Origin of the sequence: Micromonospora sp. RV43, assembly GCF_001029515.1 — a bacterium.
In the GTDB taxonomy this organism is placed as follows: domain Bacteria; phylum Actinomycetota; class Actinomycetes; order Mycobacteriales; family Micromonosporaceae; genus Micromonospora; species Micromonospora aurantiaca.
Map to the genome: position 1 here is coordinate 1 of NZ_LEKG01000009.1, position 82,989 is coordinate 82,989.

Annotated in this window: 64 protein-coding genes, 1 tRNA gene and 10 pseudogenes; 45 read left to right on the forward strand and 30 right to left on the reverse strand. The window is 69.3% G+C overall.

Annotation, left to right across the window (positions count from 1 at the left end; genetic code table 11):
- Positions 1–279: pseudogene (locus ABD52_RS03975) on the forward strand (monooxygenase); the annotation flags it as partial.
- Between the two features lie 132 nt (positions 280–411).
- Here ABD52_RS03975 and ABD52_RS03980 read toward each other — a convergent pair.
- The 8 genes and pseudogenes from ABD52_RS03980 to ABD52_RS04010 form a co-directional block, all read right to left on the reverse strand.
- Entirely contained in the window at positions 412–1,251 is an 840-nt protein-coding gene (locus ABD52_RS03980; RefSeq protein WP_235437324.1) for a replication-relaxation family protein, read from the reverse strand.
- 375 nt (positions 1,252–1,626) lie between these two features.
- The coding region (locus tag ABD52_RS40590; RefSeq protein ID WP_235437325.1) for a type IV secretory system conjugative DNA transfer family protein at positions 1,627–2,672 on the reverse strand (1,046 nt) is incomplete at its 5' end.
- 1 nt (position 2,673) lies between these two features.
- Positions 2,674–4,158: pseudogene (locus tag ABD52_RS40595) on the reverse strand (DUF87 domain-containing protein); the annotation flags it as partial.
- Positions 4,155–5,978 (reverse strand): VirB4 family type IV secretion system protein, encoded by a 1,824-nt coding sequence (locus ABD52_RS03990; RefSeq protein ID WP_047890792.1) that lies wholly within the window; start codon positions 5,976–5,978, stop codon positions 4,155–4,157. The gene ABD52_RS03990 and the pseudogene ABD52_RS40595, both read right to left, overlap by 4 nt.
- Positions 5,975–6,937: a PrgI family protein gene (locus ABD52_RS03995; RefSeq protein ID WP_047890793.1), complete on the reverse strand. Its 963-nt coding sequence runs from the start codon at positions 6,935–6,937 to the stop codon at positions 5,975–5,977. Before ABD52_RS03995 ends, ABD52_RS03990 begins: the two co-directional genes overlap by 4 nt.
- Entirely contained in the window at positions 6,934–7,848 is a 915-nt protein-coding gene (locus ABD52_RS04000) for a conjugal transfer protein TrbL family protein (RefSeq protein WP_047890794.1), read from the reverse strand. Before ABD52_RS04000 ends, ABD52_RS03995 begins: the two co-directional genes overlap by 4 nt.
- Before the next feature lie 2 nt (positions 7,849–7,850).
- The gene (locus tag ABD52_RS04005) at positions 7,851–8,264 is read right to left on the reverse strand and encodes a pilin (protein WP_047890795.1); all 414 of its coding nucleotides are present in this window, start codon (positions 8,262–8,264) and stop codon (positions 7,851–7,853) included.
- A 645-nt stretch (positions 8,265–8,909) separates the two neighbouring features.
- A complete protein-coding gene (locus tag ABD52_RS04010) occupies positions 8,910–9,791 on the reverse strand; it encodes a hypothetical protein (RefSeq protein WP_047890796.1) in 882 nt (293 codons plus the stop codon).
- A gap of 1,105 nt (positions 9,792–10,896) precedes the next feature.
- On the opposite strand from ABD52_RS04010, the gene ABD52_RS04015 reads away from it, so the two are divergent.
- The 3 genes from ABD52_RS04015 to ABD52_RS04025 all read left to right on the forward strand — a co-directional run bounded on the left by ABD52_RS04015 (position 10,897) and on the right by ABD52_RS04025 (position 13,417).
- Complete coding sequence (locus ABD52_RS04015; protein WP_047890797.1) at positions 10,897–11,811, forward strand: hypothetical protein; 915 nt, start codon at positions 10,897–10,899, stop codon at positions 11,809–11,811.
- A gap of 70 nt (positions 11,812–11,881) precedes the next feature.
- Positions 11,882–12,796 carry a TRM11 family methyltransferase gene (locus ABD52_RS04020; RefSeq protein ID WP_235437332.1) on the forward strand — a complete coding sequence of 305 codons (915 nt, stop codon included), beginning with the start codon at positions 11,882–11,884 and terminating at the stop codon, positions 12,794–12,796.
- Between the two features lie 105 nt (positions 12,797–12,901).
- Positions 12,902–13,417, forward strand: a complete 516-nt coding sequence (locus ABD52_RS04025; protein WP_047890799.1) for a DNA cytosine methyltransferase — start codon at positions 12,902–12,904, stop codon at positions 13,415–13,417.
- Positions 13,418–13,440: 23 nt separating this feature from the next.
- Here ABD52_RS04025 and ABD52_RS04030 read toward each other — a convergent pair whose 3' ends face one another.
- The 3 genes from ABD52_RS04030 to ABD52_RS04040 are packed head-to-tail and all read right to left on the reverse strand — an operon-like array spanning position 13,441 to position 17,366.
- Positions 13,441–14,106 (reverse strand): Type 1 glutamine amidotransferase-like domain-containing protein, encoded by a 666-nt coding sequence (locus ABD52_RS04030; RefSeq protein WP_047890843.1) that lies wholly within the window; start codon positions 14,104–14,106, stop codon positions 13,441–13,443.
- Between the two features lie 45 nt (positions 14,107–14,151).
- A complete protein-coding gene (locus ABD52_RS38930) occupies positions 14,152–16,236 on the reverse strand; it encodes a tyrosine-type recombinase/integrase (RefSeq protein WP_152748175.1) in 2,085 nt (694 codons plus the stop codon).
- On the reverse strand, positions 16,233–17,366 hold the full coding sequence (locus tag ABD52_RS04040) for a tyrosine-type recombinase/integrase (RefSeq protein WP_200905160.1): 1,134 nt from the start codon (positions 17,364–17,366) through the stop codon (positions 16,233–16,235). The genes ABD52_RS38930 and ABD52_RS04040 overlap by 4 nt, the downstream gene beginning before the upstream one ends.
- Positions 17,367–17,583: 217 nt before the next feature.
- On the opposite strand from ABD52_RS04040, the gene ABD52_RS04045 reads away from it, so the two are divergent.
- Complete coding sequence (locus ABD52_RS04045) at positions 17,584–18,198, forward strand: hypothetical protein (protein ID WP_235437326.1); 615 nt, start codon at positions 17,584–17,586, stop codon at positions 18,196–18,198.
- A gap of 240 nt (positions 18,199–18,438) precedes the next feature.
- The gene (locus ABD52_RS04050; RefSeq protein WP_047890802.1) at positions 18,439–18,807 is read left to right on the forward strand and encodes a hypothetical protein; all 369 of its coding nucleotides are present in this window, start codon (positions 18,439–18,441) and stop codon (positions 18,805–18,807) included.
- Between the two features lie 69 nt (positions 18,808–18,876).
- Here ABD52_RS04050 and ABD52_RS04055 read toward each other — a convergent pair whose 3' ends face one another.
- Positions 18,877–20,034, reverse strand: a complete 1,158-nt coding sequence (locus ABD52_RS04055) for a hypothetical protein (RefSeq protein ID WP_235437327.1) — start codon at positions 20,032–20,034, stop codon at positions 18,877–18,879.
- A 448-nt stretch (positions 20,035–20,482) separates the two neighbouring features.
- Between ABD52_RS04055 and xerC the strand changes: the two genes are divergently transcribed.
- The gene (gene xerC, locus ABD52_RS04060; RefSeq protein WP_047890804.1) at positions 20,483–21,943 is read left to right on the forward strand and encodes a tyrosine recombinase XerC; all 1,461 of its coding nucleotides are present in this window, start codon (positions 20,483–20,485) and stop codon (positions 21,941–21,943) included.
- Positions 21,944–22,024: 81 nt separating this feature from the next.
- Positions 22,025–22,849, forward strand: a complete 825-nt coding sequence (locus tag ABD52_RS04065) for a class I SAM-dependent methyltransferase (RefSeq protein ID WP_047890805.1) — start codon at positions 22,025–22,027, stop codon at positions 22,847–22,849.
- A gap of 258 nt (positions 22,850–23,107) precedes the next feature.
- Here the strand turns inward: ABD52_RS04065 and ABD52_RS04070 are convergent, their stop codons facing one another.
- From ABD52_RS04070 to ABD52_RS04090, 5 genes are all read right to left on the reverse strand, one after another.
- Positions 23,108–24,223, reverse strand: a complete 1,116-nt coding sequence (locus ABD52_RS04070) for a tetratricopeptide repeat protein (protein WP_047890806.1) — start codon at positions 24,221–24,223, stop codon at positions 23,108–23,110.
- A 287-nt stretch (positions 24,224–24,510) separates the two neighbouring features.
- On the reverse strand, positions 24,511–25,179 hold the full coding sequence (locus ABD52_RS04075) for a GNAT family N-acetyltransferase (RefSeq protein ID WP_047890807.1): 669 nt from the start codon (positions 25,177–25,179) through the stop codon (positions 24,511–24,513).
- A 44-nt stretch (positions 25,180–25,223) separates the two neighbouring features.
- Positions 25,224–25,907 carry a GPP34 family phosphoprotein gene (locus ABD52_RS04080; RefSeq protein WP_047890808.1) on the reverse strand — a complete coding sequence of 228 codons (684 nt, stop codon included), beginning with the start codon at positions 25,905–25,907 and terminating at the stop codon, positions 25,224–25,226.
- 15 nt (positions 25,908–25,922) lie between these two features.
- Positions 25,923–26,927 (reverse strand): acetamidase/formamidase family protein, encoded by a 1,005-nt coding sequence (locus ABD52_RS04085; RefSeq protein WP_047890809.1) that lies wholly within the window; start codon positions 26,925–26,927, stop codon positions 25,923–25,925.
- 5 nt (positions 26,928–26,932) lie between these two features.
- Positions 26,933–28,339: an APC family permease gene (locus ABD52_RS04090; RefSeq protein ID WP_047890810.1), complete on the reverse strand. Its 1,407-nt coding sequence runs from the start codon at positions 28,337–28,339 to the stop codon at positions 26,933–26,935.
- 278 nt (positions 28,340–28,617) lie between these two features.
- On the opposite strand from ABD52_RS04090, the pseudogene ABD52_RS04095 reads away from it, so the two are divergent.
- The 5 genes and pseudogenes from ABD52_RS04095 to ABD52_RS04115 form a co-directional block, all read left to right on the forward strand.
- Positions 28,618–29,115 (forward strand): annotated as a pseudogene (locus tag ABD52_RS04095) (helix-turn-helix domain-containing protein); the annotation flags it as partial.
- 66 nt (positions 29,116–29,181) lie between these two features.
- Entirely contained in the window at positions 29,182–30,570 is a 1,389-nt protein-coding gene (locus ABD52_RS04100; RefSeq protein ID WP_047890811.1) for a transposase, read from the forward strand.
- Positions 30,571–30,669: 99 nt separating this feature from the next.
- Positions 30,670–31,410 (forward strand): annotated as a pseudogene (locus ABD52_RS04105) (XRE family transcriptional regulator); the annotation flags it as partial.
- Positions 31,411–31,413: 3 nt separating this feature from the next.
- The gene (locus ABD52_RS04110) at positions 31,414–32,130 is read left to right on the forward strand and encodes a creatininase family protein (protein WP_047890812.1); all 717 of its coding nucleotides are present in this window, start codon (positions 31,414–31,416) and stop codon (positions 32,128–32,130) included.
- Positions 32,131–33,027: 897 nt separating this feature from the next.
- A pseudogene (locus ABD52_RS04115) lies at positions 33,028–34,217 on the forward strand (prolyl oligopeptidase family serine peptidase).
- On the opposite strand, the gene ABD52_RS04120 reads toward ABD52_RS04115, so the two are convergent.
- A complete protein-coding gene (locus ABD52_RS04120) occupies positions 34,190–35,575 on the reverse strand; it encodes a helix-turn-helix transcriptional regulator (protein ID WP_047890813.1) in 1,386 nt (461 codons plus the stop codon). The pseudogene ABD52_RS04115 and the gene ABD52_RS04120 sit on opposite strands and share 28 nt — an antisense overlap.
- 535 nt (positions 35,576–36,110) lie before the next feature.
- Between ABD52_RS04120 and fxlM the strand changes: the two genes are divergently transcribed.
- From fxlM to ABD52_RS04155, 8 genes are all read left to right on the forward strand, one after another.
- Positions 36,111–37,352 carry a methyltransferase, FxLD system gene (gene fxlM / locus ABD52_RS04125; RefSeq protein WP_047890814.1) on the forward strand — a complete coding sequence of 414 codons (1,242 nt, stop codon included), beginning with the start codon at positions 36,111–36,113 and terminating at the stop codon, positions 37,350–37,352.
- Positions 37,353–37,364: 12 nt separating this feature from the next.
- Positions 37,365–37,520: an FxLD family lanthipeptide gene (fxlA, locus tag ABD52_RS38035; RefSeq protein WP_082171195.1), complete on the forward strand. Its 156-nt coding sequence runs from the start codon at positions 37,365–37,367 to the stop codon at positions 37,518–37,520.
- Between the two features lie 69 nt (positions 37,521–37,589).
- Entirely contained in the window at positions 37,590–40,337 is a 2,748-nt protein-coding gene (locus tag ABD52_RS04130; protein ID WP_047890815.1) for a lantibiotic dehydratase, read from the forward strand.
- Positions 40,334–41,404, forward strand: coding sequence for a lanthionine synthetase C family protein (locus tag ABD52_RS04135; RefSeq protein ID WP_047890816.1), 1,071 nt, complete (start codon positions 40,334–40,336; stop codon positions 41,402–41,404). The genes ABD52_RS04130 and ABD52_RS04135 overlap by 4 nt, the downstream gene beginning before the upstream one ends.
- Before the next feature lie 14 nt (positions 41,405–41,418).
- Positions 41,419–42,171, forward strand: coding sequence for a thiopeptide-type bacteriocin biosynthesis protein (locus tag ABD52_RS04140; protein ID WP_047890817.1), 753 nt, complete (start codon positions 41,419–41,421; stop codon positions 42,169–42,171).
- Positions 42,172–42,732: 561 nt separating this feature from the next.
- Positions 42,733–43,461, forward strand: coding sequence for a thioesterase II family protein (locus ABD52_RS04145; protein WP_161801601.1), 729 nt, complete (start codon positions 42,733–42,735; stop codon positions 43,459–43,461).
- A 216-nt stretch (positions 43,462–43,677) separates the two neighbouring features.
- Positions 43,678–44,454, forward strand: a complete 777-nt coding sequence (locus tag ABD52_RS04150; RefSeq protein ID WP_152748176.1) for a hypothetical protein — start codon at positions 43,678–43,680, stop codon at positions 44,452–44,454.
- Between the two features lie 31 nt (positions 44,455–44,485).
- The gene (locus tag ABD52_RS04155; RefSeq protein WP_047890820.1) at positions 44,486–45,406 is read left to right on the forward strand and encodes a helix-turn-helix transcriptional regulator; all 921 of its coding nucleotides are present in this window, start codon (positions 44,486–44,488) and stop codon (positions 45,404–45,406) included.
- Positions 45,407–45,469: 63 nt separating this feature from the next.
- Here ABD52_RS04155 and ABD52_RS04160 read toward each other — a convergent pair whose 3' ends face one another.
- Positions 45,470–46,681: a cytochrome P450 gene (locus tag ABD52_RS04160; RefSeq protein ID WP_047890821.1), complete on the reverse strand. Its 1,212-nt coding sequence runs from the start codon at positions 46,679–46,681 to the stop codon at positions 45,470–45,472.
- A gap of 422 nt (positions 46,682–47,103) precedes the next feature.
- Here ABD52_RS04160 and ABD52_RS37360 point away from each other — a divergent pair, with 422 nt between their 5' ends.
- The 9 genes from ABD52_RS37360 to ABD52_RS37365 all read left to right on the forward strand — a co-directional run bounded on the left by ABD52_RS37360 (position 47,104) and on the right by ABD52_RS37365 (position 58,636).
- A complete protein-coding gene (locus tag ABD52_RS37360) occupies positions 47,104–49,458 on the forward strand; it encodes a type I polyketide synthase (protein WP_082171197.1) in 2,355 nt (784 codons plus the stop codon).
- Positions 49,455–49,793, forward strand: coding sequence for a PqqD family peptide modification chaperone (locus ABD52_RS04170; RefSeq protein WP_152748178.1), 339 nt, complete (start codon positions 49,455–49,457; stop codon positions 49,791–49,793). The genes ABD52_RS37360 and ABD52_RS04170 overlap by 4 nt, the downstream gene beginning before the upstream one ends.
- 7 nt (positions 49,794–49,800) lie before the next feature.
- Positions 49,801–50,775, forward strand: a complete 975-nt coding sequence (locus tag ABD52_RS04175) for a TIGR03560 family F420-dependent LLM class oxidoreductase (RefSeq protein ID WP_053065284.1) — start codon at positions 49,801–49,803, stop codon at positions 50,773–50,775.
- The gene (locus ABD52_RS04180; protein ID WP_047890823.1) at positions 50,768–51,028 is read left to right on the forward strand and encodes a phosphopantetheine-binding protein; all 261 of its coding nucleotides are present in this window, start codon (positions 50,768–50,770) and stop codon (positions 51,026–51,028) included. Before ABD52_RS04175 ends, ABD52_RS04180 begins: the two co-directional genes overlap by 8 nt.
- 37 nt (positions 51,029–51,065) lie before the next feature.
- Complete coding sequence (locus ABD52_RS04185) at positions 51,066–52,034, forward strand: hypothetical protein (RefSeq protein ID WP_152748179.1); 969 nt, start codon at positions 51,066–51,068, stop codon at positions 52,032–52,034.
- A 189-nt stretch (positions 52,035–52,223) separates the two neighbouring features.
- Positions 52,224–53,498 (forward strand): MFS transporter, encoded by a 1,275-nt coding sequence (locus tag ABD52_RS04190; RefSeq protein WP_047890825.1) that lies wholly within the window; start codon positions 52,224–52,226, stop codon positions 53,496–53,498.
- Positions 53,499–53,660: 162 nt separating this feature from the next.
- Positions 53,661–53,885, forward strand: a complete 225-nt coding sequence (locus ABD52_RS04195) for a phosphopantetheine-binding protein (protein WP_161801602.1) — start codon at positions 53,661–53,663, stop codon at positions 53,883–53,885.
- A 41-nt stretch (positions 53,886–53,926) separates the two neighbouring features.
- A complete protein-coding gene (locus ABD52_RS04200) occupies positions 53,927–55,420 on the forward strand; it encodes an amino acid adenylation domain-containing protein (RefSeq protein WP_161801603.1) in 1,494 nt (497 codons plus the stop codon).
- A gap of 111 nt (positions 55,421–55,531) precedes the next feature.
- The gene (locus ABD52_RS37365; RefSeq protein ID WP_053065285.1) at positions 55,532–58,636 is read left to right on the forward strand and encodes a non-ribosomal peptide synthetase; all 3,105 of its coding nucleotides are present in this window, start codon (positions 55,532–55,534) and stop codon (positions 58,634–58,636) included.
- 86 nt (positions 58,637–58,722) lie between these two features.
- Here the strand turns inward: ABD52_RS37365 and ABD52_RS40075 are convergent, their stop codons facing one another.
- The gene (locus ABD52_RS40075) at positions 58,723–59,007 is read right to left on the reverse strand and encodes a hypothetical protein (protein WP_235437329.1); all 285 of its coding nucleotides are present in this window, start codon (positions 59,005–59,007) and stop codon (positions 58,723–58,725) included.
- Positions 59,008–59,288: 281 nt separating this feature from the next.
- Between ABD52_RS40075 and ABD52_RS04215 the strand changes: the two genes are divergently transcribed.
- Entirely contained in the window at positions 59,289–59,957 is a 669-nt protein-coding gene (locus ABD52_RS04215; protein WP_047890828.1) for an HAD family hydrolase, read from the forward strand.
- Positions 59,958–60,113: 156 nt separating this feature from the next.
- On the opposite strand, the pseudogene ABD52_RS38040 reads toward ABD52_RS04215, so the two are convergent.
- Both ABD52_RS38040 and ABD52_RS04230 read right to left on the reverse strand, forming a co-directional pair.
- Positions 60,114–61,648, reverse strand: a pseudogene (locus tag ABD52_RS38040) (ISL3 family transposase).
- A 247-nt stretch (positions 61,649–61,895) separates the two neighbouring features.
- The gene (locus ABD52_RS04230; RefSeq protein WP_047890830.1) at positions 61,896–63,071 is read right to left on the reverse strand and encodes an FAD-binding oxidoreductase; all 1,176 of its coding nucleotides are present in this window, start codon (positions 63,069–63,071) and stop codon (positions 61,896–61,898) included.
- 213 nt (positions 63,072–63,284) lie between these two features.
- On the opposite strand from ABD52_RS04230, the gene ABD52_RS40600 reads away from it, so the two are divergent.
- Positions 63,285–63,377, forward strand: a complete 93-nt coding sequence (locus tag ABD52_RS40600) for a type I-E CRISPR-associated endoribonuclease Cas2 (protein ID WP_235437333.1) — start codon at positions 63,285–63,287, stop codon at positions 63,375–63,377.
- A gap of 113 nt (positions 63,378–63,490) precedes the next feature.
- Here ABD52_RS40600 and ABD52_RS04240 read toward each other — a convergent pair whose 3' ends face one another.
- On the reverse strand, positions 63,491–64,858 hold the full coding sequence (locus ABD52_RS04240; protein ID WP_047890831.1) for a phosphomannomutase/phosphoglucomutase: 1,368 nt from the start codon (positions 64,856–64,858) through the stop codon (positions 63,491–63,493).
- Positions 64,859–64,887: 29 nt separating this feature from the next.
- Positions 64,888–65,034, reverse strand: coding sequence for a hypothetical protein (locus tag ABD52_RS39690; protein ID WP_161801604.1), 147 nt, complete (start codon positions 65,032–65,034; stop codon positions 64,888–64,890).
- Between the two features lie 315 nt (positions 65,035–65,349).
- On the opposite strand from ABD52_RS39690, the gene ABD52_RS38045 reads away from it, so the two are divergent.
- From ABD52_RS38045 to ABD52_RS04275, 10 genes and pseudogenes are all read left to right on the forward strand, one after another.
- On the forward strand, positions 65,350–66,021 hold the full coding sequence (locus ABD52_RS38045) for an HAD family phosphatase (RefSeq protein ID WP_161801605.1): 672 nt from the start codon (positions 65,350–65,352) through the stop codon (positions 66,019–66,021).
- A gap of 5 nt (positions 66,022–66,026) precedes the next feature.
- Positions 66,027–66,869: a sulfotransferase family 2 domain-containing protein gene (locus ABD52_RS04245; protein WP_235437330.1), complete on the forward strand. Its 843-nt coding sequence runs from the start codon at positions 66,027–66,029 to the stop codon at positions 66,867–66,869.
- Positions 66,866–67,873 carry a Gfo/Idh/MocA family protein gene (locus ABD52_RS04250; RefSeq protein WP_047890833.1) on the forward strand — a complete coding sequence of 336 codons (1,008 nt, stop codon included), beginning with the start codon at positions 66,866–66,868 and terminating at the stop codon, positions 67,871–67,873. Before ABD52_RS04245 ends, ABD52_RS04250 begins: the two co-directional genes overlap by 4 nt.
- Before the next feature lie 160 nt (positions 67,874–68,033).
- Positions 68,034–68,978, forward strand: coding sequence for an AAA family ATPase (locus ABD52_RS38050; RefSeq protein ID WP_082171200.1), 945 nt, complete (start codon positions 68,034–68,036; stop codon positions 68,976–68,978).
- 379 nt (positions 68,979–69,357) lie between these two features.
- On the forward strand, positions 69,358–70,302 hold the full coding sequence (locus tag ABD52_RS37370) for an aminotransferase class IV (RefSeq protein WP_152748181.1): 945 nt from the start codon (positions 69,358–69,360) through the stop codon (positions 70,300–70,302).
- Between the two features lie 182 nt (positions 70,303–70,484).
- A pseudogene (locus tag ABD52_RS04260) lies at positions 70,485–71,751 on the forward strand (IS256 family transposase).
- 716 nt (positions 71,752–72,467) lie between these two features.
- Entirely contained in the window at positions 72,468–73,349 is an 882-nt protein-coding gene (locus tag ABD52_RS04265; protein WP_047890834.1) for an ISL3 family transposase, read from the forward strand.
- Positions 73,334–73,783 (forward strand): transposase, encoded by a 450-nt coding sequence (locus ABD52_RS41370; RefSeq protein ID WP_255352833.1) that lies wholly within the window; start codon positions 73,334–73,336, stop codon positions 73,781–73,783. The genes ABD52_RS04265 and ABD52_RS41370 overlap by 16 nt, the downstream gene beginning before the upstream one ends.
- Before the next feature lie 271 nt (positions 73,784–74,054).
- Positions 74,055–74,817 (forward strand): annotated as a pseudogene (locus ABD52_RS41565) (transposase); the annotation flags it as partial.
- A gap of 144 nt (positions 74,818–74,961) precedes the next feature.
- On the forward strand, positions 74,962–75,861 hold the full coding sequence (locus ABD52_RS04275; RefSeq protein ID WP_047890835.1) for a Gfo/Idh/MocA family protein: 900 nt from the start codon (positions 74,962–74,964) through the stop codon (positions 75,859–75,861).
- Between the two features lie 91 nt (positions 75,862–75,952).
- Here ABD52_RS04275 and ABD52_RS04280 read toward each other — a convergent pair.
- Positions 75,953–76,143: pseudogene (locus ABD52_RS04280) on the reverse strand (DUF2795 domain-containing protein).
- 121 nt (positions 76,144–76,264) lie between these two features.
- Between ABD52_RS04280 and ABD52_RS38060 the strand changes: the two are divergent.
- The 3 genes and pseudogenes from ABD52_RS38060 to ABD52_RS04295 all read left to right on the forward strand — a co-directional run.
- Positions 76,265–76,618: pseudogene (locus ABD52_RS38060) on the forward strand (erythromycin esterase family protein); the annotation flags it as partial.
- 376 nt (positions 76,619–76,994) lie between these two features.
- On the forward strand, positions 76,995–77,729 hold the full coding sequence (locus tag ABD52_RS04290; protein WP_235437331.1) for a serine/threonine protein kinase: 735 nt from the start codon (positions 76,995–76,997) through the stop codon (positions 77,727–77,729).
- A 241-nt stretch (positions 77,730–77,970) separates the two neighbouring features.
- A tRNA-Arg gene (locus ABD52_RS04295) sits at positions 77,971–78,046 on the forward strand.
- Positions 78,047–78,183: 137 nt separating this feature from the next.
- Here ABD52_RS04295 and ABD52_RS04300 read toward each other — a convergent pair.
- The 5 genes from ABD52_RS04300 to ABD52_RS04320 form a co-directional block, all read right to left on the reverse strand.
- On the reverse strand, positions 78,184–78,687 hold the full coding sequence (locus ABD52_RS04300; RefSeq protein WP_152748182.1) for a hypothetical protein: 504 nt from the start codon (positions 78,685–78,687) through the stop codon (positions 78,184–78,186).
- 115 nt (positions 78,688–78,802) lie between these two features.
- Positions 78,803–79,972 carry a hypothetical protein gene (locus ABD52_RS04305; RefSeq protein ID WP_047890839.1) on the reverse strand — a complete coding sequence of 390 codons (1,170 nt, stop codon included), beginning with the start codon at positions 79,970–79,972 and terminating at the stop codon, positions 78,803–78,805.
- Between the two features lie 395 nt (positions 79,973–80,367).
- Positions 80,368–80,889: a hypothetical protein gene (locus tag ABD52_RS04310; RefSeq protein WP_047890840.1), complete on the reverse strand. Its 522-nt coding sequence runs from the start codon at positions 80,887–80,889 to the stop codon at positions 80,368–80,370.
- Positions 80,890–80,960: 71 nt separating this feature from the next.
- A complete protein-coding gene (locus ABD52_RS04315) occupies positions 80,961–81,188 on the reverse strand; it encodes a hypothetical protein (RefSeq protein WP_047890841.1) in 228 nt (75 codons plus the stop codon).
- 9 nt (positions 81,189–81,197) lie between these two features.
- Entirely contained in the window at positions 81,198–82,895 is a 1,698-nt protein-coding gene (locus ABD52_RS04320; protein ID WP_152748183.1) for a hypothetical protein, read from the reverse strand.
- Positions 82,896–82,989: the final 94 nt, after the last annotated feature.

The following is an 82,989-nucleotide window of genomic DNA, read 5'->3' on the forward strand; positions in this document are numbered from 1 at the left end:
GCCCTGCCCCGGCACGTCAGCCCCGCCGCCCGCACCCACGTCGACACCCACGCCGACCTGCTCCTCCCGGCAGACCACGCCGCCGTCGTGCACGCCACCACCACCCGCATGGCGGCGCCGGTCCTCGACATCACCCCACCGGACCGCATGGTCTGGCCCGTCGGCGGCGGTCACGCCGTCCTGCTCGGCGACGCCCTCGCCCCCGTCCGCCCGCACACCGCCCGCGGCGCCAACAACGGCATCGAACAGGCCGCCGGCCGCCGTCATGATCGTCAGTAGTGCCGGTGACCTGCACTGTCAGACGACCGCTCGATTCCGCGGGCGAGGGACGGCGGGACTGTGAGATCCGGTCGGTCTCACAGCCGCCCACGACGGTGGACGGCTCCCCTCCGCGTGTGTTGAAGGTGAATGTCAGGGCTCCGGGTCGGGGCCGCTGGGGTCGGTGTCGGGGAAGCGGTGCGGGTTGGTGGCCGGGTTGTCCGGGCCGTGGTCGGCGGGCAGTTCGTGCAGCCAGCGGCGCGGCCCGGGGTCGGTGGTCAGCGTCCAGGCAGGCCCGGCGGGATGCTCGCCGTGGAGGCCGGTGGCGACGGGCATGGCGGTGGGCACGCCGGCGAGGGCGTCGAGGAGGTGTTGTTCGCGGCGGCGGCCGGGGACGCGCAGCAGCACCGGGTAGCGGGGCCCGTAGGTGGCGAGCTGCTCGTACCCGCGCAGTTTGCGCAGCACGATGCCGAGGGGTTCGGTGCCGTTGTCGTGTTCGAGGAAGAACCCGACTGTGCGCCCTCCGGCGTGCCAGATGCCGTGCCCGTCGGGCTGGACACCGGTTCCGCTGCCGGCGGCGTAGGAGGCGGCGGCGAAGGCTGCGGTGGTGTGCTGTTCGGACCACCACCGCGCCAGACGAGCGTGTTCGTCGGTGCGGGCGTAGCCGAGCAGGTCGACGAACAGCTGGTTGGTGCCGAGCAGGTGGGCCAGGCGGCGGCTGCCGATGATGCGTTCGGTGCGGTCGATGCTGGTGCGTGGGGCGCGGGCGTCGGCGTGGTTCGGGTCGTTGAACTGGGTGGGGTGGACCACGGCGCCGAGCGGTCCGAGGGTGTAGAGGTACTGGCCGCTGCCGGTGGTGACGTCGACGAACCGGCTGACCGCCTCCATCTGGTGCAACTGGGCGAGTCGGAGCCGGGCCGAGCGACGCGACGGGAACAGCGCCGTGGTGATCTGGTCGGTGGACAGCACGTAGTGCTCGGCGAGCCACCGCAACAGCTGATGATCACGGGCGGTCAACCGACGAAGCCGGTCAAGACGAGCAAGACGAGACGACGAACGGGAACCAGGCGAAGAGGCGGAGGAAGAGGCGGAAGCCGAGCGGGAGACGGAGTTGTTGGTGGACACGGTGAATGCTCCAGGCGGAGGAGGAGTTCCCTCCGAGGGAGGGTGTCTGAGTTCGGTGAGGTGGTCACCGGAGGCTGGACACGGCCGGTGAGCGGCACTGACAGACCCGGACGGCCGGATCTGTCAGTGCGGTGTGGTGATCGGTGGTGAAGGGCTGGTGAAGCCCTCACGGAAGGGGCGACCAGGACTCGGTCGACCTCGGTCGACCGATCTGTCGATCTTGCTTCAAGCGTCCTGCGGCGTTCAGGTGTTCGCCTTCGGACCGCTCTTGCCCCGGGACCGGCGGTTGTCGTCAGGTCGGGCCGAGAACCGGTCGACGAGGTCGTCGATCGCGCTGGTGTCCTGCGCCGGAACCGCCTGCGCCGCGGCCTGACGGATCGCCGTCGCCTCGCCCACGACCGGCTTCGGCGGCCGAGTCTTGAGGGTGAACGCCGGCGTCTGCCGCCCACCGACGACGAGCCGCCCGACAGCGGTGTAGGCGTCCAGGTGCGTCAGGTCGTGCTCATCGAGCTCGGGCAGGGTGTGCCGGGCCAGCACGCGGGCGTCTTCCGGGGCGACGGAGAAGTACAGCTTGTTGCGGGCGTTCGCCGACGCCGCTGCCAGGAGGTCCTTCGGGAACTGGGCGAGGTCCTGGTGGGCGAGGACCATCGACAGTCGGTACTTCCGCGCCTCCGCCAACATTGAGTCCAGGCTGTTGGCGAGGGTCAGGAAGTTCTGGCACTCGTCGATGATCAACGTGGCGTCGCGGCGTTTGTCCGCCGGCACGGCGGCGCGGGCGGTCGCGGCCTGCCACACCTGCGCCAGGACGAGGGAGCCGAGTAGCTTGCTGGTGTCCTCACCCAACTGCCCCTTTGGGATGCGTACCAGCAGCGCCCCACCGTCGAGGACTTTGCCCATGTCGAAGCTGGACCGGGGGTAGCGCATGGTGCGCTTGACGAAGTCCCGCAGCAGGAACGCCCGCAGCCTCGCGAGGACGGGGCCGATGACCTGGGAGCGCAGGGCCGGGTTGAGCTGGTCGTACCACTGCCAGAACCCGGACAGGCCGGCCGGGTCATCGAGGCCGACGGTCATCGCCGACCGGAACTGCGCCGAGTTGAGCAGGGGCGGGATGTGCTGGAGGGTGACGTTGGCGTGCCGCAGCAGGGTCAGGCAGGCCACCCGCATGACGTCGTCCATCCGCGGCCCCCACGCCTTGGCGAAGATGTTCCCGAAGATGCTGACGAGGTTGTCGACGACGAGGTCGGGGTCGCTGCCGGACAGCGGGTTGAGGGTGGGCGGGTTGGGCTGGTNATGCGGGTGGGGCTGGTCGGGGTCGAACAGCACCACCCGACCCGCAACGCTGGCGGGAAGCCGGTCGAGGATGTCGAGGACCATGTCGCCGTGCGGGTCGATGACCACGGTGCCCCGGCCGGCTTTGATGTCCTCGACGGCCATATTGACCAGCAGGGTCGTCTTCCCGGAGCCCGTCGATCCGACCACATGCATGTGATACCTCGCATCGGCGACGGACAGGGCCACCGCGTGCCCACCAACTTCGGCGTCACCGAGGACCTTCATCCCGCGGCCGCCGGTCGGCACCGCCACCGGGGCGGGCATGGACTTCGCCCGCGCCCGGTCCAGCCCCGGTACGGCCAGATCCCGGGGCAGCGCCGCGAGGACGGCCAGCTCGGGGGTGGAGGCCAGGAACCCCGCCCCGAGCCGCCGGGTGGCCACCACGGCCACCGGTTGCGCCATCCGCGCCCGGTGGGCGAGCCGGTTGCGGCCGGCGTACACGGCGAACGACGAGGCGACCGCGTCCGCGACCCCCCGCAGCCTGCCCTCCGGCCGGGACCCCCCGCGGTGGTTGTTCTTCGCGATGGCGTAGCGAATACCGATCGTCCACAACGGGTGGGCGGTCTTGTCGAGGATCGCCCGCACGTCCCGCTCCACACCGGGGTCCCGGCGGCCGGCCGGCTGGCCGCCGCTGCGGGCGGTGGCGGTACGGCCGGGAAGGAACGCCTCGATGAGCCACAGCAGCGGGGCGGCGGGATTGATGGCCGGTACGGCCGTCTTACCGTCGCGCATTCGGCCGGCTGCGCGGCGGGCCCGTGCGGTCCGTCGTGGGGCGGCGGGGCGGGCGAGGACCTGCACGCAGGCGTACTCGTCCGGCTTGAGCTGCGACCCGGCCGACATCAGCGCCCGCAGCGGGTCGTTGTCGTGATCGGTGGTGAACGGCAGCCACTCCGCGGCGGTCGGCAGCAGGTGCCCGCCGACGGCGTTCGGCACATCGAGGGGGATCGGCGGTGGGGCCTGGTCGTCGGTGGTGCAGGCGGCGCCGGGCCACGCGGCCCGGACGGCGGCCTCGACCGCCCCAGCCGGCACTGTTCCGGGTACCCAGATCGAGATGAGCAGCTGCCGGCCGGTCCAGGTGTACTGCCACGCCACATGGGGGGCGCCGTACAGCAGTCGGCGTCGCCGGGACGGGGTGAGGGTGCCGTGCAGGTTCGCCCACACCGCGGCGGCGCTGTGCGGGTCGACCTCCGGCGGTGGGGCGACGGTGACGAGGCGGGCGCCGTCGGCGTGGCGGCGGTGCCGCCACCCGTCGAGCAGGTTCCGCCCGGCGCCGTAGGCGACGAGCAGGGCGGCGGCGACTGCCAGGAGCCATGGCCGGTCGGCCGCCCAGTGCGCGGCGTGCAGAATCCAGCGGGTGGGCGCGCCTGGCGGGGAGATGAGACCGGCGCCCGGCCCGGACGGGCTGGGCGCAGGCGTCGGCGATAGGGCATGCAGGGGTGTCACAGGTCCTCCTCCCTGTCGTCGGAGTCGAGGCCGGCGAGGTCGGACGGCTTCGTGGTCGCGAGAAGGTGTTCGGCCTGCGAGGAGATCGACTCGAACGCGGTCCGGTTCGTCCCCGAGATGAGCAGGCCGTGCCCGACCCGGGCGGACAGCAGCATCCGCCGCTCGCCCGCGGTCAGGCCGAACGCGTCGGCGACCTGGTCGATGGCCTGCGGAGCCTGCTTGAGCAACACCTGCGTGGCCGCGTTCGACACGACGGCCTGGCCGAGGTCGGTGCCGAGCACGTCGGCGACGTCCTGGGTGATGACCGACAGGCCGGCGTTGCGTTTCCGGCCGGCCTTGGACATCTTGAACAGGAACCGGGCGCCCTCCCCGTCGCGCATCAGCAGCCATGCCTCATCCACCACGACCAGCCGCCTCGCCTCCGGCGAAAAGGTGGTGCGGTACTGCCGCGGCAGGTCGACCTGCCGCCAGATCTCGTCCAGGGCGAGCAGAGTGCCGACGGTCCGCAGCTCGTCCGGCAGGTGCCGCAGGCTCCACACGACGAGGTGCCCGTCCGGGCGGGTCGTGGTCGGGGAGTCGAACAGGTCGGAGTACGAGCCGGCCACCCACGGGGCGAGTCGGGCGGCGAGTTCGTGCGCGGCGGCGGCGTCGTCAGCTCGCAGGGTCGCGGCCAGATCCTTCAGCAGGGGCGCCGGCCGGTGGTGGGTGGCCGGGTCGGCCGTGATGCCCGCCTGCCGGTAGACGGCGAGGATCGCCCGGTCCAGGGCGGCACGCTCGGCCGGCGGCGGCAGCTGCCCCACCAACACGCTGATCAGCGTGTGAAGGAACAGGCCGCGGCGGGTGAGCACGTCCGGGCGGGTGTCCCCGACCGGCAGGTCCAGAGGGTTGATCTTCACGCCGGGCGCGCCGAGCCGCACGATGGTGCCGCCGACCGCGTCCGCGAGGCGGAGGTATTCGTCCTCGGGGTCGACGACGGCGACCTGCACCCCCTGGTACAGGTTGCGGAGCACGTCGAGCTTGACGAAGTAGGACTTGCCGGCGCCGGAGCGGGCGAGGACGACGCTGTTGTGGTTCTCCTGCGCCCACCGGTCCCACCAGACGATGCCCTGGGAGTCCGGGTTGACCCCGTACAGCACCCCACCGGTGGTGGCCGGGTCGCCCGGCAGCGGCGCCGGCAGATCGGCGCTGGCGAGGGGGAACGCGGCGGCCAGGGCTTGGGTGTCCATCGTGCGGCGCATCTGCAGACTGTCGGTGGCCAAGGGCAGGGTGGTGGTCCAGCCGGGCAGATGCCGCCACGTCGCCGGCTGCACCTCGATCAGGGTCGACGCGGCGGCGGCCTTCACCTGCGCGCACGCGTCGAGGAGTTCGGCCTCGGTGCGGGCGTGCACGGTCAGGTACAGGCCGACGCGGAACAGCTTCGCCGCACCCCGGGCGAGGCGTTCGGCGAGGTCGGCGGCGTCGTCGGCGGCGGCCTCCACGTACGGGTCGGCCAACTTGCCCTTCTGCTCGTCGGCCCGCCGGCTGGATTCGAACCGGGCCCGCTGGTTGCGCAGCCGCGACGCGGCGACCGGCGCGGGGATCGGGTCGATGTGCAGGGCGAGGTCGAGGCGGCCTGGCCAGGACAGCAGCGGCTCCAGCCACGCCGGCCCGACCTCGGCCGGGTAGCCGGTCACCACCAGGGTGGCGGCGTAGCCGTCGCCGACCCGTAGGAACCGGGGCGTGACCTCCACCGAGGCCGGAGCTACCGTCGCCGCGAGTCCGGCGGACGGCGGGCTGGTGCTGTCGTCGTTGGGGGCGCGTCGGCGCTTGACGGAAATCATGATGTCCTCCTGGTGCGTGGTTTCTTCGTCGGAGGCGCGGTGATGGTGGTGTGGGGGGCGGCGAGGCCGCCGGGGCGAGGCGGCCGGTAAGGGTCGGCCGCGGCGGCCAAGGCCGTGGTTGTGGCGTGGCCGTCCAAGGCGCGGGTGGTGACGCCCAGCCCGGACAGCGACCGGACCGTCTGGTCGGCGCGGCGCCGGGCGGCGTGCTCGCCACGCTCACCGCTGGTAGTGCGGGTGACGATGAGGACCTGCCGGCGCAGCGGATCCCGCCGCTCGGCGAGATCGTCGAGGAAACGGGCATGGTCGGCCGCCGCGTCCGCGAGAGCCGGGTGCGGCATCCCGTCCGCCGCTTGGGCGAGGGTGCGGGCGGCGGAGTGCAGGTCGACCGGCTGCGCCGACACCACAATCTGCGTCGGCGTGGACAGGCTGTTGAGCCAGCGGCCGAACGTGTCGACCAATGCGGCTTGCTCGTCGGCGGTACGTAGCGCCAGGTTGACGCTAGTCGCCGCGACCATCGCCGCCTTCACCGCTCCGAGGCTGATCTCGCCGTGGTCGTCGATGGCGTCGGCGGGCAACTTCAGCGGCGCCGGCAGCATCACCTTCGACGCCGGGGCCTGCACCCAGTCGGGTGTCTTGGCGGTGATGTCGGTGGTGGACAACGCGCGTGGTGCTCGGGAGTGGCGCACCGCGGCGACCAGCCACACGTCCATGGGCAGTCCGTCGCGGCGGCCGACCGTAAGGCCGAACACCAGACCGCCGAGCACGACGGCCGCGCCGAGCAGCACCGGTGCGGGCACCACGGTGTGCAGGGCCTTCCAGCCGCCGTAGAAGACGACGGCGGCCACCGCCAAGATCGCCAGTTGCCGGAACGTCAGCCCGTAGAGCACCTTGTCCGGCGCGTCCACGTCGGCGGGCATGCGGGCGGTGACGGCCTGTTCGTCGCGGCGGGCGCGGCTCATCGTCGCACCGCCCCAAGGCCCGGGATGCGCAGCCCGCGGGTGAGCTGCTGCACCACGACGACCCGCACGACCGCGCCGAGCACGTTGCCGCCACGCCCACCTCCGCCGCTGGTGGCGTAGCGGCGCATCAGACCCGGCACCTTGACCGTGGTCCACAGCAGGACCATCACGACGAACAGGTTGAGCACACCGCCCGGTTCGACCGGCAGGCCCAGCAGCGGCAGCATGCTGCTGGTATCCAGCAGCATCCACTGGCCGGCGAACAGCACGAACGCCTGCACCACCGGGATCGCCAGCATGGCGACGTACGACCGCCACCACATGCGGGCCACCCCATCGGTCTGCGGCAGCGCGTGGCAGGCCAGCGCGATCGGCGCGACCGCGGTGAGCACCAGCGCGACCGCGAAGCGGACGATCACACTGCAGGCCGTGGCGGCGAGCAGGAACACGATGATCGCCAGGCAGACGACGAACAGCAGACCGGCGGTCTGGTCACGCGCGGCCATCAGGTGGGTCTTGACGGCGTCGAGGGCCCCGTCGCCGTTGAAGTCCTGCGCGGTCAGTGCGGCGGTGAACGCATTGGCGTACTCGATGAGCGCGCCGGCGATCAGTTGGGAGAAGTGGGCGGTGACGAACCCGACGACGCACCGCGGCAGGAGGTCCTTGGCGGTGTAGCGGGCGCGTTCGTCGCCGCCGGCGACCATGGTCAGGACGCCGGCGGCGACGAACGCCAGGACGAAGACGGTGTCGACGACCCAGATCGACCGTCCGGTGAGGGCCTGCACCTGCGGCAGGGCGGTGACGTCCGGGGTGATCAGCAGCGCGTGGGTGATCGCGGTGATGAGCCCGTTCAGGCAGTCCAGCAGCAGGCCGGCGAACCAGTCGAGGATCTGGTTGAGCGCCCAGGCCATCGTCAGCCTCCGACGATTCCCTGGACGACCTCCAGCAGGATGGGCGCGAGCACGGCCAGGCCATAGCCGATCAGGGCGTTCTTCAGTGCGCCCTTGGCCTTGTCGACCTGGGCCGGGTCGCCGCCGGCGGTGGCCCAGTACACGCCGGCTAGGACCAGGAACAGGGTGGCGACGGCGGCCAGGATGCCCATCACCCAGGTCTGCAGGTTGGCGATGACGGTGGGCAGGTCGTTGGCGGCCAGGACGACCGGGCCGCCGGGGTCGGCGTAAGCGGCGGCGGGCACGGCCAGCATCCCGAGGACAGCCGCGGCGGGTGCGGCGCCCCGGGCGGCGAGGCGAAGCGCGCGGGTCGTCATCGGTGCGTGGGTGAGGGCGGTGGTCAGGGCACGGGAACGTGCCAACAGCGGGCGGAACATGATGGCTGCACCTCCCGCCCCGGCTCGTGTCGGGGCGATTCGTCGAAACGGTGGGCGGAGAGCCGCCGCCGGGCTCGGGAAAGACACGTCGGCCGGGAACCGTGGTGAGCCTCGGGAGGAGCTCGTCCTCCCGTTCGGGTTGGCGATGATCGATGAGGTGTCAGCGCATCAACGTGGCGCGGCACCCGAGGCACCCGGTCCCGTGCCGACCTGGCCTCCCGGCCCGGCGGCGGGCGGAATCAACCCCTTGCGTGACGCCGTGGTGGCACTGGAGTAGTTCCGCACCCTCAAACCGGCGTTTGTGAGCTGTGGCGAACACCTGCCGATCCCACAGCGCTCCGACACGACCTCACAGACCTCTGACAGCCCTGGTCAGCGGCCTGTCCGACGATCATGCCGATGGTGGCGGACCTCGCCGTCGGCGTCGGCGCCGGAATCTCACAGCTGCCGAATCAACACCCGTCGGCGCCGCTGTCAGATCCGTGGGAGATCCGTCAGGCCCGCTTGGCAGCGGCCACGGCGGGTCTCCCCGTACCGGGGTTGGGCCGGTCGCAGCGGTGAGAAGTGACGGGTTCGTCGCACGCGCTCGCGGGCCCGACCAGATGGTCGGGCCCGCGTCCGGAGAGCCTGCGGGATGGTCGGCGGTCAGGCTGCTGCCAGCGTCACCTGCGCCAGATGCCGTGCGCTGCCGCCGCGGGCGGCCCGGATGTGCTGCCGTCGCTCGGCCGCGGCGGCGAGGTTTTCCCGCGCCCGGGGTGAGGTCGCCTCGGTGAGCATCCCGGCGGCGAGCGCGTCGGCGATGCGGATGTCGATGCGCTCGACACGTCGCCGCAGCGTGTCGACCTCCAGGCCGAGGCGGGCGGCGATGGGTTCGATGGCCCGGTGGCCCAGCCGTACGTCGATGTAGGGCTGCTCGTCGCACTCGTCGACGATGCCCAACTCGACGGCCCGGCGCACGAGGAGGTCCGGATGGCCGTAGGGCCGCTTCGGGGTGCGGGGGCCGGTGACGTGTTCGAGGTCGTCCACCGGCACGGCCTCGGCGCCGTCACGTTGCCGCAGTTCGTGGCCGGCCCGCCAGGCCGCCATGCACAACGCCGCGTACGGCGCCGGTTTGGCCAGGTCGACCCGGTCGCGCAGGGCGGTCAGGAACCCGGTGAGGATTTCGGCGTCCAGGTCGTGGGCGTCGCCGGCCCAGCCGGTGTGCAGCCGGCCGGCGTAGCGGCGCAGTGCGGGCATCGCCAGGGCGACAGCGGCGATGACCCAGGCGGGGCCGTCGAGGCGGGCGCGGCGGATCAGCTCCCGCCACACCACGTCACGCGCCGTGTAGGCGCGGGGATGTTCCAGCAGCCACTGTCGCAACGCCGGCAGCGCGATGACACCGCCGGGCAGGCCGGTGTCATCGCCGAGCTGGCCGACAACTGGGTCGAGGTCCAGTGACAGCGGGTCGGGGTCGCATGTCAGGTCGGCGAACGCGGTGTCCACGGCGTCCAGAGGTGAGTCGGGCCAGTCGGTGGCGGAGGCGGTCATGTCACGAGCTCCCATGTCAGAGGCGAATGTCGATGACGGGCCGGAGCCGTGCAGCCCGGCGCGCCTGACCGCCATTGCGCCACCCCGGTCTCACGGACCCCTGACAGCGCAGGCTGCGCAGGCATGGACATCGGGTCGACGGCGTCAGCCGCCCACCGGCCACCTCTCACTGACGATCGACGTCGACGTGCGTCATCGTTCTGACAAAGCCACGTTGACCTGCGCGCTGACACGACCGGAGACGGCGGACATGGTCCGCAGCGGCGGCCGGCCGGTGAGGACGCGGCACCGCCGCGCGGGTCTGACGACGCGTCCCGGCCGGTCTCACAGCGCCTGACAGCGCCTCACGGGCGCAACGGTGTCAGACCGCGACCGACTGGACGTCCCCGCCGACTGTCGGCGTCCACCGGGCGCCGCCGCGTCGGCTGACAGCGTCCGTCCGGCGGGCCCCGACGGTTTGACGAGCCGCCGTCCGAATGACAGACCGGAGCCGGTGTCCTCGGTGACGCCGCTGCCCCCGGGGGAACCGGACAGCGGTCTGACACCGAGGGGGCTGACAACGGGGGCCCAGCCGGTCTCACAGCGTCTAACAGCGCCCCGCGGGCGGCACGGTGTCAGATCGCGACAGGCTGACACTGCAGCCGAATGTCATCGTCAGCCCTGCGCGCCGCGGTGGCGCGCCGTCTGACAGCGTTCGTCCGGCGTGGGGACGGTCTGACACGGCCGCCGCCTCCGATGACAACCCAGCACCGGTGTCCTCGGTGACGCCGCCGCCGTCCGGGACACCGGACGGCGATCTGACAGGACCGGCCAGCGCCCGTGTGTCATCGATGCAAGCCGCTGTCATGGTCGAGGTGGTCGTGACCGTGCGTGTCTGACAGCCGGGGGTGGCCGATCGCTCTGACGATCTCACGACGCCGACCCCGGCCCCGGTCGAGCCGGCGACCGCCGGATCATCCCGCGTTCCCGAGGCCAGCCGAGGGGACAGGAATCGGTTGTCAGACATTCGTGAGATCCGCGTGAGATCGGCAGGTGTTCGCCACAGCTGACAAACACCGGTTTGAGGGTGTCAGCGCACCACGGCGCGGCGCGGAGCCGACACCACATGAGCGAGCACACGCCGCAGCACCACAACCCGCAGCACGATCCCATCGTCGACACCGGCCCGCTGGCCGGGGTCGACCCGACGCCGACCGACTTGGTCGCCGGTGACCCGCCGGTACCGCTCACCGTCTGGCGCACCGCCCGCACCCCGGGCGACGCCGGACGCAGCATCGGCACCCGCCTCGCCGCCCGGCTCATCGCCGCCTACAGCCGCCCCGGCGAGGCGGTCGTCGACCTCAGCCCCGACCACGCCCTCACCCAGGCCTGCGCGGCTGGGGCCCGCCTGCACCACCCGGCGTGGTTCACCGACGCCTCCAGCCTGATCATCGGCCGCGCCACTCCCGTCCCGCCCGCCGGCACCACCGGCGACACGGACGCCGACGACGACCTGCCAGAGATGGGCGCCTGGTTCGGGGACGACCTCACCGACCCCGACCTGCACCCACCGGCCGACACGGCCGCCGGGCGGCAGGCCGGCGGCTCCCTGCAGCAGGCGACCAGTCTCGTGGTCGCCTGCTGGCCCCTCGACCCCAACGCCGCCGCCAACCGGGTGCGGCTGGCGTGGCTGCTGACCGGCTGCGCCCAGCTGCTGGAGCCGGGTGGCTGCCTGATCCTCGTCGTCACCGTCCCGGCCGGCACCACCGCCGGCCCGGAGGACTTCTCCGGCGTGGTCGAGGCCGCCGCCGGCGTCGGGCTGGGCTACCTGCAGCACCTTGTCGCGGTCACCGCCGACACCGACGGGGACGCGTTCGTCTACCACGTCACCGACGAGGAACTCCTCACCCTCGCCAACAGCATGGGCGATCGGTGGCGGGTGGCGCACCTGCGGGTCCACGCGGACCTGATGGTGTTCAGCCAGACCCAGCGCCACACCCCGCGCCGGGGCGGGCGCGAGGGCGGTGGTCGCCGTGGCTAGGCACCGCGCACACACCCCCGAACCGGCCCACGAGCAGACCACGACCACTGCCGCCACGAGCCCCGACCCGATCGGACGCCACCGGGCTGCTCCCGGCCCGGAGGGCCTGTCGGTGTGGGCGACCGCGCAGTCCACCGGCCCCGTCCAGCGCCGCGGCCGGTACGTCCGTGAGTCAGTGCAGCACCCGGCGCGGATGCTCCCCGCGATCGCCGCGCACGCCGTCACCGCCTACACCCAACCGGGGGACCTGGTGCTCGACCCGATGTGCGGGATCGGCACCACCTTGGTGGAGGCGATCCACGCCGGCCGGGACGCGATCGGGGTGGAGTACGAGTCCCGCTGGTCCGACGTCGCCGACGCGAACATCAAGCACGCCCACACCCAGGGCGCGGCCGGCCGGGCCGGCGTCATCCGCGGCGACGCTACCCGCATCCTGTCGCTCGTACCAGGCGCCCTGGCCGGGCAGGTCGCCCTCGTGGTGACCTCGCCGCCGTACGGGCCGACCGTGCACGGCTTGGTTCGGCCCGGCGCGGACGGGGTGGCGAAGTTCGACAACGCCTACAACGACGGCACCGACCGCGGGAACCTTGCCTACCGCGACCTCACCGGACTCGCCGACGGGTTCGCCCAGATCCTCGCCGGCTGCCACACCCTCCTCAAGCCTGGTGGGGTCGTCGTGGTGACCGCCCGACCGTGGCGCAAGCACGGCGAACTGGTCGACCTGCCCAGCGCGGTCATCGGCGCCGGCATCCGGGCCGGCCTCACCCCGGTCGACCGGTGCGTGGCGCTGCTCGCCGCCGTCCGCGACGGCGGGCTCGTCGCCCGCCCGTCGTTCTTCCAACTCCAGGCCGTCCGTAAGGCCCGGGCCGCCGGCACCCCCATGCACCTGATCGCGCACGAGGACGTCCTCGTGTTCATCAAGAGCCAGACCGACTCGGATGCAGGAAGCCCGAAGGAAAACCTCGGGGGAGGGGTGGTCGTGTGAGTGCCCCTACCTACCGCTACACGAGCCTCAGGGCTGGAGCGAAGAGCTGCTGCATGCGGTTGGCCGCGCGCGGTGAGACTCGGCCACTAGACGCCGGGGAGGTGCGTGATTGACCACCGACCCGCACCGCGCATCGGATCGCTGTGCACCGGCTACGGCGGCCTCGACATGGCCGTCGAGCTGGTGCTCGGCGGCGAGCTCACCTGGTACGCCGAAACCGACCGGCACGCGCGCATCGTCTGCGCCCACCACTGGCCCGGTGTGCCCAACCTCGGTGACATCCGCACCGTCGACTGGACCCGCGTCGAGCCCGTCGATGTCCTCACGGCCGGGTTCCCGTGCCAGGACATCTCGAATGCCGGCAAGCGCGCCGGCATCACCGGAGAGCACTCCAGCCTGTGGAGTGCTGTCGCCGACGCCGTTCGCGTCCTTCGACCGCCGCTCGTGTTCGTGGAGAACGTCGCCGCCCTCCTACGCCGGGGATTCGACGTCGTCGAAGCCGACCTGGCCGCGATCGGGTACGACACGAGCTGGACGTGCCTACGCGCGTCCGACATCGGCGCCGCCCACCGCCGCGACCGGCTGTTCCTGCTTTATCTGGACACTCTCGCGCAGTCGTGACGGAGATCACGGGTCGTCGACGTTCACGATGCCGAGTTGAACAATTTCCAGTTCCCCTCGGAAATGACCTCGACGCCGCTGTCGGTCACTTTGATGGCTGTCTGATCGTCAGTGGCATACGCGGGGCCCTTGATCTCGGCGGCCCATCGTTCCGCTGCGGTCGTGGAGTACGCCGGGCTATCTGGGGTGTCGAGGTGCGGGAAGATCGAGAAATCGACGAGTCCCAGTGTGCGGTCGTCCTCGTCGGGGCCGGTGAAGTACTGCCCGATCCGGGGGGCCAGCACCATGCTTCCGGCGCTGAGGCCGACGTAGACCGTGTCGTGTAGCGACGGGAGGAGATCGGCCAGGCCGGACTCTCGCATCCAGTGGCACAGGTACATCGTGTGGCCGCCGTTAACCAACAGGACATCGGTCTCGCGGACCCAGGAAGTCCAGCGGTCCTCATCGAGGCTTGGCAGTGCGGTGAGTTCCAGCATGCCCACTGACTTCCAGCCCAATCCGGTCATAGGGCTGGGTGATTGTCCGCTGGTGAAGCGCCATGGGCCGCCTGGCTCCCCGTACGGGCCTCCGTACCCTGCCGTGGGGATGCAGAGGGCGTTGGCCTCGGCGATGGGTTTACCGAGGAGATCGACCAGGGCCTCCCGGATGCTTGCGTTCCGGACGCCGGAGTCGGTGAGGAGTAGCTTCATCACATCCCGCAGTTGTCTTGTCGTAAGGATCCCGCCGGCCACTGATTATGTGTCGGCGGGTCCAGCGGGGCCGAGTTCGTCGAGGAGTCCGCGGATACGGTCGGCGGCGCAGCGGTGTCGTTCGATCTCGCGGGCCCAGCCGCGTTCGGTGGCGTCGGCGATGAGTTGTTCCTCGGTACGCAACCGTTCCTGTAGTCGAGGGACGTACTGGGGTGTGGTGACGAACTTGGGGCAGGTCAGATAGATGTCGCACTCACATGGCCCTTCTTTGGGCAGGCGCAGGCAGTGGCCGAGTTCGAGTTCGGTCTTGTAGAAGTTGGTCTGCAGCCAGGCGAGCGCGGTCTGATCCAGTTCACTGCGGCGCAGGGTGTCGGCGAGGGGTCCGGCGAGGGCGGCGCCGGGTTGCAGGACCGCTTGGTAGTCGGCCAGCACGGTCGGGTCGGAGATCTGCGAGTAGGTCATGGACATGCCCGCGCTGAGGTGCCCGAGGATCTTCATGATCGTCTGGGTGCGGGCGCCTCTCTCGGCCAGTTGGGTGCCCAGCGTGTGCCGGAACCGGTGGGCGTGGATGGCGGGCTTGCCTTCGGCGTTGAGGATGCCGAGTTCGTCGCAGATGCGTCCGAGCGGCACGGTGAACAGGTATTCGACGTCAGCGAGCCGGCCGTTGTTGAGGAACAGATAGCGCACCGTCTTGCCGGTGTCCTTGTCGTGGATCCCGCGGTCGCTGTGTCCGGCACGCAGTTCATGGACCCGGCGGATAGCTTCGGCGGCTTCGGGGTGGATCGGCACCGTGCGTTCTTTGAGTGACTTTCCGGCGGCGAGCCGCAACCGCGGGGTGCCGTCGGGGTAGGTGTCGAGGCAGTCGAGGTGCAGTCGGCGGATCTCTCCGCGGCGGGCGCCGCTCCACCGGGCGGTCAGCAGTGCGCACCGTTGCAGCGGGCATTCGATGGTGCGGATCGCGGTCATCAGCGGTTCGAGTTGGTGGGTGGGGATGAATCGTGGGACGCGTTGGACCGCTCGGGGCACGTCCAGGCGGGTCAGCACGGGGCGAGCGGGCATGTCGGTCCACTCGGCGTGGGCTCCGTGGCGGAAGAACACGGTGACTTCGGAGATGATGCTGCGGCGGTAGGTGTCGCTGAGCGGCTGCTCGGGGTGCCTGACCTTGCGTTGTGCGACCAGCCAGGTCATGAAGTCCAGCAGGTCGGCACGGCTCAGCTCGGCCAGGCTCTCCACGGCCGGGCGTTGTTGGGCCAGCCAGCTGCCCAGGCGTCGCATCGCTGCCCGGCTCGCGCTCATCGAGTCGGGCCGTACGATGAGGGCTCGTTCGATCAGATAGCGGTCCATCACCGTGGCGATTCGCGGCTGCGGGCTCAACGGCGGCAACGGCTTGGGCGCGTTGCGCTGAGGTAGCCGGTCGGTGATTCCGGCGTGGAACAACGCGATCCCGGTGCGGAACACGTTGGTGCCCCACGCGTTCTTGATCGTCATGAGGTGCCGCGGGCTGAGCACCTCGTCGATGCCGGGGATCTGATCGAGGGTGCGGATCGTCGCCCGCAGTTGCTCGACATCGTCGGCGGTGATCGCGTGCAGGTCAGGGTCGCCGCGGTGCAGCACCAGTCGCATCACGGTCCAGGACACCCGGAACGTGCTGCTGCCGGGGTTGTGCCCCAGCGCGGTCACCTGCTCGCGCAGTTGGTCGACCTGGGCGGTCAGTGGCAGGCCGAGCTGGTCGGCGATCGGCCACGGTTTGATCACACCGATGCCGAGCAGCCAGCCCCAGTCCAGCCGCAGACGACCGGTCAGGGCCAGGTAGACCAGGTAGTCGCGGGCGTCGTAGTTGATCCAGCCGGCCGTGACGTCGAAGTCATCCCCGGGGCCGCGACGTCGGGTCTGGGTGTCCTTGTTGCGCCACCCGAGACGCTGACGCAGTGGCTGGTCGAACCAGCTCTCTAACTCGGGGAACTGGCGCAGGAAGCGGACGTGTCGGCGATGCAGCCGGATCTTGCGGTCAGGGCTGTAGATGCCGCTGTGCTCGACGAACGACGTGTACTCCTCGGCCGGACAATGTCGTGGACCACCGACCACGGTCGGTGGCGGTGACGCCGGCAGGCGCAGAACGGCCCCGCTCATGGTGCGGTGTCCCCGATCGCGGCCCGGTAGTCCTTGACCACATCGGGATCGCTGACCCGGGTGTAGATCTTCGTCGAGTCGGGGCTGGCATGCCCGAGCCTGGTCATCAGGGTCAAATCCCGCATCCCGCCTTCGAACATGCGAGTCGCGTGCGTGTGGCGCAGCGCATGGGGTGTCAGCCAGGCGTCGCGGACGCCGGCACGCCGGGCCGCCCGGGCGAACATGCGCACCAGGCCGTCGTAGCTCAACGCCTCTAATCGTCGTCGGCCGCGACCACCGACGAGGAACACATAGCCGGTGTCGGCGTCGACGGGGCGTTCGTGCATGACGTAGTCGCTGACGGCCGGTAAGGCCCGGCCTTCCAGCAGGTCGACGGTCCGGTCCCGGCGGGATTTCTGTCGCACTCCTGCCGGGTGATCGGTCCGGTGGCGCACCACGATTCGCCTGCGTCCGTAGGAGATGTCCTCCAGCCGCAGGCCCAGGACCTCTCCTGGCCGCAGGCCGCCTTCCCACATCAGCTCCAGCAGAGCGCGGTCCCGCCGGGTGCGCAGCACGCCCAGCAAGGCGACGTAGGTGTCGTCGGACATCGGTCTTGGCAGCGACTCCACCGTCTTGATCCGCAACGCCCGACGTACCGGCCGCTGCGGGCGCGACGTCACCAGCGGCGCCCGAGGTCGGCCCGGAACTCGGGCCGCTGCCTGGTCAGGGATGGTCACGATCGGGTTATCGGCGCCGCCGTAGCGTTCGATGCTGATCAGGTACTCGAAGAACGACGACACCGCAGCCAGCACCCGGTTACAGGTCTTGGCCGCCAACAAGCGGCCGTTCCCGGCAGTCAACGCGAGGTCCAGCCGCTGGGCCTTGCGGCTCGACGAATGGGTTCGCAACCACTCGATGAAACTCACCGCCAGCGCAGGCCGGAACTCCTCGACCGTCAAGCCACGCTCGTGCAGAAACCGGTACAGCTTCTGCAAGTCGTACGCATAGGCACGGACCGTGTTCGGCGAATAGTCGCGCACCGTCAACAGGCGGAGGAACCCGGTCACATCGGCTACGGGCACGCCGGTGTCGTCAACCAGCTCCACCGCCGGCTGCCCGGGCCGGGCATCAACAGCCTTCGTCACACGCACGCTGGACAACGTAGGGGCTCAACGAGTCGTCCGCAGAATCGCCAGAACCTCAATTGTCCAGATAAGAAGGTGGCCGCACCCGCCGAACGACTGGGAGGGGGTGCGGACGCTGCCGACCCCCTGCGCCCGTGACGGCAAAGGACCCGGCCACCAGCACGGGCTGCCCGACCTCATCGAACCGTCGGGCTCGACCCACGGCCTCCTATCCACCTCCACCTTGGGGCGCACCGTTGCGCACGGGCATACGCGGGCCGACGGCGCGCGGCTGCTGCCCACCCCTAGGGCGAGCGACACCGGCACGCCCGGACGACGTGCGGGGGCCGGGTTCCGGCCTCCGCTGTCGCAGGTGCTGCTGCCCACCCCACGGGCCACCGACGGCGAGAAAGGTTGCCCTGGGCAGCGCGGCTCGCACGGCGACCTGACTCTCCCTTCCGCGGCGGTGCGGGTCCCGGCCCGGATCCTGCCCACCCCGCGCGCGTCCGACGGGCGCGGTCCCGGGCGGCACGGCGGCGGCGGCGCGGACCTGCGCACCACCATCGCCGGGCTCGGGCAGCCCGACGAACAGCGGTGGGGCGGCTACGCCGACGCGGTGGCCCGCTGGGAGCTGCTGCTCGGCCGGCCCGCACCGGAACCCACGCAGACCGGCCGGCACGGCAAGCCCGTCCTCGCGCCGCCGTTCGTGGAGTGGCTCATGGGCCTAGACCCAGGCCACGTCACCGACCCCGACCTGGGGCTGCCGCGCACGCTCGCGCTGCGGGTCCTCGGCAACGGGGTCGTGCCCCAACAGGCCGCCGCCGCCCTGCGGCTGCTGCTGTGCCCGTGCAGGTGGTAGCGGGAGAAGGTTCCTTGGCCTACCGACATGGCCAGTGGTGGCGCGCCCGGTTGAGGCCAGGGTGCCAGTGAGATCCCGCTAACCGGCATCGGCGTGCTCCGCCTCCACGGCCTCGCTCCGCAGGCGGCACCGCCAGTCCGACGCGATGGCGGTGCCGCCTGCGGACAGCCAGCCCTCATCTGAAAACCCCAGGTCCCTACCGCCCCTGCGGCTGGCGGTCCGAGATTAGGAGTCAAGCCCATGCGATCAGCACGACGAACCCGCAGCCTCACCCCCGCCGCCAACTCCGACAGCGACGACGCAGCTTGTACCTGGACCACGGAGCGCATCCTGGCGCTCGGGGCGACCACGGATCTCGCCACCGCCGCCGCCATCCTCGGCATCTCCCGCTCGGCGGCCTACAAGCTGGCCGCCCGCGACGCCTTCCCGGTGCCACTGTTCCGGGCCGGCGCGTACTACCGCGTGCCGACCGCCCCCATCCTGCGGAAACTGCACCTCGAGTCCCTGCCGGTACCGGCAGCTGGTGACACCGGCGGGGCGGGTGCCGACGAGGACGGCGGGTATTCGGGCGCGGACAGGGACACCACGGGCTGCAGCCCTCCGCCTTGACCCCACCGGGGGTGGTAGGCACGGTCCACCGGCACGGCTCCGTACGCCGTGCCGGTGCAGTCGCGCCGACTACTGCTCGACGACGCCGGAGAGGAGCCGGACCAGGGTGCGGCGCAACACCCGCTCGATGTCATCCACGACGGCTGACAGGTCATCTGTCGGCTGACCGGTGAGCGTGCGCAGTTCCCGCCCGCTCGGGTCGTCGCCGTGCATCTCGTCGTTGCGGAGCCGGTACCCCAGACGCAGGAGTGCCTCGAGCCGCTCGGGAGGCGCCTGCAGGACAGGGTCGTCCGCCAAAAGCACGGTCGCTCCGGCAACGACCTTGTCCTGCTTCCAACGATCCGCTGGGAGGCCTGGCAGTTTGATGAACAGCACTTCGCTGCAGACCATCAGGTCGATGAGCCGGTCGGTCGGCACCCGGTCAGCCCCCGCCAGGACCAGCCGGCGCAGCGCGGTTTGCAGACCCCGGTTCCCCCGGACCACGGGATGCGCGAGGAGGTCGTACACCTCGCGCACCGCCTCAACCTGCTCTCGCCCGAGGATTGTCGGTCGCTCCTCGTCGAAGGCGGGTAGCGCCGACAGTGACGCCGTCGGCCCCAGTCCCTGGGGAAAGTCGTCGTCCGGTGGGCAGCGGATCGCCCGGGTCGCGGTGACGGACCCGCCGCACACCAGCCGCAGTGCGGTCACGAGGCGGCTGGCTGGCTCGACCAGCGCGCCAGAATCCGGCGCCGTCGGTTGGGCGGGTACGTCCACGTCCGAGCACACCGGGTACGAGGTGCAGCGGGTCAGGGCCCACTGGTGGAACCGCGACACGGTCACCGAGGTCGGGCCGCCCGCGAAGGCGATCGGCACCGCGAGGTAGCCGATCGCGGCGCTCACCTGCCGGTCGCTCATCGCTTGCAGCACCAGGCCGTCCGGCAACGTGACCGCCTCGATGCCCGCGGTGGGGGTGAAGGCGCTGAGCGGGACCACCTCGACCAGCCGGGCCCGCGTTGCCAGCAGACCGTCCTCCAACCTGCTGTACGCGGCGTCGAATGCCTCTTGGTCGAACCGGTAACCCCCGACGGCGGCAACCATGGGTTCGAGGACGTACTTAACCAGCGTCGGCCCCAGTTGCCGGTGGGTGAGGGCGAACTCCACGCCGACGAGGCAGTCCACCCGCGAGCGCAGCACCTCATCGGCGGTCGCGACGGCCCGCACCGTCCCGATCTCGGCGAAGGTGTTCAAGAATCGGTAGTCGGTGACCCGGGCCGGCATCTGCCAGACGTCGCGGCGGATCGCGACGAACGACTCCTGCCCGTGGCGGTGCCACTCGCCGAAGTCGGGAACGGTCGCGAACACCGGCACGCCGTCGCGAGCGGCCAAGTCGGCGAGCACCGCCGCCATCAACTGGCCCACTGCCGCGTGCAGCTGTGGGCGCCGCACCCGACCCTCACCACGTCATCTGCCGCCACCATTGGCCGTCCTCCATGCCCGATCTAACGCGAACCGGACAGGATCCCAGACTCCGGAGCAGGGCGCATCTGACTTTCGCCGGTCACCGGCCCCAGCGCATGGACCACCCACCCACCGGACCTGGAACCGCGGCGACTTGATCGTGGCCGCCGGTCACGCGTGGATGTCGATCGACCAAACCGATGCCCCATCACCCAGACGAACGGGAGCACCACCTCCGATGCCAGACGGAAGCATCTTCAAGCGCTGCGGCTGCCGCCACCCCGACACCGGCAAACCATGGGGAATCGACTGCCCGAAACTACGCCGCGCGAACCGAGCCTGGAGCTCCGACCACGGCCATTGGGCCTACCAGCTCGAACTACCACCCACCATCGACGGCGGGCGCCGGCAGCTACGCCGCTCCAGCTTTCCCACCCGGCGTGCCGCCGCCGACGAACTCGACCACGCCCGCGACCTGCTCGCCCTCGCCGACGGTGACCGGCGCCGCCGCACCGAGATTGCCGACCTGCTGCAAACCGCCGTACGCGCCAAACGTCCCCTGCCCGAGGTCGACCGCATCCGCCAGCGGCTGCGCGGCGACGGTGCGCTCGCCGACATGCCCACCGTCGCCGAGTACCTCACCGGCTGGCTGACCCACCTCACGATCGACGCGAACACGCAGCGCGGCTACGAATCGATCGCGCGGGTCCACTTGATCCCACACCTGGGCGACATCCCGCTGGACAAGCTGCGCACCACCCACATCCGCGCCATGTTCGCCGCCATCGAGCGCCGCAACGACGAGATCGCCGCCGCGAAGGCGAGCAGCGACCCAGTCATCCGCGCGTCCGTCACCGGCGTGCGACCCACTGGTGCCAGCACACGGCAGCGCATCCGCGCCTGTCTGCGCAAAGCGATCAACGACGCCCTCGCCGACGAACTCATCGTCGGCGCCAACCCCGCGGCCCTGGTCAAGGTCCCCGCCGACCGGCCCCTACCAATCGTGTGGGAGGACGAACGCGTACGGCGGTGGAAGACCACCGGCGAGGTCCCCGGACCGGTGATGGTCTGGACCGACTCCCAGGTCGGGCAGTTCCTCGACTACGCCGCCGTACACGCCCCCGACCTGCACCCGATGTGGCACTACATGGCCTACCGCGGGCCCCGCCGCGGCGAGGCGTGCGGCCTGCGCGACAGCGAGGTACGCCTGCACCGCCGCGAGACCACCATCAACAACCAGATCGCCACCCACGGCTACACCGCCGTGCAGAAACCACCGAAGAGCAGGGCCGGAAACCGCGACGTCGCCCTCGACACCGACACGACCAAAGTCCTCACCGCCTACAAGGCCCGCCGCGCCGCCTGGCAACTTGCCGCCGGCGACGCGTGGCCCGACACCGGCCTGTTCTTCGTCCGCCCGGACGGGAAGCCGTGGCACCCCAACGCCGTCACTCAACGGTTCCGCAAGCTCGTCCGCAAGGCCGGGCTGCCCCCGATCCGGCTGCACGACCTGCGCCACAGCGCCGCCACCATCGCCCTCGACGCCGGCGTCGACATCAAGGTCGTCTCCGAGCAACTCGGCCACTCCACCACAACCCTGACCCGCGACACCTACCAGAGCGTCACCAAACAACTGCACCAGGACGCCGCCGATGCTGTCGCGAAGAAGATCAACCAGAAACGCCGCAAGGCAGGGTGAAACCCGCTCTCGGCAAAGCGGCAGCGGACGGCCGCGTGCGATCGGGCCGGCCCCGGTCGCCCGAGCGAATACGCTCGCGACGTGAGCGGTGACGACCAGTTGCTGAGCCGGCGGGGCAGCTTCGACGAGGACCCGGACAACTACCAGGCGGCTCGGCCGGGATACCCGCAGCGGGTGTACGAGGTGCTTGCCGAGTGCGGGCTGCGACCGGGTGCGCGCGTCCTGGAGGTCGGACCTGGAACCGGGCAGGTGACCCGTCCCCTCGTGGACTCCGGTGCGTCGGTGCTGGCGGTGGAACTCGGTGGCCGGCTGGCGGCCCGGCTGCGAACGAACCTGGCCGGCCACGACGTGACCGTCGTCGAGGGCGACTTCGCCACCGTGCCGCTGCCCGACGACACCTTCGACCTGGCCGTCTGCGCCACCGTCTTCCACTGGCTGAACGCGGGCGCGGCGGTGCGACGGCTGGCCCGCTTCGTCCGGCCGGGCGGAGGGCTGGCGGTGTGGTGGACGGTCTTCGGTGACCCCGACCGCAGCCCGCCCTGGCGCACGGAGCTGGACGCGGTGTACCGACGATGGCTACCGGGTCAGGGGCGCGGCCCCGCCGGTGTGCCAGCGCCGCTGCGGGTCGCCGAGCGCACGGCGGAACTGCGGGCAGGTAACTGGTTCGGCCCCGTCCAGGTCGAGATGATCCGCTGGGAACACCAGCTGACCCCGCACGGCGCACGCGGGCTGTGGGGGACCTTCCCGAACGTACGCGAGTTGAGCACTGACCAGCGCGAGGCGTTCCTCGACGGCGTCGCCGAGGTGGTCGCCCGCCAACCCGGCGGGACGGCAATCGACAATTACGTCACCGCGCTGTACACGGCGCCGCGCCGAAACCACGATGCCCTTCCAGCCAGTTCCTGAAATTGTCCAGCGGACGTCCGAAGGGCGCCAGCGATCTATGCCCCTCGACAGGGCCTGAGCTAGCCGGGCCTGCTCAAGCGGGACACCACCACCGTGCCGTTCGAGGATCTGGACCGAAGCGTTCTCGCTGGCATGGACCGTCCTGGGCTGGCTGCGGACCGAACAGCGGTCATCCCGCGTCCGGGGGGTGGTGTTGCTGCTCGGCGTAGGTGCGCCCAAGCAAGCTGTCCCGGTGGTGGGTGGTCAGGTGCGGACGGTCTAACTGGCGCCGGGCGTGGCGGACGTCGCGATGCGCGTGGGATGACCCGGCGGGCCGGTAGCTGTGGTGTGCATGCGGTACAGGGCGGCTGCCATGCGCGCGATGGCGGGGTGGTGGGGATGGACACGGCGGTGGTCGGCGATGGTCCGGGCGAGGAGCTGCTGCGCCGGTTCCTGGCGGCCGTGTTCGTGCAGGACGACGGCGAGGGTGGCTTGGGCGGCGAGGGTGGGTAGTGCGTAGGGTCCGTCGGCTTGGGTGTGGTGGCGGATGAGGTCGCTGTAGCAGTCGGCGGCGGCGGTGAGGTTCCCGGCGGCGCGGTGGGTGGCGGCCAGGACGCGCAGGGCGGCGCGGACTTCCGGGTTGGTGGGGTCTCGGAGAAGGTGACGCAGGCTGCGGTGTCCCCACTGGGCCCAGGGGAGCGCGGCGGCTGATTCGCCGCTGGTGAGGGTGAGGGTGGCTAGGAGCGCGGCGGCGCGGGCGGTCGCGGTGTCCAGGGCGAGCCTGCCGCTGGTGGGGTCGATGTGCAGGAGCCCGCTGTGCAGGACGTCGATGGCACGCTCGGGCTTGTTGTCGGCGGCGTGGCGCTGGGCCAGGTGTAGACGCTGGGCCATGGCCATCATCGGGCCGGTGATCTGCCGGGAGACGGCTCTCCAGGTGATGTGCAGGTCTGTGCCGGTCGCGCCGACGGTGACGCGTTGGATCGGGCCGAGCGCGTAGGAGGCGGCCTGGGTCGTCTTGCCGGTTGGAACGAGGTGTGGGGTGCGGTGCAGGACCACTGCGGCCACGGCGTCGCGGATCTCGTCGGCCGACACCGGTGCACGCCCGCAGGACGGCGCGCACAGGTAGACCCTGCCGCAGCCGGGCAGCTGGATGAGGATCATGGATCGCGCGCAGGTGTGGCAGGCCAGTAGGTCGGGTGGCACGGGCGCGGCCTGCACGGCGCGGGCCCGCGAGACCCATTCCTCAACCGTCGCCGGTGACAGGCCGTAACTGCGGGCCACGTCCCGGGCCGCTTGGTGCAGGCCGCGGACGGCGGCGTGCTCGAGGGTCGCGGCGACGACCTCGGCGACAAAGGCGGGTGTCCACGCGGCGAGGACTGGCGTCCGCGTCGGCATCGGCGTTCCTTCCTGGGGTTCATGTTCGCGTTCGGGCGGTTGGGCAGCACGCCGGGTTTGTGCAGGTTGTAACGACCGGGGGCGGCGCAGATGGGCGGAGGGTGTGGCCGGCGACGACAGTGGGGGGCTGTCGTCGCCGGCCACGTCGGTCGCCGCTGCCCTCCCTCTACGGGCGGGCGACCGGCTTGGACGCCCCGATGTGTGCCCAGCGCAGATGGCGGGCGACGAAGCGGACGGTGACAGAGAGATACAGTGCGATCTGTGACCTGGCCGCCGGAACCCAGGGCCTAGCGTTGGGCGTCGGACTGGGCGCGCGCCGGGGCGGTGACGGTCGTCGGCGTGGCGGTGTTCAGGGGCCAGGAGCTGCGGGTCGGGTGAGGGTTGCGGCGCATCGGGGCGATGACCGGCCCGTCGGGCAGGGTGAGCGCGGGTCTCGGGAGGTAGCCGTGCCGGCGGTACACGTCCTGGCTGTGGGGCGTGGTTTCGGTCCAGGAGGGCATGTCGATGCGGTCGAGGCGGCTCTCATGGTGGGTGAGCATCGCCGCGCCGATACCGCGCCGCCGGGCGGCGGGAAGGACGACGAGAACTGCCAGGTGGTAGTGAGGTTCGGTGGGTCGGACCTGGGTGAGTATGTGGTCGAGGAGTTCGAACTGCCGCGCGTGCGGGCCGGCGGCGTCGGCCAGTCGGCTGCGGTAGTTCGACGGTGGCGGGATGCTGCGGTAGCGGTGAAACCCCATCGCCGCGGCGCTCAGGTCGTCGGTGATCTGGATGTCGCCGAAGAACATGGCGTGTTCCACCCAGATCACCGCCACATCGGCCAGGATCCGCCGCCGGCAGGTCGGATCGGGCACCAGCCACTGGGCGAGCGGGCCGGAATGCAGGGCATCGGCGATCAGCGCGGCGACCGGTTCCTTGTCCGCCCACCGGGCGGCACGGATACGCGGAATGACGTCCATGAGATGCCTCCAAGGGCAGCGGATCCGGGTGGGATGGCGCGGGCTCACCGGTAGGCGGCGGTGGCGAGGTCACCGACGGCGGCATCGACCGCGGCGGTGATGTCGCGTACCTGCCGGTGGTGCTGCGCGGCGATGGTGCGTAGCTGCGCGGCGAGGGCGGCGATGTCGTCGGCGAGGTACAGGTGGTTGGTCAGGCCGAGGGTCGCGACGAGGCCGCCGAGGGCGGCGGTGTGGTTGTCGGGCTGGTCACGGCCGGCGGCGATGTAGTGCAGCCGGGCGCGGGCGACGACCGGCCACTTCAGGTCGGCGGGCAGGTAGCGGTCGGTGCGGGCGAGCCCGCCGAGGCGACGACGCACGTCGTGGCGCAGGATCCCGCCGGCGTGCAGTCCGGCGCGGGTGCGGTCGTACAGGTCATCGGCGAACCCGCGCAGCCACCCCCGCAGCGGCGGGGCCGGATGGGCGTAGCGGATCGATGCCAGGGCAGTGTCGGCGATCAGATCACCGACCGGGCGGTCCAGGTGCAGCCAGAGACGCTGCTCCTCGCCCGATGCGGTGTCGTCCGTGGTGTCGAGAGCGATCCGCCCGGCGAGGAACAGGTCGATGAGAACCGCACCAGCCAGGCCGAGGGCGAGGGCCTGCCGGTGGATGTGTGGCTGGCCGGTGTCGTCGTCGTGACCGAGCAGGAACAACTCGTCCCGCAACGGCAGCTGGGGGATGGAGGAGGTCATTTTGGATCCCGCCCTCTACCGCGGTCCGCCGGCGTGCTGTCGGAGGCGGGCGTGCATCCCGCCGTAGGCGGCCTGCGGCTGCGGAAGCAGCAGCTTGTCGACGGCGGCGAGGATCGTGTAGTTCGGGTCGCAGACGTTGCCGATCGGCGCCCGTCCCGCCTGCGACACCAACTGGTACGCGTCGAGCTGCTCCAGGCCGGTGAGCTCTTTCACCCAGCCGACCATGTCGCGGTGCGCGATCCGGTACGCGTCTTCGAGGGGACGGGCGCAGCCAACTGACATGATCGACGTGTCGGTCTCGAGACGGGGCCACACCGTCGGGACGCCTTTGATGACCTCGATGATCAGGGTGGTGGTTGTGGCGATCTCCACCCCGACGCCGCAGGCCTCACCCTCGCCCTGGCGGGCGTGGCCGTCGCCGAGGGCGAGCATCGCCCCGTGCACGTTCACCCCCAGGTACAGGGTGGTACCGGCGCGCAGCTCCGGCGTGTCGAGATTCCCGCCATGGCTGTCGGGCACGATGGTCGAACGCGCCTCGAAACCGCCCGGCGCCACGCCAATGGTTCCGATCATCGGGTCCAATGGCAGGTCGACCGTGTGGTCGCTGTCGGTGGCGTGGAAGCGGACCGCGCCGGCCTGCTGGTCGATGTCGTACACCCACACCCGCTCCTGGAGAGGCCGCTGCAGGGTCGCCGTGTGCGAGGTGGAGGTCAGTGCCCCGAAGTGCGGGAACGTCGAGGAGACTCCCCAGTCGCGGGCCGGAACGATCGAGGCGAGGTGGACGGCGAGGGTATCGCCTGGCTCTGCGTCCTCGACGAAGAACGGCCCGCACACGGGGTTCAGGTACGGCATGCGGCACACCTGCGACGGCAAGTCCGCCGGGCCGCGGACGAGCCCGCCGAAGCAGTCCTCGGTGTGCACCTGCAGGGTGTCACCGGAGCGGATGTGGGCTACGGGCATCCGGCCACCGAAGGTGTAGGCCAGCTCGTCGCGGGCGGGCCGGTAGGTGATCGTGTCCATGGTCGCTACACCCGCTCGACGTGGCGGGCCTGCGGCTGCACGGGCGCAAGGCCCGACAGGGCGGGCCGGCGACCGGTCAGGTACAGGCCGGCGAGTACGACCATGCCGAGGGCGAGCCAGGCCAGACCGAGACGCTGCGCGGCGATGTTCGCGTTGACCACCACGTAGGTGAGGATCGCGAAGCCGATACCGGGCATGACGAGGTGTGCCCACCAGTTGCGGCTCCGCTGGCGGATGAGGTGGTGCACGACGACGGAGACGTGCAGGACCAGGAACGCGACCATCGCCCCGAAGTTGATCAGCGACGACAGCAGCGTGATCCCGTCCGCTCGGGTCGCCATGTACAGGCCCAGCGTGAGGGACACGGCGCCCGTGAGCAGGGTCGCGTTGATCGGCACGTTGCGGCGGATCGACACCTTCGCCAGAAAGGCCGGGAGCTGCCGGTCGCGGGCCATGGCGTACAGCAGCCGGGACGTGGCGACCTGGGCGACCATCGAATTCGGCAGGCCCCACGCGATCGCGGTGGCGACCGCGCACAACGTCGCCAGCCAACCTCCGCCAGCCACCTGCGCGGCGTCGTAGAAGGCGGTGCCGTTCGGATCCCCGTCACTGAGCAGCGAGGCCGGCTCGGGGACGAGCATCGCGGCCAGCCACGTCTGCGCGATGAACAGGACACCGGCCAGGACGAGGACGGCGGCCATCGCCCGCCCGATCTGCCGGGAGCCACCCTTGGCCTCCTCGGCCAGCATGGAGATGCCGTCGAAGCCGAGGAAGGACAGCACCGCGATCGACACCGCCCCCGCGACGAGCGACCAGGTGAAGGTGTCGGAGTTGTAGAACGCGTCCCAGCTGAACCGGCCCCTGCCCGTTGCGAGGGCCCAACCGGCGACGGCGAGGAAGATCGCCAGGACGATCAACTCGCCGACGAGCATCACCCGGGTCACCATCGCGGTCATCCGGATCCCCACCGAGTTGACGACCGTGTTGACCGCGACGAACCCGAGCAGCCACAGCCACACCGGCACCGCGGGCACGGTGGAGTGCATCGCTACCGACGCCACCAGGTACAGCAGGCCCGGTACGAGGACGTAGTCGAGCAGGATCACCCAGCCGGCCAGGAAACCGACCGGCGCGCTGATACCTCGGCCCGCGTAGTTGTAGACGCTGCCGGACATGGGGAACGCCTTGACCATCTGCGCGTACGAAAACGCGGTGAACACCAACGCCACCACACCGACCGCGTACGCCAAGGCCACCATCCCTCCGGAACCGGCGTACACGCTGCCGAAGATCGCCATCGGCGCGATCGGCACCATGTACACCAGGCCGTACGCGACCAGGTCCCGGAACCGCAGTTGACGGCTCAACTCCTGTCGGTAACCATATTTGGAGAGGTCATTCTGGAAGGTCATCAGACTCCTCAAGCTCTTTGGTTATGGCTAATCACGCTATTTCGCGGCCCACTCGTCAGCGAAGGCAGATGCTTCTTCGGTCTTGAGGCGCAACAATTTCGTGGAGCATGCGAACGGGTGTCTCGGCAACGAGAATTGCTCACCGGGTTAGGTGAGTCGATACCGTTGATGCGGACATACGGTGTTGTCCGCATGCAACTGTCCGCGTAGCGTTCGACCACGTACGGTCAGACCTGTCCGGGTCTGGCAGCGACGGACAGACGGCACCAGGAGTACCGGTGGCGCAAACTCCACGACAGCTGAGCCCGCATCGGTCGGCGCTGCATGGGTTCGGTGCCGCGCTTCGGCAGTGGCGAGAGTGCCGCGGGTTGTCCCAGCGTGCTCTAGGCAGGCTGGTGCACGTCAGTGGGGACCTCATCGGCAAGGTGGAGAAGGCCGAACGTTGGCCGTCCGCCCGCTTCGTCGAGTCGTGTGAGGGCGCACTGCAGACAGGTGGCGAGCTGGTCCGCTTCCTGGCAGACCTGGAGAGTGCGCGCCGCCTTACCAGTGCGGGCTACCGCTTGGCCGAGGGTGCGGAGGGCCAACTCCGGGCCTCCATCGATCACCCTGACAAGACCGACCTGCTCCGTTCGTGGCACGAGCAGCCCGCCAGTCTGGCCGTGGCCGGAAACCGCACCGGATATGTCGGGATGGCGTCCACTGCCCATGCGCAGATTGGCGTCGCAGCCGCCATCGGGCGGCGAAGCCGTTCAGCCGACCGCCGAGACGTACTAATAGTGCTTTGTTAGGTCGTTGTGGCGTGTCGTTTGTACGGGCATCGTGGCGGTGCTTGGCTGCGGTGCGTGGATGAGCGTGATCTGGTTCGGGTGCGGGCGCGGTTGGAGGACTTCGCGGCGGGGATCTTCGCGGGGTTGCGGCGGTCGGATCAGCGGGCGACTGGCCTGCGGTATCTGCGAGGGCTGATGCTGGACGGTCGGCGCAAGTCGATGCAGCCGATGGCTGAGCGACTCGGGGTCGATCACCAGCAGTTGCAGCAGTTTTTGACCTCGTCCACGTGGGACGTGGCCGGTGTGCGCCGGCGGCTGGCCGCAGCTGCGGTCGACCTGATGACACCTCAGGTGTGGGTGGTCGACGACACCGGGTTTCCCAAGGACGGCAAGGCATCGGCGTGCGTGGCCCGGCAGTACTCCGGCACTCTCGGCAAGGTCGCCAACTGTCAGATCGCCGTGAGTGTCCACGCCGCAACCGACGCCGCCTCGGCGTTACTGAACTGGCGGCTGTTCGTGCCGGAGTCGTGGGACGACACCTGCGTGCCCGGCCCGGACGGCAAGCCCGCGAACGCGCACGCCCGCAGGCTGCGCCCGCAGCCGGTCACCCTCGATGCGGCCGGGGCGAAGAAACCACACTCGCGGGTGCGTCTGCCGCCCGCCGAGCAGATCGAGCAGATCCGCCGGCGGCGGACGGCGTCGAAGGTCCCCGACACCGAGCGGTACCGGCCGAAGTGGCTGATGGCCCTGCAGATGCTCGACGAGTTGGCCGAGTGGGGACTACGTCCACCGCTGCTGACCGCGGACGCCGGCTACGGCCAGGTCGCGGAGTTCCGCCAGGGCCTGACCGAACGCGGCATCAGCTACATCGTGGCGACCACGTCGTCAACCACCGCGCAACCCGGTGACGCCCAGCCGGTCGAGGTGCCCTACGCCGGTGTCGGCAAGCACCCCACACCGCGCTACCCCCAGCCAGCCCGCAGCCTGAAAGACCTCGCCCTCGCCCACGGCGCCGACGCCACACGCGTGGTGCGCTGGCGCGCCCGGCTACCCACACCCGACCGCGACCCGGACCGACCCACCGGCGAGCTGTCCGGGCACTTCTTCGCCCTGCGGGTGCGTCCCGCCGGCCGGACCATCCGACGCGGACCCCACCGCGGCGACGACGGTGTCCTGCCCGAATGCTGGCTGCTCGTGCAATGGCCCCCCGGCCAGGACGAACCCAGCGACTACTGGCTGTCCGACCTACCCGCCGACACACCACTTGCCGAACTGGTCCGCCTGGCCAAGAGCCGCTGGCGCATCGAGCACGACTACCGCGAACTCAAAACCGCCCTCGGACTCGACCACTTCGAAGGCCGATCCTGGATCGGCTGGCACCGCCACGTCACTCTCGCCGCAGCCGCCCAACTGTTCCTCACCCAACTCCGGACGACACGCCCAAAAGCAACGGGGCAGACCTGAGCCTCTACGCCATCCTCCGCGAACTGCAATACCTACTCGCGACCTGGCTCGGGTTCTGCCCCCTCTGCCGTCAACTCGTCCCAACTTAACAAAGCACTACTAATCGCGCAGGCGCTGTGGGCGGAGTTCCTCAGCTGGATCGACGAGCAGGGCGACGCCGCCGAGGCCGACGCCTGGCTGCGCCGCGCCCAGCGGCACGCCGTCGAAGCGAACGCGCCAGCGCTTGCCAGTTATGTCCTGATGAGGCAGAGCCAACGAGCCCTTGAGCGCTTCGACCCGCGTAATGCTGCTGCCTTGGCGCAGCGGGCGCTGGACGAGGTCCGGTTACCAGGCCGCATCCGCGCTCTACTGCTGGTCCGCCAGGCCCAGGCCTACGCGATGGGAGGTGACCAGAACGCCTGCGCAGCCACCATCGACCAGGCGCACAGGATCGCCGGCCGCGCCGATTGGGGCTCGGCGTTGCCGGTCGATGTTGGTGCCCACTGCGACCTGGTGTATGTGGCTGCCCACGAAGCGCAGTGCCGTCTGCTCCTCGGTCAACCGGCGGCTGCAGCCGATCTCTACGAGCAACTCCTGCGCCAATGGCCAGATCAGTGGCGCGTCGATGAGGCCCTGTGGCGATCGGCCTTGTCCACCGCCTACGTCAACAGTGGCGACGTTGAGCGCGCAGCGGTCGAGGCCACCAACGCATTGGCCTTGGCCACGGGTACCTCGTCCGCGCGGGCTCTGCGCTGGTTGAACCCGACGGCGGTGGCCCTGCGCCAGCAGACAGCCGTTCCGGAGGCGGCGACCTTCGTGCGCGCCTATCGGCAGGCCACTCTTGAAGCGTGCAACCATTAGCCCGTGGATCTGATCACGACGGCGACGAGCACCGAGGAGTCCGAGCGAGCGGCGTCCGTCGCGGTCCTTCCGGTCGGGAGTTTCGAACAGCACGGCGCCCACCTGCCGCTGCTGACGGACACTATCGTGGCATGCGCGATCGCGAAGGCAGTCGCCGAGCGCTACGACCTCTTTCTGCTGCCGCCCGTGACGGTCTCCTGCTCCCACGAACACGCGGCGTGGCGTGGAACGGTCAGTATCAGCGCCACCACGCTCGCCGCCGTGGTCGGTGACATCGCCGCCTCCCTGCGTCAATCAGGCATCAATCAGCTCGCTGTGATCAACGGGCACGGCGGCAACTACGCGCTTGCCAACGTCGTTCAGGAAGCCAACGTCGCCGGACCGAGGATGACTCTATTCCCCTCTCGGGCCGACTGGGACGACGCCCGAGTGGCCGCAGGCCTACACAGCACAGCCCACCAGGACATGCACGCGGGCGAGCTCGAGGTTTCGCTGCTCCTGCACGTCGCGCCCGAGGTAGTGCGTGACGGCTTCCAGCATGCCGACCATCTAGCGGACGATCGGCGTCACCTCCTCACGCAGGGCATGAGTGGCTACACCGCCAGCGGCGTCATCGGCCTGCCGTCCCACGCCACCGCAGCCCAGGGCAAAGCCGTACTCGAAGACCTCGTTCGCTCTTTCGCCGACCATCACGGCCTCCTGTTGAGACACAAGGCATGATCAGGAGTGATGCTGAACGGGAGCTGTTGTCCGTATCGACTTTGCTCGTTACCCCCCCCGGGGAGAGCGATCGGGCGGAGGTAGTTTGCGGGGTGCTCCGGGGCAGGGGAAGGGGCGCGGCGCTCGGACGTAGAGTCGGCCGTCTAAGCCCGCACACCGATACGAAAGACCTGGCCGTCCCGGTGTCCCGCCGACCGATTGACTAGACCGCCGTCGTCCGCCCCGCGTGCAGTTGTTCGAGGAGGACCCGTGAGGCCGGCTGACAGGATCGCTGAAGTGTCGGTGGAAGACGCCGTACGCGCCTCGGTGAGCTATGACCAACTGCGTACGGGTGATGACGCCCTGTACTGGCTGGAGACCCGCCCCGACGCCGGCGGTTGCACAGCGGTGACACGATGGCGGTCCGGCGAGGGCAAGCGTGATGTCAGTCCGAAGGGCTTTGATGTCGCCAGCGGCGTTCACGCGTACGGGGGTGGATCTTTCGCTGCTGCCAAGGGGACGCTGTGGTGCGTCGGCCGAGATGGCCTCTACCGGAGTCGTCGTTCCGACGATCAACTCGAATTGATCGCTCATGGATCCTTCGGTGACCTGACGGTCGGCGACGGCGAGTTGCTGGCTGTGCGGGAGTCGGGGCAGGGTGACGAACTCGTCGCGGTGTCGCTCACCGGTGCTCCGACGGTGCGAACTCTCGTCTCGTCCCCGGGGTTTCTTGGTGCGCCTCGGCCGGGTCCGGGTTGGTTGGCCTGGACCAGGTGGAGCGAGCGCGACATGCCCTGGGACGCGTGTGAGATATGGGTGGCGTCCTACTCGCCGCGTCATCAGGTCGACGGCGCAGTGAGACTGGCCGGCGGTCCGGAGGAGTCTGCGGTGGAGCCGCAGTGGGGACCCGGCGGGGCGTTGTACTTCGTGTCGGACCGCAGCGGTTGGTGGAACCTCTACCGGTGGGACGGCCACAGGGTGGAGGCGGTGGCGCCGATCGCGGGTGAGTGCGCTGCGGAGCCGTGGGAGTTGGGTTACGCGTCGTATGGCTTCCTCGACGGTGGTCGGATTGTCTTGATGGTGCAGGAGGGGCCGCGACACCGCCTTGTCGTCATCGAGCCCGACGGCACTGTCCGCCCGGTCGACCTGCCGTACACGTCGATCAAGCCGTACCTCGCCCCCCGCGGGACGACGGTGGCGTTGATCGGATCATCGCCGACCGTAGCCCCACAGGTCGCGCTCGTAGACCTGGCTGAGGCTGACCCCCAGGTGAAGGTGCTTGCCAGGCCGGAGCACGCCGCACTCGACCGCGCGCGAGTATCGACACCAACGGAGCTGCGCGTCCGAGTGGCCAGTGGGCGGGAGGTCCTTGCCCTGGTGTATCCGCCGACGGGCTCGGCGGCGGACTGGCGTGCGCCGGTGATCGTCCGGGCGCATCCCGGGCCTACCGCGTCCTGCCTGCTGCGCCTGGACTGGCAGGCACAGTTCTTCACCAGCCGCGGGTTCGCCGTGGTGGATGTCGACTACCTGGGTAGCACCGGGTATGGCCGCGCGTTCCGGGAATCGCTGTACGGTCGGTGGGGCTTGAACGATGTCGGCGACTGCGCGGCGGTGGCGGTTCATCTGCTGTCGACGGGGCGGGCGGTGCCGGGGCAGGTGTTCATCCGTGGTGCCAGCGCCGGCGGCTACACCGCGTTGCACGCGGTGGCCCAGGACGGCCCGTTCGCCGCTGCCACGGTCGTGTCGGCGATCGTGGATCCTGACCGGTGGGCGCAGACGGTGCCCCGGTTCCAGCGGGCGCACGCGATGCGGCTGCGAGGTGGTGCTGGCCGGGTCCGTGCCGCTGCTGTGCAACGGCCGGTGCTGCTCATTCATGGCATCGCCGACGAGGTGGCCGTGGTCGAGGATGTCCGCGAACTCGCCGACGAGTTGACGTCTCTCGGCATGGCACCTGAGGTGTTGCTTTTTGCCGATATCGACCACTATGTGGCGTCGTCCAGGCGAGCGGGCGCGGCGCTGGAGGCGGAGCTGGGTCACTACCGCTCGGTGATGGCGGATGCGGCCAGCGACTAACGGGGGGCTACACGGCCGCCAGCGGTAGTCGGTGACGCACGTACTCGCCGAACTCGCGGACCTCCGGCTCGCACCGGTAGGGCTCGAGGTCGGCCTGCACCTCGACGATGCGCTGCAGGCAGCGGTGTGAGGTGGTTCGTGCGGCGTGGTCGACTGCCTCGCGTGCGGTGGCGCAGGCTTCGTCGATGCGGCCGGCGGCGGCCAGCGACGAGGCCAGGAGCGCGGTGTCGATGGCGAGTCGCCGGACGTGGGTGGGGCTCAGGGCGGTGAGGGCGTCGCCCAGGTGCCGTTGGGTGTGCCGCGGTCGGCCCAGGTCGTGGAAGCAGTGGGCGATCTCGTCGGCGAGGTACGCCGCGTCGAAGTACCCGATCCACGCCGGCTCGTCCTCGGGCTTGCAACGGGCCAGTTGCCTTTCCGCGATGTCGAGGTGGGTCAGGCAGTCGTCTTCGCGTCCAAGGCGGGCGTGCGTGCGCGCCACCACCGCGTGCAGCGCGGCTGTCACAGCGGGCGTCGCCTGGGTCTCGCTTCCTCTCACCGCCGTCAGCGCCATCCTGCGTGCCGGCTCGGGGTGCCCGCAGTGCAGTGCGAGGTGGCCGATGTTCACGGCGAGCAGGTAGCTGCCGTACAGGCGGTCGTCGGCGGCTTCCGTCAGACGTAGAGCGCGAAGGTAGCGGCGCTGGGCAAGGCCATGGGCACCGGTGTCGACCGCCTGGTACCCGCAGAGCTCGAAGAATCCCGCCGCCAGCGTGTACAGGTGCCGGCCGACAGCCTCGGAGGTGGGAGTGTTCGCCAACAGCCAGTTCAGCTCGCCTTCGACGTACCGCTGCACCTGCGCGTGGACTCGTCCGGCGCCGTGGGTGTGGTCCAACTGCCGAAACATCGCCAAAGCGGTCTCCGCCGCATGAAGATCCTCTTCGTCAACCTGGTCAGGCGAGCCGGGTCGTCCGACCACGGGCGGCCGGGGGTCCGCCGCAGCGTTCAGCCAGTCAAGGGCGGCGCGATCGAGGACACCAGGCTGGAAGGGAACACGGACGACCATGCCCTCCACCCCGGGCTTCTCCTTCAATTGGGTGGGCAGCAGGGCGTCTGCGTTGCCAGAACCGCTCGGGGAAGTTGCCCGCATGTTCTCGCTGTTGCGACTTTCCTCGAGAAGAGGTAGCAGGCGGGTCAAGGCCCCTCCGGCTTTCAACGCCCTGTCGCAGGCCTCGACGAATTCCCGGGATGGGAAACGGTCCGCTGTCTCGATCCGACGCACCAGGTCGGCGCTGAAGCGGATCATCGCGCCGAGTCGCGCCTGGGAGAGGCTGGCCCTCTCCCGCAGCCGACGCAGCTCGGCGCCGAAGAAGTGGCGCTCGGACAGGGACGGCTGGAGCATCCGCGGCGTCTGGCCCATAGCACCGCCTCCTCGTGACTGTTCGCACCACTATGGCGATGATCAGCGTGACTATCGCGCACATAGGGTCACTCGGTGTTCAGCGCGGCGCAACCACGAACACCGAGATGCGTAGGTACGGAAGACGCTCACCGGTCGCGCACATGCGGACAGCCGCTTCGTCCGCATGCTCGGCATTCACTCCACCGACTCGACGGGCGATTGTGGAGACGTGCCGTTGGCTGCTCGTCAGATCCGCCACCGACTTAGCACGGGAGGCCGCAGTGCAGCAGGAGTCCGCTCCGCGCCGCGATCTTGGTACAACGGCTGCGCCCCGGCCTTCCCGCCGCACGAACGATCATGCCCATGGGCATCTGGGCGCTTACCCGGGCACCCATGACCGCCAGCAGGACGCGACCTTCGACCGGCACCACATCGACTTGAGATACCCGTGTGACTTGGCGAGTCCAGCGGCTTGACGCTCTGTTGAGCCCGAGAAGAGCGGTACGGCGGACCACCCGATCGGGAGGTCTTGATGGAGAGGGAGAGCACCCGAATGAGTGTCGACACGGCGAGCGGCGAGGACCTCCATGCCGCGATGGTCGATCAGCTCGTCGCTGATCACATGGAGAAAGGGCTGGTCATGCGGCCCGAGGTGGAGGCGGCGCTACGGTCCGTGCCACGTCATCTGTTCACTCCGGATGCCGCGCTGACGGAGGCGTACCGGGCCGACCAGGCCGTGGTGACCAAGCGGATCGGCGACGAGGCGGTCAGTTCGGTGTCGGCGCCGTGGCTCATCGCGGAGATGCTCGGTCAGGCCGCCGACGCCGTCGACGGTGGGTTGGCCGGTCGGCACGTCCTGGAGATCGGTTCCGGCGGATACAACGCCGCGCTGCTGCGCGAGCTGGTCGGCCCCGAGGGCTCGGTCACGACCGTAGACATCGATCGCGAGGTCACTGACCGGGCCACCGCCTGCCTCACCGCGGCGGGTTACGACGACGTGGCCGTGGTGTGCGCGGACGCCGAGCAACCGGTCAACCCGGGCCGCACATACGACCTGATCATCGTCACGGTCGGCGCCTGGGACATCTCACCGGCCTGGACCGCGCAGCTCGCCGAGAACGGAACGCTCGTCGTGCCGCTGCGGACGTTCGGGATGACCCGCTCATGGGCGATGCGTCGGACCGGCGATCGGCTGGTCAGCCACAGCCAGCGGCTGTGCGGGTTCGTGTCGATGCAGGGCGCCGGGGCACATGAGGTGCGGTACGTCGACATCGCTGACGGGGTGTACCTGCGGCTGGACGAGGACCAGCAGGTCAATCGCCACGCCGTCGGTGAGCTGTTGGCGCAGCCGCAGACGCAGGCATGGGCCGGGGTGAGCCTGCCCCCTCGTACCGTCCTGGCTGACCTCGACCTGTGGCTGGCGTCCCGCATCACCGATGCAGGACAGCTTTTCGTTGTTCTCACGGCTCAGCAGGAGGCCGTGGATGCCGGCGTCGTCGCCCCGGCGTGGCGCTTCGGCACACCGGCCGCCCTCAACAACGGCGCTTTCTGCTACCGCTCGACGCTGCGCTGGAACGACGACGACATGTTCGACCTCGGCGCCTGCGCGCATGGGCCCGACGCCGCGTCGGCGGCCGGTCGGATGGTCGGACAGATGCGCGCGTGGCTGGATTCGGGCAGCCCTTCGCCGGTGCTGCACGTCCTGCCCACTGGTACTCCCGACGGCGACCTGCCGGCCGGGACGGTGCTGGACAAGCGGCACAGCCGCTTTGTCCTCACCTTCACCCCCGCATAGAAGGGAACGCACGTGAACGACACCGAAACCTCGGAGTTCGTCCTGGACGTCAGCCTGGTCGACGCCGGCCCCACCGCGGGCGGCTACGCCACCGCCACCGACGACGGGTGCGGCTCCGGCAACACCGGCTCCAACGCCTGCACCACCAAGTGTGACGGCGGCAACTGACCCATCCGTTCCTCTCAGGATCGGGCCCGGCGTCGCGCACGCCGGGCCCGACGAATTCGGTGGTGCCTCATGGTTCCCGCAGTTGGTGCGGCGCTGATCAGAATCGCCGCCTACCCCCAGGGTCTCGTTCTGCCGCCCTGGCCCGACATAGCCCACGGTCATCCCGATCAGTGGCGCGAGTGGCTGGACACGACGTGGACGCTGCCTGGATTCGCGGCAGCCGTTACCGGCGCGGCGCCGCAGCTCGCCGACCAGATCCAACGCGCTCTGACCGGGGAGCCGCTGCCACCACAACGACTGCGACGCCTGGTGCAGTCAACGGTCCGGTACCTGCTGCGCTGGACCACCCGTGCCACCCCGTTTGGCACGTTCGCCGGCGTCGCCCCGGTCCAGTTCGGCGCTCGCGCGGCAGTCCTCCTGGGCGACGCCCATCGCGCGGTCCCACGCCCCGACGGGCAGCTCATCGCCGAGCACACCGCGCGGGCCGAACACGACCTGGCCACCCTGCGCACCGTCCCCGTCGTGACGAACTCGTTGGGATACCGGCGCGGCGACACATGGGTTCTGCCCTGTGCCCACGCCAGCGCCGATCGGCGGTGGGACGTCGAGGTCCGCCTGACCAGCCCGATCCGGGCAGCGATCCAGGCGGCGCGGTCCCCGGTCAGGTTCGCCGAACTCGCCGAGACGATCGCTGTGCCTGCCGGCATCACCGACGCCGAGCGCCTGCTGGCCGACCTGGTCCACACCGGGGTGCTGCTGTCGGCTCTCCGCCCGCCCATGACCGCCACCGACCCGGCCGCTCAGGTCGCCCGCCACTGCGTCATTCCGACGCCGGGCAGCCGGACTGCCGTCGATCTACGTGCCGACATCGCCGTGACCCTGCCCCCGCCGGTCCTGCACGAGGCGGAGCGGGCCGCGTCGACCCTCGTGGCGGTAGCGCCACCACCTACCCCCGGATGGGCCGAGTACCACAGCGCGTTCATCGAGCGATGGGGTCCAGGAGCGGCTGTTCCCATCCGTGAGGTGCTGAACGTGCTTGGTTTTCCGGCCGGCTACCGGGGATCCACACGCCGCGCCCCAGCGCTGTTCACCGCCCGCGACCGGCTGCTCGGACAGCTCGCGCAGCACGCCGCACTCGACGGCTGCACCGAAGTCGGGCTCGACGACGCGCTGATCGACCGGATCCGCGGGAATGACGACCGGCCGCCGATTCCGCACACCGAACTGCGGTTCGCCCTCGCCGCCGACACTCCGCGCGACCTGGACCTCGGCGCGTTCACCCTGACGGTACTCAGCGGGTCCCGTCACGCCGGGGTCGCCGCGGCCCGGTTCCTGCACCTGCTCACCCTCTCCGAACTCGCCGGATTCCAGCAGGTTTACCGGCATCTGCCGACTGCCCTGCCCGGCGCCGCCCCGCTGCAGATGTCCGGGCCCCCGTTGGACGCCCGCCTCACCGCAGTAGCCCGGACGCCCGAGCTGCTGCCCGTCCTCCCTGTCGGCGACTTCCACCCGGCACCGCCGTACACGATCGACGACCTGGCGGTGGTCGGCGACGGACGCCAGTTGTGGCTGGTATCGCTGACCACCGGTCAGCCTGTCGAGCCGCTGCTGTTCAACAGCGTGTTGCTACCCACGCTGCAGCAGCCGCTGATGCGGTTCCTGGCCGAGATCTGGACCGCGTGGACGGCACCGTGCAGCCGGTTCGACTGGGGACACGCCAGCGGCCTGCCGTTCCTACCCCGCCTGCGACGGGGACGCACCATCGTGCACCCCGCCCGCTGGATCATCGACCACACCGCGCTTCCCGCTCAGGGGACAGCATGGGCGCAGTGGTCTGACGCCTGGCGACGACACCGCCTCCAACGGCACATCCCGGAGCAGGTCCTGGTCGGCGATGACGACATACGCCTACGCCTTGACCTGGACAACCCCGCCCACCTGGCGGTCCTCCGCGACCACCTCGAACGGCATCCCCGCACCGTGATCACCGAGGCTCCAGGGCCGGCGGGCTGGATCGACGACCGCCCCGCCGAACTCCTGCTCACCCTCACCCACCCCGCGCCGGCCGCTCAACCAGCCCGACCAGCCCGAACCGCCACCACTGTTCAGTACTGGCCAGGGCAGTCACGGTGGATCGAGGCACACCTACACGGTCGGCTCGATGACATCTTGACCGACCTCGCCCGCCGCCCCGCCGACCACCTCCCAGCCGGTTGGTGGTTCCTGAGGTATCCCCACCCCGAGCCACACCTGCGGCTACGCATCCCACTTCCGGACACCGGCCGGTTCGCCGACACCACCCGCCACCTCGCCCGCTGGGTGCAGCACCTGCACGACGACGCCCTCGTGCACGACTACAGCTTGCACCCGTACCGCCCCGAAACCCGCCACGGCGCCGCAGCGACCCTCGCCGCCGCCGAGCGGGTGTTCGCCGCCGACTCCCGCGCCGCCCTGCACCGGCTCACCGGAGACCGCCAAGCCGCCACCGCAGCCGGGATGATCGCCATCGCCGACGGCTTCACCGGCGACGGCCCGCGCTGGCTCGCGACCCATGTTCCTCACCGGACCGGCCCCCGCCTCGACCCCGCCCAGCTCGAACATGCCCGACGCCCCGTGCATGACGAGCGGCTCGCCGCAGCGCTGGCCGCCTACCGCTCCATGGTCGCCCATGACGGGTTCGACCCCGACGACGTGCTGGGTGACCTGCTGCACCTGCACCACGCCCGCATGATCGGCGTCGACCCCGCCTCCGAACAGCACTGCCTGAGGCTGGTCCGCACCATCGCCCGCACCACCCTCGCAGGGCTCAAGCCGTGACCGTGGGACAGTCCCTCGCTGACGGCGCGGCCGGCATCGCCCTGCTGCACCTCGAAACCGGCAACAGGCCGGCAGCGTACGAGGCACTGCGCGACGCCATCGCTGGTGGTGTGAGCATCGCCGATGGGGTCAGCCTCTTCTACGGCGCTCCCGCGCTCGCATTCGTCCTCGCCACCACCGACCACCCGGGGCTCGCCCAGGCACGAGCGGCCACCGCCGACGGCACCGCCACGGTGGCTCGTCGTCGACTCGACGCCGCCCACCGCCGCATCGACCGACGTCAGCAGCCGCACTACGCCGAGTACGACCTCATCCGCGGACTGACCGGCCTCGGCGTCGTCCTGCGCCGGCTCGGCGATCACGACCTGCTCCGCCAGGTCCTGGACTACCTCGTCCGGCTCACCGAACCGCGAGGCGAGCTACCCGGCTGGTGGTGCTGGAACGGGCCCGAACGCCGCCAGCCACCGCCCGTCGGCGGTCACGCGAACTTCGGCATGGCCCATGGCATCACCGGCCCACTGGCACTGCTCGCCCTCACCCTCCGCGACGGCATCACCGTCGCCGGCCACACCACGGCGATTACCCGCATCAGCCGATGGCTGGACGCCTGGCAGCAGCACACCGACGGCACGATCTGGTGGCCGCAAACCATCACCCTCACCGACCTACACCACGGAACACCCGCCCAGCGAACCCCGCTGCGGCCGTCCTGGTGCTACGGCACCCCCGGCATCGCCCGCGCCCAGCAACTCACCGCACAAGCCCTGCACGACACCACTCGGCAGCGCTTCGCCGAGACCGCCTTCACCACCTGCGTCACCGACCCCGAACAACTTCGACGGCTCACCGACCGAAGCCTGTGCCACGGCACCGCCGGACTGCTGGCCACCGCCCGCCGCATCGCCGCCGACGCCCTCACCCCCATACCCCTCGATCTCGTCACCGATCTCCATCGGCAGGCCACCCCCACCAGCAACGAGCCCGAAGGGCTCCTCGACGGGAGGGCAGGAGCCGACCTCGTCACCGCCGCCACCACCGCGTGGGACGCCTGTCTCCTCCTCACCTAACGAAAGAGCCATCCGTGGACCACACCCCTTGGCAGCAGATCAACATCAGCTACCCCGGCCAGACCGCCCGGGAGCGCGAGAAACAGGCCGTCGACCACCTGCGCCGAGTGCTTCCCGCCGCCGAGACCGCCGGCCTTATCACCTCCTGGTGGTTCATCCGCAAAGGCGCTTGGCGCATCCGCTACCTCCCCACAAACGGCCCAGACAGCGGCGACCAGGCCCGCCGGCTACTCACCGAAGGAGTTACCTGGGCCGGTGACATCTACGAACCCGAAACCCACGCGTTCGGCGGACACGACGCCATGACCACGGCCCACACGCTGTTCCACCACGACAGCCGCCACCTCCTCACCTACCTCCACCAGCACCCCACCACCCGGCGCGAACACTCCCTGATCTTGTGCACCGCCCTGATGCGCGCAGCAGGGCTGGACCTCAACGAGCAAGGCGACGTCTGGGCTGAAGTCGTCGAGCACCGCGCAGCACACCTCGACCAGTCACCCACAACCGATGCCCCAAGGTGGGGGAGATTCACCAAAGACGTTCGAAGCCTGCTGCTCGGCGCACCTCGCACCCCCGGCGACTGGCACACCGCATTCGCACACGCCGGCGCAGCTCTACACCGCCAACGGGAAAGGGGCACCCTCACCCGTGGCCTCCGCGCAGTAATCGCGCTGCACGTGATCTTCCACTGGAACAGGCTCGGACTACCCGCCACCACCCAGGCCACCCTCGCCCGAGCGGCCCAGGGAGCCATCTTCGTTTGACAGACCCGCGACCCCGGCTGCCCGGCTCCGTCTGGGTGCGCTGCAACGAACTCGCCCACGTCACGGGGCGGTCCCTGCTGCCCGGGTGCCGGGTCGACATGGTCGTCCTGCCCGGGTTCGACGCCGGGACGGAGGGCCCGGTCCTGAGCCGATTGACCCCGACCGAGGCGTACCGGGCGCTGAGCGAGCACGTCGAGCCAACGCCACCAAGTGCGACCCCTACCTGGCTGCCTGGTTCCCGGCCAGGGTCGCCGACCGCCGTACCCTGCTGTTGCGGCGACTTCCGGAACAGACCCCCTGCTACCGCCTGACCCAGGACCTGCGGCGTCTCGCCGACGCGACGGCGCTGCTGCTCGCCACCGGTGCCGCCGTCGCCGGCCCGATCTCATGACCGGGCAGCGTCCCGTGGCGGACGCCGGACTCTCGACCCAGGTCGCGGTGCGGCGAATCCCTCGGGGTCACCGCACGCCGTGACCAGGGCCGGCTACGGCATGCGGAACGGACATCCAGCGGGGCGCATGCTTCGCCCACGGTACGGTAACATCAATTACCGTGAACTTGGTGAGCGCGGCACCATCGAAGAACAATTCGCTCGTCTCCTGGAATGCATCGGCTGACACCGACTTGGCTCTTGTCTGCATTCCGTGGGCTGGTGCCGGAGCTGCTCCCTTTCGTTCCTGGAGTGCGGTGCTCGCCGACGTGGCCACGGTTTACGGCGTACGACTCGCGGGGCGTGAGAACCGTCGGAAGGACCCGCCGGCAGGCGCAATTTCCGACGTTGTCGCCGACGTGATCGCCGAGCTGGACGAGCTGGGGATGCCGCGGGTGGCCCTGTTCGGCCACTGCTCCGGCGCTGTGCTGGCCTTCGAGCTGGCGAAGGCCCTGACCGCTGCCGACCAGGGCATTGAGGTCACCCACCTCCTGGTCGCGTCGCAGTTGCCGCCGCCCGACTTCACCACCGCTGACGTCGAAGCGGATCAGGATCTCCTCCGGTACGTGCCGGAGGAGTTCCGGGGCGAGCCGGACTTCGTCGAGCTGCTTCTGCCGATCATCGCGGCGGACATCGCCCTGATGTCGCGCTACGTCTACGAGCCCGGCTCCCGGCTGACGGTGCCGATCACCGTGCTCTACGGTGCCCACGACAAACACGTGAGCAGGGCGCAAATCGAATCCTGGCGCCGGGAGACGAGTGGCCCGACGACCTTTTCCGAGATCGCCGGGGGTGATCATCTGCTCGGCGGTGATGCCTGGCCGAAGCTTGCGCAGGCAGTGCGTTTCGCATTGACCTGAGACGATCGGCCGGGCCCTGCGTCGACGCCGATCGGGACCACGCCGAGTATGATGACCGAGGTATGACGCAGGTGCGGTCGTACCCGAGGCTGGAGTCCAGCACGCGGCAGCGACTTTTGCCTGCGGATTCGGATCTCACCGAACACCTCTGCCGGGTACCGGTGGACGATGGTTGGGTCGCATGAGGTGTCCGCTGAGGAAGAGGTACGCATGGTCATGGATCGGGACTGGCTCCAGCCTCTGCGGGAGCGGGACCTGCTTCCCCCGGGGGCGCTGGCCGCCTTCGTGGTCGGGTCCACCGCGCGGGGCTGGGACAACGCCCGCAGCGACTATGACATCTACGTCATCAGCTCGAGAGAGCGGGTACGGATCTCCGGCGACGTGGTACCTGTCTCGCTCGAGCTGTCCCGGATGCGCAGGGAGGAGTTCTACGCCCACAACCGCCGCTGGCAGGTCACCTACTGGCTGGACTCCCAGGTTGACGAGATCTTCGAGAAGGTGTCCTGGGAGGCGTTCGAGGCTGGCCAGGTCACCAACGAGACCTTGGACCACCGGGAGGAGCTCCTGCTCTCGCGCCTCGGCAACTGTCTGCCCTTGTTCGGGCAGGATTGGCTGACCCGCAGCCTCGACCGTCTGAACTCTTCGGCGTTCCGGTCGTTCGTCGTCGTTCGTTCGCTGGGCGCGCTGGAGAACGCCCTCGAGGACGCGCTGGGGCAGCTCGAGGCCGGCGACCTGGAGAGCGCGACGATCTCGGCGCGGCTCGCGTTCGGGCACGCCATCGACGCTCTCCTGGAGAGCCACGGTGAGTACAGCAGTCAGCTGGTGAAATGGCGGCCGAACCGCTTCCGGGCCGCCGCCCCGAGCGCCATCGACTTCGTCAAGTACTGGCGGATAGAAACCATGCAGGACTACGATCCGGCGGCGCCGGACGTGTGGATCAAGGATGTCCTGGCGCTCTGTCAGGACATCGCCATGCGGGTGGAGACGGTATGAACAGTGCCCGGCCCCAGCGAGCGTCGGCGTCGTGATTAATCTGCAGGTCGACGACGAGAGCCTGAAATCGATCCGGCTCTCCTTCAGCCCGCTCTGGGAGACCATCGGCAGTCTGGTCATCCTGACGCGGTACCGAGGCATCGCGCCGTCTCCGTACACGACCTGGGCTCGTAAGGTCCGCGAGCGCATGCCGGCGGTGCTCGCCCAGCAGCTCGTCGAGTCGGTTCGTGGCCTGGATGTGAACCAGTTCGCCGCGCATGCCGTACCGATCCCCGACCCGGCCCGGAACACCATCGAGTCCGAGTTGTGGCATTTCCAGGAGCAGCAGGGCGACGCCAGGATGGCGCGCCAGTTCGCCAAACAGCTTCAGCAGTACTGGAATCTGGCGATCGCCCCGTACTGGACGGCGATCCGGTCCTCCCTCGAGGAGGAGATCCTGTTCCGCGGTCGTACCCTCGCCGTCGAGGGGAGCGAGTCGATGCTCACCGAACTCGGCGGGCGGGTCACCTGGGCACCTCCTCGTCTGACCGCCCCGTACCACCGCGACCTGGACGTCGCGCTGAACGGCTCGAGACTTGTCCTGGTGCCGACCGTGTTCGCGGCTGCCAGGAGGATCTTCGTGCAGGACGGGAGTTCGGTGGCGATGTCCTACCAGGCCCGTGGGACAGGACACTTCCACGTCCTGACGGCCTACCCGCGCGAGCCGTCGATCCAGGAGGATCGGCTGGCCCTGCTGGTCGGCAAGGGCCGCGCCCAGGTGCTCCGTGAGCTACAGGTGCCGAAAACCACGACAGCGGTGGCTCAGTCCCTGGGGATGGCCAAGAGCACCGTGTCGCAACACCTGGCGGTACTGGCCGCCACCGGGGTGGTGTGGAAGCAGCGATTGGGAGGGCAGGTCTTCTATCAACTGGATGCGTCGGGGGTGGCGCTGCTGAGACAACTTCTTCCCTGAGCTGGTCATTCCGGCGTACGCTCACGGCCCGCCGTCGAAAGGTCACCGGGTGGCGACCTCTGCTCAGTCCGTCGCACCGGTACGGCGCCGACTGAACCTGACCGGCAGGCTGCTGAATCCGGTCAGGAAGTTGGAGTGGATTCGCCTCGGTGCTCCGGCCACCTCGAGATCCGCGACCTTCTCACGGAGTACGCGCAGCAACTCGGTCACCTCCATCCGCGCCAGGGTGGCACCGAGGCAGAAGTGCGGCCCGTAGCCGAAGGCGAGATGCCGGTTCGGCGTCCGGTTGAGCATCAACTCGTTGGGCGACGGGAAGACCGTTTCGTCACGGTTGGCGGAGCTGTGCCAGAGCGTGACTATGTCGCCCTTGGCGATCCGGACTCCCGAGATCTGGGAGTCGGCCTGGCAGGTGCGCCCGAAGTGCATGGTGGGTGACGCCCAGCGGAGCACCTCCTCACCGGCCGTCGCCAGATCGACCGCACCGGTCCTGAGCAGGTGCCATTGTTGTGGGTGTCCGGCGAGGGCGTGCACCGCATCGATCATGGTGAGCCGGCTAGTCTCGTCGCCACCCACGATGAGGCTGTAGCAGTTGAGGACGACCTCGTCGTCGGACAGCTTCTCCCCGTCGACCAGGGCCTCGGCCAACTCGCTGATGACCCCGTGGTCCGGCGATTTCCGGCGTAGGTCCAGCAGCTCGCCGAAGTACAGAAGGATCTCGTGGCGGGCCTCGATCGCCTCCTCCGGCTTGCTGTCCCGCTCGTCGGAGCTGAGCGCCGAGCGCGTCTGGGACAGCAGGAAGGCCTCGTCCTCGGCCGGCACGCCGAGCAGTTCCGCGATCGTGCCCATCGGGATCCGGCTGGCGATGTCCTCGGCGAAATCGCAGGTGCCCTGTTCGACTGCCTCCTGCACCAACCGCTCGGTCCGATTCCGCAGGCTGGCCGAGATCCGGTCCAGGGTCCGCGGGGAGAGTGCCCGGAGAATGATGTTGCGCAGTTGCCGATGCCGGGAGCCGTCCGTGACCGGCAGCATCACGCCCGCCGCGGAATCTCCGCCGGCCAGCAGGGTGGTCAGGACGTTGCCGCCCTCGGAGGTGTAGGTGCCGCTGCTCCGGTAGACGTCAACGACGTCCGAGTACCTGGACACCACCCAGAATCCCGGTCGGCCGCCGACCGGCTTGTGCCAGACGACCGGATTCGTCTGCCGCAGCTCGCGCCAGAATTCACCGAGATCCTGGTCGTCGAAGGTCCTCGGATCGGATAAATCGGGCATCATCATTTCGGTCTCTCCCCTTTGTCATGCGTGCGGTGTCCAGCCCTGCGCGGTGGACCCGGCCACGAAGGTGGCCGGCGCTGCCCGGGGGTGGAATGTTTCGCTCCCGCAGCGGCTGGAGCCGGTCCCGATCCGTGGCGACGCGGACCTCCTCCTTGGCGGGCACCTGATGTTGACACAACCATCGTTGAGTGGTGCTCGGCAAAGGTGTTCGGTCAGATCCGAATCCGTGGGCAGAAATCAATGCCGCGTGATGGACTCCAGCCCGGAGTGCGACCGAGCTCCTGACTGGAGGTGTCTGTCATGGACGAAATCGGCTCTGTTGCCGGTCATCCGCCGGCTCGCCGGCCCGACTGTTCCTGTCGACCGGCTGTCACGTCGGGGACGTCGTCGCTGCCCGGCTCTGCCGCTGGCGGGCGGGCGGCCCGATGAGGGGTGAAGCGCCTCGTGGCTGTCCGGTCGCGGTGATCGGTATGGCCGGCCGCTTCCCTGGGGCGGACGACGTCAACCAGTACTGGCGGAACCTTCTCGACGGCGTCGTGTCGGTGAGCCGGACCGGCGAGGGTTCCGGCGGTCGGGGCGACGGCCGGTTCGTCGGCGCGGTGGGCAAGGTCGACAACGTCGACCAGTTCGACGCGGACTACTTCCGGTTGACGCCGGCGGAGGCCATCATCATGGATCCGCAGCAGCGGGTCCTGCTGGAGGTGGCGGCCGAGGCCCTCGACGACGCCGGCTACGCGGGCGAGCGCGACATCGTGGTGGGGGTGTTCGTCGGGTGCGGCGAGAACCTGTACTACCGCGATTTCGTGGCTCCGGACGAGGCCGGCGGTGGGCGCCTCGGCGACGTCCGCGTCACGCTGGCGAACGAGAAGGACTTCCTCGCGCCCCGACTCGCGTTCAAGTTGGGCCTCACCGGGCCGGCGATCACCGTGCAGACCGGTTGTGCCACGTCGCTCAGCGCGGTGGCGCTCGCGTGCTCGTCGCTGGCCGCGGGGGACTGCGACATCGCGCTGGCCGGCGGCGTCAGTCTCCTGCCACCGGACGCCGAGGGCTACACCTACCGTGAGGGCGGCATCCTGTCGGCGGACGGCTCCTGCCGTCCCTTCGACGTCGCGGCGTCGGGGGCGGTACCCGGGTCGGGCGCCGGCATCGTGGTGCTGCGACGTGATGATGACGCCCGAGCCGAGGGCGACAACCGCCGCGCGGTGATCCACGGCTGGGCCGTCAACAACGACGGCGGCTCGCGTGCCGGATTCGCCGCCCCGAACGTCGACGGCCAGCAGGCCGTGATCCGCACCGCCCTCGCTCGCGCCGGTCTCCGGCCCGACCAGGTCGGATACGTCGAATCCCACGGCACCGGCACCGCCATCGGGGATGCCGTCGAGTTCGAGGCGCTGCGGCGGGTCTTCGCCGGTGACGGCCGCCCGCCCGGCTCGATGACGTTGGGCGCGGCGAAGGCGAACATCGGCCACGCCGACGCGGCCTCGGGCCTGGCCGGGCTCTTCAAGGCCACCTTGGCGGTGGAGAGCGGAGTGCTGCCCGGCACGGCACGGTTCGACACCCCGAATCCCGACCTCGACATGGCGTCGACACCCTTCGTCATGAGCGCCCAGACCGCTCCCTGGTCCGGGGAGGACCCGCGCGTCGCCGGGGTGAGTTCCTTCGGACTCGGTGGGTCCAACGCCCACGTCGTCCTCGGTCAGGCGCTCGGTGAGCCCTCTCCGGCGAGCACGAGGCCGCGCTCCCTACTGGTGCTCTCGGCCCGTACCGGTGACGAACTACAGCGGATGCGCGAGCGGCTGGCGGATCGGCTCGAGAGCATGGCGTCCACCGAGCCCGCCGAACTGGCGGACGTCGCCTTCACCCTCGCTGTCGGGCGTGGGCGGTTCGTCAAACGCTGGGCGGCGGTGGTCGGCAGCACCGTCGAGGCGATCGCGAAGCTGCGGGCCGCCGAGGAGACCGGGCGGTCCTCCGCCCGGCCGTCGCTGGCGGTCTCCGGTACCCCCGCCGACCTGGCCGAGCTGGGGAAGCGGCTGCTGGCCGCGGAACCGCTGGTGCGTTCGGGCCTCGTCGAGATCACCGGATCACCGGAACTGCACGACCTGCCGGCACCGCGGGCCGGCGCGCTGACGGCAGCCGTCGTCGGCCGGATCCTGCTGCGGCTCGGACTGACCTTCTCCCGGGTCGACGCGTCGGCCTGGGCCCGGCCGGTCGCGGACTGGCTGGCACGCGGGGCAGACCCGGCGACGCTGGCGGAGGCTCTGGACGCCTGCACCGGCGACGGCGAGGACGACGACCGACCCGCCCGGCATCACCCCGGTCAGGTGGTGATCGGCCCGTCGTTCGACCTGGCCGAGGTGCTGGCCGCGGCATGGCAGGCGGGCGCCGCGATCAAGTGGGCCACCTACTACGCCGATGAAGCGCGCCAACGGGTCTCGCTCCCGGCCTACCCGTTCACCCGCCGCCGCTTCTGGCTCAACCGTCCGGTCCGCTCCTCCGCTCCGGCCGAAGGCTCCGCGGGCGGATCAGCACCGCAGCACGACAGCATCGTCAACTACGTCGAGCAGGTCTGGCGCGAGGTACTCGGCGTCGAGCACATCCCGCTGGACATGAACTTCTCCGAACTCGGCGGCGACTCCATCTACGCGGTGGAGGTCGGCGCCCGTCTCAGCGAGGGCCTCGGGCTCAAACTGCCCGTCGACCTGCCGTTCGTCGCACCAACCGTCGTCGACTCAGCGACGTACATCGAAAACACCATGGCCAAGGGGAAGACTGGATCATGACTACCTTGAACGACGACACCATTCTCATCCGAGGGCTGGATGTGACGGCCCGCCGTGGCGAGGCCGCCGTGGAGTTCACCGAGAGCGCCAAGGATGGCATCCTGCTGGAGACCCTGATGGGCCGCTACGTGCTGGACAGCGACGCAGTGGTGCCCTGGCTGCTGGTCGACGGTCGGCGCACCGTCGGTCAGGTGCTCGACGGTGTCGCCGAGCAGTCCGGACGGCCCCTCGAGGAGGTCCGCCAACCGACGTACGAGCTGTTCCGGCAGCTGCAGGAGTTCGGCCTGCTCACAGAGGCCACGCCGGCCGACATCGCCGTCCTGACCCGCCCCTAGGTTCCGGATGACGCGCCAACTGCTCACCCGCGTCGGGCTCCAACTCAGCGGCTACTCCTTCGCCGGTGTCGCGGACGACAAGCTCTTCCAGCAGGTCGCCGGGGTGGCCCGGGAAGCCGAGGCCGCCAGCTTCGACAGCTTGTGGACCATGGACCACCTCCACCAGATCGCCACGGTGGGGAACCCGGAGGAACCGATCCTGGAGGCGTACACCACGCTGGCCGCCCTGGCGACGGTGACCTCAGTCGCCCGCCTCGGAGTCCTGGTCTCCGCCTGCGGATTCCGGAACCCGGCGGTGCTCGCCAAGATGGTCACCACCATCGACATCATCAGTGGCGGCCGGGCGGTCCTCGGGATCGGCGCCGGCTGGCACGAGGAGGAGTACCGGGCGTACGGGCTCGACTTCCCGAGACCGAAGGAGCGGCTGGCGCAGTTGGCCGAGGCGGTGCAGATCTGCCGCGCCATGTTCACCGAGTACGCGCCGCGTTTCACCGGGCGCTACTTCCGCATCGACGAGCCGCTCAACATGCCTCGTCCGATTCATCCTGACGGCCCGCCCATTCTGATCGGCGGTGGTGGCGAGAAGGTGCTGATCCCGACGGTCGCCAGGCTGGGCGACGCCTGCAACTTCTTCGGTGGGCCGGCCACCGTACGTCGCAAGATCAACATTCTCGAGCAGGCCTGCGCTGACGTGGGTCGGGACAGTAGCGAGATCACGAAGACCTGGCTGGGCCACGTGATCATCGCCGACTCCGAGTGGGAGCTGCACGAGTCGCTGGACCGGTTGGGAGCCCTGCTGGACGTCGCACCGGCCGCCGCTCGCGGTTTCGCGCTCTGCGGCACCCGGCACGAGGTGCGCGACCAGGTGAGGGAGTACCGCGAGTCCGGGGTGGACGGTTTCATCCTGGCGGTGCTCGACCCCACGGACCACGCGCACCTGCACACCGTCGGCACGACCCTGCGGGAGGCACTGGATGACTGAGCGTACGCAAGCCCCGGAGGTCGGGCTCGACCTCGACGGCGATCCGGTCGAGGTGCTGCAGGCGGTGTGGCGGGAGGCGCTGGAGGTCGAGGAGGTCGACCCGGACGCCGGATTCTTCGACCTCGGTGCGACCTCGGTCGTCATTCTCCGCGTGGTCCACGTGCTGCGTGAGCGCTGGCCCGGGCTCAGGGTCGTGGACGTCTTCTCCCACCCGACGGTCACGGAACTCGCGGCCTTTCTCGACGACGAGTAGGCCAGCGGCCGAGAGGTCAGGGACTCACTCCTGCCCCTTGACGGCAACGAGCAACCGGCCGCAGACAGCGCCGCCGCGCAACAACAGGATGCTGCCCAGCGGCTCGGTGCCCGGACAGCTCGAGATGCAGTTCCCCAATTCCCAAGCGATCACCCCCGGAGGAAGCCTGATGTTCACCCCCACGTTCGAGGTAATTGTTGCGCAGGCCAAGGACCGGCAGCCGCCGGACATGACCTTCGAAGCCCTGCTCAAGCGGTTCCCGGGTCTGGCGGAGGCGGATGCCGTCTGCTGGACCGGGTCGACCGCAGTCGGTTGGGGAAACGTCTTTAGCGATTTCGATATTTACGCGTTCTCAGACCGGGAGCTTGACCTTCCGATGGACGAAACCGCGGAATGTTGGCCCGGGTCGGACAAGAGCGGGGTCGGCTGGGGCAACTGGTTGGGTGAGTACCAGAAGGCCCGCGTAGACCTGACGACTTGGCCGACCGGTGCCTTCCCTACCGTGCTGCAGCCCTACCTCGAGGACGAGGTCGAATTTCTGCGCTCAAGCGACACCATGCAGGACTTCATTTACCGGATGTCCATCGGAGTTCCGTTGAAGAACGACGGCTACTTCCAGGAGCTGCGGGAGCTGCTGGACAAGTCCTCGTATCGTCGCGCCCGGGTACGGACCGTCAAAGTCCGCGCGGAGAACGCGCTCACCGATGTGGTCGGCCAGCTCGACGCCGGCGACCAGGACTCGGCCCTAATCTCGGCCCGGATCGCGGCGTTCCGGGTGGTGGACGCCTGCCTCGCGCTGCAGGGGGATTACTGCACACGCGAGAAGTGGATGATGCGTCGTCTGGCCCGCATGCCCGAATGCGGGATCAGCGTCGATGAGTTCCAGGCAATGGTGCTGGACGGGCCTCGCCAGGGCGAGGCCAATGGTGACTGCGCGCTGCGGATGGCGCGCTGGGCGCAGGGGCACATCGTCCGGCTCGACGGCGAGCTCTTCGCCGGCTCCTGAGCTGGTCCGGAGCAGATGATCGGGCCGCGAGTTGGCGAACAAGAATAGGGAGATCGCATTGAATCAGTTCGGAGCTGTCACGAAGGACGTCGCGCGGATGCGTGGTCATGACCCTGAGGTCACCGGCGTTGCCAGGGTCTTCGCGGTCGGGATGACCGGCACTGCCGTGATTCCGGGCGGGGCCGACCGATGAGCGGAGCGGGCTGGCTCTCCGGATTGGGCGCCGCGCTGCGCGGTCCGCAAGATCGCCGGCAGAGCCTCCTGGCGCGGGCGACGGTCGTGAACACCATCGGCAGGGGGATGTTCCTTTCTGCGGGGACGATCTTCCTCATCAAGTTCACCGGGCTGAGCCCGGCGGTGGTCGGGACCGGTCTGACGATCGGATCCCTGGCCGGCTTCGGGGCCGGGCTCCTGATCGGTGACTTCGCCGACCGTCGCGGTTCACGCGAGGTCGTCATCGGCTCCATGCTGCTGGAGGCGGTGGCGAGCGCAAGTCTCCTCCTCGTGTGGGATCTGTGGTCGTTGATCGCCGTGGCCGCTGTCGCCGCCGTCGGGAGCGCGGGATCGGGCAGCGCTCGCGGCGCGATGATCGGGGTGGTGGCGGAGGAGGGCAAGGGCGCACGGTTGCGCTCGTACCTGCGTGCCATGACCAATGTCGGGATCGCGGTCGGCACCCTCACGGCCGCCATTGCTCTCGCCATCGACACCCGCCCGGCCTATGTCTTCCTCATCGTCACGGACTCGGTCACTTTCGTGCTCGCCGCGCTCATCCTGTCGCGGATGGCTCACCTTCCGCCGACGCGGGTGGCCAAGACCTCGGACTCCGTCGAGAAGGAGCGCAAGTGGGTTGCGCTCCGCGACCGCCACTATCTGGGGCTGACGTTCGCCGCTGCGATCGCGAGCCTGCAGGGCTGGGTGCTGGTCCAGGCGCTGCCGGTGTGGATCGTGCTGAAGACGGACGCGCCGCGGTCGATGGCGGCGTTGGTTCTGTTCGTCGGGTCGGTCACCGTCGCGCTGATCCAGCTTCCGGCGACGCGCTCCATCGATGGGCCGCGGTCCGCTGCGCGTCTGATCACGCTGTCCGGACCCCTCTTCATCCTGGCGTGGATCATGATGGCGGTCTCGGCGGACCGCGCCGCCTGGGTCGCCGTCGTGCTGCTGCTGATTGCCGTGCTGGTGCACTCGCTGGCCGAGGTGTGGCAGGTGGGTGGGACCTTCGAGTTGTCCTTCGCGCTGGCCCAGCCGGAGGCACAGGGGCAGTACCAGGGTCTGATGGGCCTGGGGCAGGGGTTCGCCGCCGCGATCGCGCCGGCCATCGTCATCCCGGTCTGCGTCAACGGAGGACTGGTCGGGTGGGTCGCGTTGGCCGTGGTGGTCGCCGTGGCCGGCTTCCTCTGCGCGCTGATCGAGAAGCACTGGTCCCGATCCCGGCCGGCGGTCAGCACTCCGGCGAGTGTGAGCTGAACTTCCGATGCGCAGCGGGGGACGCGCTGACGAGACAGACGACGAACGTGGACGACAGATCTGCTCCGCTCGTCCGAAGACACCGGATGGGATCGCGGCGCCACCAGGCCCGCCCCGGCTTTCGCACTAGCGAGGGAAAGGAAACCGATGATGTCGAATTTGGTGAGTGACGAGACCGTGCTGAAACTTACCGCGATCTGGGAGGCCGAGCTGGGTGTCGCTGTCACTCCCCAGGACGACTTCTTCGACCTCGGGGGCGACTCGTTGTTGGCGCTGGCGGTGGCTCGGAAGGCACGGGCGGCGGGAATATCCATGCGGGCGGGGGCGGTTCTGCGTCATTCCACGGTGGCGGCACTCGCGGACGCGGTGCACCGGGGCGTCGCGTGACCCAGGCGTTGACCGGCACATCGGCACGGACCGTGCACGATGTGTTCGCCGACCTTGTGCACTCCCGGCCCGGAGCGGTCGCGGTCGAGGACGGCCGGGAGTGCCTGACGTACGTCGAGTTGGACCGCCGGGCGACGGCACTGGCCGCAGCCATCGTCAGTCGTGGGGGCCAGGGCGGGTTTGTCGGGGTCCTGCTCGGCCGGTCGACGCAGACGATCGTCGCGCTGCTGGCCGTCCTGAAGGCGGGAGCGGCTTACGTGCCGCTCGATCCGGCGTACCCCCGGGCCCGGCTTATCGAGATGACCGAGCAGTGCGGGCTGACGCTGCTGTTGACGACCGCTGCGCTGCACGACGAGATCGGGGAGATCGTCGGGGACGTGCTCCGGGTGGACGAGGCGGAGCAGGACGCGGCGATCGACGTCTTCGCCGAGCCGGCACGTCGGCCCACCGACCCGGCGTATGTCATGTTCACCTCGGGCACGACCGGCCGGCCCAAGGCCATCGTGGTCTCGCACCACAACGTGGTCAATCTGGCGACCGGTGCCGACTACGTCGAACTGGGCCCGGCCCACACGGTGCTGCAGTTCGCTCCGCTCTCGTTCGACGCCTCGACGTTCGAGATCTGGGGCGCCCTGCTCAGCGGAGCGCGACTGGTGGTCGCACCCGAGGATCTGCTCGAGAGCGACGAACTGGGCGAGGTGCTCGCGCGGCACGAGATCGACACCATGTGGCTGACCGCGGCGCTGTTCCATCGGATCGTCGACACGGACCTGCCGGCGCTCCAACCGGTGACCCAGTTGCTGGCCGGTGGTGACGTGCTCTCCGCGGATCACGTGCGGCGGGCGCTGGCGGCGAGGCCGGGTCGCATCGTGGTGAACGGCTACGGCCCGACCGAGACCACCACGTTCGCATGCTGTCATCGCATGTCGGCGCCCGAGGAGGTCGGTCAGCCCGTGCCGATCGGACGGGCCATCCCCGGGGCCCGGCTGTGGATCATGACGAGCCGAGGTGAGCCTGCCGCTGCCGGTGAGGCCGGCGAGCTGTGGGTCGCCGGCGACGGTGTCTCACTCGGCTACTGGCAGGATCCCGCCGAGAACGGGCGCAAGTTCGTGCCCGAACCGGGTGGCCCGCATGACCGCGCCTACCGGACCGGCGACCTGGTCCGGACGCGCGAGGACGGGGCGCTGGAGTTCCTCGGCCGGATCGACGACCAGATGAAGATCCGCGGGTACCGCATCGAGCCGGCGGAGGTGGAAGCCGCGTTGGTCGGGCAGCCCACCATCTGCCGGGCGGCGGTCGCCGCTCATGAGTTCAGGCCCGGTGACAAGCGGCTGGTCGCCTACCTCGTCCTGTCGCCCGGCGCCGCACTCGACGTTCCTCAGCTGCGGCGGGCCCTCTCCGCCAAGCTGCCGGCCCACCTGCTACCGGCCCGGTACGTGGTGCTGGACGACCTGCCTGTCACCCGCAACGGCAAGGTCGACCGGCGCGCGCTGCCCGCGCCGGAATGGGTGGCCGCCACCGTCCATCAACCGTGACAGGCGGCCCCCGGTAGCGGCCGGGGGAGCCGCGCCGCACGGAGGAAGGAGCACCGCCATGGCGGGTTCGCACCCGTTGGACCGTGACCGGACCGCACTCGGAGTGATGGCGTGGACGATCAGCTGAGCCGCCTGTCGCGCGGCCTCGGGCCCGCGGCGTACGCGAACGGTGACCGGATCGAACAGATCGTCCGGCACCACGCAGAACTCACTCCCGATGCCGTCGCGATACGGCAGGCCGATCGGGTGCTCTCGTACCGTGACCTGATCGCCATGGCGGACCGGGTGGCCTGCGGCCTGACGAAACGGGGGGTCGGACCGGGCAGTGTCGTCCCGGTGTGTCTGCCGCGCTCACCGGAACTCGTCGGCGTGCTGCTGGGTGCGCTGAGCACCGGCGCGGCCTACCTGGCGATGGATCCCCGCTGGCCGGCCGGCCGACGTGAGTACGTCCTGACCGCCAGCGGTGCCGATTTCCTGATCGCCGGCGACGACGGCGCGCCCCCTCCGGCCGGGTTCGCGCGACTGACCGTCGCGGAGGTGCTGACGGACGGCACGACGGAGCCGCCGCCCGGCCTGAGCGGCGCGCAGGCGGCGTGCGTCTTCTACACCTCGGGCTCGACCGGACAGCCCAAGGGGGTCGTGTCACCACACCGCGGGACCGTCCGGGTGCTGGTGGGTAACGATGACCTGCCGCTCGATGCCGACACGGTCTTCCTCCAGGCCGCGCCGTTGCCGTGGGACGCGTTCTCGCTGGAGCTGTGGGCCCCGCTGTTGAACGGTGGGTGTTGCGTCCTGCTCGACAGGGACGCTCCGAATCTCGACGTGGCGGCTCTGCGGGACGCCGTCGACCGGGGCGTGAACAGTCTCTGGCTCACGAGTTCGTTGTTCAACGTGTTCGTCGACGAGGCGGTGGAGCTGTTCGGCGACGTCCGGCTGGTGCTCGTCGGCGGCGAACGCGTCTCCGTGGCGCACCTGCGGCGGCTGCTCGACCGGTTTCCCGAGCTGCCGGTGGTGAACGGTTACGGACCGGTGGAGGGCACCATCTTCGCCACGACGCAGCTCGTCCACCCCCGGCACGTCCGGGTGCCTGCCACCGACGTCCCCATCGGGCGCCCGGTGCCGGGCACCGGTGTGGTCGTCGTCGACGAGGCGTTGCGGCCGGTGCCGGCGGGCCGGCTGGGGGAGCTGCTCGTCTCCGGTGACGGTCTCGCCCTGGGCTATCTGGGGGATCCGGAGAGCACCGCGCGCGCCTTCGTCGACGTCGACGATGTCCGGCACTACCGGACCGGCGATCGGGCGCTCTTCGAGGACGGGGTGTTCCGCTACCGCGGACGGCTGGACCGCCAGGTGAAGGTGAACGGTGTCCGGATCGAGCCCGGCGAGGTCGAGGCGATCCTGGAGCGGCACCCGGGGGTCCGGGTCTGCTCGGTGGTGAGGGCGGGGAACGACGAACGACCCCGCCTGGTGGCCCTGTTCGAGAGTGCCGATCCGGTGGCTCCCACGGCGGAGGTCCTCCGGGCGTTCGTGGCCGGGCAGCTTCTCCCGGCGATGATTCCGGCGGTCATGCGCCCGGTCGACCGTCTTCCGCTCGGGTCGACGGGCAAGGTCGACGTCGCCCAGGTGCAGGCCATGGCGGAGCTCCTTGTCCGGGAGGACGCCCCGAAGGTCGGCGCCCGCGCGGCGGCGTCCACCGAACCGGACGTCCCGCTCCTCTCGGCCACGCGATCCCTGCTCGGCGTTCCGGACCTGGGAATCGACGACGACCTGTTCGCCGCGGGCGCCACGTCGCTCGACGCGGTCAGGTTGGCCTCACGCGCCACCGCGATGTTGCCGTCCCCGATCGGTCTGACGGACGTCTACCGGACGCCGACGGTTCGAGGGCTGCTGGACGTGGCGGTCGAGCGGGCCCGGGCGGACGTGGCCCGGCAGGAGAGCTCCTCGGCGGCGGACGCGCCGTTGTCGCACGCGCAGACCCGGTTCTGGTTGGCGGAGCAGCTCAACCCGGGTGCCGCCGACAACATGGTGGTTCTCGCCTACCTGGTCACCGGTGACTGGGACCCTCGGGTGCTGCGGATGGCCTTCGAGGACGTCATCGAGCGCCACGCCATACTCCGTACGATCTACCCCCCGGCGGATCGGACGGCGGTTGCCCGGCTCGTCGCGCCGGCGCCGTTCGACCTCGAGGTCGTTCCCGCTCCGGCGGGGGAGGATGTCGAGGCCGCGCTCCGGCGGTTGACGGCGGACTGGTGGCGGACGCCGTTCGACCTCGAGGCCGAACCACCCTTCCGGGTACGGGTGAGCCGGCTCGGTGCGGACCGGTACCTGCTCGGTCTGCACCTTCACCACATTGCCTTCGACGGTTGGTCCGAGCGGATCCTGATGACCGACCTCGCGATCGCCTACCGAGCCCGAGCGACCGATACGAAGCCGGTGTTCCCGGAACTCCCGCCCTATGCCGCCTACAGCCGGATGGAGTGCGGAGGCACCGAGGCCGGCGCCGACACGGCGCTGCGCCAGTGGCGGGCCGTTCTGGAGCCGCCGATCGCCCCGGCCTTCGCGCCACCGCTCTCGGACTCGCCCGACGGCCCGCGCGTCGAGCTGGACCGGACGCTGCCGGAGCCGCTGGTGAGCAGGTTGCGGGCGATGGCGTCCCGGTTGGGGACGCCGACCGCCTCGGTGCTCTCCGCGGCGGTGGCCCGGGCAGTGGCCCGCGGGTTCGGTGTCGGGCAGGTCTGCGTCGGCACCGTCGCACCGGCACGACGTGATCCGCACTTCGACGGTGTCCTCGGCTACTTCGTCGATCCGCTGCCGTTGGCGCTGCGTACAGCAGGGGAGCCGGAGGGCCGCCCGGTGCTGACCGAGGCGGTGGAACAGCTCCGCGGCGCCATGCACCGGCCGCTGATCCCGTTCGAAGACCTGGTTCGCGCCCTCGCTCCGGCGCGGGGCAGACACCCCTGGTTCCAGACCTGGGTGGTCGTGCAGCACGAACCGCCTTCGGGGGAGCTGAGCCCACACGTGCGGTACCGGCCACTGAGGCTGAGCCCGCCCTCGACCTCCACGGAGCTGCTGATCCACGCGATCCCGCGGGAAGAGGGCGGCTGGGATCTGGTCGCATCCTGCCGCGCCGATGGCATCGGTGAGGCCGCTCTGCGTGATCTCGTGCACACCGTGACCGAGGTGCTCACCCACTACGCCGACGAGTTCAGCCGGTCGTGACGTTCGATCCTGGTGGTGCGGTGGGGCGGGTTGCGGCAACGTCGCCGCACCCACCCTGGGCGTTGGTGGCGATTAGGAGGTGCGGGTCAGGGGCGACGCAGGCGTAGGGCCAGGAAGCTTGGGCGCTCGGTCAGCCGTGTAGCGCGCTGGGTCGATAGCGTGCAGCGTCTCGACGGCTCTCGGCTCGGCCGCATAATGGCCGCCACCGCAGCGGCGTCCAGGATTCGGAGGCCGGCGACGTCGCCGGCGAGCGCGAACATGGCCGGCCGGTCCGGGTAGGCGTTGTGCGGGGCGACGGCGGCGTGCGCCGCGTAGACGTCACCGGCCTGGTCGTGATACGCGTGGGCCGCGGCATCCGGGATGCGTTCCACGGCGGTGGCGCGGGTCGCAACCAGATCGGGCCACCGGGGCCCGTCCACGAGGTGAGCCGCCGGTCGGCGCGCAGCGGTGCACCGACCGCGTCACCGGGTCGGTGCTGTCCTGGCCTTCGACACTCAGCCGAGCCGGGCCGCCTTCGCCCCGGCCTCGATTGGTGCCAGGACGGCGAGCGCTGCCAACAGGGCGCGACCCAGGACGCTCATCGGTGAGTGAATGAACCGCCCTGGGGTTCTGTGGAGACTTTGATGTTCCGCGGTTAGGCTAGGGTGACCTGGTGCCTTCGAAACCCGTGACAACCGTCCTATTCGACTTCGCTTGGACCCTGTTCGCCAGAGACCCCAACCGCTGGGTCGGCAGCGCCGCGGCATTGATCGGCCGGGAGGTGGCCGCCGGTGACGCTCAGCGCATCGCCGCAGATTACGCTGAGTTGTTGCGGACGACGGCTAAGGACCCTGCTCATTTTGCCCGGGACTTGGACCCAGAGGTGTGGGACCGGGCGATTCTGGCTGTCCTGCAGCAAATCCGTGGGGTGGACTTGCCGTTTGCGCGAGCCCTGCACGAAACGCACGCCGAAGCGCTCGAGCCGTACGCGGACACGTCATCCACTCTCGCCGCCCTGAGCGCCCGCGATATTCGACTGGGCGTGGTCAGTAACGTCGGCTGGGACATTCGCAAATGCTTTGCGAGGCACGGGCTTGACCGCTACATCGATGCATTCGTTCTTTCCTACGAGGTCGGCTTCGTCAAACCCGATGTACGGATCTGGCGCACTGCACTCGACGCCCTGGCGGCACAGCCAGATCTAACGCTGATGGTCGGTGACCATCCCAGCGGCGACGGCGGTTCCGTGACCGCCGGGATACCGGCCCTGGTACTGCCGATGGTGAGTTCGCCAGCCCAGCTTCGCGGATTCGATCACGTGCTGGCGTTGGCTGGAATTTGAAGCTGTTTCGTGTTCTTGGTTTGTCGAGGTTGCCCTATCCTGGGTGATTCACCGTGATCGCCAAGATGCGCTGTTCGTCGGCGTGTAGATAAGCGGAAGTGCGGGACCGTCAGACGAACGGCCCTGTCTCACATTCGGTGGTGACGGAGGGTGCTGCTATCCGAGGAGGATGCGGTGGCGAAGCAGGGTGAAGCCCGCTCGTCCGTGCATTTGGCGTGCGATCCGCTTGGTCTTGGTGTTGACGCCTTCGGTGGGGCCGTTGCTGTAAAGAAGCGTGAGCGCTGCGTTCACGGCGTCGCGGTCCCGTTCCAGGCCCCTGGTAAAGGCGTGCAGATGAGGTAGATCGACCGCGCGGACCTGGCCGATCCAGAGCGAGAGCCGGTCGGCATTTCCGGCGTGAGGCGTCAGGAGCTCGGCGAAGCCCCCGACAACGGCGGCCAGTCTGGTCATCTCTGGGCAGGCCGCAGTGAGGCGTGCCAGAAGATCTCGATGCTCGGGTTTGAGGTTGTCGGGCCTGGTAAGGATCATCCGGGCGAGCCGGCGCGGGGAGATGTGGCTGCGGTCGACGTCCGCGCGGCCTTGGTTGATGTACTTGTGCAGGAGGTTGAGGCAACCCTCGTAGCCGAGGGCCTTGATCTCTTCGAAGAGGTGCGCGACGGGGACGCCGGGGTCCTCGGCTCGACGTTTGCGTAGGTACTCACGGTAGGGGTCGACGAGGCTGGCACGGTACTTGGGGACGCGGAGCATCCGCTCGGGCCGGTCGGCTCGCGCGTAGCGCTTGACGGAGTTCAGGGCCAGCTACAGACGGCGGGCGGATTCGAGCAGGCCCACGCCCTGGTCGAGCAGGTCATGGACCTGGTGCCAGCGTTGCAGGGTCGTCTGTGCGCGGGGCCCGTCGTAGATGGGTGCGTCCAGTACGGGGCCCAGCAGGTGCTGTGCGCCTTTACCTCGCTGAGGGCCGCTTCTCACAGGTTGTGCCATAGGTGCCACCTGTCCGCGACCTGCACCGCGTTGGGCAGGGCGCGGCGGATGGCCTCGGCGTAGGTGGCCGAGCCGTCGCGGCACACGACTTCGACGCCGGGATGCTCCCACAGCCACGCTTTGAGGGTGTCCGCGGTGCGGTCGGGCAGTACCTCGATCCGCTCATGGGTCTCGGCGTCGATCACCAGGGTGGCATAGCGGTGCCGTCGGCACAGAGCAAAATCGTCAACGCCGATCACACGAGGCGTCTGCCCGGTGGGCAACGGGATGCGCAGCCGGGCGCGCAGGGCCGTGTGACGGGACAGGCCCATGGCGAGTATCGCCAGCAAACGCGACCCTGCCCGGCCCGCTAACTCCTTGACCACGGCTTTGACCTGCCTGTTCAGACGGGCCATGCGGCGCTGGTATCGCTCCAGCACCCCGGGAACCTGTTCTCGGAAGGTGTGGCGGCAGCCGCGCGTGGGGCACGCCAGACGCCGCACCCGCACGCGGACCACCACCCGGCGCCCGTCGACTGGAACGTCGGCCGCCGTCCGCCAGTGATAGCCGTGGACCCGTCCCGACGAGGCCCCGCATAACGGGCAGACCGCGGTGTCCTGCGGCGTCCGGGCCCCCACCACGATCCGCTCACCCTGGTCGACCACGTCCTCGACGATCAGCGGGGACAGCCCCGAGAACACCGCCTGTACAAGCTCGCTGATGTCCTCCACATAGGAGTTAGCGGCGCCTCACCGCCCTCCGTCACCACCGAATGTGAGACAGGGCCGTTCGTTTGACAGACCCGGTAGTGCGAGCACGGACACGCCGTCGCCGCAGTGCAGCACGTTGTACATGCCGGGTCGGCCGTCCAGGTCGATGACCGCGTGTTCCTCCACCCGTCCACCACGGGCTGGTGTAGACGGCGCTGACCGCCGTGGTCAGGATCGGCCGGTGGGGGGTCCTGGGACATGGGGCGGACTATAGCTGTATGGGGGGTGCCCACGGCTCGACCGCGAGCAGCTCGGCGGGCGCGTCGGGCGCCGGCACTGCGCGCATGATCAGCGAGCATTCGGTGCCGAGGATCGCGTCCGTGACGGCCTTGCTGACGTGGAATCCCAAGGTCATTTTGCCCGTGACCACGGTGTAAAGCCCAGCAAGGCCGTCCACGCGTTCATGGTCGATCACGTGGTAACCGGGATTGATCATGCCGTTTTCGGCGTGGTCGGTCCCGACGAAGTCGGTCTTTCCGGCCACGTAGGCGACCGCGCCGTCAGCGATGCCCGTTCCAGGGCTGAGCGCCCGCACGGTCTGGTGCAGCAGTGCAGTCGCCTTGCCCAGGTCGACGCCGAAGGCACGGCGGCCGGTGATCTGCGGTTGCATCCCGCCGAAGAACGACACCAGCGCGCCACCGCCGAGCGCGGGCATCATCACCGGGCTGTCCAGCGCGGTGAAGATCAGCCCTCGGCGCAGCGGCAGCGCCGGAAGGTGGATCATCATGTCCAGGCGGGACCGCAGCAGCCCCGCGTGTCGGGAGCCGAGGTCGGACAGCAGGCACTGTGTGCCGGTGCCGGCAGCGATGACGACATGGCGGGCCGTCAGGTGCTCGTGGGCCAGCTCCACGCCGGTGACCTTCCCGTCGGTGTGGGCGATGCGGCTCACGGTGGCGCCGGTCAGGAGGGCGACTCCGGCCGCAAGGCATTGCCCGGCGAGGATGGCCACGACGCGGCGGGAGGAGAACACCCGCTCGCCGACGTTCACGGCGCGGTGTCCGGCTAGCACGGCCGGGTCGACCTCGGGCGCCTCGTCCGGGTCGGTGGTCCGGTAGCCGATGCCGTGCCGGTCGAGCCGGGTAAGGAAGTCCGGCGCCTGCGGCGTGGGCACGAGGTATACCGTCTGGTCGGCGGCGAGTTCCGCGTCAGCCGCTATCGCGCGGAACGCCGGGTACGCCTGCTGGCAGTGGCGCACCACTCGGCCGTGTAGGCGCACGTAGAGCGCCCCGGAGTGCACCATGCCGTGGTTGGCGCTGGTCGCGCCGCTGCCCAGCCGGTCGGCTTCGACCAGAGCCACCGCGTGGCCGCCCCGGGCCAGCCGTAGCGCGGTGAGCAGGCCCGCGATGCCCCCGCCGATCACGATTGAGTCGAAGGTGGTCGTCACTTGGTCACCAGGAAGTTATTGATCACGAGCGGGCACTCTACAAGATCCGGTGCGGTTCAGAGCACCCTCACGTGCGTGGGGAGGACACGCGGCCGCAGTTGAGGCACGTCGCGCATTGCGGAGCACCCCCATGTGCAGACTGACATGGCCTCGATGGTCGTTCTCGCCACGACCGCTGTGCCCGACCACCTCCGAGGCGCGCTCAGCCGCTGGATGATCGAAGTGACCCCTGGCATGTTCGTCGGTACCCTCTCGGCCAAAGTCCGCGACCAACTCTTGGAATGCCGCAAGCGCAGTCGTGGGTGACGGCGCTGCCGTCCTCGTTCAGCCGGGCATGCCGTTCGCGGCAGGCACGCCCGGCCTCACACGCAAGGTTCGGTTGTACCGGATGCGCAGGTCAACGGCCGATCAGTGGCCGATCAGCCGCCGTCGCGCACCAACGCCAACACCTCATCGCGCAGGGTGACCATCCCGGCGGTGTCGGGCGCTTCGACGTTGAGCCGCAGCATCGGCTCGGTGTTGGACGGACGCAGGTTGAACCACGTCGTGCCGAGGGTGACGGTCACCCCGTCGAGCCGGTCGACCTGCGCGGTCGGGTTGTGCCCGAACAGCGACGCGATCCGCTCAAGCACCGCTTGCGGGTCATCGACCTGCGAGTTGATCTCACCGGAAGCGACGTAGCGGGTGTACTGCCCGGTCAGTTCCGACAGCGGCCGGTCCTGCCCGCCGAGCGCGGCGAGGGCGTGCATCGCGGCCAACATGCCGGTGTCGGCCCGCCAGAAGTCACGGAAGTAGTAGTGCCCGGAGTGCTCCCCGCCGAAGATCGCGTTGTGCTCGGCCATGAGCTGCTTCATGAACGAGTGCCCGACGCGGCAGCGCACCGGCACGCCGCCAGTCTCGCGGACGAGTTCCGGCACCGCTTGTGAGGTGATGACGTTGTAGACGATCGCGGCGCCGGGGTCGCGGGCCAGTTCGCGGGAGGCGATGAGCGCGACGATCGCCGAGGGAGGGACCGGCTGTCCTCGTTCGTCGATGAGGAAGCACCGGTCCGCGTCGCCGTCGAAGGCCAACCCGGCGTCCGCGCCGTGCTCGACCACGGCCTTTTGCAGGTCAACCAGGTTCGCGGGGTCGAGGGGGTTGGCTTCGTGGTTGGGGAACGTGCCGTCAAGCTCGAAGAACAGCGGCACGATCTCCAACGGCAGGCCCGGCAGCGCGGCGTCACCGAGCACGGCCGGGGCGATGTGCCCGCCCATGCCGTTGCCCGCGTCGATGACGATCTTCAACGGGCGGATGGCCGTCAGGTCGACCAGTGCCCGCAGGTACCCGGCGTACGCGGAGAGCAGTTCCCGGCGGGTGACGGTGCCTGCCGGTCCGTCGAACCCCGGCACCCCTTCTTCGATCATGGTGCGGATCTCGCGTAGGCCGGTGTCCTGCCCGATCGGGGCAGCACCGGCCCGGCACAGCTTGATCCCGTTGTACTGCGCTGGGTTGTGGCTGGCGGTGAACACCGCACCCGGCATGTCCAGGTAGCCGGCGGCGAAGTACACCATGTCCGTGGAGCCCAACCCGGCGTCGATGACGTTGACGCCCTGACTGGTCGCCCCCTCGGCAAACGCCGCCGCCAGGTCGGGTGAGGATGGCCGCATGTCACGTACGGTGACGATCGACTCCGCGCCAGACCAGCGGGCGAACGCGGCGCCGATCTGGCGGGCAAGGTCGGTGTTGAACTGGTCGGGCACAGTGCCCCGGATGTCGTACGCCTTGATCAGTAGGCCCAGGTCACGCATCGCTTGCGGAAGCCCTTTCAGTAATCCGATCAATAGTCGGATGGCGGGAAGACAACTCCGTGTGGCTCACCGGTAGTGAACACCATGACCCGCACCGGCAGGTCGGCGAGGGCGGCATGAATCATCCCAATCTGCTCGATCGGGGCGAGCGTGACCAGGCAGGTGCTCTGAACCACCCCGGAACTTGTAGAGCCGGAGCAATGTCCTAGGCAGACATATCGACGGTCGGAGACCGGCATGGGTGTTGCGGTCCGTTCGGTCGCGCTATAGCGTAACGCGCCATGATCACTACGCTCGGACGACGGGGCCCGTGCGGCACTAGTCGGACACGGCCTGGGGCCGGCAGCACGCCCCCAGCAATCTGGGTGTCACCCGCTGTGAGGTGAGTTACCGGTCGCAGGCCCCAGTTCGACGACGGGAAGTCGAGTATGGTCGCCGGCCGAGGGCGACCAAAACCGATGAAATAGCCAATGTGGATAGAAGAGGCACTCGTGGGTGAGATCGACAGTCCGAGGTTTGACGCAATATTGTTCGACCTCGGCGGCGTGCTGATGAAGAACCGCGGCCTACAACGGCTAGCCGAACTGACCGGCGAGGAGAACGGCCCGGCGCTACACTCAAAATGGTTTACATCGAAGTGGGTACAGGCCTTCGAGCGTGGCAAGTGTGATGCCGACACCTTCGGTGAAGGTGTTGTGGCGGACTTCGGACTGGATCTCACGCCTGCTGAGTTCGTGGATGACTTTGCTCGATGGCCGGCCGGACCGTTTGCGGGAACGATCGAATTGGTTCGAAGCCTTCACGGGACTATCCCGATGGCATGCCTTGCCAACACAAACCCGGCTCACTGGCAACAGCATCTCGACCGTTGGGGTGTAGTCGACTACTTTGACTGGACCTTTGTTTCGCACGAGTTAGGTTTGATGAAACCTGATCCGGCGATGTTCCGCCACGTGATCCGCACGATTGGTACGACTGCCGACCGGCTTCTGTTTCTTGATGACCACAACCAGCATGTCATGGCGGCCAGAGAGTTTGACATACATGCAGTACAAACTCGAGGCGTGGGCGAGGTATACGAGGCGCTGGTCTCCCTTCTTCCTCCGGACTCGAGTGCGGGCCGCGCCCTCCGGTCCATGCCGTCGCCCGCTCAAGGCAGTTGAGTTCGGTGCACGCTCGACATCGCGTTTGGCTGGCGCCGTCTTGTCGAGTCCTGTATGTAGAGGTTCTCAAGGTCGCTTCCTCATCCGTACTATGGGCACTGGCGCGTGCCGAGGGTGACCCCGACAACAAGTTGCACCTATCGCGGGGTTCGAAAACCGTCGCGACGGTTGTGCACGACCCGGCGGTCAATGGTCTGACATTGCTCGACGATGCCAGCGCCACTCTCCGTCGAGAGGCGCTCACGAGCAGCCGATGGCTCCGGGTGGCGCTGACGCGAAATCCGTTCACGAGGCTGGCCGCCGCATGGCACTACACCGATGTACTCGAACCAGAGCCATTCCGAGTGTTAAAGGTGCCCATGAAGCGGACTGCCACAGGGCGCATCGACCTCAATGCATCGTTTTCCCATTTCGTGTCCGCGCTGGACTCCGACTGGGACGAAATAACTCGTTGCTACGCGTACTACACTCCCCAGACGGAGATTTTCGCTGAGAATGACGTCAACTTCACCCACGTCGTTCCGGTCGAGAATATGGATTCGCTCGGTGCGGTGCTCGCTGCACACGACGAGCGGCTCTCGGGTGCGATCGGCCAAGTCAATCCCGGGCCGGCATTCGACCCGTATTCGTTGTACGACGAGCGATCGACCGAAATCGTTCGCCGGCGCTACGAGTCGGACTTTAAAGCATTCAACTATGACCGAGATATTGTGGAGCCAACTGTGCCGCTACCTCCTTTGGACCCGATGGCCGAGCGCCTCCTTCAAGAGGTGTACGACCGCAGCAGGCGCCTGCACCTGCTGCGCGAGTCCCTCGGACTGCATGACCAGCGGAGGTTGAACGCATGAAGTGCTTGCTGATCGGTGGGGGCCACCGTGGGCTCCATGGGTTCGTCCCAGCGATTCAGGCGTGCGGCTTGGATCTGGTTGCGGTCTGCGACACGGATCCAAGCGTCGAAGGTCCACTGCGTCTCGCACTCGCGAAGATCGGTATCGACGCCGGGCGAGTGAGGCTTCACAGCGACCTCGAAGAGGCTCTGGCTCAGCACCAGCCCGACGTCGCAATCGTAGCGACTTCACCAGCGTCCCACCTGGAGATTGTGAAGACGCTCATCAAGGCCGGCATCCCCATTTTCAAGGAGAAGCCGTTCGCGGTGTCGTTGCGCGATGCGCACGAGCTAGCCGAGATCATCGAGAAGCATGACGCCTACATGAGACTGTCCACTCAGCGGCACTACAGTCCCACGTACCGCCATGCCTCCAACTTGCTGTACGAAGTTGGCCAGGTGACTTCCTTTACGGCGACCGATCATCGGCTCGCAGATCGTTTCGACCTCGGTTGGCGAGCTGAACCGTCGATGATGGGCGGCAACGTACTGGCCGACTTTGGATACCACATGATCGATGTGCTTCAATGGTTCTTCGGCACGCCGCAAGCGGTCGCGGTACAGCCGCAGAAGGATCCCAGGGTTGGGGAGCGGCCGGAACTGGCGGCACTGGTCAAGATCGCGTATCCGCACGACATTGTAGGCACGCTCTCACTCTCGATCTGCGATCCCGAGCGCGTCGAGGCGCTAGACGTGTGCGGACACGCCGGCCGCCTTCGTGTGTCGACCGATTCGTTCACGAGGTTCGCACCCGATGGCGGGGTGGTTGACCGACTCTCACGAGAGCCGCGATGGCCCAGCGGTGTCCTGGAGGTCCTGAAGGTGTTCCTGCAGGATCTCGGACGTAGCGACCTTTCCCGTGCTGAAGCTCAACGTGGCGTTGCCGTCACTGCAGCGATCGAGGCGATGTTTCAGTCGGCAGCGACCGGTCGACAGGTTGTCGTCGCGGCAGATCGGATCAAGTAACCACGTAGCCGCCCGTTTCCGTGGAGACCATCGCAGAGACATCGGTGACTAAGATCAGGCCGATCACGGTCTGGGCAAAGCAGCGCATGCCCGCGCTCATGCCTCGGCCAGGGCATGGTGTTGGGTGTCATGAGCGCCACACGCTGGAGGAGGACTGGCTATGTCTGGTAACGAACGCCTGAGACCGGGTGTCTGTATTCTCGGCACCAGTGCCGGCAGCGGTAAGACGATGATTGGTCGATCGTTGTCGAGGTTGGCGAGCAACAGAGGCTACAGCGTTCATCCGTACAAGGCTGTGTCTCTTGTTGCACGGCCTGTGGCGTCACATAGTGATGAGATCGTTGATGCGTCGCTGGCGATGTTGGCTGCGGCGGCACGAGTGCCAGCCACGAGCCGGCTGCCGATCTGCTCCTTCACCGCACAACCTAGCGGTGACGGCCGGTTCCGCCTAGCGCCTGCTGGCCCTCGAAACGCCGGAACCCAGCAGTCAGTCGACGCGCTGGCCGAGGACGTCCATCTCGATGTCTACCAGCAGTCTAGCGATCAACTCCGATGGGATCTGATCGATGATGAAGACTGTGATCGTATCTGTGCCCGGATCAGGTTCCACATCGATCTCATTCGTGCTGACGAGCACTTTGTCGTCGCCGAAGGTTCGGGAAATCCGACCGACAGTTTCGGCCGAGACATCAACAATCGGCTGGTGTTCAATGTGGTGTCCTCGCCGATCATTCTCGTGACCAATTTGGCGGAGGGTGGCGGCATTGCCTCTGCAGTGGGCACCCTAGCGCTCCTCGATGATGCAACCCGCAATCGTGTGTGCGGTGTCATCGTCAACGGACAGTACCCGGGGTCGTCCGACGAGAAGGTTGCAGCGATGTCCGAACGCGCCACGGGACAGCCATGCCTTGCGGTAGTCAAGCAGCGGCCATCGAATCGCGCATATGAGGATCTTCTGGCGGGCGAGATCGAGAACAATACTCAGAAACTGGCTGAGGATTTGGCGTATCTGTGGGCTCCGTTGGAAGCAGCGATTCAGCCTCCCGTTCAACCACAGCCGGTCGGCGCGGGGACCTCGTCGATGGAAACCAGGGTGAGTGCGTAGTCGGTCAACGACGCCGCTGAGCTGCCGATTTGTGGGACCGAGTGGCCTCTGTGGAGGTGGGAAGAGCGGGTGGAATCACGCCGGTGACCATGGAGTTGCGACGCTTCACGACATCGGAGGAGATTTCACTCGCCGATGCCATCATCCCTCATCCGCGCACTGGCCGTAACAGCAGAACGCCCCGACATGCTCGCCGGCGCTGTCGAGCGCGCCCAGGCTGGGACGCGTTGGTGCCGAGGTGCGAGGTCTCCGAGGTTGCGTAGGCCAGGCGGCTGGTCAACGCGGTGATGGATCTTTCATGAGCAGCTCCGCAGGGTCAGCTCACCTACAAATTACCGCCATCCAATCTTGGTTCGACATCATATAGAGGAGACTGCCCGTGCGGCATACACAAAACGGATCTGTATGGGCTGACGGCGCCATGCGCGAGTGGTCGGACCTGTCGGTGCCATTGATGTCCGACGCCATCCTCCGGGCCGCGTCGGTGTTCGATGGCATTCGCGCTGACTTGACCCCGGATGGACGCATTCGCCTGCTGGCCGGCCGCGCGCATATTGAGCGCCTGGTAAGAAGCGCGCGAATCATGCGACTCCCTCTGGCCTACGACGTTGATGAAATCCTCCTGGCGGCCGCGCGAGTCGCCCAGGTAGAGCTGGCTTCCACTCATCAGCACATCGCCTACGTTCGGCCGATGCTCGTAGGTGCGGCCCTCACCGAGCACGCGAGTCAGACCAGTCTGACCATCGCCGCCTTCGCCCAGGATGACAAGCTGCCGGATCCAATCTGGATGCAGATTGCCGCCCTACGCCGTCCTTCCTCGGATTCAGTGCCGCCCGAGATGAAGGCTGTAGCGAACTACCAGCAGACCCGGATGCTCAGGATGGCAGCGCAGGCTGACGGATACGCCGACGCGCTGTTACTCAACGAACACGGGCGACTTGCCGAGTCCACCGGCGCTGCTGTCGTGGTGGAGCATGCCGGCCGGCTGATCTCTCCACCCACATGGGAGAGCTGCCTTCCGTCAGTAACCATCGAGATCCTCGAACGCCTTGCGCGGGAGATTGGGATCGCCTTCGTACGTGAGCCCGTCCCTCTCGCGTCGGTGCTCGCGGCGGACGGCTTGGCCCTCGCCGGGACTCTGGCCAGCCTCGTGCCGGTCTGCGGCGTTGACGGCGTTCCGATCCCCTCAGGACCGGCCATCGGCCGGCTGCGTGATGCCTACCTCGCCGCACTCCATCCAAAGGAAGAGGACAGTCGGTTCGTAGGCCTCATGGCATATGTTGAATTCTCGGAGCGTGACTTGCTCGAGAAGAATGAATCCTGAGTCATAACTCCTCGGCAATCTCCGGGTATTTCCGCAAATTCCAATTTAGCTAGTGTTTCCTGCCGGAAATTCGCCTACAAGATCGTGCGAGTGATTCGAGGATGGGACTGCGTAGATTCCCGTGTTTGACCTGGGTGTGATCCGTTGGACAGGAGTTGATCCTGTCCGGGAAGGACCACGTCATGGCAGACAAGAAGAACGCTGTTCAGCTTCCGCAGCCGTCGGCGGCGGAGGTGGAGTTCGCGCAGCAGCTGGTCGAGCGGGCCAAGGCCGACGGAGTGTCGTTGGTCGGGCCGGGTGGGCTCCTCGCGGGGATCACCCGCACGGTCCTGGAGTCAGCGCTCGACGCCGAACTGGATGCCCATCTGGACGAGGCTGGTGTCGATGAGGAGTCGGGTCGGCGGGCCAACATTCGCAACGGGCACGGGGCGAAGACGGTGCAGACCGAGGTCGGGCCGGTGCGGATTCAGGTCCCACGGGATCGGGCCGGGTCGTTCACGCCCCGGATCGTGCCCAAGCATGCCCGCCGGTTGGACGGGTTCAACGAGGCGATCCTGTCGTTGTATGCCAAAGGGCTGACCACCGGGGAGATCTCCGCGCACCTGGCGGATGTGTATGACGCCGACGTGTCCCGGGAGTTGATCAGCCGGGTCACCGACAGCGTCGTGGAGGAGATGGAAGCCTGGCGGCAACGGCCCCTGGATCGGGTCTATCCGGTGGTGTTCATCGACGCCCTGGTGATGAAGATCCGGCAGGGGCAGGTCGCGAACCGGCCCGTCTACGTCGTGGTCGGGATCAGCCCCGACAACGGGGAACGCGACGTCCTCGGTATGTGGGCCGGCACCGGCGGTGAGGGCGCCAAGCAGTGGGCCGGCTACCTCACCGAACTGCGTAACCGCGGTGTCGAGGACGTGTTCATGGTCTGCTCCGACGGCCTCAAGGGCATGACCGACGCGATCGAGCAGGTCTGGCCCCGGGCGGTCCGCCAGCAGTGCGTCGTCCATCTGGTCCGGGCCAGCCTGCGCTACACCAACCGCAAGGACTGGCAGAAGATCACCCCCGCGCCGCGGGAGATCTACACCGCCCCCACCGTCGCGGCTGCAGAGGCCCGGTTCGGGGCGTCGGCCACCGAGTTCGGTGACCAGTACCCCGCCGTGATCCGGCTCTGGCGCACATCGTGGCCGCGGTTCGTGCCGTTCCTGCACAACGACCACGAGGTCCGGAAAGTCCTCTACACGACCAACATCATCGAGAGCCTGAACGCACGGTTCCGGCGGGCAGCCCGCTGGCGGGGGCACTCCCCGACCGAGCAGGCCGCGATGAGGGTCCTCTACCTCGTCGTTCAACAGAAACGCCGGGGCGGCGGGAGTATCACTGGCCGGGTTCTACGGTTGGGCCAAGGCCCTCAACGCCCTGATCCTCGCGTACGGCGACCGGATCGCCATCTAACAACCTCGATCACACCACAGGCTCAAACACGAAATCGACACACTCCCGGGCTTGGCAATGCGCCAGCCAGGACCGCGCACACGGCCACGGTGAGCTGCCCGGCCAGGGGGTAGCACCCCGTTACCTAATGAATCCCGAACGGCCCGCGGAGGTCCGCGGGATGCCTGCCCGTTACCTGGCCTTTGAGGTCTCCAAAAAGATCGGCGGCGTGGGCTCGGCGAGCCGTTCGTGTGGTGGTTCGGCTCGGTGAGTACACGCCTGCACACCTTTCGACCGAACCAGGTCTCGTGCAAGACCGGCGGACCTTGGCGGGGCGGACCACCTCGTGACCTTGGGCAGGATGTTGACCGTGGTTGCAGCCCACCCGCACGGCGAACACCTCGCTCACCGGGAGCCGACGAGCTCTGACTGCGAAGACCGGGACCGTGCGGGTCGCTGGGATCGCGAACGGCTCATCCGAGGGTAGGCCACAGAGCCTCGTCATTAGGGCACCGCGCGTTTCCGCCAGGGATGCATGCCCGATGGGGCAGGCGAGGAAGGAGTAGGAGTTGGCGGTGTACTGCGGCATCGACTGGTCGGAACGGCATCACGACATTGCGGCTCTTCGAACTTGAGCGGGGTTCGCGGTTGAGCCGACCCGAGCGTGAGGGGCTCACAGCCCGTCAGTGATCATCTGAGTGTCTAGTTCGGATGGTCACAAGTGAAGGGCTGCGAGCATGGTCAACGATACGACCCGGCTGCTGGGCCTGGACGGCCTGGTCGCTGAGCGGGTCGAGCTGGACGTCACCGGCGTCCCGGTGGTGGACTTGTCCACCGGCTGTGAGCAGGCACGATGCTGCCCGCAGTGCGGACAGCGTGCGCTGAAGGTGAAGCAGTGGACCACCACCCGGCCGCGGGACCTGCCAGTCGGAGGCCGGACGGTGCGGCTGCGCTGGCGCAAGCGTCGCTGGTACTGCCCGACGCCGGGCTGTCCGCGTAAGTCGTTCACGGAGCAGGTCGCGCAGGTCCCGGCCCGTGCCCGGCTCACCACACGGCTGCGGCAGGCGGCCGGGGCGGCGGTGGCAGACGCGGGTCGCACGATCGTGCAGGCCGCCCGGGACCACGGCATCTCCTGGCCGGTCGTCGCTGCCGCGTTCACCGCCCACGCGAAGCGGGTGTTGCCGGCCGAGCCGGAGCCGGTCGCGGTGCTGGGCATCGACGAGGTTCGCCGCGGCAAGCCGCACTGGATCTGGGATGAGCAGGCCGGTTCGTGGATCGTGACTGCAGACCGCTGGCACGTCGGCTTCTGCGATCTGTCCGGTGGTCAAGGACTGCTCGCGCAGGTCGAAGGCCGCACCACGGCGGCGGTGACCGGCTGGCTGACCGCTCGCCCGCCAGCCTGGCGTGAGCAGGTGAAGGCGGTGGCGATCGATATGTGCACCGTGTTCAAGTCCGCGATCCGGCAGGTACTGCCGCACGCGGTGCTGGTCGTCGATCACTTCCACGTCGTGCAACTGGCCAACCGGGCGGTCACCGAGGTCCGCCGCCGCATGACCCTGACCCAGCGGGGCGCCGCGGTCGCGGCAGCGACCCGGAATGGCGGATGCGTAACCGGCTGACCCGCTCGGCCGCCCGGATGGCCGGCAAGCACGTCGACCGCCTCGTCGACACCCTCGAGGCCCTCCCGACGGCGATCGGTGCTCCGATCCTCGCCGCGTGGAACGCGAAAGAAGACCTACTCGACCTACTCGCGGTCGCCCGCACCCAGCCCTACAGGGAACACGTCCACCGGCTGCTGCACCGCTTCTACGCCCGCTGCGCCGCCTCCGACCTGCCCGAACTCCACCGACTCGCCACCACGATCGAGACCTGGTGGCCACAAATACTGGCGTTCCTGACCACCGGCATCACCAACGCCGGCTCAGAAGGCCCCAACCGGGTTATCAAGACCGTCGCCCGCGACGCCTACGGCTTCCGCAACCCCGAGTACCAGCGTCTACGCACCCGCACCGCCACCACCCGACGCCACCGCGGACACCTCAACCCCGCTTAAACTCGAAGAGCCGACATTGCCCTGGTCGACGAGCACGGTCGCCTGGTCGCCAAGGGCCGCATCGGCGACGACCTGGACGGATTCACCACGCTGGTCGAGATGCTGACCGCCGACGGTGACAGCGCCAGGAGCCGATCCCGGTGGCGACCGAAACCCCACGTGGACTGCTGGTCGCGGCGCTGCGCGCAAGCAGCCGGCGGGTGTACTCGATCAACCCGATGGGGGTGGCCCGCTACCGGGAGCGGCACTCGGTGTCGCGCAAGAAGTCCGACCACGCCGACTGCCGGGCACCACCGGCCGCCCACGACGCCATGGCGGCGAATTCATCTTCGGCGACCCGGCCAGCTGAGGAGACCCGGACGTCGCCACGACCACCGACACCCGTCTCTACGGCACCGCGACTGCCCGGGCCTGGCACCGGCTGTCCCGCGGCTGACCCACCGCACCGCCTGGACCGCCCAGCACGGCCCACTGCCGATCATCGACGGCACCGTGATCCTGCTGATCGTCGACCGGCTGCCCTCCGGCGCCACCGCGAAACCCGTCTGGCTCTGGTGGCCCCAACCCGCCGCCACCACCGCCGAGATCGACGTGCTCTGGCAGGCGTTCCTGCGCCGCTTCGACATCGAACACGCCTTCCGCATGCTCAAACAAACTCTCGGCTGGACCAGCCCGAAACTGCGCGCCCCCCACGCCGCCGACCGCTGGACCTGGCTGGTACTGGCCGCCTACACCGAGCTACGCCTCGCGCGAGGCGCCGCCTGCGACCTCCGCCGGCCCTGGGAACGCCCGGCACCACCTGAACGGCTCTCACCCGCCCGCGTCCGCCGCGCGTTTCGGCACCTACGCACCAAAGCCGGCAACCCCGCCGCCGCACCAAAACCGAGCCGACCAGGCCCTGGCCGACCACCCGAACACCCGAACTGCCACCGAGCAGCCCGCCACGACGTCCACATCGTCACAGCCGCCGCCAGCAACAAGCCGAACAGCAGCACCAAAAAGCGAAGACCTCGAATAACCCGAGGCCACGCCGCATCTCGTCGAGCACGGCGATCAGCTCCTTGTGGCTGGTCAGCTCGGTCAACGGGACCCGGTGCGACTCGAAGGTTAAAGATCAAGGTAGCGTGGATCACGGCCACCGGCGTACGCCGTGGCGGACCACGACGGTGGGGGCACTCATGCTGCGGTTCGGCTTGTTCGGCACCGGTCACTGGGCGGCGGAGACGCACGCTGCGGCCATCGACGCCCACCCCGGGGCCACCCTGGCCGGGGTCTGGGGTCGGGACCCGGCGAAGGCCGGCGCTCTGGCCGCGCGGCACGGCGTACCGGCCTTCGACGACGTGGACGCGCTGCTCGGCGCGGTCGACGCGATCGCCGTGGCGCTGCCGCCGGACGTGCAGGCCGAGATCGCCGTCCGGGCCGCCGCCGCCGGCAAGCACCTGCTGCTGGACAAGCCGTTGGCGCTGAGCCTCGCCGAGGCCGACCGGGTGGTCACGGCCGCGCAGGCCTCCGGGGTGGCCTCGGTGGTCTTCTTCACCCAGCGGTTCCACCCGAACGTCACCGGCTTCCTCGCCGCGGCTGCCGCGGCCGGCGGCTGGCAGCATGCCCGGGCCACCATGTTCGCCTCCATCTACCAGCCGGGGAACCCGTACGGGGACTCGCGGTGGCGGCGGGAGCACGGGGCCCTGTGGGACATCGGGCCGCACGCCTTGTCGCTGATTCTGCCGGTGCTCGGCCGGGTCACCCGGGTGGCCGCGATGAACGGCCCGAGTGACCTGGTGCACCTGCTGCTGACCCACGACGGGGGCGCCACCAGCATCCTGTCGCTCACCCTGGACGCGCCGGCCGCGGCGGTCACCCGGGACTTCGTCTTCTTCAGCGAGAACGGCACCACGACCGTCCCACCCGGTGACGGCAGCGCGCTCCGGGCGTTCGGCACGGCGATCGACCAGTTGCTAGAGGAGGTCGAGGCGGGCACCCGGGACCATCGCTGCGACGTCTGGTTCGGCCGAGAGGTGGTCGGGGTGCTGGCCGCTGCCGAGACGGCCCGTGCCGAGGGCCGCACCGTCGATCTCTGAGCCGGCCGACCGGCACGCGGTGGACCAAGGGTCGCGGTCGTCCCGGCCAGCGGCGACGGCGACCTGGGCCACGGCGGCGGCGAAGGGCCGGTCAGGCCAGGGTGTTCAGCGCCTGCGCCAGCGCGGTCCGGCTGTCGAACTCCTCTACCGGCAGTGCCTTGAGCATCTGCAACATCTCGGTGCCGCCGCCGTTTCCTGGCACCATCGGATGAGGTCCTCCCGCGAGACCGGGTAGTCGAGCCCGGCCAGGAACTCCTGCCACTGCACCCCGGTGACGGTCATGCCGCCCCGCGTACCCGCTTCCCTCGCCGCCATGCCCGCCGGTGGCGAAGGCCCGCCGGGTGGCGGCGGGCAGGCCCGGGTGGGGGCGGTTTGCCCGCAGGGGTCCCGGGTAGCCGCGGGCATGCTGGTACAGCGGCTCGGTGACCCGAGCGACTTCGACCCGTTGCTGGACCGCGTCCGAGCCGCCCGGATCGTGATGATCGGTGAGGCGACGCACGGCAGCTACGACTACTACCGGTTGCGCGAGTAACTGACCCGGCGGCTCATCGCCGAGCAGGGCTTCGACTTCGTCGCGGTGGAGGGGGACTGGCCGGACTGCGACCGGGTGCACCGCTCGGTGGTGGGTGCCGCCGACGGGGCGGCCGACCCGGTGACCGCCCTGGAGGCGTTCGACCGCTGGCCCACCTGGATGTGGGCGAACGCCGAGGTGGCGCGCTTCTGCCGGTGGTTGGGCGCGTGGAACCTGGAACGGCCGGCGCGACCGGTGTGGTCGGCAGAGCCGTAGCGTGACGACGGCCGACGTGCTCGACGGTGGCGCGCAGCGCCCCGCTGGCGGCCAGGTCGACATCCTGCCGGTTGTTGCACCACGACCAGTCACTCTGATGTCGCAGCATCTCCCGCACGTAGGGATCGCACAGCACTCCCTCGCGGTCACCGTCTTTAGGGCGGGTGGTCGCATCGACCACCTTAGCAGCGAACAGCAACGCTGCGGCGCACCTCGTCGGCACCGACGACACATCTACCTGCGTCAAACCTTTAACCGGGAACACGACGCCACAACCATGTGGCCCGCCATATCCGCTGCGGGTAGGATGCGCGCTCGGCGAAGGGGACCGCCTTACTCTCCCTGCGTGGAACTATCCCTCGACTCTGCGTTCGCGGTCTTCGACGCCCAGGACTCCGGGTGCGTCTCCTACGGCGTCGAGGCGTCCGGACGCCGCTGGTTCGTCAAGACCGCCACCACCGCGGCCAGCCGCCGTTCCTTGCTGCGGGCCGCCCGGTTCCACGCCGCGGTCCAGCACCCGGCGATCGTGCGCCCCGAGCATGTCCTCGACGGGCCGACGCTGGTCTACCCGTGGCATGACGGCACCGTGCTGAACCACGCCACCGTCCACGGCTCGGACCGCAGCGCACTGCACCGGTTCCAGCAACTGCCCCTGCCCGACGTCGAAACGGCCATCGACACCATCCTCGACGCGCACCTGGCCGTCACCACCGCCGGCTACGTCGCGGTCGACCTCTACGACGGCTGCTTCCTCTACGACTTCCACGCCCGCCGACTCCGCCTGATCGACCTCGACGAGTACCGGCCCGGGCCGTTCACCCTCGACACCGACCGCCTCCCCGGAGCCCGCCGCTACATGGCCCCCGAGGAATTCGTCCGCGGCGCCGTCATCGACCAGCGCACCACCGTCTACACCCTCGGCCGCGCCATCCACCACCTCCTCGACTCCCCACCTGGCTGGCGCGGCTCCCGCCACCAGATGCAGGTAGCCGTGAACGCCACCGCCACGACACCTGCCGACCGATACCCGGACGTGGCAGCACTCACCGCCGCCTGGCGCACCACCCTGCCGAGCGCGTAGCCCGGGAGCGCGCATCGCGATCTTCGATGATGTGCGCGGTGTGTGCTCTCCAGCGGATGCCACCCTGGGTGAACCGGTGCCAACGCGGGTCACTGCGGCCCACGGCCGGTCGCAAACCGGGGTTCGTGTGCTCTAGGTGTGGTCCTAGGCTGGGCGAACGGGGGTCCGGGGAACGTGGGTAAACGTGGGCCACTCCCTGCCACCCCAGGTGAACCCCCAGGTCGCTAGACTAGGCCCTCGCGCCCTCGTAGCTCAGGGGATAGAGCATCGGTTTCCTAAACCGTGTGTCGCAGGTTCGAATCCTGCCGGGGGCACCAGGCAAAACGTAGATCCTTTGATCTTGCGCCTGCCCGCTTGGCATCACCTTGGCATCACGACTTCTGCGACACGCCGATTTCGGGCTGCCAGATCAGGCCCGGTGGGGCCCCAACTCCCACCGGGCCGACAGCCCGGCCTACCGAATCCGGTGCACGTTCGAACCGCGCTCACCCACCTGCGCCGATCGCTTGTCCAGTACCGCCTGGGCGCGGGCGAGGGTGCTCTCCGCCGACCGCGCGGCGGCCAGCTGTCGCTCGGCTGCTCCGACCCGTCTGGCCGTCGAGCGAGCGAGCCGGCTCACCGCGGCGACATCGACGCAGTGCTCGTCGAGCGCCTTGCGCATCGCGTTGAGAGCGTCCTTGACCTCGTTCAGGGCGGCCGTGGTCTCGGCCAGCTCTTCCTTCACCGAGGACAGTTCAGGGAGCCTGGTCGCTCGGTAGTTGCCCTCAAGGAGAGCGGAGCTAAGGAGCAGGCAGAGAGCCGTCAGGAACAGTAGGACGGCGAGGGCGGTAGCCGTAGCCAAGACGGCGTCCGACGCTTTGATGCGGAAGATGAACAACGTGGCCAAGCCGCCGACGATCCCGAACGCGAACAAGCCGGTGATGTAGCCGGCGATCCTCCAAGCAATGACCTTGCGCATGGTGACTCCAACCATGGTTGAGCGCGGGGAAGGTTGGAGGTACGGAACCTCCCAGGCGGGACGCCGTCCGGGCGTCTGCCCTCGTGTGGCCGTTGCGGGGGCCGCTGAGGGTTGGTCAGGCCGGACGCGTGCCGGGAATCGGCTGGCGGCCGGCCGCCGCACTGTTGGAGTGGTGCATCGTTCCCAGCGCTACCAGTTGCGGCAGCACCGGCGAGGCGGCGTGCAGCATGCCGGACCCGGCGGTGGGGCTGGGAGAGCTGATAGAAGACTGCGCAGGCGGCTCGGCGGGCTGGTTGTGCTGGTGCGCCCCGTCGCCAGCCGGCCAGGAGCTGCCATCAAGGCTGCCGGCGACCCGGGTAACCCCGCCGTGCGCGCCGCGCCGCTGGTCGACTGCCGTTCCCCCGGGTGCCACTACGTGCGTCCCACTGGCGGCGGCCGGGTGAAGCGATGCGGGACTGGGGGCCGCCGGTTGGCCCGCTGAGCTGTCGTCCGGACTCATCGGCGTGACGGTGGGAGGCGCGGTCGGGTCGGCGGGCAGCGGTGGATTCCTCAAGATAGGTCCGGTCACAGGCCCGATGGCGTCCGTAACCGGCCCGAGGATCGGCGAGAGGACCGGCCGCAGCGGTTCCACCACCAGTTTCACTGTGGGAGCCAGAATCGGCCACACCGGGTCGACGACGCGCTGAACCAGACCCCCGGTCGAGACCAGCACGCTGTCGACGACAGGAACCCGGCGGATCTCCTCAGCGACCGGACGCGTGGCCTCCAAGAGCGGGTCCGTGACGGGAGCGGCGGCACCGGCTGCCGCATCGGTCAGCTCGCCGAGTGCGCCGAGGACCGGCCGGGGCCGCTCAGCAGATTCGGTTCGACGAGGCCCGGGCGAGCCAGGGGCCGCCGGGCGCTGGTGGCGAAGCGTGCGCGAGGTGGCCGTGTCGCCGTGGTCGGAGTTCGCCGGTTTCTCGGCGGCGCCGCGGGCCGGCTCGGCGGTGTTGTCTCGGTGCGGGTCGCGGGCTGGACGCGCGCCCGGGTATGTGCCCGCCTCCGCCGGGGGACGGTCGGTGCGTGTCCGTGGTGCGGACGGGAGTGAGCGTGCGGGCACCTCGGGAAGGATGACGTCGACCAGGCCCTCGATGCCCTCGACGAGGTTCTTCACGACGGTGGGCCGGGGCTTTTCAGCTGCGGCGGCGTCCTGAGGTGCCACGGCGTCGAAGGCGAGAGCGGCGCCGATCATGCCGAAGGTGAGCGCGGCTAGGCGGAGGCCGAGGCCTACCCGTCGCTTGCGCATCGCAACAGCACCCCCCGACGGCTGAGAAGACAGAACCCGTCGCAGGGAGCACGAGCCGTCGTGAGCGGCAAGTCCCATGGACGGGATAGGTGCCTACTTTTTCTCGGATCTTGCATGTTGCAATCCCGAGCGGAACAACTATTCGCGATTTGCACAGACGGAACAACGCCTCGAAGTCACCCTCACCGCCAAGCATGATCACTAGAAGTGAACACGGGGTCGTGAACTCCTAGGAAGCCGCCCCGCCTGGGCGGCCACTGCTCACGTTCCGTGCTTGCCACCGGAGCAGAGCGGCACGATTCGAGTCGCACGCTCCCAGTAGGGTGCCCCAGGGGGCAGACTGTGATCCGCAGGGCGGCCGCGCGTCCGTAGTCGACATCGGCCGGCGACTGACGTCACCGCCGCCGACGTCGCGGCTGGCGGGCACGAGCCAGCGCCACAAAAGCGCTCGCCTGGACGATTGCCGCAGCGATAGCCGCATTGCGCGGGGCGTCCCACCCCTGCCACACCTCATCGCCAGCGATCCAGAACACGGTAAACAGCGCCACCGCGACACAAGCCCGGACCAGTAGCCGGGTCCGAGCTGCCACAACGTGCCGGGGCAAGTGCCGACGCATCCGCACCGCTCCCGGGTTGTTGCCGTTATGGGCGACGTTGTGCACTGGACGCTCGGCGATGATCGCCGACCGCTCCGCATCCAGCACGTCGGCCTCCGAATGCCACACCTGCGGATCCCGTTCCCAACAGGCGACGTCCGGCGCCCACGTCTTCTCGTTCAGGTGCTCGGCCCACCGGGCGACAGCCGTGCGCTCGGTGATCCCGATGTAGAGCAACCACTGCCAGCCGCCGAGCATCCAGGCCAGGAACCGCCGCCGCCACCCGGACTCGCGGGGCAGGTCCCCCCAGGCCCGGTACATGCGCCACTCCCCGCATGGCGCCCAGGAGACAGGACGAGTCGCGGCCCCACCCCATCTGGACGTTCGTCCCGTCATCGGTCGTCCGCCTTCAGATGCACAATCACGGGAGCCGGGATGAACCGCTCGACCCGCTGAGCGCCGCGCTCGGTGTACTGGTGCTCGACGTCGACCACGCGGTAGCGGCGGCGGCCGCGGAGCGTGTGCTCCAGGACCACGGCCTGGCCCTCGTTCGGCACGGCGCCGCTTTTCGTCTCGCCAACCTCACGACCGTCGAGGTGGAAGTGCAGGGTCATCAGCATCTCGGGCTCCTACGAGTCGTCGCCGCGGTAGACGTAGACGCCGCGCGGCCCGGCAGGCTGGTGAATCTTCCGTTCGTCGACGGCCTTCTTCAGAGCCGGGTAGATGGAGGTGCGTTCCTCCCACGCCGTGCCCTCGGCGGTCATGCGAGCCAGGATTCGGCCCGGCTTGATGCCGGCCGAGCCGGCGTCCTTGATGATCTGGAGCATCCGGTCGTAGCGGCTCACCTTGCCGGGCTCCTCCGGCTCGGACGGCTTGTACTCGACCTCCTCGGCGGTCGCCTTGTTGAAGTGGGAAACAATCGCTTCCCACTCCTCGGCGTACGGGTCAGGCCGGGCATTCGCCGGCTGACCGTCGCGCGCCGGGCGGGTGCGCTTGCGCTCGAAGAAGCGGCTGCTGCGCGGCCTGTCTCCGCGGGGGGCCTGCGGCTTCCCGCCAGCCGTAGGGATGCGCGGCTTCGTTGTCGCTGGCACGCCGGCCGCCACCAGATCGTCATCGCCCGGAGCCTCGTCGTCGGTCCAGTCGTCTTCGAGGTTGTCGCTGTAGAGGTGAGCCGCGCGCTCCTCGCTCCAGCGATCGGTGTAGCCCTGGCCGTCGCCGAGCGCCCGCACCGCAGCGTCGACATCGGCGGCGCCTGCCGGGTCGAGCGGCGCAGGGAACAGGGCGTGCTCCTTCGCCGCGCGGTAGATCAGGTCCAGGCACTCCTGGTCGTCGCCCATGAAGAACGACTTGCCAGGGGCGATGCGACCGCCGTCGCCGTTCTGCACGAGCACCGCACCCCGGGTGGCGAAGTTCTTCAGTTTGGTCAGCAGCTTGGCCGCCACGGTGTTGCCCTGGAACACCGACTGGGCGTCCTGGGGGTTGGTCACGCCGAGGCCGATCCTCATCTCGCACTGCGACTTGAGGTCGCCGCCGCCGGTCATGGTGACGGTCGCGCGTTGGGTCGCCAGGACGAAGTCCACCGCCTCGCTGCGGCCGAGCTGGATGCACAGGGTCAGCAGTGCGACGAGGTCGCTCAGCTTCAGGCGGCCCTGCGGCTTGGCGTGTCGGCCGACGAGCGCGGCGACCTCGTCGCAGATGATGATGACGGCAGGGCGTCGGCGGGACGGCTTGACCTTAGTGCCGCCGTAGCCGGCGTTGCTGCGCTGCTCGATGAGGGCCTTCGCGGCGGTCAGCATCCGGTACGCCTCGGCGGCCGTCGTGGCCACCCAGTCCAGCACCGGCCGCTTGACGGTGCCGTCCAGCCACGGGCGCAGCCAGGGCTTGGCAGCCCGGCCGCCCTTGAGATCGATCATCCACAGCACGACGTCGGTGCAGCGCGACAGCTGGTAGATGATGACGTTCAGGAGGTTGGTCTTGCCTCGGCCCCTGACACCGACGATCAGCGCGGCGATCTCGCGCAACCGCAACAGGATCGGCGCGCCGTCGGCGAACAGGCCCACAGGGAACGCGTCATTGACCGACAGCTCGGTGTGGTCCTCCGGCATGGGGAGGGTCTGGGTGAGGATGTCCTCGACGTCGAAGTAGATCCACACCTCGCCGGCAAGTTCCCGGCCTCGGTTGTCGACGGCGGGCTCCACGGTGATTGACCCGGCCGCCATGCCGGCGGCGATTTCGAGGTCCTCGGCCTTATTCGCCAGGGTCCGGGCCTTGATCCGGCCGTTCGCGGGCAGGGACATGTTGACGGCGAAGCCGGCGCGGGTGGGCACCCGATCCCGGTAGCGCATGCCCTTGATGCCGATCGCGGCGAGTAGGGCCTCCCACTTCGCAGCCTCGGGGTTGACCGGGGTGGTGGGGGCGGGC

What these genes read in the sequence shown, in the direction of transcription:
- ABD52_RS41370 (WP_255352833.1), top strand. Translation starts at nt 73,334, where the DNA reads ATGCGTAACCGGCTGACCCGCTCGGCCGCCCGGATGGCCGGCAAGCAC.
- ABD52_RS04010 (WP_047890796.1), bottom strand. Translation starts at nt 9,791, where the DNA reads ATGACCGCCTCCGCCACCGACTGGCCCGACTCACCTCTGGACGCCGTG.
- ABD52_RS04080 (WP_047890808.1), bottom strand. Translation starts at nt 25,907, where the DNA reads ATGACCTCCTCCATCCCCCAGCTGCCGTTGCGGGACGAGTTGTTCCTG.
- ABD52_RS04030 (WP_047890843.1), bottom strand. Translation starts at nt 14,106, where the DNA reads ATGAAGCTACTCCTCACCGACTCCGGCGTCCGGAACGCAAGCATCCGG.
- ABD52_RS04275 (WP_047890835.1), top strand. Translation starts at nt 74,962, where the DNA reads ATGCTGCGGTTCGGCTTGTTCGGCACCGGTCACTGGGCGGCGGAGACG.
- ABD52_RS04240 (WP_047890831.1), bottom strand. Translation starts at nt 64,858, where the DNA reads ATGCGTGACCTGGGCCTACTGATCAAGGCGTACGACATCCGGGGCACT.
- ABD52_RS04160 (WP_047890821.1), bottom strand. Translation starts at nt 46,681, where the DNA reads ATGATGATGCCCGATTTATCCGATCCGAGGACCTTCGACGACCAGGAT.
- ABD52_RS38050 (WP_082171200.1), top strand. Translation starts at nt 68,034, where the DNA reads ATGTCTGGTAACGAACGCCTGAGACCGGGTGTCTGTATTCTCGGCACC.
- ABD52_RS04085 (WP_047890809.1), bottom strand. Translation starts at nt 26,927, where the DNA reads ATGGACACGATCACCTACCGGCCCGCCCGCGACGAGCTGGCCTACACC.
- ABD52_RS04175 (WP_053065284.1), top strand. Translation starts at nt 49,801, where the DNA reads ATGACGCGCCAACTGCTCACCCGCGTCGGGCTCCAACTCAGCGGCTAC.
- ABD52_RS04150 (WP_152748176.1), top strand. Translation starts at nt 43,678, where the DNA reads ATGGATCGGGACTGGCTCCAGCCTCTGCGGGAGCGGGACCTGCTTCCC.
- ABD52_RS03990 (WP_047890792.1), bottom strand. Translation starts at nt 5,978, where the DNA reads ATGATTTCCGTCAAGCGCCGACGCGCCCCCAACGACGACAGCACCAGC.
- ABD52_RS04170 (WP_152748178.1), top strand. Translation starts at nt 49,455, where the DNA reads ATGACTACCTTGAACGACGACACCATTCTCATCCGAGGGCTGGATGTG.
- ABD52_RS37360 (WP_082171197.1), top strand. Translation starts at nt 47,104, where the DNA reads ATGAGGGGTGAAGCGCCTCGTGGCTGTCCGGTCGCGGTGATCGGTATG.
- ABD52_RS40600 (WP_235437333.1), top strand. Translation starts at nt 63,285, where the DNA reads ATGATCGAAGTGACCCCTGGCATGTTCGTCGGTACCCTCTCGGCCAAA.
- ABD52_RS04300 (WP_152748182.1), bottom strand. Translation starts at nt 78,687, where the DNA reads ATGCGCAAGGTCATTGCTTGGAGGATCGCCGGCTACATCACCGGCTTG.
- ABD52_RS04250 (WP_047890833.1), top strand. Translation starts at nt 66,866, where the DNA reads ATGAAGTGCTTGCTGATCGGTGGGGGCCACCGTGGGCTCCATGGGTTC.
- ABD52_RS04130 (WP_047890815.1), top strand. Translation starts at nt 37,590, where the DNA reads ATGGTTCCCGCAGTTGGTGCGGCGCTGATCAGAATCGCCGCCTACCCC.
- ABD52_RS04050 (WP_047890802.1), top strand. Translation starts at nt 18,439, where the DNA reads ATGCGATCAGCACGACGAACCCGCAGCCTCACCCCCGCCGCCAACTCC.
- ABD52_RS04315 (WP_047890841.1), bottom strand. Translation starts at nt 81,188, where the DNA reads ATGCTGATGACCCTGCACTTCCACCTCGACGGTCGTGAGGTTGGCGAG.
- ABD52_RS04090 (WP_047890810.1), bottom strand. Translation starts at nt 28,339, where the DNA reads ATGACCTTCCAGAATGACCTCTCCAAATATGGTTACCGACAGGAGTTG.
- ABD52_RS04265 (WP_047890834.1), top strand. Translation starts at nt 72,468, where the DNA reads ATGGTCAACGATACGACCCGGCTGCTGGGCCTGGACGGCCTGGTCGCT.
- ABD52_RS04015 (WP_047890797.1), top strand. Translation starts at nt 10,897, where the DNA reads ATGAGCGAGCACACGCCGCAGCACCACAACCCGCAGCACGATCCCATC.
- ABD52_RS03995 (WP_047890793.1), bottom strand. Translation starts at nt 6,937, where the DNA reads ATGAGCCGCGCCCGCCGCGACGAACAGGCCGTCACCGCCCGCATGCCC.
- ABD52_RS04310 (WP_047890840.1), bottom strand. Translation starts at nt 80,889, where the DNA reads ATGTACCGGGCCTGGGGGGACCTGCCCCGCGAGTCCGGGTGGCGGCGG.
- xerC (WP_047890804.1), top strand. Translation starts at nt 20,483, where the DNA reads ATGCCAGACGGAAGCATCTTCAAGCGCTGCGGCTGCCGCCACCCCGAC.
- ABD52_RS04075 (WP_047890807.1), bottom strand. Translation starts at nt 25,179, where the DNA reads ATGGACGTCATTCCGCGTATCCGTGCCGCCCGGTGGGCGGACAAGGAA.
- ABD52_RS04120 (WP_047890813.1), bottom strand. Translation starts at nt 35,575, where the DNA reads ATGGGCCAGACGCCGCGGATGCTCCAGCCGTCCCTGTCCGAGCGCCAC.
- ABD52_RS04000 (WP_047890794.1), bottom strand. Translation starts at nt 7,848, where the DNA reads ATGGCCTGGGCGCTCAACCAGATCCTCGACTGGTTCGCCGGCCTGCTG.
- ABD52_RS04180 (WP_047890823.1), top strand. Translation starts at nt 50,768, where the DNA reads ATGACTGAGCGTACGCAAGCCCCGGAGGTCGGGCTCGACCTCGACGGC.
- ABD52_RS04190 (WP_047890825.1), top strand. Translation starts at nt 52,224, where the DNA reads ATGAGCGGAGCGGGCTGGCTCTCCGGATTGGGCGCCGCGCTGCGCGGT.
- ABD52_RS04005 (WP_047890795.1), bottom strand. Translation starts at nt 8,264, where the DNA reads ATGTTCCGCCCGCTGTTGGCACGTTCCCGTGCCCTGACCACCGCCCTC.
- fxlM (WP_047890814.1), top strand. Translation starts at nt 36,111, where the DNA reads ATGAGTGTCGACACGGCGAGCGGCGAGGACCTCCATGCCGCGATGGTC.
- ABD52_RS04305 (WP_047890839.1), bottom strand. Translation starts at nt 79,972, where the DNA reads ATGCGCAAGCGACGGGTAGGCCTCGGCCTCCGCCTAGCCGCGCTCACC.
- ABD52_RS38930 (WP_152748175.1), bottom strand. Translation starts at nt 16,236, where the DNA reads ATGAGCGGGGCCGTTCTGCGCCTGCCGGCGTCACCGCCACCGACCGTG.
- ABD52_RS04070 (WP_047890806.1), bottom strand. Translation starts at nt 24,223, where the DNA reads ATGCCGACGCGGACGCCAGTCCTCGCCGCGTGGACACCCGCCTTTGTC.